The 115,343-nt window shown below is 42.8% G+C and carries 69 protein-coding genes (2 of these 69 running past the window's edge); 30 read left to right on the top strand and 39 right to left on the bottom strand.

What is annotated here, in order from left to right:
* The 3 genes in view from FHW88_RS27055 to FHW88_RS27045 are tightly spaced (at most 8 nt apart) and all read right to left on the bottom strand, a layout consistent with a single transcriptional unit that may run on beyond the window.
* Nucleotides 1-504, bottom strand: partial view of a hypothetical protein gene (locus FHW88_RS27055; RefSeq protein ID WP_176628679.1) — the start only. 675 nt of this gene lie to the left of the window's left edge; the window shows 504 of its 1,179 coding nt (coding positions 1-504); the start codon lies at nucleotides 502-504; the stop codon falls past the left edge of the window.
* 8 nt (nucleotides 505-512) lie between these two features.
* Nucleotides 513-872: a hypothetical protein gene (locus FHW88_RS27050; RefSeq protein WP_176628678.1), complete on the bottom strand. Its 360-nt coding sequence runs from the start codon at nucleotides 870-872 to the stop codon at nucleotides 513-515.
* Nucleotides 869-1,585 carry a hypothetical protein gene (locus FHW88_RS27045; protein WP_176628677.1) on the bottom strand — a complete coding sequence of 239 codons (717 nt, stop codon included), beginning with the start codon at nucleotides 1,583-1,585 and terminating at the stop codon, nucleotides 869-871. The genes FHW88_RS27050 and FHW88_RS27045 overlap by 4 nt, the downstream gene beginning before the upstream one ends.
* Before the next feature lie 277 nt (nucleotides 1,586-1,862).
* Here FHW88_RS27045 and FHW88_RS27040 point away from each other — a divergent pair, with 277 nt between their 5' ends.
* Together FHW88_RS27040 and FHW88_RS27035 are read left to right on the top strand one after the other, a co-directional pair.
* Nucleotides 1,863-2,504 carry a response regulator transcription factor gene (locus FHW88_RS27040; RefSeq protein ID WP_090533136.1) on the top strand — a complete coding sequence of 214 codons (642 nt, stop codon included), beginning with the start codon at nucleotides 1,863-1,865 and terminating at the stop codon, nucleotides 2,502-2,504.
* 42 nt (nucleotides 2,505-2,546) lie between these two features.
* Nucleotides 2,547-2,912 (top strand): hypothetical protein, encoded by a 366-nt coding sequence (locus tag FHW88_RS27035; RefSeq protein WP_090533138.1) that lies wholly within the window; start codon nucleotides 2,547-2,549, stop codon nucleotides 2,910-2,912.
* Nucleotides 2,913-2,926: 14 nt separating this feature from the next.
* On the opposite strand, the gene FHW88_RS27030 is transcribed toward FHW88_RS27035, so the two are convergent.
* On the bottom strand, nucleotides 2,927-4,483 hold the full coding sequence (locus FHW88_RS27030) for a clostripain-related cysteine peptidase (RefSeq protein WP_176628676.1): 1,557 nt from the start codon (nucleotides 4,481-4,483) through the stop codon (nucleotides 2,927-2,929).
* Between FHW88_RS27030 and FHW88_RS27025 the strand changes: the two genes are divergently transcribed.
* Nucleotides 4,472-7,477 carry a two-component regulator propeller domain-containing protein gene (locus FHW88_RS27025; protein WP_176628675.1) on the top strand — a complete coding sequence of 1,002 codons (3,006 nt, stop codon included), beginning with the start codon at nucleotides 4,472-4,474 and terminating at the stop codon, nucleotides 7,475-7,477. The two genes, FHW88_RS27030 and FHW88_RS27025, sit on opposite strands and share 12 nt — an antisense overlap.
* Before the next feature lie 392 nt (nucleotides 7,478-7,869).
* Here FHW88_RS27025 and FHW88_RS27020 read toward each other — a convergent pair whose 3' ends face one another.
* From FHW88_RS27020 to FHW88_RS27005, 4 genes are all read right to left on the bottom strand, one after another.
* Nucleotides 7,870-8,319 carry a GNAT family N-acetyltransferase gene (locus FHW88_RS27020; RefSeq protein ID WP_176628674.1) on the bottom strand — a complete coding sequence of 150 codons (450 nt, stop codon included), beginning with the start codon at nucleotides 8,317-8,319 and terminating at the stop codon, nucleotides 7,870-7,872.
* A gap of 420 nt (nucleotides 8,320-8,739) precedes the next feature.
* Nucleotides 8,740-9,240 carry a hypothetical protein gene (locus FHW88_RS27015; protein ID WP_176628673.1) on the bottom strand — a complete coding sequence of 167 codons (501 nt, stop codon included), beginning with the start codon at nucleotides 9,238-9,240 and terminating at the stop codon, nucleotides 8,740-8,742.
* A 281-nt stretch (nucleotides 9,241-9,521) separates the two neighbouring features.
* Nucleotides 9,522-10,427, bottom strand: a complete 906-nt coding sequence (locus FHW88_RS27010; RefSeq protein ID WP_176628672.1) for a DUF2268 domain-containing putative Zn-dependent protease — start codon at nucleotides 10,425-10,427, stop codon at nucleotides 9,522-9,524.
* 66 nt (nucleotides 10,428-10,493) lie between these two features.
* Nucleotides 10,494-13,895: an ABC transporter permease gene (locus FHW88_RS27005; RefSeq protein ID WP_176628671.1), complete on the bottom strand. Its 3,402-nt coding sequence runs from the start codon at nucleotides 13,893-13,895 to the stop codon at nucleotides 10,494-10,496.
* Between the two features lie 1,052 nt (nucleotides 13,896-14,947).
* On the opposite strand from FHW88_RS27005, the gene FHW88_RS27000 reads away from it, so the two are divergent.
* The 4 genes from FHW88_RS27000 (at nucleotide 14,948) to FHW88_RS26985 (ending at nucleotide 22,398) form a co-directional block, all read left to right on the top strand.
* Complete coding sequence (locus tag FHW88_RS27000) at nucleotides 14,948-15,526, top strand: RNA polymerase sigma-70 factor (RefSeq protein ID WP_090533154.1); 579 nt, start codon at nucleotides 14,948-14,950, stop codon at nucleotides 15,524-15,526.
* Nucleotides 15,527-15,586: 60 nt separating this feature from the next.
* On the top strand, nucleotides 15,587-16,732 hold the full coding sequence (locus tag FHW88_RS26995; protein ID WP_176628670.1) for a FecR family protein: 1,146 nt from the start codon (nucleotides 15,587-15,589) through the stop codon (nucleotides 16,730-16,732).
* Between the two features lie 291 nt (nucleotides 16,733-17,023).
* Nucleotides 17,024-20,479 carry a TonB-dependent receptor gene (locus tag FHW88_RS26990; protein WP_176628669.1) on the top strand — a complete coding sequence of 1,152 codons (3,456 nt, stop codon included), beginning with the start codon at nucleotides 17,024-17,026 and terminating at the stop codon, nucleotides 20,477-20,479.
* Nucleotides 20,480-20,514: 35 nt separating this feature from the next.
* Entirely contained in the window at nucleotides 20,515-22,398 is a 1,884-nt protein-coding gene (locus tag FHW88_RS26985; RefSeq protein WP_176628668.1) for a RagB/SusD family nutrient uptake outer membrane protein, read from the top strand.
* Between the two features lie 124 nt (nucleotides 22,399-22,522).
* Here FHW88_RS26985 and FHW88_RS26980 read toward each other — a convergent pair whose 3' ends face one another.
* The 3 genes from FHW88_RS26980 to FHW88_RS26970 form a co-directional block, all read right to left on the bottom strand.
* Nucleotides 22,523-24,031, bottom strand: a complete 1,509-nt coding sequence (locus FHW88_RS26980; RefSeq protein ID WP_176628667.1) for a RagB/SusD family nutrient uptake outer membrane protein — start codon at nucleotides 24,029-24,031, stop codon at nucleotides 22,523-22,525.
* 46 nt (nucleotides 24,032-24,077) lie between these two features.
* Nucleotides 24,078-27,152: a SusC/RagA family TonB-linked outer membrane protein gene (locus FHW88_RS26975; protein WP_176628666.1), complete on the bottom strand. Its 3,075-nt coding sequence runs from the start codon at nucleotides 27,150-27,152 to the stop codon at nucleotides 24,078-24,080.
* Nucleotides 27,153-27,357: 205 nt separating this feature from the next.
* Complete coding sequence (locus FHW88_RS26970; RefSeq protein WP_176628665.1) at nucleotides 27,358-28,656, bottom strand: hypothetical protein; 1,299 nt, start codon at nucleotides 28,654-28,656, stop codon at nucleotides 27,358-27,360.
* A 314-nt stretch (nucleotides 28,657-28,970) separates the two neighbouring features.
* On the opposite strand from FHW88_RS26970, the gene FHW88_RS26965 reads away from it, so the two are divergent.
* From FHW88_RS26965 to FHW88_RS26935, 7 genes are all read left to right on the top strand, one after another.
* Entirely contained in the window at nucleotides 28,971-29,705 is a 735-nt protein-coding gene (locus FHW88_RS26965) for a GntR family transcriptional regulator (protein ID WP_176628664.1), read from the top strand.
* Nucleotides 29,706-29,777: 72 nt separating this feature from the next.
* Nucleotides 29,778-31,580 (top strand): class I mannose-6-phosphate isomerase, encoded by a 1,803-nt coding sequence (locus FHW88_RS26960; RefSeq protein ID WP_255485458.1) that lies wholly within the window; start codon nucleotides 29,778-29,780, stop codon nucleotides 31,578-31,580.
* A gap of 52 nt (nucleotides 31,581-31,632) precedes the next feature.
* On the top strand, nucleotides 31,633-34,515 hold the full coding sequence (locus FHW88_RS26955) for a glycoside hydrolase family 38 C-terminal domain-containing protein (RefSeq protein ID WP_176628663.1): 2,883 nt from the start codon (nucleotides 31,633-31,635) through the stop codon (nucleotides 34,513-34,515).
* 7 nt (nucleotides 34,516-34,522) lie between these two features.
* On the top strand, nucleotides 34,523-35,929 hold the full coding sequence (locus FHW88_RS26950; protein WP_176628662.1) for a sugar porter family MFS transporter: 1,407 nt from the start codon (nucleotides 34,523-34,525) through the stop codon (nucleotides 35,927-35,929).
* 464 nt (nucleotides 35,930-36,393) lie between these two features.
* Nucleotides 36,394-36,540 (top strand): hypothetical protein, encoded by a 147-nt coding sequence (locus tag FHW88_RS26945; protein WP_176628661.1) that lies wholly within the window; start codon nucleotides 36,394-36,396, stop codon nucleotides 36,538-36,540.
* Between the two features lie 469 nt (nucleotides 36,541-37,009).
* A complete protein-coding gene (locus tag FHW88_RS26940; RefSeq protein WP_090533166.1) occupies nucleotides 37,010-40,150 on the top strand; it encodes a SusC/RagA family TonB-linked outer membrane protein in 3,141 nt (1,046 codons plus the stop codon).
* A gap of 11 nt (nucleotides 40,151-40,161) precedes the next feature.
* On the top strand, nucleotides 40,162-41,715 hold the full coding sequence (locus tag FHW88_RS26935) for a RagB/SusD family nutrient uptake outer membrane protein (RefSeq protein ID WP_176628660.1): 1,554 nt from the start codon (nucleotides 40,162-40,164) through the stop codon (nucleotides 41,713-41,715).
* A gap of 465 nt (nucleotides 41,716-42,180) precedes the next feature.
* On the opposite strand, the gene FHW88_RS26930 is transcribed toward FHW88_RS26935, so the two are convergent.
* Nucleotides 42,181-43,653, bottom strand: coding sequence for an RICIN domain-containing protein (locus FHW88_RS26930; protein WP_090533168.1), 1,473 nt, complete (start codon nucleotides 43,651-43,653; stop codon nucleotides 42,181-42,183).
* 843 nt (nucleotides 43,654-44,496) lie between these two features.
* Between FHW88_RS26930 and FHW88_RS26925 the strand changes: the two genes are divergently transcribed.
* Nucleotides 44,497-48,612, top strand: coding sequence for a two-component regulator propeller domain-containing protein (locus tag FHW88_RS26925; RefSeq protein WP_176628659.1), 4,116 nt, complete (start codon nucleotides 44,497-44,499; stop codon nucleotides 48,610-48,612).
* Between the two features lie 455 nt (nucleotides 48,613-49,067).
* Here the strand turns inward: FHW88_RS26925 and FHW88_RS26920 are convergent, their stop codons facing one another.
* The 5 genes from FHW88_RS26920 to FHW88_RS26900 form a co-directional block, all read right to left on the bottom strand.
* Nucleotides 49,068-50,666, bottom strand: a complete 1,599-nt coding sequence (locus FHW88_RS26920) for a RagB/SusD family nutrient uptake outer membrane protein (RefSeq protein WP_176628658.1) — start codon at nucleotides 50,664-50,666, stop codon at nucleotides 49,068-49,070.
* Nucleotides 50,667-50,690: 24 nt separating this feature from the next.
* Nucleotides 50,691-53,843 carry a SusC/RagA family TonB-linked outer membrane protein gene (locus tag FHW88_RS26915; RefSeq protein ID WP_176628657.1) on the bottom strand — a complete coding sequence of 1,051 codons (3,153 nt, stop codon included), beginning with the start codon at nucleotides 53,841-53,843 and terminating at the stop codon, nucleotides 50,691-50,693.
* Between the two features lie 795 nt (nucleotides 53,844-54,638).
* A complete protein-coding gene (locus FHW88_RS26910; RefSeq protein ID WP_255485457.1) occupies nucleotides 54,639-57,017 on the bottom strand; it encodes a glycoside hydrolase family 127 protein in 2,379 nt (792 codons plus the stop codon).
* A gap of 165 nt (nucleotides 57,018-57,182) precedes the next feature.
* A complete protein-coding gene (locus FHW88_RS26905) occupies nucleotides 57,183-58,877 on the bottom strand; it encodes a cellulase family glycosylhydrolase (RefSeq protein WP_176628656.1) in 1,695 nt (564 codons plus the stop codon).
* Nucleotides 58,878-59,655: 778 nt separating this feature from the next.
* Nucleotides 59,656-61,239 (bottom strand): GH39 family glycosyl hydrolase, encoded by a 1,584-nt coding sequence (locus FHW88_RS26900; protein WP_176628655.1) that lies wholly within the window; start codon nucleotides 61,237-61,239, stop codon nucleotides 59,656-59,658.
* 817 nt (nucleotides 61,240-62,056) lie between these two features.
* On the opposite strand from FHW88_RS26900, the gene FHW88_RS26895 reads away from it, so the two are divergent.
* The 4 genes from FHW88_RS26895 to FHW88_RS26880 all read left to right on the top strand — a co-directional run bounded on the left by FHW88_RS26895 (nucleotide 62,057) and on the right by FHW88_RS26880 (nucleotide 69,935).
* Nucleotides 62,057-65,218, top strand: coding sequence for a SusC/RagA family TonB-linked outer membrane protein (locus FHW88_RS26895; RefSeq protein ID WP_176628654.1), 3,162 nt, complete (start codon nucleotides 62,057-62,059; stop codon nucleotides 65,216-65,218).
* Between the two features lie 11 nt (nucleotides 65,219-65,229).
* Complete coding sequence (locus FHW88_RS26890; protein ID WP_176628653.1) at nucleotides 65,230-66,846, top strand: RagB/SusD family nutrient uptake outer membrane protein; 1,617 nt, start codon at nucleotides 65,230-65,232, stop codon at nucleotides 66,844-66,846.
* Between the two features lie 34 nt (nucleotides 66,847-66,880).
* Complete coding sequence (locus tag FHW88_RS26885; protein WP_090533186.1) at nucleotides 66,881-68,089, top strand: glycan-binding surface protein; 1,209 nt, start codon at nucleotides 66,881-66,883, stop codon at nucleotides 68,087-68,089.
* Nucleotides 68,090-68,468: 379 nt separating this feature from the next.
* On the top strand, nucleotides 68,469-69,935 hold the full coding sequence (locus FHW88_RS26880; RefSeq protein WP_176628652.1) for a cellulase family glycosylhydrolase: 1,467 nt from the start codon (nucleotides 68,469-68,471) through the stop codon (nucleotides 69,933-69,935).
* Nucleotides 69,936-70,023: 88 nt separating this feature from the next.
* Here FHW88_RS26880 and FHW88_RS26875 read toward each other — a convergent pair whose 3' ends face one another.
* The 10 genes from FHW88_RS26875 to FHW88_RS26830 form a co-directional block, all read right to left on the bottom strand.
* Nucleotides 70,024-70,413: a nuclear transport factor 2 family protein gene (locus FHW88_RS26875; RefSeq protein WP_090533189.1), complete on the bottom strand. Its 390-nt coding sequence runs from the start codon at nucleotides 70,411-70,413 to the stop codon at nucleotides 70,024-70,026.
* A 12-nt stretch (nucleotides 70,414-70,425) separates the two neighbouring features.
* Nucleotides 70,426-71,265: an MBL fold metallo-hydrolase gene (locus FHW88_RS26870; protein ID WP_176628651.1), complete on the bottom strand. Its 840-nt coding sequence runs from the start codon at nucleotides 71,263-71,265 to the stop codon at nucleotides 70,426-70,428.
* 104 nt (nucleotides 71,266-71,369) lie between these two features.
* Nucleotides 71,370-71,951, bottom strand: coding sequence for a Crp/Fnr family transcriptional regulator (locus tag FHW88_RS26865; RefSeq protein WP_090533193.1), 582 nt, complete (start codon nucleotides 71,949-71,951; stop codon nucleotides 71,370-71,372).
* Nucleotides 71,952-72,284: 333 nt separating this feature from the next.
* Nucleotides 72,285-73,796 carry an alpha-L-fucosidase gene (locus FHW88_RS26860; protein ID WP_218117309.1) on the bottom strand — a complete coding sequence of 504 codons (1,512 nt, stop codon included), beginning with the start codon at nucleotides 73,794-73,796 and terminating at the stop codon, nucleotides 72,285-72,287.
* Nucleotides 73,797-73,828: 32 nt separating this feature from the next.
* The gene (locus tag FHW88_RS26855; RefSeq protein WP_255485456.1) at nucleotides 73,829-75,865 is read right to left on the bottom strand and encodes a beta-galactosidase; all 2,037 of its coding nucleotides are present in this window, start codon (nucleotides 75,863-75,865) and stop codon (nucleotides 73,829-73,831) included.
* 85 nt (nucleotides 75,866-75,950) lie between these two features.
* A complete protein-coding gene (locus tag FHW88_RS26850) occupies nucleotides 75,951-78,359 on the bottom strand; it encodes a glycoside hydrolase family 2 TIM barrel-domain containing protein (RefSeq protein ID WP_176628650.1) in 2,409 nt (802 codons plus the stop codon).
* 22 nt (nucleotides 78,360-78,381) lie between these two features.
* Nucleotides 78,382-80,538, bottom strand: a complete 2,157-nt coding sequence (locus FHW88_RS26845; RefSeq protein WP_176628649.1) for a glycoside hydrolase family 3 C-terminal domain-containing protein — start codon at nucleotides 80,536-80,538, stop codon at nucleotides 78,382-78,384.
* Between the two features lie 32 nt (nucleotides 80,539-80,570).
* A complete protein-coding gene (gene galA, locus FHW88_RS26840) occupies nucleotides 80,571-83,441 on the bottom strand; it encodes a beta-galactosidase GalA (RefSeq protein ID WP_176628648.1) in 2,871 nt (956 codons plus the stop codon).
* A 70-nt stretch (nucleotides 83,442-83,511) separates the two neighbouring features.
* Nucleotides 83,512-84,717: a glycoside hydrolase family 5 protein gene (locus FHW88_RS26835; RefSeq protein ID WP_176628647.1), complete on the bottom strand. Its 1,206-nt coding sequence runs from the start codon at nucleotides 84,715-84,717 to the stop codon at nucleotides 83,512-83,514.
* Between the two features lie 427 nt (nucleotides 84,718-85,144).
* Nucleotides 85,145-89,299, bottom strand: coding sequence for a hybrid sensor histidine kinase/response regulator transcription factor (locus FHW88_RS26830; protein WP_176628646.1), 4,155 nt, complete (start codon nucleotides 89,297-89,299; stop codon nucleotides 85,145-85,147).
* Nucleotides 89,300-89,569: 270 nt separating this feature from the next.
* On the opposite strand from FHW88_RS26830, the gene FHW88_RS26825 reads away from it, so the two are divergent.
* The 6 genes from FHW88_RS26825 to FHW88_RS26795 all read left to right on the top strand — a co-directional run bounded on the left by FHW88_RS26825 (nucleotide 89,570) and on the right by FHW88_RS26795 (nucleotide 97,259).
* Nucleotides 89,570-90,457, top strand: coding sequence for a helix-turn-helix domain-containing protein (locus FHW88_RS26825; protein WP_090533203.1), 888 nt, complete (start codon nucleotides 89,570-89,572; stop codon nucleotides 90,455-90,457).
* A gap of 489 nt (nucleotides 90,458-90,946) precedes the next feature.
* A complete protein-coding gene (locus FHW88_RS26820) occupies nucleotides 90,947-92,593 on the top strand; it encodes an alpha-L-fucosidase (RefSeq protein WP_176628645.1) in 1,647 nt (548 codons plus the stop codon).
* A gap of 5 nt (nucleotides 92,594-92,598) precedes the next feature.
* Nucleotides 92,599-94,551, top strand: coding sequence for a glycoside hydrolase family 97 protein (locus FHW88_RS30065; RefSeq protein WP_218117308.1), 1,953 nt, complete (start codon nucleotides 92,599-92,601; stop codon nucleotides 94,549-94,551).
* A 53-nt stretch (nucleotides 94,552-94,604) separates the two neighbouring features.
* Nucleotides 94,605-95,873 carry an L-fucose:H+ symporter permease gene (gene fucP / locus FHW88_RS26805; protein ID WP_090533208.1) on the top strand — a complete coding sequence of 423 codons (1,269 nt, stop codon included), beginning with the start codon at nucleotides 94,605-94,607 and terminating at the stop codon, nucleotides 95,871-95,873.
* A gap of 18 nt (nucleotides 95,874-95,891) precedes the next feature.
* Nucleotides 95,892-96,908 carry an aldo/keto reductase gene (locus tag FHW88_RS26800; RefSeq protein WP_176628644.1) on the top strand — a complete coding sequence of 339 codons (1,017 nt, stop codon included), beginning with the start codon at nucleotides 95,892-95,894 and terminating at the stop codon, nucleotides 96,906-96,908.
* Nucleotides 96,909-96,923: 15 nt separating this feature from the next.
* A complete protein-coding gene (locus FHW88_RS26795; RefSeq protein ID WP_176628643.1) occupies nucleotides 96,924-97,259 on the top strand; it encodes an L-rhamnose mutarotase in 336 nt (111 codons plus the stop codon).
* 243 nt (nucleotides 97,260-97,502) lie between these two features.
* On the opposite strand, the gene FHW88_RS26790 is transcribed toward FHW88_RS26795, so the two are convergent.
* On the bottom strand, nucleotides 97,503-98,480 hold the full coding sequence (locus FHW88_RS26790) for a glycoside hydrolase family 43 protein (RefSeq protein WP_255485454.1): 978 nt from the start codon (nucleotides 98,478-98,480) through the stop codon (nucleotides 97,503-97,505).
* Between the two features lie 194 nt (nucleotides 98,481-98,674).
* Here FHW88_RS26790 and FHW88_RS26785 point away from each other — a divergent pair, with 194 nt between their 5' ends.
* The 4 genes from FHW88_RS26785 (at nucleotide 98,675) to hemN (ending at nucleotide 103,401) form a co-directional block, all read left to right on the top strand.
* Nucleotides 98,675-99,862 carry a PAS domain-containing sensor histidine kinase gene (locus FHW88_RS26785; RefSeq protein ID WP_176628754.1) on the top strand — a complete coding sequence of 396 codons (1,188 nt, stop codon included), beginning with the start codon at nucleotides 98,675-98,677 and terminating at the stop codon, nucleotides 99,860-99,862.
* On the top strand, nucleotides 99,859-100,911 hold the full coding sequence (locus FHW88_RS26780; protein ID WP_176628642.1) for a response regulator: 1,053 nt from the start codon (nucleotides 99,859-99,861) through the stop codon (nucleotides 100,909-100,911). Before FHW88_RS26785 ends, FHW88_RS26780 begins: the two co-directional genes overlap by 4 nt.
* Before the next feature lie 82 nt (nucleotides 100,912-100,993).
* A complete protein-coding gene (locus tag FHW88_RS26775) occupies nucleotides 100,994-102,031 on the top strand; it encodes a 2-hydroxyacid dehydrogenase (RefSeq protein WP_176628641.1) in 1,038 nt (345 codons plus the stop codon).
* A gap of 5 nt (nucleotides 102,032-102,036) precedes the next feature.
* Nucleotides 102,037-103,401 carry an oxygen-independent coproporphyrinogen III oxidase gene (gene hemN, locus FHW88_RS26770; protein WP_176628640.1) on the top strand — a complete coding sequence of 455 codons (1,365 nt, stop codon included), beginning with the start codon at nucleotides 102,037-102,039 and terminating at the stop codon, nucleotides 103,399-103,401.
* A gap of 64 nt (nucleotides 103,402-103,465) precedes the next feature.
* On the opposite strand, the gene FHW88_RS26765 is transcribed toward hemN, so the two are convergent.
* The 11 genes from FHW88_RS26765 to FHW88_RS26715 form a co-directional block, all read right to left on the bottom strand.
* A complete protein-coding gene (locus FHW88_RS26765) occupies nucleotides 103,466-105,241 on the bottom strand; it encodes a hypothetical protein (RefSeq protein WP_176628639.1) in 1,776 nt (591 codons plus the stop codon).
* Nucleotides 105,242-105,302: 61 nt separating this feature from the next.
* Entirely contained in the window at nucleotides 105,303-105,989 is a 687-nt protein-coding gene (locus tag FHW88_RS26760; protein WP_176628638.1) for a sulfite exporter TauE/SafE family protein, read from the bottom strand.
* A complete protein-coding gene (locus FHW88_RS26755; protein ID WP_176628637.1) occupies nucleotides 105,986-106,405 on the bottom strand; it encodes a FixH family protein in 420 nt (139 codons plus the stop codon). Before FHW88_RS26755 ends, FHW88_RS26760 begins: the two co-directional genes overlap by 4 nt.
* 4 nt (nucleotides 106,406-106,409) lie before the next feature.
* Nucleotides 106,410-107,783: a cytochrome c oxidase accessory protein CcoG gene (gene ccoG / locus FHW88_RS26750; RefSeq protein WP_090533228.1), complete on the bottom strand. Its 1,374-nt coding sequence runs from the start codon at nucleotides 107,781-107,783 to the stop codon at nucleotides 106,410-106,412.
* A gap of 5 nt (nucleotides 107,784-107,788) precedes the next feature.
* Nucleotides 107,789-108,697, bottom strand: a complete 909-nt coding sequence (locus FHW88_RS26745; RefSeq protein WP_176628636.1) for a cbb3-type cytochrome c oxidase N-terminal domain-containing protein — start codon at nucleotides 108,695-108,697, stop codon at nucleotides 107,789-107,791.
* The gene (locus FHW88_RS26740; RefSeq protein WP_091170095.1) at nucleotides 108,694-108,885 is read right to left on the bottom strand and encodes a hypothetical protein; all 192 of its coding nucleotides are present in this window, start codon (nucleotides 108,883-108,885) and stop codon (nucleotides 108,694-108,696) included. Before FHW88_RS26740 ends, FHW88_RS26745 begins: the two co-directional genes overlap by 4 nt.
* Before the next feature lie 8 nt (nucleotides 108,886-108,893).
* Nucleotides 108,894-111,020 carry a cytochrome-c oxidase, cbb3-type subunit I gene (gene ccoN / locus FHW88_RS26735; RefSeq protein WP_090533233.1) on the bottom strand — a complete coding sequence of 709 codons (2,127 nt, stop codon included), beginning with the start codon at nucleotides 111,018-111,020 and terminating at the stop codon, nucleotides 108,894-108,896.
* An 86-nt stretch (nucleotides 111,021-111,106) separates the two neighbouring features.
* Nucleotides 111,107-111,268, bottom strand: coding sequence for a cbb3-type cytochrome oxidase assembly protein CcoS (gene ccoS, locus FHW88_RS26730; protein ID WP_090533235.1), 162 nt, complete (start codon nucleotides 111,266-111,268; stop codon nucleotides 111,107-111,109).
* Nucleotides 111,265-113,649, bottom strand: a complete 2,385-nt coding sequence (locus FHW88_RS26725; protein WP_176628635.1) for a heavy metal translocating P-type ATPase — start codon at nucleotides 113,647-113,649, stop codon at nucleotides 111,265-111,267. The genes ccoS and FHW88_RS26725 overlap by 4 nt, the downstream gene beginning before the upstream one ends.
* A gap of 158 nt (nucleotides 113,650-113,807) precedes the next feature.
* On the bottom strand, nucleotides 113,808-114,686 hold the full coding sequence (locus FHW88_RS26720; RefSeq protein WP_176628634.1) for a universal stress protein: 879 nt from the start codon (nucleotides 114,684-114,686) through the stop codon (nucleotides 113,808-113,810).
* A gap of 15 nt (nucleotides 114,687-114,701) precedes the next feature.
* Nucleotides 114,702-114,956 carry a hypothetical protein gene (locus FHW88_RS26715; protein WP_176628633.1) on the bottom strand — a complete coding sequence of 85 codons (255 nt, stop codon included), beginning with the start codon at nucleotides 114,954-114,956 and terminating at the stop codon, nucleotides 114,702-114,704.
* Between the two features lie 282 nt (nucleotides 114,957-115,238).
* On the opposite strand from FHW88_RS26715, the gene queD reads away from it, so the two are divergent.
* A protein-coding gene (queD, locus tag FHW88_RS26710; RefSeq protein WP_090533243.1) for a 6-carboxytetrahydropterin synthase QueD crosses the window boundary here: on the top strand, nucleotides 115,239-115,343 show its 5' end (the start). Its footprint extends 252 nt past the window's final position; the window shows 105 of its 357 coding nt (coding positions 1-105); the start codon lies at nucleotides 115,239-115,241; its stop codon lies off the right edge, out of view.

Below are 115,343 nucleotides of genomic sequence, written 5' to 3'. Positions count from 1 at the left end.
CGTTATTTTGTCTTTATAGATCTTCAATGCCTTTTCCTGAAAATTCCCGATGGCTTTCAGGCCGGATACGAGGATATTAAAAAAGTTAAAATCACTGCTGTCCCGGCGGTTTACGATCGCATATTTGAATCCGCCATTAAATATATTGTAGCTTCGGGAGTTGCCCTTACTCACCCCCAGTTGATATTCAAAATTCCGTTGAAATTTCCCTAACTTACTGTTATAATAATCTGACAAGTCCAATTTCCCGTGTTTAAAAAAATTGGCTGTTCCGAATAACGTAGACTTAAACGTAAATCCGCCATTATTTTCAGTCGTCACACCGGCCTGTACGAACTTTGAAAGCGCTTCATAGCTTATACCCGCTTTAGATGGCCCTTTTTGAAAAAAACGCTCCACTTCAGGATTGAACTTATCAGTGTCAGCCATCAGACTATCTGCCCGACCAAAGGCTTTTCCTGTTAGAAACAGCACAAACAGCGCCATGAGAGAAAGTTTTTTCATGATCTATATCAGTTTAAAGTATATGGCTTAATAAAACTTTTGATGATATTGCCGGAAAAGGAATTATCATCGGCAGTTGTTAACACGTTCCCCCGTGCGTCTGTAACCTCCACTGTGATTTTTCCGCCGTTTGGCGCGCTTCCGGTTACCACAATTATCTGAATACCTGGCGCTTGGTTAACGGTAAATGACTGCGTGTCGCCATCATCAGAATTGATACATTTACCATCATTCCCCATGCTTACGTCAAAAAAGCATATACCGCCTTTCCCATCGTAAAACTTTACAGTGAAGGTGATAGGTCTCAGCCCTATTTCAGCTGTCAATTCCCGGGCAAATCTGTTTTTAGATGTTAAAACTTTATTCACATTGCTTTTAATCCACTGGACCTTTGGCGTTCTTCTCCTTTCCCGCCTGCTGCTATATACGCACGCATGCTGTACTTGAGCGACTGGCCAGTTGCGTATTTTTGCTGCCAGCCGCCGCCTGCGTTAACGTTATAGTATCCGATATACCCGCCGGGCAATAACTCAAAAGCTTGGGTGATATGGTTGCAATAATCATATTGCGTGTTAGGCAGGTTAAAGTTTTGAAACCAGGATGGGAAAACAAAATCGGATACCTGAACGCCGTTGATCGCGTAACTGTAGCGGTCGTCTTCACAGGCATCACAATTTTCGTAAGCGTAAAGGATCCCACCGTTGGCCGAGTTTTCGATAAAAACGGTCAGATTGATATCCGGGTCGCCAAGCATTTCCAGCAATTCATGACTGGCGGTAACGGTCCATGAGTTGCCGTATGCCAAATCCGTACCGGCAAAGACTTTGCCGAGCGGCAAACCTTCATTCGTTAAATCATGATAGCCCAAAGCGCCGGCCTGGTCCGAGTTGTTTAGAATAACCAATTGCCAGCATCCGGCGGGTGCCTGACCGTCAGGATAGAAAGTGACCTCAGCATCGATTCCCCATGCCGGTTCAAAGTGTTCATGTACTTGTATCTGTAAGGCTGTAACTGCTGCGGCAACCTCGTCGTCTGTTAAGCCTGCAAATTGATTCAGGACTGCTATTCTGATACCGTTCATTGTTTAAGTTTTTTAGCGTGAGCAATAAGTTTTGTACAGAACAAATTTAAATCGCTTATAAACAGATAATTAAGAGGAAAAACCCGGTATATAAAACCGGATTTTTCCGGTACAAAAATTTGACAGGAGGTTTTATAATTGTATTCGCTTCAGTAAGAAAAAGGCGGTTAAGCTCTTTGAGGTATAATTTTTTTTGTGCAAATTAGATCGGCTTATGCAGGTATGCAATATTAAGCACAATAACAACCTAACATCGATCTGAATCACAAATTTCCCCATGAAGATAACAGTAGGTATAGCCGATGACCAGCAATTATTTCTGCGGTCATTATCCGGTCTGATCAATTCATTCGATAATTTCGTAGTAGTAGTGGAAGCCTTAAATGGTGCGGAGCTGCTAAGACAGTTAACCACGCTGGATAAGCTGCCCGATATTGTTTTGATTGATGTACAGATGCCGGTAATGGATGGTCCTGCGACAGTCTCCCGGATCGCGGAACGCTTTCCCTTAATAAAAACGGCGGCGTTGTCAATGAAAGAGGATGACCATTCGATACTAAGCATGTTGCGGGCTGGTTGCTCCGCTTATTTGTTGAAAGATGTGCATCCCAAAGAACTGGAAACGGCGTTGCTTCAATTAAGTGAAACAGGTTTTTATAATGGCGACACATTTCGGCTGCATTACCGCCGGCTGTTAAGGAATCAGGAAGAAATGAAGTTTACTGACCGGGAAAAACAGTTTTTGACTTTGGCCTGCAGCGACTTTACCTACAAGGAAATTGCCTCGAAAATGTTTTTATCCGAGAAAACCATCGATGGTTACCGGGAATCGCTGTTCAGCAAATTAAACGTAAAGAGCCGGACCGGAATGGCATTAGAAGGCATAAAATTAGGTCTGGTTGAACTGAAAACTAAGTAATCTTAAAAGAATAAATTATTTTAACCTTTAAATTTTTACATTATGGCTGCTTCTCCCCTTCTGGTTTTCCCATTTGGTGAAACCTTATCCAATCCTGGCAATAATGATAGCGGTGTAAACGCTGAGATCAAAATAGGAAAGGACACTACCGGTACGATCAATTCGGCGGTTCTGACTGTTACAATTCCTATTGATCCCAGATTATTCAGAGTCGTCCCGCCGGACGGCCAGGGTGAGTATAAACTGGCTAAAAATGAAGTCGGTTTTGCCAGTACGGACAAAATGTATTTACCCGAAACGGCCCAGCCCAAAGGCGGGAACGCGCTGTCAGTAACTTTTACTGATCAGCAGGGCTTTTTGAATTTACAGCTTGCGCTTGCCGAACCCAAAAGGGATTATGGCAACTGATCATGTGTAATAGCTTAAGTGGAGGGGGGATAAACCACATCGATAAACTCCCTCCATTTTAAAACCTCAATTAAGCTCGTGACAAATGGTGCACCGGGAATTATAAACAACTGCTCGATTGCTCCGGGCGGCTGCTGCGCTTCCTGAGGGAAATAAATGGATATACCGGTCGGCCGTTGTTTGTCTATCGTTTGTGAGGTTCCCCGCCCATCTGCATAAAATCCCCTGCCAATGGTACTTGCTGTTCTTATTGCGGTACTCGCTACTTTTAATGATTTTTTCAAAGCTCTGATCCCCGCCGAATACGGCTTTTTCAGCGCCGGTTTATCAGATCGCTTTACGAGATCAAGCATATAATTGTTCAGATCTATAAATTGATAGTCCATGTCCTGAACGATCCCAAATTCGTAATCATGAGCCCTGGCGGCCCGCATCTCACCAGGCAGTTCCGTGAAAGTCCGGATCATTTCTTCCATCGACTGGATCCAATCTTTTAAAGCAGCAATCATTTGTTGTTCATAGTCTTGCAGCGAAAAAGCAAATACGCCAATAGCTTTTAGGGCCGCAGCGCGTTTCCAGAATATATAATTCTTTCGGAAGGTATTCACCGCCAACCTGGCAAGCTGTTTACCATCAATGTTTCCCTGACTCTCTTTGATTGACCTGGCAATAGCTTTGTAGTCATAACCGGGAGCGCAGATACTTCCTTCCGGAGCTACCAGGTGACTCACATTTTTACAAAGGGAAAAACAGGTATGCACATTTTGCATAAAACAGTTGAACATGAGCAATACATCGACCTGCTTTCCTTTAAAACCCATGCTGATCGCTTCTGCCAGCTTATCATTGGAAAGCAATGCAAAATCTATTGTTTGCGCTTCTTCAGAAGTGCCTGACCGCATTTTTTCAGTAAAAAAAGTATCCGGTCGTAAAAAGCGCCTATTTTTCACTACCAAGATTGTATTGTTCTCATCGAGCTTTTTTTGTGCCAGGACCTTATAACACGGAGATTCCGGTACCTTTGTGTTTACGGATAGAAGGTCCTCCTTCGCCTGGATCGGCAAATCATCGGCCATGCCTGCCCCCCCTCTGGCCGGGCTAACCTCTTCATCTTCAGGACGAGGCGGATCTTTCAGCTTTTTTTTAAAAATACCAAATGCCGATCCATGATCCCAGGTGATCAGCATGTTCTTTTCGGCCGGATAATACCGGTCTATATAACGAAATACCTTTTTTATGCTGTCGCTTTTCTGTGCAAAGTCACGGTCCTCCAATTGCTGCAGTTGCAACAAGGTGTTATTTCCTTTACAGGGATCGAAGATCAGTCGGCTAATGTAAGTCGCGTCGCTTTGAATAATTTCATCTTTTATCTGAACTTTATTTTCTATTGTGAGCAGGTTGAAACTGTCATGCGTATCAATTTCGAGTATTATTTTCAGAAGTTGATCAAGGTCTGCTTTCACATCCGCTTCATAGCCATCCTGGCCATTAAAATTAGTTGTAATATCCTCCAATTCTGCATATATTAGAAAAATAATATTCCATTTCCGGATAACAGCATGAGTTTCCATATTGCGTGTTTTTTACTCCTAATATATTCATTTAAAAGCGTTTCCCAACAGACGGAGACCCATTTATTATTAAAATATACCCAAAACGACGGCTTATCAAGTTATAATATTCACCATACCCTGCAGGACCCTAAAGGCTTTATGTGGATAGCGACCCAGGACGGGTTAAATCTGTTCGATGGCAAGGCCTTTTCCAGGTATACGGAGAACGCCGAAAAAACCCGAAAGCTTTACGGCACGGATATACGCTGGCTGATAACCGATACTTCTAGGCATTGGGTCTGGGTTTTAAATCCGGAGATCGTATTAAACGCGGTTGACTATGAAACCGGGAAAGTAGTTAAAACAATCAGGGGACTTCGCGCAGACAATGACGACTGGGCGGTGTCGATGACCCTTTATCGGGACCAGCTTTGGCTGGGTTGTACCAACGGTATCAAAATATATGATATCGTCAGACAAGCCCGGATCAACGGCCCTTCCTCCCCGTTTAAAAAAAACGGAGACGACGATCTGTACGCTGTCAGGACAATCTTCACTGACCGCTCAGGCCGTATCTGGGCTTTCTTTAACCACTACGGGATTGCCGTTATTGACGGAAAGACCAAAAACATCATTAAGGTCATCACCAATGCACAACTGACCGGAGAAACAGGCCCGCTGATCTTTAAGACCGTTATAGAACTTAAACCAGGAGAACTTCTGCTTGGCACATCATCCGGTTTGATCGCCCTAAGTTATAACAACAGTCTGAAACTTGTCATCCGCCGTCGGTTTGCCGGCCCCCTGATGACCCTGGCCCGCGAGCAGACCACAGCGATGACAAAGGCCGCCGGTCATATTTATCTCGCCGGAAACAGCGGCTTGTATAAGACCGACGAAGGACTGTCAACCTGCATCAAGATCAAGGAGTCCAACAGCAATGGCGAAGAATCCTGGTTAAACGAAATCAACCACCTGTGTACGGACAGTGATGGCAACCTGTGGATCGGTTGTAAACGGGGACTTGCCTATCTGTCCACTACCTCATCCGCGTTCCGGGGTTTTAATAATACAGGGTATGCACACGCCGGACTTACGCATACCTATAATCTGTATCCCTTACCTTTCGGTAAGATATTGGTTGGCCAGGAAAAAAGTCTTTTGCTGTATGATAGCACGACCGACAGATTCTCTAAGATCGACCAAAAAAGATCTTTCAATTTTGCCTTCACGGACTTCAACAAGCGCGTAATTGTTTCAGGTGACGACGGGCTATATGTGTTTACCGCGGGAAAATTAATCCCCGTTAACGCTTATTACCCGGAATTAAAACCGGTGTCAGGCAACTATATCAACAGCGCAATAAGGATAGGTGATTCTCTCGAGGTAATAGGTTCAGATAATGACAGAGGTTTTTTTTGCTGGAATTTCAAACGGCGGACACTCCGGATCGTCAATAATAACAGCTCACCTATAAGGTTGCGAAGCAATATCGTAAAAAAAATCTTTCAGGACAGTTCCGGTCGGTTATGGGTATTATCCGATTTCGGGATCGATGTCATCGAAAAAGATTTCTCAAAAGTGAGTTATCTGAATATAAAAAACCCGGTTTCCGGTAATCCATTAAGACTGTATTTTGATATATGTGAGGTCAATGGCCGGTTCTGGCTGGCCAATTACAGCCTCGGAATAGTGGAAATCGACGCCGCCGGCAAAGTATTTCAAGTACTCAACAGTGCTAACGGCTTATGCAATGACGGTGTTTATAAAATATTCCGCGTTGATCGCGATAACCTGATGGTAACATCAAACAATGGCTTATCGGTGTATAATCTATCTACCTCATCCTTTACCAATTACTACGAGGAGGATGGCCTGCATTCCAGCGCCTTTGATGAAAATTGTGGTATCGAATCTGGAGGGAAAATATATGCAGGCGGTTTGAACGGGTTCACGATTATTGACCCTAAAATGCTGATCATTGATCGCCATCCGCCAAAATTGTACTTCACCGATATCAGGATAGACTCCAAATTAGCCAGCACGGTATCGAGAAATTTAAACATTTCAGAATTATTGGTTCCCGATGACGCCTTACAAACCACGATCTCTTTTACCGGCTTACATTACAATAATTCCAAAAGAGTTCAGTACCGGTACAAAATTGAGGAACTTAACGATGACTGGATCGACTTAGGAACAAGAAATTTCATCAACATTATTGGTATCAATCCCGGTCGCTATCATTTATCAGTGGAATCTTCCAATGAAAATGGTATATGGACTACCGCGCCGATCAGGTTATCGATGATCTTTGTCCCCAAATGGTACCAAACCCTGTGGTTTGAAGTATTGATGATCCTTTTCCTATGCAGTGTTTTGTATAGTATTTACCGCTATCGTATTGAACAGGTTAAAATTCAGCACCGCATCAGGCGGGATATTGCCAATGACCTGCATGACGACCTGGGCAGCAGCCTCAACTCAATCAAGATTTTCACACACCTCGCGATCGAAAAAAAACAGAACCAATCCTACCTGAACGAAATTGAAACGCTTATAACCGGTATGACAGCGGGCCTCCGTGACATGCTATGGGTCCTCGAGGATTCACAGGACAATATCGACGTGCTGATGGAACGTATCAAAAACTTCGTGCTGCCCCCGGCTCATGCGAACGGGATTAAATTTGAAACATATGTTGATCCGGGAATAAAAAACCAGCATTTGTCCAAGATCGAAAAGAGAAACCTTTTATTGATTGCAAAAGAGGCGATCAACAACTGCTTTAAATATTCGAAATGCAGTAATATCAGCATCGTCATTAAACCAGACCATCATAACAGGCTATCATTTGCCATAACCGACGACGGTATAGGATTTCAGGTCAGCAGCAAACCTACCGGCTATGGATTGGGAAACATGCAGCACCGGGCAGAGCAAATCGGGTTTCAGTTTTTATTAGCTTCGGCACCGGGAAAAGGAACATGCATAACTATAGCAAGAGCGTAAGTTTCCGGCCGGCCGGGAAAAGCGATGATTTTTTGGCTAACAACGAAATGCACTTACTGTCCATTTCCGCTTTAATTATTTAATAGCATAAAAATGTTTAAATCTATAAAAACGTGGCCATATTTATTAAATAAAACTCGTATATGATCCACCTGTTTTCTAAAATACTTTATATGGACAACAGGGTTCTCCATACAAATAACCATTTGCTCCTTATGAAATACATTCTGAATAATAAGCCTGCCATAACAAGGTTAATCAAGCTAAATCAACATACAGTCCGAAAAGGCAAATGAAGCAGTCTATGCAGGCCTAAAAGATCTGCAATCTTCCAAAGATACTTTTCTGCGATAGACGGACGTTGTTGTTGCAAGTAAAATGAGTTGAATCATCTATAATCCCTGTCCAATATCTTCCCAGACGAGCCAGTATTCATTCAGTGGAACGGCACCATTTTTCTTATAAAAATTTAAAGCGACCAGGTTGTCAGAAGCGCAATTGACACAAATGCGTTTTGTACCCTGTTCTATAAACCAGTTTTTCAAAAGCTGAAATAAACTTGTGGCAATGCCCCTTCCCCGGTAGTCAGGTATAGTGTCAATCCATTGCAGTTCTCCATCGAAATCATAACGGCGGGTTAAATGTCCTGCTACAAATCCAATAACCCTGAAATCGTCAGTAGCGATGATAATAACACGCGGGGTTAACGCCAGTTGTGGGCTGTGTGTACCGTGATAATAACCGGAAATCCGGTTAAACCAATAGCTTTCAGAATTATCATCCGTCCCGCGAATAGCAGCCAGCGCCTTTAAGTCGTTTGGTTCAGCGAAACGAAATTCCATGCCCCAAGATACAGAATTACAGTAAAATGAGCGCATACAAGTACGTATTAGGCATTACAGTAAATTAATGGTTCGTTATTAATATTATGATCTCGATGCCGGCCTCGCGACATCATCTCCTAAGGGCGAACGGCGGCTTAAAGGCTGAATTCATCCGCTTTGATTACGATAACGAAAAAGCAGTCGAGACTATAGCACGAAGCGAACTGCCGGATGAACTGCCGCATCGATTACTTAAAGCCTGTTAATTCAAATCACATAGTTGCGTAAAAACATTCCGGATAAGGGACAAACTCATTAAATTAACAGATGACAGCGAGACGCTTACTAAGGTTTATCGCAAGGCTATGATTCCAAATAGATCGTCTTTTTTAAGGTCGTATTTTAAAGTTATCGGAAATGATAACGAAGATGCCAGTTCTATTGTATCAGATAAAAAACAGCAGCATACCTGGAGACGGTACCGGAATCCTTTACGGCTTCCTCTTTACCGATCATCACTTTTTCTACCTCATATTTCTCCTGATTGAGTTGTATACGTAACTCCCCGGCTTCCTTTTCTCCCAGCTTCAGATAGATAACATCGGCAGGTGATTTTTGCAGAAAAGTAAGATTACCAAGGAATAAGGTATTGAAATTGAACTTCTCATTACCATAAGAAAACCCTGGTCGTATCGCAAAGTCCATTGGGATGACATTACCATTTCCATCTTTCCTGTATACAGCGATCCTGTCTTTTGTATATGATCCTGTTGTATTATCATTTAAAAGATCGCCTCCGTTAGTGTTTTTTATAACTAAATTAACTTCGGGCCCACGTACCGGGGAGCATGCACAAAGTCCGCCGCCACCAACATTTTCTTTTTTACAGCCGACACTTACGATAAATAACAGGGTAGAGATGATCAGGAATTTTTTCATGGTAATTCAGGTTACGGGTATAATAGATATTACGCAGGAAAATCGTTGTACGATACAGTTTTATGAAGATTAATGACATAAAAACAGATAGCTATTCGGATTATTTCTTCTTTTCCCGGATTTCCCATGCGATCCTGAACAAATCTCCATCCGGAGAGGCCACTTTAAGCTCAGCGCTTAAAAAAACCGGGTTATAGTCAATCCTCGCTGAAATTAGCCAGTATGTGGGCAGCAAGCTACTTTGGTTATCACCGTTATTATGGCCTGGTTTAAATCGTGGTTCATTTACTTGACCGCCCGCCCTGGTAGCCCGAATGTTTGAAAAAATCGTCCACTGCTACCGGGTTTGCGTAATCTAATTCGATGATTTCCTTTAGCGCCGCTTTTTTATCTTTTGCCTGGTCATAATAGGCCTGGCATATCCGGTAACCGATAAAGTAGCCCAGGTCAGGCGCGGGCAACGCCGGGTTAAGGCCGGTACTCACCCAGTTATCATTATTTTGAGTATACATTTCCTGTCGGAAAGAGTGCCACACTTCCTTTTCGTGCAGGGGACCGTAGGCCATATAAGGTGTTTTCATTGGGATGCCGGTTACCCGTTTGGCCACAAAATCGCAGGCCCCCTCCCGGATAGCCGAAGTCAGTACATTGATATGCTGAAAATCCGGACGCTTTTGCTGCGTGTGGGTATACTCGTGAATCCCCATGCGTACCAACTGATCGCCTGTCATCTCAGGATCGTTCAACACGACTTCCACCCCGATGAGCGACAGACTGCCGCGGACCGTGCCGCCCTGCTGTCGTAAACCAACAATAAAATAGGACTGTGCGGGCTTCAGCCCGGGATATAGCTTTTGAAAGCGGGCGATCTGTCTTTCCAGTTTTCGTACGGTAGCATAGATCATGAATTGCTTTCTTTGCAGGGTATCCCAAAAGCCGGGATTGCTCTTAAGCAACGCCAGCCATTTACGGTCCAGGCCGTCTTTATTACGCATGAACGCTTTCAGACCTTCACTGGCGTTGCCGATATACAGACGGTTAACCGCGGCAAGTTGCCGGGCTGTATCAGGGCTGGCTGATACGCTATCGCGCATCGTCCAAAAATTCTTCCAGTCTGTTTGAGAAACATGCTGTGCCCGGCAAAGCACCGGGGCCAACAAAATCAGGAACATGATTTTCTTCATCATTAAGTTGCTTTAGTTCTATTCTTCGGGGTATTTAGCAGGCCAGTAAACTGAGAAATGGTAAATAACTTACTCCGTTCGTAGACTTTTGGCCGGGTTGGCAATCGCTGCCCTGACAGATTGAAAACTAATGGTGATCAGGGCGATCAGTATAACCAATACACTACCGGATACAAACAACCAGCAGTTGAGTATAATTCGGTAGGGGTAATGTTGCAGCCACTGGCTGGCCGCGATCCAGGCAAACGGAATAGATACGGCGAGCGCGATAACGACCAGCTTAAAAAAATCCGCTGAGAGGATTACCACTACGTTGCCTGCTGAAGCTCCAAGCACTTTGCGTATGCCGATCTCTTTGACCCGCTTCTCAACGGCCAATACAGATAAGCCGAACAAGCCGATACAGGATATAAAGATAGTAATTGCGGCACTGAATAAAATGATCGCTTTCCACCTGGCTTCGGCTGCATAACTTTGCTTATTCTGGTCTTGTTTAAAGTTGTAAACGAAAGGATTCAGCGGGAACAATTCTTTAAATACCCGGCCAATGAACCGGAGGCTCGCGGTCTCTGTGCCGGGCTTGATTTTAATGTACATCATACCGAAACTATTTGCCGGATTCATGGTGAAAAGCTGCGGGCCTGTTTTTTCAGTCAAAGGCTGATAATGGTAGTCCTTAACCACACCTATGACCGTGTAGGTCTCATTACCAAAGGTGTTGATTTGCTGCCCAACGGGTTGCTTCCAACCGGCTTCTTTGACAAACGCCTCATTGATCAAGGCTGATTTTAGCTGATCCGACGGATAGGCAACTGAAAAATTCCTGCCGGCAATAACGGGTACACGAAGGAGCGGTAAATAATCAGCATCTATCGCTTCAACAGCAATGTTAATCTGCTGATCACCATTTATTTTTACTGTATTGTTATTATAACCGCCATTTTTAGGAGCAGCTTCAACAATATTGGGATTCTCCATCAATTTCTTTTTTATCAAAGCCGCTTCACTTCGGGTCAAAGGGAATTGGTCAACCGTAATCAAATTACGATCATTATAACCCAGACTTTGCGTGGTCAGGTAATTGAACTGTAAAAAAATGGTGATCGCGCCTATGATTAAAAAAGAAGCCAGCGCGAACTGAAAGACGACCAAGGCCTTTTGTAAATAACTTTTCCCGGCCAGGTTAAAACGACTGTACAACGTTTTGACCGGGTGGTAACCGGACAAAATGCTAGCGGGATAAAACCCGGCCAGTAAACCGGTGAGCACAAAAAGCGCGATATAACAGCTCACCAGTTTTGCATTAAGCAAATAAGTAAGCGACAGCACTTTATTGGCTAACCCGCCAAATACAGGCAATAGCGTTATAACGATCCCTATCGCGACGGTGAAAGCGATCAGACAAAGCACAAAAGACTCACTTAGAAATTGCAGCCGTAATTGCTGTCTGGTGCCGCCGATCACTTTACGGATACCGATCTCTTTTGCCCGCTTTACCGAACGTGCTATGGTAAGGTTAACAAAATTGATACAGGCGATCAGCAGCACAAAAAGGGCAATAGCCGAAAGAATATACGCAAATTCGGGGTTACTTTTATCGCGGAGTATTTCGTTTTCACCCGGCACCATCTTACCCAGATGAATACTAGTAAGCGGCTCCAGCAAATAAGCTATACCGATATTTTTTACGTGATATTTATTTTTTATCTCCCCAATGGCTTTGCCGGCATCTGATACAAATACCTGGTTCATTTTTGCTTCAACAGCTTTAATATCCGCGCCGGGAGATAGCACGACAAAAGTGCTGAGAAATGAGTTAAACCAATTAGCATTATTATTTTCGGCTGCAGCAGAAACATGCAGCGGTCGCAGTACCTGGAATTTGAGGGATGAATTTTGCGGGCAATCCCTGGCAATCCCTGTGATCATGCAGGGTCTAAATACACTGTCGTCCTTGATGGAGATAATCTGGCCAACGGCGTTTGAACGCCCAAAATACTTTTTCGCCATTTCTTCGGTAATTACCGCGGAATTGGGCTGGGTTAATACGGAACGTGCATCACCACTAAGTAAAGGAAAACTAAATACCGAAAAAAAGTTAGCATCGACAAAACATACACCCTGCGAATTGACATCGGTGCCGATTTTAATATCTGCCTGCGCCGGTTGAAAGCGGACAAAGCTTTGTATCTCCGGGATCTTTGCAGCAAAACGCGGACCGGGGAAATAACCGGTATAACTGCCGTTGGAGACACTGTTATCATCTTTGGTCGTTTGCTTATCGATCCGGTAGATCTGGCTGGCGTTTTGATGAAAGCGGTCGTAGCTTACTTCATCCTGAACATATAGCATGATCAGCATGGCGCAGGCCAGCCCAATACTTAAACCGGCGATATTGATGATGGAGTACAACTTTTGCTGACGGAGGTTTCTGAATGCAGTTTTAAAATAATTGCGGAACATACGATTGCGTTTTAATTTTTCGGAGACCCGATTTGGCGGACTTTCCGAACGCAATATTACTGGCCGCTTATGCGGCAGAATGGCCAATTTATCAAATGGCCATTCTTTTTTCAGGTTGTTTTTGTATTCCACAGGGGTCTTTCCGGTCATTTCTTTAAAAACCCGGTTGAAGGTTCTTTGGGAATTGAACCCGGACCCGAAAGCGATGCCGAACAGGGTCAGGTGGTTATAGCTGCTATCCTGCATTTTCCGGACGACTTCCCGTACCCGGAACTCATTGATAAAATCATTAAAATTCTTTTTCATACCCAGGTTAATAATCCGGGACAAGTCATGCGGATGCATCGCCAGTTTCACCGCCAGAGTAGCCAGGGTCAGTTCGGCATCTTCATAAAGGCGGCCGGCGGCTACCGCTTCTTTAAGTTTCCGGCTTTTACTTCTGGCATCCGGTATGTCCGTCGTTACCGGTTGTGGTTGCACCGATCCAAGGGGTTTCAGTATTGCACCGGCCGTCATCCCGAACAATACCAAGGCTACGGCAAAACCGAAGATGGTGTAAAATGACCAGAGCAGGCAGAGCACAGCCAGCAAGAAAAGTCGCTGTTCCAGCCGCCGAAAAGCAAGCCGGGGCCGGTCCATCAACACCGGCTGTATCCGGTCATAGAAAATACTGATCAAACGATGTGACAAATACAAGTAGCCAATGGTCGAAATTAATACCAGCCATCCCGGCATCCAAAATCCAGGCAGCAAGAGGCAGAAATGCAGCAGCTCTATTAGTTTGAATCGTTGGCCGGGACAGGTTTGCTGCCGCACATAAAAATACAACAGCGGCCCCAGGGCCGGCAAAAGAACCGGTGTAAGTCCGCCGGTCTTCAATACGACTGTAACCAACGCAGAGCTTAAAAATAAGTTACTGCTACGGTCGGTGCTTTTGGCTGCCAACAGCAAAGCAAGCGTCAGCCCGGTAAACAAGCTTCCAAGGGATGCCAGATCGTAAAAGGTCATATAATAGGAATATGATTCACGTGCTCAATTAGCTCAATCGTCATTCCAAATCAATAACTAACTAACTAATAAATAGTTATAAAAACTTTCACATATTCATTTGTAATAAAACCGCACAGGCAGCGTACGTTTTTAATAAATAACATAGCCCTTCATAGCCTCAGATAACCGGGAAAACCTATTAAAGGGCTCAACATTTGCTATCCCATTGTTAAAACGAGGATGTTATGCAGTGACCTCACAGAATAAAAACATTTATAAAGAGCAGAAAAGGTTTCGGATACCTTCACTGCAACGGCGATATTACAATTGAAAGAGCAGGGCAAGTAGATAAGCCATTTTGATTGACCCCTCTTCGCCGATTTCGTTTACATTCAGAACCGCTTGATTATTATAAAAAAATTGGCCGACTTTCTCCTGAAGATCAACGCTCGCTTTTGATCTGTCAAATATCAAGTTATTCATCTTAGTGACCTTGTTTAGCAACGCTTTCATGACAATAGCTGAATGTGCTGATACCACGGGTCCGGATGAGGTAGTCAAAGTTTCGCGGGATGGTTGTTATCAAATATTCAAATGTAACACCATCATATAAATACCTGAATATTAACACACTATCAAAAATCAAGCTATCAGTAAGCCACGAAATCCCGTTAATGTGATTTTGAATTATTGATATATGAACAAAATTTATTCGGATTCACAGGTAATCCGTGACCGCGCATGTTTACCAGCCCCAAAACCGAGCGGATCAATCCGTCTGAATTGAAGCCGGCTATGTCCGCGTCCGGCATAATGAAATAAATTTCCTGCATAAAAATAAATTTGCTTTATTGTGCTTTATTTAAGTCGAAATTTAAGTTATAACGCCAGCCAATTCGTTTCAAGATTTTCAGTACATCTTCATAGGAGTTGATCGGCCATTTTACTCAAATTGCGTTTAATGTCAAAACCACATTTAATACATCTGCCAATTAATAACTTGATTATTTACACGCAATGGCTGCTTACGTCAGTCAGGTGTGCTTTTTTAGGTAACTTAAATAATCGCGATGGTCAATTATAACACATTAAGCGATTCCGAATTAACAGATCTTCTCAAGCTGGATGATCCGCTGGCCTTTGCAGAGATATACGACCGGTATTTCGGTTTGCTTTATATCCATGCGTTTAACCGCGTAAGGGATAAAGAAGAAGCAAGAGACGTAGTGCAGGAGTTATTCGCTTTTTTGTGGGCTAATCATGGTTCCATTGAATTTAAAACCAACCTGTCAAATTATTTGTATACTGCTACCCGAAACAGGATCCTGAACTTAATAGGGCGTAAACAGATCCATGAAAGATATAGATTGAAACTTCCTGACCAGCTTATCGCCCCTATCATGACCGATCACCTGGTGCGTGAACGGCAACTGACCGAGATCATTAACAAAGAAATTCAGGCCTTACCCCCAAAAATGCGCATCGTTTTTGAAATGAGCCGCAAGCATCATATGACCTATAAGGAGATTGCCGGTAAGCTGGATATTACCGAACAATCTGTAAGAAGCCATGTAAAAAATGCGCTTAAAGTATTGAGGGTTAAATTGGGCATCATAACATTTTTGATTTTTATTTTATTCGATAAATAATTTTTACCCCCCTGGCTACCGGGCTATTTGTCTATAATAAATAAGACAATACTTAGCCAGTTGAACCCAAAAATCAATCTTCAGGAGTTATTAAGTAAATATCACGCCGGCACGATAACCGACGAAGAGCGCATTTTATTGGAGGAGTGGTACGCCCAATGGACCCCCGAACAACAGGAGCTTTCATCCGAAGAAATTGACCAGATGAAAGCGGATGTTTGGCAATCATTAAATGTAACTGTACTGCCGGCCGCAACCAAACGGCTATGGCCACGAATAGCATTGGCAGCTTCTGTGATACTTTGTTTATCAGTAGGGGGCTACTATTATCTTTCAAATTCGAAAGCCAGTCAGCAACAAATGACGGCAAAGGTTGAAAGGGTAGACATTGCCCCTGGCGGTAATAAAGCGGTCCTGGTACTAAACAACGGCCTCAAGATTAATTTAAACAGCCAGATAAACGGGACAATAGCTAAACAAGGCAATATCAGAATCGTAAAAACGGCTAACGGTCAGTTGGCTTATGCACCTGACAATACCGATCCTTCAGTTGTAGTTTACAATACTTTGAGTACCCCCCGCGGGGGGAAATATGACCTGGTGTTAGCTGATGGTACCAAGGTGTGGTTAAACTCTGCCTCATCCATCACTTACCCCACGGCTTTTAAAGGAAATGATCGCACCGTAAATATTACCGGCGAAGTTTATTTTGAGATTGTACATAATGCGAAACAACCATTCAGGGTAAATTTCAAAGGGCATACTATTGAAGATATCGGTACTGAGTTTAATATAAATGCCTATGATGATGAACAGGTAATAAAAACTACCCTGGTGGCAGGCAGCATAAAATTATCAAGAGATTCAAGGAGTGTGCTCCTCCGCCCGGGACAGCAAAGTATAACGTCTTTATCAAATACAGCAATTGAAATTAAAGACGCAGATATTAACGAGGCAACCGCCTGGAAAAACGGGCTGTTCAAATTTAAAAAAGCAAAAATTGAGGATGTTATGCGGCAGTTATCGCGTTGGTACAACGTTGATGTTTCATACCCGTATGGTGTTCCGAAAACCGTTTTTTCTGGCGAAATGATCAAAGATGCGAACGCCACACAAATACTGGATATGCTGGCTTATTTTAAAGTAAACTATGAAATTGTACAGCAAACCAAAGGCTCAGAAAAGAAAATTATCATTAAACCTTAAACCTACACTAAATAAATAACCAATTATTTAACAGCTAACCTGAAAACGATGAAAAAAATATTACGTCAAATAACCTGATCAGAGAAAACAGGGTTCTTAAAAGAACGCAGAAGTGGTTCGAAGCACTTCTGCGATAAAGCTTGAGTCAACCCTTCCGAATAAATCGGTAAAACAAATGGAGTATTATCTTATGTGTTAACCTCAAACCTAACAAATGTAATGAATTTTACAGGTGTCCTGACAGTGATATGCCCTAAAAAAGGCTCACTGGTCCATAAACTTATTATGGTTATGAAACTAACCACCCTCCTACTAATAATTACGCTATTACATGCAAGCGCTAAAAGTTATAGTCAAAAGATCAGTCTAAACGAAAAAAATACCCCCCTGGAAAAAGTTTTATCCCAGATTAAAAACCAGTCAGGTTATGTTTTTCTGTATACCGATCAAAACCTGGTGAATACGTCCATCAGTGTTAATGTTAAAGACGCCTCGATCGAGGAAACATTGACCGCCTGTTTTAAAAACGCGCAGATCGGCTACAAGATCACCGGTAAAAATATTTTGCTGAGAGCAACTTATCCTCAAACAGCTGAGCAGGAAAACGCTCCTCCGCCGATCACCGTCAAGGGAAAGGTTGTTGATGAGACCGGAAAACCCCTTATGGGTGCATCGGTAAAATTAAAAGGCGGAAGTTTAGGTACACAAACCGATACCGAAGGGCGTTTTACGTTAAGCAATGTTCCGGATGATGGTATCCTGGTTATCTCTTTCGTGGGATTTACCACTTTGGAAGTACCGGCGAAAAAGAACCTCGATAATATCAAGCTTGTTCCTCTGGCTTCAGATCTGAGCCAGGTTGTTGTGGTTGGTTACGGCACGCAGAAAAAGGTCGTTGTGTCGGGCGCGGTATCAGATGTAAAGGGCTCGGAGCTGGCCAAATCAGCCTCTGTTAACCTCTCTAACTCTCTTGGTGGCCGCCTGTCGGGTGTAGTTGCTATCCAATCAAGCGGCGAACCTGGTGGTGATGGCTCTACTATTCGCATCCGCGGTATCAACTCCTTATCAGGCGGTAACACAGATCCGCTGATTGTAATTGACGGGGTACCGGGACGTGCAGGTGGTATTGACAGGATCAATCCTAACGACGTAGAAAGTATATCAATCCTGAAAGATGCATCAGCCGCAATATATGGATCAAGGGCCGGTAACGGTGTAATTTTGGTTACTACCAAGCAAGGTAAATCGGGTAAGCCACAATTCAGTTATGATTTTTATTATGGTTTGCAGCGTCCTACCCGTGTACCCAAAATGGCAAACGCACCGGAATATGCCGAGATCATGAACGAATTACAAATATTCAATTCGGGCTTAAATCAAAGCAACTGGAACGATGCCTGGCAAGCTTTAAAAAACACAGGCACGTACACCCGGCCTGATGGCAGCAGCATAAACGCTGCTTTTTCGCCGGAGGCTATGCAGAAATTCAGGGATGGATCTGACCCGCTCCGATATCCCAATACCGATTGGTTTGGCACCGTATTTCAAAAATGGTCGCCGCAACAAAGGCACAACCTGCAGGTTACGGGCGGTAACGACTATACCAAATACCTTGTTTCGCTGGGCTATTTAAACCAGGACGGTTTTTATAAGAACTCGGCCACCAGATACAAGCAGTACGATTTGCGAATCAATGTAGAATCTAAAGTTAGTAAATATATCACCACCAGTTTAAATGTTACCGGCAGGGAAGAAAACCCTAACTACCCAACAGTGAGTGCCGCCAACATTTTCAGGTTTATTATGCGTGGCAGGCCAACGGATGTAGCCATTTGGCCCAACGGTTCGGCCGGTCCGGATATTGAAAACGGTATTAACCCGGTTGTGGCTACAACTAACCAAACCGGATATGATAAAAACACTAAAGATTACCTGCAGACTACCGGTAAAATAGAAATTAAATTGCCGGGCGTAGAAGGCCTAAAATTAACCGGTACAGCGTCGCTGGATAAATACTGGGACAGGCAAAGTACCTGGAGAACACCATATGAATTGTATTCGTGGGATAAAACTACCTTAAATAATGATGGCAGCCCGCAATTGCAGGTTAAAAACTTCTATCCTGACCAGTTTCATACACCAAATCTTACAGAAAAAAACATTAATGAGCTGGATATAAACTTAACCGGCATCATCAATTATGACAGGAACTTTAATGGTCATGCGGTTTCATTAATGGCCGGTGTACAGCGCCAAACTGCTAATAGCAGCGGCTTTACAGCTTTTAAAACCAACTTTATATCCTCGCAAATCCCGCAGTTATCATTTGGCCAGGAATTGGGACAATCAAACGGGGCCAATGATGTATTTAAAAGTGCGCGCTTAAGCTATTTCGGTTCTGCCAATTATAACTATAAAGAAAAATATATCGCGCAATTTCTTTGGCGTGTAGATGGCTCCTATATCTTTCCGCCCAGCCACCGGTTTGGCTTTTTCCCGGGTGTTACGGCAGCATGGCGCATTTCGGAAGAGGGCTTCTTTAAAAACAACATTCACTTTGTCGATAATTTGAAGCTAAGGGGCTCATGGGGCCGGATGGGGGCCGAAGCATATTATGGCGGTGCGCTTAAAGAGTACCAATACCTAACTTTATTGGCAACCAGCAATAACATGTTTAACGGACAGCCCGTTGCGACGGTTTATGAAGGCACCGTACCTAATTATGATTTTACCTGGGAAGTTGCAAACAATACCGATGTTGGCCTTGAAGCAAGCTTTTTAAACAGCCGGTTATCAGTAACGTTCGATTATTTTTATAACCTCCGCTCAAATGTGCTGGCGCCTAAAACCGGATCGATACCGGGAAGCGCAGGTATCCCTGTATACAACTTCCCTCCTGTTAACCTCGGCAGGTTGAAAAACTCGGGGTATGATTTCAGCGTGAATTACAGTGACCGCGCCGGCGATTTTAATTACAGCGTTAGTGTAAACGCCGGATATGCTAAAAATAAAGTATTGTATTTTGACGAAACCCCGGGCGCGCCAGACTGGCAGCGAGCAACCGATCATCCAACAGATGCCTGGCTGTTATACCAATATGACGGCGTTTTTAAAGACCAGGGAGATATCGACGCCAATAAGCTTGACTACAGCGGATTAGGAATTTCAAACTCGAGCTTAAGGCCCGGAGATATGAAATTTAAAGATGTAAACCACGACGGTAAAATTAATGGTGATGACAAAATACGGATGGATAAAAACGGCACTCCTACCTTTACAGGTGGCGTGAACATCAACCTGGGTTACAAAGGATTTGACCTAAGCGTATTGGTTCAGGGAGCTACCGGCGGCTTACAAAAAATAGGGCTGACCGAATCAGGAAGTATCGGTAACTACCTGGAATGGTCATATCAAAAACGCTGGAGTATTGATCATCCTAACAACCTTTATCCGCGGTTATCTGACTCTAATAGCGGCGCTACCTACTTCACTTCCAGCGCGTCAGACAATAGCTATTATGTAATCAACAGCAATTACATCCGGATAAAGAATGTGGAGTTGGGTTATACGCTTCCGAAAGAATGGATCCAAAAGTTGGGGCTCAATTCATTGAGGATCTACGCTAATGGCATCAACCTGGCCACTTTTGATAAGATCAAAATTTGGGACCCCGAATCTACCAATACCAGCGGACAGTATTATCCGCAGGCTAAGGTAATTAACATGGGTGTTAAAGTTACTTTTTAAGGAGCGTAAGAAAACGCATTATGAAAGGAATTGATATGAAAACGACATTAAAAAATAAAAACCTGTATCTGCTGGTGTTCATTATGATAATGGGCGCGGCTTGTAAAAAGGATTTCCTGAATGTTGCTCCACCCAACCAACTATCTGCTGATGTGGTTTGGAGCGACCCGACTTTGGCCGAAGCCTATATGAACGATGCCTATAAAGGCCTGATAAACGGTGGATTATCTGAGCAAATGCTCGCCTCCGTATCCGACGAATCTCTGTTTAACCATACCGGACGAGGTATCGATATCGTCAATACGGGCAATGTTAGCCCCACTACTACCGGCTGGATCGACGATTCGTGGAACTGGGACAGGATGTACCTGTATATCAGGACCTGTAATACGGCCATCGACAGAATTGTAAGCGGCAAAAACAGCATTTCCGACCAGACCAAAAAAGACCAGTTTTTAGGTGAAGCCTATTTTTTGAGGGCCTATTACTACCAGCAATTATTACGCTTTTACGGCGGTGTCCCCCTCATCACCAAAGTATATAACATTACCGACGACCTTAAGGTAAAGCGTAATACCTACGAGGAGTGTGTAAACTTTATTGTAAAAGATTGCGATGAAGCGAACAAATTATTATCCGGTAAAACAATGGGGCAAGGTCGTGCTACGGCGCTTGCAGCCCTGGCCATTAAATCGAGGGTATTACTTTATGCAGCGAGTGACTTGCATGATAAAGCTAAACTAACGGCAAAAGTTAGTGGTATTCCGGATCAAACCCTTCCCCTGCTGTGTTACACAAGCGGCAACCAGGCCGATCGTTACCGCCTGGCACAAACCGCGGCAAAGGCGGTAATGGATGCTGATCCGCGCACCGGTTATAAACTAAATTTATCAGCTCCTGTTTCAGCCAGTCAGGGTGCTATTAACTATGCGAGTATCGCAATGGGCGGAGGTAGTAAAGCGCCCAATATTGACCCCGCCGGGGCTTCGGAAATCATCTTTGCAAAGTATTTCCTGCTGCCAAACTATGCCGTAACACCAAACCTTTACAACGGGCCTAACGGTTATCATAACTGGGGCGGAAACTCTCCGATTGGCTTACTTGTTGATGATTATGATATGCAGGACGGCACTCCATTCAGTTGGTCGAACCCATTAGAAAAAGCTGATCCCTATAAAAACCGCGACCCCCGATTTTATGCAACGGTGCTGTACGATGGCTCGGATTGGAAACCCCGCGATAAAGTATCCGGCAATGTTGACCCCGCCAATCAAATTCAAACCGGCACTTATGATTTGATGGTGAGCGGCAAACTAACATCTTTCAGCGGACTGGACACCCGCAACAGTTCGTTAGAAAACTGGAACGGTACCTACACCGGCTATTACTATCATAAATTTACCGATCCGGATCCTAATATCATTGATCAAAACATGCCGCAAACTATTCCCTGGCCTTTTTTCAGATATACAGAAGCGGTTTTGAATTATATTGAGGCGTCTATCGAACTCGGTGACACAGGCCCGGCGGTAGAATGGTTAAACAAGATCCGCTTCAGGGTTGGTATGCCCGCGGTTACCGCCACAGGTCAAACAAGCCTGAGAAACATATACCGTCATGAGCGCCGGATTGAGATGGCCTATGAAGAACAGCGATATCATGATGTACGAAGATGGCTGATAGCCAACGAAACCGTAGGCAGGAAGGTAACCATAGTAACTGTTACCGGAAAATTCAAATCGGGAAAAACGCAATCCTCTCCTTACCATTATGACCCATCGGTTTATGATTATAGCTACACACCGTCCGAATATAATGTATTGGAAAACAGGGCCTGGAACAACGCGCTTTACTTCAGGCCAATCACTCGCGATGAAGTAAACAAGAACAATTTACTAATACAAAATCCCGGATATTAAATATATCCGAAAGAAACCTCTAAGTTGGTTTAAACAGAGGTTGTTGGTTAACCCACAAACAGCAAAAGGCCGCTTGCCCGGCCTTTTGCTGTTTCTTATTAATAAATTTCAGATTACTTTCCCTTTAAAAACCCGGATTATTAGGTAACAACTTCGGATTGACATCTGTTTCCTGTTTAGGCAGCGGGAACAGCAGTTGTTTATCGGTAAACGTGGCGCCAAATACTGTTTTATGGCCTATAAAATTATCCCAGTTACCGGTAACATCGTTATGAACTTTGCGGGTTCGGAGCATATCAAACCACATTTTATTTTCAAAGCAGAGCTCAAAATACCGCTGTAACCACACCTCCTGCTCAAATGCAGATTGGGTCAATACCCCTATCGGGGCCAGCTTAGCCCTTGCACGGATATTATTAACCATCAAAATAGCCATGGCATTTGGTGCACCTTCGGCTTCGTTTGATGCTTCGGCGTACATCAACTCAACATCGGCCAAACGGTAAAGGGTGTAGTTAAGATCAGATTTTAACGTGGTATTAACTGCGGTAGAATCAAACCACTTGTAGATATAGGGGCTGCGGAAAGTAATTTTTTTGCCCGTTTTTGTATTAGTATAGCTGGAGTAAAAGAATTGCTTTTCTTGTACTCGTTTATCGCCGGCAGCAAATGATGCTAAAAACTGAGTTGTAGGATAAACCGAACCATACTCATCTGAGTATTGCGAAACACCCGAAAAATTCGGAATAGTAAGCGGTGTAAGCGGATTTGACGATGGTACCGACGCCGCATATTGCACCTGGAATATAAATTCGCCTGTATTTTTATTTGCAGGTTTGATCATATCGGTATATTCCGGAAACAGGGTATAACCACCATTCTGGATCACATTGAGCGAGCGCTTGGCCGATTCGGCGTAGAATGTTTTACCACCATTGATCGCGGCACCTGCATACGTTAAATACACATCGGCCAATAAGGCCTCAACAGCACCCATAGATACTTTACCCGTGTTGTCTTTCCATGGCAGCGTTGATTTTTCGGCAGCTAACAGATCGGGGATGATCACTTTATCATAGATATCTTTAGCCGCGGTGCGCGGGATATTCAGGTTAAGATCCTTAGGCGTTTCGGTAACCATTGGCACCGCGCCGTACATACGTACCAACTGAAAGTAATAAAGCGCCCGCAGGGTTTTTACTTCGGCAAGCATGTTATTTTTTACCTCATCGGTAAGGCCGGGGGCGCTGATAGCAGGTATTTTACCAATGGCCAGGTTACAGGCACCTATACCAAGGTACATTTGCTGCCACCAGGTATCAAAATAAAATGAGGTGGTGCTATAAGTTAGGTTCTGGTAATTTACGTAACCGGTTTGCCCAAGGTCGCTGCCCGATTTGCCGGTCATAAATTCCATCAAATTCCAGGTATTACCACCGTACGAGCCACTTTGGCCAGATAAAAAGCCCTGCAGGTTTTGGTAACCCGAATTGGCAAAAGCCCTGGCCACTTTAACACTCGATACATTCGACTCGGGCGTAAGGAAACTGGTAGGCTCCTCCTTCAAAAACTTTTTGCAGGAGCATGTAAACAACACCACCCCTACAAGCATTATATTTTTTATGGTTTTCATTTTTATATAATTTAAATTAAACTATCAATCGATCCTCTACCCCTGTTTAAAAAGTTACCTGTAAACCAAGGTTCCATACTCGGGGGCGAGGGTTTGAGAAGAAATCTAAATTCTGCGAGAACGAACCGTTCGACCCGTAGCTTGAATTGAAGGTATCCACCTCCGGGTCATAACCGGTATATTTGGTTATGATGAACGCGTTTTGAACACTTGCATATATCCTGAAACGATTGGCATGAAGCTTTTTAAGCACCAGCTGTGGCAAGGTATAGCCCAACGTAAAGTTTTGGCCGCGAATAAACGAGCCATCCTCAACCCACCAGGTATCGAAATGCGAATCCTGCGCGAATTTGTAGTTACGCACCTGCGAAATATAGGTGTTCTGGTTATTAGGTGTCCAGGCGTTAAGCACGGTGGCCAAACTGTTTGAAAGGGTTTGCCTGTCCTCAACCGAGTGTTTGAAGTTGGCGGCAGTATTTACTCCCTGAACAAATCGGATATCGAACGAAAAATCAAAAGCTTTGTATCTGAAGCTGCTGCTGAAGGTGCCAGTCCATTTAGGATAAGCGCGGCCGATGATACTATAATAATTACTGCCATCCGGATTGTAAATATATTTCCTGTCGCCGGGCTTTAAGCTGTGTTTAGCGGCCTCGGCTACATCCTCGGCCGAAGTGCTATAGGTACCAAGCCTTGTCATACCATAAAACGAACCGATAGGTTCGCCAACCCTGATCACAAAGTTTTGACCGAGGAAATTAGGGCCTGGGAAGATGTCCGCGCCGTTATCATTTAGTTTTAAAACTTTGTTTTTATTGGTAGTGAATATAAAATTGGTGCTCCATTCAAAATCGGGAGTTTTAACGTTTAGGGTGTTCAGACTAACCTCGACACCGGAGTTACGCACTGATCCTACGTTTTTATATACATTGGCATTGGTTTCACCGGCAGACCATGGTATAGGGGCCTGCAACAACAGATCTTTAGTGGTGCGGTTATAATAATCGAGGTTAAGGTTTACACGATCATGAAATAAACCTAACTCCAAACCGGCATCAAACTGAACAGAACGTTCCCATTTTAAGTTAGGGTTACCAATATAGCTTGGCAACAATGTTGACTGAGCAGCCCCACCCAAAACCGTGGTGCTCGGCTGGATCTGTGCCAGCGAACGATAGTTACCTATCTCCTGGTTACCCGAAGTACCGTAACTGGCCCGCAATTTCATGTTGGTGATGGTATGGTTATCCTTCAGGAAATTCTCCTGCGATACACGCCAGGCGGCACCCACCGAAGGGAAGAATGCGTACTTATTATTCACCCCAAACCGCGATGAGCCATCGTACCGGCCGGTTGCGGTAAACAGGTATTTTTCATCCAGATTGTAAGTTAAACGGGCGTAATATGAACTTAATGATGATTTTTCATCCTGCGTTTCATTGGCGCTCCTTACAGACCCTGCCTGCTCGTAGTGGTACTGAAAAATATCATCAATAAAATTCTGCGTTTCTGAGCGTACCCGGGCATACCCTTGTTGCTGGAACGAGATACCTAACAAAGCGGTAAAACGCTGCCTTTCGTTGATCTTTTTGTTCCAGGTAAGGTAATTTTCTGTTTGCCAGTAGTAATTATTATAAGCGTTTACATTAGCTACACCTCCCTGATCCTGCGATAAATGCGGCAGATCGCCTGCTGAATAGAAGTTATTTTTTTGAGCGCTTAAGTTATAGCCGAAATCTGTTTTAAAATCCAGCTCTTTTGTAATGTGGAACAAGGAATAGATGTTACCTAACATTTGCAGGTTATTGTTAAGCGTGTAACGCTCGTTGGCAACCTGCACCGGGTTTGGCGCGCCCTCAAGACCGGCAATGTCATAATTACCTGCCCATGTGCCATCAGGATATTTAACAGGTACTATTGGCACCTCTTCTGATACGTCCCTTGGCACGTTCAGGCCACCGTTGCCATCGGTAACTAAACGTTGCCTGCTGCTGATGAGGTTGATGCTGCCGCCCACTTTCAACCAGCTTTTCAGGTCGTTATCCATTGTCATTTTGATGGTATATCTTTTAAAGGCCGATGTTGGCGCAAGACCATTCTGGTTAAAATAGCCAAGCGATAAGCTGTAAAGCGATTTTTCGCTGCCACCCTGAATATTTAACTGGTGACTTTGAGAAAACGCCGGCTTGTAGGTTTCCTTTTCCCAATTGGTATCATAAATTGGGTTATTATTAGCGTCAAAAAGCTTAGGGAAATTGGTATGGTTTAATGCAACCGGTGGTGCCCATACCCCTCCGGCCGGGTCAAATTTTTGACCGTTGGCGAATGATTCATTGTAAACTTTAACAAACTCGGCCGAATTTAAAGTGCGTAAATGGCGATACAATTCGCTTACGTTAAAGTTATCATCATAAGTAATAGTTGCAGCACCAGTACGGCCACGTTTGGTAGTGATCATAATTACACCATTGGCACCACGCGAACCATAAATAGCTGTGGACGAAGCATCTTTTAACACCTCGGCCGAGGCTATATCCAGCGGGTTGATAGAGTTTGGATCAACTCCAACCACACCATCCACCACATATAATGGATCAACATTGGAGTTGATGGATCCGATACCCCTAATTCGTACTTTAGCGCCCGCGCCGGGGGCCGTGCTGTTAACACTAACTTCCACACCGGCTATTTTGCCTTGCAGGGCCTGGGTTACGTTAGCCACGGGTTTATCATTTAACTGATCGCCTTTGATGCCGGTAACAGCGCCGGTAAGATCCGATTTTTTAACAGTTCCGTAGCCGATCACCACAACTTCGTTAAGGGCGCTGGACGTGCCAGCTAACTGCACGTTAACGACAGTTTTGCCAACGGTTGATATTTCCTGGCTGGCATAACCTGTATATGAAAATATCAATACAGGTTTGGCACTGGTTACCTGTATCGAGTAATTTCCGTTAAGATCCGTCTGGGTACCACCCTGGGTGCCCTTTATTTTGATACTTACACCAGGTAAAGCTGAATTATCCTTAGCATCGGTTACCTTGCCGCTGATCTTAACCTGCGCCATCGTATGCAGCGACAGCAAGGTGAGCAGAATTGAGTAGATAAGATTTTTCTTCATAACATTGTTTAGTAGGTTGTTTTTAAACTGGTAATTATAGGAACACTTCTCTGCGAAGCATTCATGGCGGTTTATAACCGCCGCAAGGCCGGAAGTTGCCCTTCAGAAAGGGCAAAGAAGTCCGGATTGCCTTTATGGCATCATTTTTTTTCATGAATTTGGATTATAGTTTACTTTAGTTTATGTCAGCTTATTGGCTGGCAGGCTACCGGTTTTTAGCGGCCCATTGCCTTAGTGCCGTAATGGCATCATATAAAACACCTGCTTCACCCCTGAAATCGCCCGAACCTTTTGGTGCGCCGGATTGTACATCATACCATTCAAAAAAGCCCTTGTTGGCAAGCATCCTGTCGAGCATCGGTGACAACTCCGCGTAAGCTTCCTGCGGGCGACCATAGATAATGAGCGGTGCTATCATTCGTCCGCCAAACCATGTCCAGTCGCCGCCGTTTTGATAATTATAAGGCTTCATGTTTGGATACTGCTTTTCAGGATAAGGAGGATACACTGTAATGCCGATAGTGGCATGCTTTTCTTTAGTCGCGGCTGCAAGCATTTGTTTGTTTATTTCCAAAACTTCGGCCGGAGTGTTAAACCCTGCTATGATAGCACATATGGATCCACCGGTGTATAAGATCTCTTTTTCATTAAAATCCGAAGAGAAAGGGCTGCCGTTAAGGTAGATATGCGGGATATATTTTTGAGCGGCAGCATCCCAAAGGTATTTACGAACATTGGCAGTGACCTTTGCGGCAATGATCTTCCAATCAGTTTGGGCTTTATAGCCTCGGGGTGCCATCGCAAGGAAATCTTGAACTGCCTTCACAAACATGGCGTTATCATAAATATCCAAAGCCCATTTGGTTTTATCATTAATGGCCACGCCCCAGCCGTTTTCGGATTGCACATCGCCCCAGTCAATAGTGGTGGCCCCGGTTATCAAACCATATTTTTCCGACCAGCGATCTTTATGCAGATAGGCCAGCGCCTCCTCCATTCGTTGCAAAATCGTTTTACCACCAATACACTCGTTTAAAATAGATTGGTCACCGGTAAAATCAATGTATTTTTTCACAGCCTGGATCAATGACGATTCCTGGTCGGTCTCTACCGTGTTTTTATGCGCTGCCCAACCCGGTAATAAGGATGAGTAGCGATATTTATAACCTACACTGGCTTTAGCGCTGTCAACCACACCATCCACAATATCCCCGCCCTGGCCCTGGATGCGGAAAAACATCAATAGTTTGGTTTTTACTTCTTCTTTGGGATGTACTTTTAATGAGCCATTGATGAAAGTGTTGAAGTCGCGGATCCACACCTCACTGTAGGATGTACCTGCAGAAAAACCGGATAACAGTTGTAAAGCTTTCGCCTGGACTGTATCAAGCCGGATATCGGCAAGAATTTTCTCTGCCAAAGCTTTGTTGGAGGACTGTTGTGCTCCGGCAATGGAAAAAATAAAGCAAGACAATGCCGTAGAAATGAGTAAACGTTTTTTCATGCAGGTAAATATGTAATTAGGTTACTGCCTTACCAGATAGAAATGGAGACAGATTGTTATAGTATGTACAAACATAGTGTCATAATATTATATTCCAAAGTTTTTCCAAAGTTTTTTTATTAACTATGATAAAAAATGAACAGAGGTCAGAAAATTACCTTAGTAAAGGAAGCTGCTACTGAACCCCAAAACCGTATTATAAAAAAATTCAACCTTTTTCTGCTCCGTAGATGTTCCTCCTCCAAAGGTGATACCACTACATGCCGCCCCCTGCCGTTTTCCTGATAAATTATTACCTTGCCACTTAATTCATTATGAAAATTTCCATCGATCATAAAAGCGCCATACCCTTACATATCCAGGCAGAGAACCTGCTAAGAGAGCTCATCCGCGAGCCTGAATATCAGGCCGGTAAATTATTGCCTAACGAGGTTGATCTTGCTAAAAAGTTAGCTATATCGCGCACCACTTTACGCCAGGCTATTAACAAATTGGTTTATGAAGAGCTGCTGGTGAGAAAAAAACGGCTCGGAACCAAAGTGGCCCATACCAAAATGAGCTCCAAATCAATGAATTGGTTGAGCTTTACACAGGAGATGGAAGCCCGCAGCATCCCTATAAAAAATTACGAGCTTCATATTAGCTGGGTCTTTCCGGAAGATCATATAGCCAATTTTTTCGATATCAAAACAGATAAGAAAATTTTGAAAATGGAAAGGTTAAGGGGAAACTCCGAAGAAGCTTTTGTGTATTTTATTTCGTATTTTCATCCACGGATCGGGCTTACGGGCGAAGAAGATTTCAAGAAACCACTTTACGAAATGCTTGAGAGTGAGCATTCTGTAGTTGCAGACCTATCAAAGGAAGAAATAAGCGCCAAGGCGGCCGATAAATTCGTAGCAGGTAAACTGGAAATAGATCCGGGCAGTCCTGTTTTGATCAGGAAACGGTTTGTTTACGATCAGGGCGAACGGCCGATGGAGTATAACCTGGGCTATTATAAAGCCGAAAGCTTTGTTTATACGGTAGAAAGCAGGCGCAGTTCCTAAATTTATTTTTTTTTGACTTATTTGAAATATAAATGAAATAAAATATGTTTGCACATTACAACATATTAGTGCATGAATAAATCTATTTTATCGAACGCGGTTAATATCGAAACGATGAGGAACACCAAACAGTTTCTGCTTCCGGATCTGAAGAAAGCCGCGAAAAGGCAGGAGTATGACATTTACCCCACTTTCGACATTGCCGGGCCAATATATACCGGCTATAAAGCCTTAGCCAATTGGATCATTGCATGCAACCATGATATTGTTATAGATGGCTATTCGGGCGTATATTGGGATGTACTTATCTGCAACCTGAACGATGAATTTGCCGCTTCAAACATCCAGGCTAATTGGATTAATGTAAATAAAGCATTAAAACCGGAAAGCATTATTCATGAAATAACCGCTAATTACGATGGTGGCGATGACCCGTTATTTGGTAAGCTATACGATGGGGAGCTGAGCGATTTTTTTGATGTCGAAAAGCTCAAAAGTCTTAAACCCGAACCAAACAAATTAAACATATTGTATGGTGCGGGTGCCGCTCTTGCCGGATGGAAATGTACATTGCTATATATCGATGTTCCTAAAAATGAGATCCAGTTCCGGTCAAGGGCCAACACAATCTGCAACCTTGGCGAAAAGCTGCCTTCCGATCCCAAAAATCAATACAAACGTTTTTATTTTATAGATTGGCCGGTACTCAATAAACATAAAAAACAGCTTTTGCCTGCCATAGATGTAATCATCGATGAGCAAAGGATCAATGAAATATCGTGGGCAACTGGCGATACATTAAGAAACGGACTTAAAACCATGTCCAGCCACATGTTTAGGGCCAGACCTTGGTTTGAGCCCGGGGTTTGGGGAGGCCAGTGGATTAAAAACAACATCAATGGCCTGAACAAAGATGTTGTAAACTATGCCTGGTCATTTGAACTTATCGCCCCGGAGAACGGCATCCTGCTGCAAAGCGGCAACAATATATTAGAGGTATCGTTGGATACCTTGCTGTTACTGGATAACGAAGCCATTTTAGGCAAAGCGGCAGCCAGGTTTGGCGATGCCTTTCCTATCCGGTTTGATTTTTTGGATACTTTTGACGGTGGCAACCTTTCATTGCAATGCCACCCTTCTGTTGAATACATTAAAAATAACTTCGGCGAAGATTTTACACAGGATGAAACTTATTATATCCTCGATGCAGAACCAGGCGCCGAAGTTTACCTTGGTTTCCAGGAAAATATCAATAAACAACAATTCAGGAGCGTTTTAGAGAACAGCTTTGAGCAAAACGAACCGGTAGAGATCAAAGACTACGTACAAACCTTCCCGGCAACCAGGCACGACTTGTTCCTGATCCCGAATGGTACGGTACATTGCTCGGGCAAAAATAATATGGTACTGGAGATCAGCGCCACGCCGTACATCTTTACCTTTAAAATGTACGACTGGCTCCGTCCCGATTTAAGCGGAAATCCACGAACGCTGAATATCGACCGGGCCTTTGAAAACCTCAATTTCGAAAGGAAAGGTGATGTAGTGACGGAAACCCTCATCTCCAAACAAACCACCTTAAAAAAAGGCCATGACTGGGAGATCATTAACCTATCAACTCATCCTGAGCACTTTTACGCTATTGAGCGCTTTGAGTTTGATACCGAGATAACTGAAGATACCAATAACCAATGCCATGTATTGAGCCTGGTTGAGGGCGAAAGTATTGCAGTGATCACTAACGATCGTGAACAGGTTATTCATTATGCCGAAACCTTTATTATTCCGGCCGCGGTTAAAAGCTATACACTTAAAAATACAGGCAAAACAAGGGTTAAGGTTGTCAAAGCTTTTGTTAAAGACGAATGTTGTTAATATCTCTGCTTAAATCAAACTCAAAACGCATCCTCTTAAAACCTTCTAAGTTATGAATAAGATTTTTTCCATCCTGTCGGCATTCATTTCCATATGCACATCAGCAATGGCGCAAACAGGTGGTAAGCATTTTAATGGAATCACCCTGCAACCAACAATAGCCTATATCAATTACCAGGGCGAGCCCCGCAGAATGGTCCGGCTGTTATTTCATGAGGGTAAAAACTGCGCAGCCACAGAGGCCACCGTTTCCTTCAATGGCATAACCGATCATGTTATAATACCGGCCAGTAAAGAGGGCACTGATGTATTTGAGCTTCCGCTTCCCGGCTCGCCAATAACTTCGGCAGCACAGGTTACGGTTATCTTAAATTCCGGCGGGCAAACCTATATGGCCCGCTGCATTGTTGAACCGGCCCGTAACAACTGGACCATGTATATCCTCCCTCACTCGCATGTAGATATCGGTTACACCAACACACAGGCAAAGGTTTTGAAGCTGCACATGGATAATATTGATGAGGCTATTGATCTGGCTAAAAAAACAGCCAATTACCCAGTGGAAGCCCGCTATAAATGGACAACAGAAGCCATTTGGGTAGTTGATAATTACCTGAAAGCGGCAGATGAAGCTAAAAAAGAACGCTTTTGGGACGCGGTGAAAAAAGGATGGATTAATTTGGATGGTGCTTACGGTAATATCAACACCAGCATGACAGACTCCTACCAGTTGATGCAAATGTTCGCCAAATCGCAAAAACTGGCTAAGGCGAATGGGGTTGAGATCCATACCATGTTCCAGGGCGATGTGCCGGGCGCCAGTTGGGGCCTTGCTGCGCAAAGCGAACAAACCGGGATCAAATACTTTTTATCAGGCCCAAACGCATCCGACAGGATAGGCAACCTTGCCAAATGGCAGGATAAACCATTTTATTGGATTTCGCCATCGGGTAAACAAAAACTACTGTTCTGGCAATGCCAGCCTTACTCGATAGGCTATGCGCTAAAAGGAACCAGGATCCCTAATTTTTTTACTATAGACGATCCTAAACCTTTTTATACTGGTCACCCATCGGATAATTTTCTAAACCCGCACCTTTTCCAATATCTCGGCGGCCTTGAACAAAATAACTTTCCGTATAACATGTCGTTGTTAACCTGGGCTATGAGCGATAATGCTCCTATCGATCCTGAACTTCCCGATGCTGTTAAAAGCTGGAACGAGCATTTTGCCTCGCCAAAACTGGTGATCACCTCGGTAAAACAATTTTTCCAGGATTTTGAGAAACAATATCAAGACAAAATCCCGTCGTTCACCGGCGATTATACTGAGTACTGGACGGACGGCGTGTCGTCAGCAGCGAAAGAAACAGCCATCAGCCGCCAAACATCTGACAAGCTAAAACAGGCATCGGCCCTTTGGGCCATCCGTAATAAACCAGGCTACCCTGTTGATGATTTTGACGACACCTGGAAAAACCTGCTGCTTTACAATGAACACACCTGGGGCGCATATAATAGTGTTAGCGACCCCGAAGATGCAAAAGTTAAAAGCGAGTGGACTGTTAAAAAAGGCTATGCACTAAGCGCCCAAAAACAAACCGATTCGCTCAGCAATTTGATATTGGCTGTAAAAACCGCAGCAGCAAATAAGGTAGACGTTTACAACACCCTGTCGTGGCTGCGCACCGATGTTGTTTATGTACCGGCCGGTTTAAGCAAAGCAGGCGACCTGGTTAAGGATGCAACAGGCAATGCAATCCCATCGCAACGCTTAAGCTCGGGCGAGCTGGCTTTTGTTGCCACAGGGGTACCGGCGTTTGGTAAAAAAACGTACACTATTAACCGTGGTAAAGCTTTTGCAAAGGGCAAAGCTGTCATTTCGTTAAACGGATTGGCTAACGGCATCTACACTGTCACAATTGACAGTAAAACCGGCGATATAAGCAAACTGGTAAAGACCGAGAGTGGCAAAAAACAGGTATTGGTGGATAGCACCGGTTTTAACAAATACATTTACATGCCCGGCGATTCGCTGCAGCGCCAGCAAACAAGTACCGACGCCATCATTAGTATTAAAGAAGATGGGCCATTGGTGGTGAGCCTTTTGGTTACCTCAAAAGCGCCTGGAGCCTATGGCTTAACCCGCGAAATCAGGCTGGTTAACGGGCTTGATAAAATTGAGCTGATCAATACCATTGATAAGAAAAGTATTCGCTCTAAAGAGAGCGTTCACTTCGCGTTTCCGTTTAGTGTTCCAGGTGCGCAGGTACGTTATAGTATTCCGTGGGGAAGTGCTGCTGCCGAAGCCGACCAACTCCCTAACGCCAATAAAAATTGGTTTACCATGCAGCACTGGGTTGATGTTTCAAACTCGACGTTCGGTATTACCTGGTCAAGTCCGGATGCGCCTTTGTTTGAGATAGGCAAGATCACAACTGCCGATTTGCTTGGTGGTTTGCATCACGCGCCGCAGTGGCTAACATTCACGGCGCAGTCGCCAAAGATTTATTCGTGGGTAATGAACAACTTATGGCATACCAATTTCCGCGCCGAGCAGGAAAAAGGGCCGGCCACCTTCCGTTATATCTTCCGTTCACACGCCTTAGGATACGATAGTTTTGATGCCAACCGGTTTGGCCTTAATAATCATCAGCCATTAGTAGTTTCCGCTTCGGATAATCAGGATGACGAACTGTTTTTTAATATCGGTGGTAAGCAGATCTATGTAGAATCCATAAAACCTGCCGATGATGGCAATGGCGTTATTGCGCAGATAGTGAGCACCGGCGATAGCGAAGTGAACATCACTCCAAAAGCAAAAGCGACGATAAAGATCTGGAAAAGCAATCTGACCGAAGAAAAGGTGGCCGCGCTTGATAACAATTTTAAGATTTCGGCAAAAGGAATAATCACTGTACGCATCGAAAAATAAAATCGCTATGAAACAAAAACTATCGCCGGAAACCAAAACCTCCGCCCTGTTTTTAACCGCTGTAACCCTTATAGCCACATTAGGCGGCCTGCTTTTTGGTTTTGATATGGCCGTTATTTCGGGTGTGCTCCCGTTTGTGAAAAGCCAGTTCGCGCTATCGGCTGCTACCGAAGGCTGGTTCGTATCATCGGCACTCATCGGGTGTATTATCGGTGTAGCTTTTTCGGGGGACTTAAGCGACCGGGTAGGCCGTAAAAAAATGCTGATGTTATCGGCGGTGCTTTTCTTGCTTTCTGCCCTGGGTTCGGCCTTGTCATCGGGCTTTACCTTGCTTATCTTAGCCCGGATGCTGGGCGGTATGGGTGTTGGCGTAGCATCAATTGTGGCACCGCTATACATATCAGAAATTGCCCCGGCACGGATACGCGGCCGCCTGGTAACTTTTTATCAACTGGCTATCACCGCGGGCATTCTTGTAGCCTACCTTACCAATGCCGGCTTACTTAATTTTTCATTACACCATAAGAGCAGTTACTTAGGTACAATTATCGATCTGGTGATGGTTAAAGAAGTTTGGCGCAGCATGCTTCGCCTGGGCGCCATCCCTGCCCTGCTGTTTTTTGTTGGTCTGTGCTTTGTACCAGAAAGCCCACGCTGGCTTATTCAAAACGGAAAAACCGACGATGGCATTGCCGTCCTCTCAAAAGTAACCGACTATGCAACGGCTCTAAAAGACGTAACATTGATAAAGAACACCCAAAGCCGTGACATAGGCACCTACCGCGAGATATTTGCACCAGCTATGCGTAAACCATTGCTAATTGGCTTGCTGCTTCCGCTGTTCTCTCAGTTCAGTGGTATTAACGCCGTTATTTATTATGGCCCCAGAATATTGAGCGATGCAGGCATCAATATCAGCAACGCCCTGCTTAGCCAGATCATATTTGGCATTGCTAACTTCGCTTTTACGCTAATAGCCATTTGGAAAGTTGATAAAATGGGGCGCAGACCGCTATATATAGCCGGCGCTTTAGGCGCCACGATTTGCCTTCTTTTTACCGGGGCTTGCTTTTATACAGGTGCTACAACCGGCCTTGCATTAGTTGTTAGCATCATCCTATTTTTAGCTTGTTTCGCGTTCTCGATAGGCCCGTTGAAATTCGTTATCGCATCCGAAATTTATCCAACAAGAATCCGAGGCCGGGCTTTAGGCTTAAGCATCATGACCATGTGGGTGGCGGATACAATTGTAGGGCAGCTAACCCCTATGTTTTTAAATTCAATCGGGCCGGCGGTCACCTTCTGGTTCTTTGCGGCGTGTTGTTTTTTTTCTTTAGTGATTGTGTATAAAATGGTTCCCGAAACCAAAGGAAAATCGTTGGAAGAGGTTCAGGAAATCTGGGCTGGGCACTAACCTGAATTTGCATTCAGAAAGGTCACTTCAGAGTGCTGCTTAACCTTCCGCCTGAGGTTCACTCCCGGCAACAGGTTGGCAATTTTCTGAGTATCGCGGGCCGCCCCAATCGTATTATTTAGGGCATTAACGTTCTTTATAACGTAAAAGGTATATTTTTAATCACTTAGTTTTTAGCTGAAGCAAATGCACCGCCTGTATGCCCGCCGCAGGACTTCCGGTCGGATAAATCGAGCTTTGTGAGGCCCCGGTAATAGCAGTACTTATCACCCAAAGCCTGATGGCATTAGCAGCGGTATTTACCGAATAACTTTGTGTAATAGTATGTCCTCCACCGATCTTCCAAGACGGGATACGATGCCGTCTTCCACTGGCAACGCTTCCATTGTACCCTTTGGAGCGATCTTCCGCCCGTCCGCATAGTTGATGCTGACCTGGCTTTATCTGTACTGGCTATTTTCAGCTTGGCATCATCAATCAACGCCTTTAATCCCTGGTACAGTGTAACTCAACGCGATCATTACTACAAGAAGTGCAGTTCATTTAACCGCTGGCCTTACATTGCCCAGTTGCCCGGTATGCGAATTGAATGGGAAACCGGTGGCAATTGAAGACTATAAGTGCTACAAAACGCTTTCTCATTAGATGATTGCCTCCCTGGAGCAATATGCTGTGGTTTATCCACTAAGTGCTTTTTTCAACTAAAAATTTCCCTTTTGTCCCCTCTTTTTTGCTGGTTAGCCCCTTTTGTTTTCTGTGTTTTTCAAAGACTTTGCATCTCTCGAATGGTCATTAAGAGATGACTATTCGTGCAACCAATTATACTGTTAATTAAACCCATGATGAAAAAAAACCGAACGCAGCGCATGCTCCCAGGAAAAGGAAGCAGCATGCATCTTAATTGAAAACGATCTCGAGAAATGTCGGTATAAATACTGCCCGGGCAATTGTCCTTTATTGTTAACCCTGAAAGCTTCATTTAAATTATGCTTTTCGGTTGTTGGTGCCTTACATACCAACAGCGTTTACATAACTGTCTTTTGCCAATACCCAAAAATCTAAATTATTAATAACCCAATTATGAAACGAAAATTACTTATTTCAAATTATTTGTATTCCAGGGGTTTTCGCACCACACTTAAAACTTTGGCATTATTTATATTGCCAATCGGTGCTAACGCGTCAATTCCAAATTTAATTCACAAAAGCAGCCTGATAATCGCTCAAATAGTTCCTGATAAAGCTGCGATTACTGTAAAAGGATCCGTCATAGACGCCTCCAACGGCCAGCCCCTGGTAGGTGTTTCTATCAGTGTCAAGGGAACTAACAAAGGTACGCTAAGTGATATAAAGGGAAACTTTCAACTTAACAATGTGCCGGAAAATGCCGTGCTCGTTGTAACCTACATCTCTTACGAAAAAGTTGAAATAGCCGTAGGCGGAAAGACTGATATCGCCATAAAGCTTCAGCCATCGATGAAAACGCTCAACGATGTTGTAGTAGTAGGTTACGGAACGCAGAAGAAAGAAAACCTTACTGGCTCTGTAGGTATTGTAAATACGCAGGATCTGGAAAGCAGGCCTTTGACAAATACAGGCCAGGCACTACAAGGTACAGTTTCAGGTGTTTATGCGCTGCAAAGTTCAGGTAAACCCGGAGATGACAATACTGTCATCGACATCCGCGGCGTCGGAACTTTTGGAGATAATTCTCCTTTAGTGTTAGTTGACGGCTTTCCCGGGGCTATAGGCGACGTGAACCCTAATGATGTTCAATCAATTTCGGTGCTTAAAGACGCGGCATCATCGGCTATTTACGGTAACCGGGCTGCAAACGGCGTTGTTTTAATTACTACTAAACGAGGATCTGCAGGCAAAGTCCGTGTTAATTACAGCGGATATGCAGGTATTCAGAGCCCGACAAGGCTACCTAAAGTACTAAACTCGGTTCAATATACTACACTGCATAATGAGGCGGATATAAATAGTGGAGCGCCTCCTACATATCCCGACTCGATAATCCAAAAGTACGCGGCTCACAATAACCCCATGTATCCGGATATCAATTATTTTGATGTATACTATGGTAATGCTTACATGCAAAACCACCGGGTAAGTGCAACAGGAGGAAGTGATAACGTTAATTATTCTTTTATGCTTGGCCATTTGGATCAGGATGGGATTCTGGTTGCTACCAATTACAAGAAAACGGACTTCCGTCTTAACCTTGACAGCTATCATTTAAAAGATAAAAAGCTCCGTGTTTCGGGCAACATATCCGGCAACGTAGGGATAAAAAATGAACCAACCGATCTTTGGAACGCTGAATGGTACGCAACCTTAGCGCCAATACATCCGCTTAAAGATGCCAACGGCAACTGGGTTTCTGTTAATGGCGAACGCAACTATTACGGTGAAATTAAAGAGGGCAGTACAAACCTTACAAAACGCTATAATTTCAGCGGTCAGGCCGAAGCGGAGTATAAAATTCTGCCCGGTTTAAGTGCGCAGCTTACCTACGGTTATAACGTTATCTCTACTAACGGCAATGCCTTTCATGCCAATGTAACCTTACAAAACCAAAACGGAACAGTTACGCAGTTACCTTCTGATTTGACTACATCAAGCGAGATTGATGGCCACTCATTACTTACCGGTTTACTAAAATACAACAAGACCATTAACCGTCATTCATTCAATTTATTAGGTGGCTATAGCGAAGAGGAGTTTACTTACGATTGGCAAAGCGGCTATCGTGCACATTTTGTAAATAATTCTCAGCGGATATTGAATCTTGGCGATGCAGCTACGCAAACAAATAATGCCGGCAGCTATGCTCTTGGCCTTCGCTCATACTTTGGCCGTTTCAATTATGCTTTTGATGAAAAATATTTATTTGAAGCCAATATCAGGAGGGACGGCTCTTCCAGATTTGCACAAGGAAAACAGTGGGGTACATTTCCTTCATTCTCAGCTGGATGGGTGATATCTAAGGAAAGTTTTATGAAAAACCTGAGCTGGCTTGATTTTGCGAAAGTTCGTGCTTCCTGGGGCCGTTTAGGCAATCAAAATATCAGCAATTATTATAATGGCAGCGATATTCTGAATTCGGGCCAGAACTATTCGTTTGGCGGAACCCTTTACTCGGGTGTTGCCATTACCGCAATGACTAACAAAGATTTGACATGGGAAACAGCTCAGCAGCTTGATTTCGGCCTCGACATCTCTTTGCACAATAATATTGAAATTACAGCGGATTATTTTGACAAAAGGACTAAAAACCTGCTGTTGACCCAACCGATTCCACTAACAATTGCTCAATCGGCTCCAACGGCCAATGCAGGTGAAGTGCAAAACAAGGGCTTCGAACTCGGGATTTCGTATAAAAAGGCATTTGATAATGGTATTAAATTAAGGACTTCTTTAAATGTGTCGCACATTGTCAACAAGATCCTCGCTATGAATGTACCTCAGCAGTTTACATCACCAAAAGCTATTGTTGTTGGCTCTGCTATCAATTCATTCTACGGCTATCAGATGACGGGTATTTACCAGATCGCCGACTTTACATGGCAAAACAATAGTGATGCGTCTATACCTTATGCAAGCCGTACTTATACGCTTAAGCCAGGTGTTGTTAAAGTAAGTGATTATAACGCACAACCTGGCGATATTAAATATGCCGATCTTAATGGAGATGGTATAGTTGATCAAAATCATGACCGTAAAGTTATCGGGAAGCAGTTTCCAGGTGTAACGTATGCATTCAATTTCAATGTGGCCTGGAAAGGCTTTGACCTTGGCGCGTTTTTACAAGGCGTACAAGGTATGCAAGGTTATACCTACTATGAAATTGCTTCGCCTTTCAGCGGCTTTGCCAACCTTGGTACCTGGTGGTTAAACAGGTGGACACCGCAAAATCCTTCTAATACTTATCCGCGCATCACGTTAGATGGCGTAAAAAATAATATCCACTCCTCTTTTTATGTTGAGAATGCATCTTATCTGAGGATCAAAAATATTGAATTAGGGTACACCTTAAGTCCGGCTGCCATTAAGAAGATCGGTTTAAGCTCATTGAGGATCTATGCGAACGTGCAAAACGCCTTCACATTCACCAAATTCAAAGGCTTTGATCCCGAACAAACTACAGATCAAACAAGGGCCGAAGCGTATCCGCAGGTCCGTGTGATGACCGCGGGTGTAAATGTTAATTTCTAAATGATAAAATCATGAAAAATATATATAAAGTCTTAACTGTATTAGCTGTTATTAATCTTGCAAGCTGCAAGAAAGGTCTGTTGGACAAGACTCCAAATGACCGCTTATCACCATCAACATTCTACCAAAATGAAACCCAGGTAAAAATGGCCTTGGTGGGTATTTACAATGCGTTACAGCCCAATGCCACGCCGGCACAATTTTTCCAGTTTGATTTTGAATCGGATAACGCCTATTGCCAGGACGCGTGGCAGGGCTCGAAGGAAGTGGGGGAATGGCAAACAACATCCAACAGTTGGGCCCCATACGCTAAGTGGACGCAGGACTATACTATTATCTCCAGAGCCAATGAGTTCCTAAAGGATGTTGCCGCTGCAAGCATTGATGCTACAGTAAAAAGCCAAATGACAGGAGAGGCTAAGTTTTTACGTGGTTACGCCTATGCTGATTTGATTGCTTATTTCGGCGATGTACCTTTAATTACCCAAGTTCAGTCACTTTCGGACGCATATGTTTCAAGAACGGCCAAAGCCACTGTGCTTACCCAGGTTGTAACTGACCTTACAGATGCCGCAGCAGCATTGCCAGCCTCTTACTCAGGTACCGACGTGGGCCGTGCAACAAAGGGTGCCGCCCTGGCCTACAAAGCAAAAGTGCTTTTGTATAATGGAAAATGGGCCGATGCCGCGCAGGCAGCGCAGGATGTGATTGATCTTAAAGCCTATAGTTTATATCCAAATTATGGTTTATTATTTGATGAAGCGCATGAAAACAACAGCGAGGTAATTTTTGATATCCAATATATTCCAACCACCCAACCACAACCATGGCCGTCATCTGCCCTATCTTTGAGCGTTTGGCCAACACCAAATGTTACCACCGATTTGATCGATTCATATTACATGACCAATGGATTGCCAATTACCAATTCGGCTTCTGGGTACAATTCGCAAAACCCTTATGTTAATCGCGACCCAAGACTGGCCGCTTCAGTGGTGCTGCCCGGCTCTCAGTGGGGTTCAACTACTTACATCCCCGCCACTGATGTAGTGCCGTCAGGGGCCCGTCCGCGTAAATACGCAGCAATTGGTATTGCCGACCCTAATAATTGCTCTTTAAATACTATCCTGATGCGTTATGCAGATGTATTACTGATTCGTGCAGAAGCCTTGATTGAATCCGGAAGTACTGCACCCGAAATTTATACACTCATTGACCAGATACGGGCAAGGGTAAATATGCCAACGGTAGAAAGTGTGGAGGGAGCCGGTTTAAGCCAGGCACAATTACGTGCCGTTTTGCGCCACGAGCGTAGGGTAGAGTTCTTTATGGAAGGCACCCGGTATGCAGATATGTTACGATGGAAAGATCAATCCCTTGTTCATGACGTGTATGGTTACGACAAATCGTTGCTAAAAAACCCGGCAAGCCCATCTACCTGGAAATTTAGCCAGGTTAAGTTAGAGACCAGGACATTTGACGCTGGCAAAGGGTGGCTTTGGCCGATTCCTCAGGCTGATATTGATATTAATAAAAAATTGTTGCCTAACAATCCGGGATATTAGGGCTCCCGGACATTACATCATTAAATGATGTGATTGCCCCCCCTCTTTAACTATACAACCCTCGATAGGACTGCCGATTGCGGCGACCTATCGAGGGTTTGGTTTTATAAGTGCCTTTGTAATGTATCTGATTGAAATTTTGTTACTTGTTATAGTGTTGTTTAAAAACGATAGTTTTGATTGTAAAGACGCATAATGCGTCTCTCGCTTGCTATTTACGACAACTGAGAAGCTTTTGAAATCGGCTTGTCCTGTGGAAGACGCAATTATGCTCTACATAAAATGCATTAAACCAGATTTTTTTTTGCGAAACATTATGGGACTAAAGCAAATCAATCTGATTGCAACATGAATAATTATTCGCGCAGCAAATTATCAATTCAAAAGGCCGTCCTTTTTGAGACAGCCTTTTGAATTTTGTTTTTAAACTAAAGCCGGGTGCTTACCCTGGCAATTAAATATGTTCTATTGAGCAATAAGTTTCCATTGCTGGTTATAACTTGAACCCTGTGGCCACTGCTGTACAGCTGATCCATTGGCAGTTAAACCTCCGGTATCAAGGCATTTGCCTGTGGTTAGATTAATTACCCTATAATAGCCATCTCCGGTTGAAACAAGCGACCAACGTTGGTTTGTACTCGTGCCTACTACATACTGTAAAACATTTGACCCATCTGCGGTATTTGTACCCACATCAAGACATTCTTTTCCGGTAACACAACTTAAAGTATAATAACCGGCAGTGTAGCTTATATTCCATTTCTGGTTATTGCTTGTTCCTGATGCCCATTGAGCCACAGCTGCGCCATCGGTTGTACTGCCCAGGTTATCAAGCATAAGGCCCGATGCCCGGTTTTGAAGTTGATATCGCCCGTCAGCAACCGGCCCTATCCATACGGGTGCAGCGGTAAGCTTCCATGACCACCTGAACATATTTGCGGTACCCGGGCTAACCTCGGTAAGGTTATTGTTTGCAGTATACCACCGATAAGTATCAATATCATTAACGCCCGACCATGCTATTGTCCCCATTGAATTATCCTTGGCGTAGGCAAGCGATCCGGTGAGGAAGGCCTGGTCAACATATACGCCGGTATCCCATTGCCACCAAAAGCTCATGTTCCTGAAAGTTTCGATACCAACCTCGGTAACTATGGTACGTGACGCGTATGAACCTGTACGGGCCGACATGATATTATAGTAGCTTGACCAAACATTGTACGAGCCCCAGAACCACCAGTAGCAATGCAGTCCAAGATACTGGTTGGCTAACCTTGAATCGGCACCAACCGCAGTTACGTCGGCGGCATACCCTGTACCATCAAGGATACATTTTCCATCGGCCGGGCTATAAGTGGTTAAGAAACCAGCATATAAGTTGTTCAGGTCGGTACTTGAATAATCAACCGGCTCGTTGATAGGTTCATATAATACCGATGTATTGTTTTTATATACATTATTTACTGTTGTCCACATGGTATGCCATTGTGCAGTATCAGGTACATGATGTACCCCAACCGGCCAGTAACAAAGTATTACTTTACAGCCGTTTGCCACAACCGCGTTAATTGCAGCCTGGTAAACCGGCCAATAAGTTGAGCTTGAGGCAGTCCAGGGGTTTATCGGCATCCTGATGGTGGTGCCGCCGCTTGTTTTAACGGCACTGGATATATTAGTGGCCAAAGTAGCAGCCTGCGTAGCGGTAAGCGATGTAGTCATACCACTGGGCAATACAACCCTCCCATCTCCCTCGTTTCCGTTAGGGTCGGCCCAGTTTATACCCCTGAAACCGTTTGTATTGGTGGTTGAAAGGGCAAATGATTGTTTTCCAAATTTTTGGCCTGATAGGTCAGCGCCTTTTTGAATAGGGTTTTTAGAACAGCCCATGGCCAGGGCTAACAGGCAGTATAGTGCCCCGGTAGTTAAGTTTTTTCTCATAATTTTATATCAGGTGTTAAATAAGTAGCTCTTTTGATCAATCGGTTTTAATTTTTAATTATGGCGGGGCCCTTCCCAGCGTTAATATGAAGTGAATTATATCGGTTACCAGTAACCTGACCGAATGCATGTTCGGGCACAAATCAAATATTATCATGGCAGATGTTTTGAACAATAGATTTTCTGCCGATAATTAACTGTCAATCACTGCGGCATGTAACCGTCAGTAATTTAATTAGCCATTAAAAATGGCTATACGTAATATCGGAGGATGAAAATCCGTGTTTATATGGTTGTCCTAAATTTCTTTTAAAAAGTAGGAATTGAAAAGGGGCAAAGCCTCAATATTGAGGGGATAAAGTGGCATTTTATCCGGGTTTATTACAATAGCACAGCTTTTAATTTGCTTTTTCGTCGATTCAACGAATGCCTTTTGTTCGTAATTATTGTTATAAATACAATTAATAATTATTTACATTTGAATGCCTTATAAACTTAGTATTCCAGCATTATATGACAGGCTCTGCCAAAAGTTAAGCGAACTGATGAATCATTTTAATGAGCATTAAATGAGTTTTTGATGCCTATTGGTCCTTACAGGAAAATTCATCAAATGAACATCTAATACCTGGATATTAGAAAATTATTTGCAGGCACTTCTGGCACAGCCAACAAACTCTGTTTTTATATTGCTAAATTGTTGAAGGTTACAAGTGTATCAAGTACAATATTAAACGCATTAGCCTGCCTAAGCCAAGGCGGCGATAACTGGTTTATAGTGTAAAAAATGTTAGCGATGATACGGAGTGTTGTATTTGCCTAATTAAAAGTGATAACGGATCTATGCATAAAGTTGTCTTGTTTTTTCTGATTAATCTTCTGTTTGTCAGTGTTGTGAACGCGCAGGCTCCGGTAACTTTTCCAACTAACGATGCAAGGAATTTTGCATTAAAATCATATACCACTCATGATGGCCTGCCTTCTGAAAATGTAACAGTGGCACTTAAAGACAGCCGGGGGTATATGTGGATAGGGACGGATAACGGGCTTTGTAAGTTTGACGGCTACACTTTTGAAAGTTTAGTGAATATTCCCGGAAATACCGCGAGTATAAGTTCAAATTTTATCAGTGCGCTGGCCGAAGACAAGAACGGAAAGATATGGGTTGGCACCATGGACGGCTTAAACATTTTAGATCCCAATACCGAGAAGTTTGAACGATTTTATCATAGCGATAAGATCAAAGAGTCGGTAAGTAATAATAAGATTTTTTCGATCTGCTGCGACAAAGAAGGAACAATATGGATAGGTACGGATGATGGTTTTAATCAATACGTGTCAAATAAGCGATCTTTTGTTAGTTATAAACCCAATCAGAATGATCGATTTTCAATAAAAGGCAAGTCGGTAAATGCAATTGTTGAGGATGATAAAAAAAACTTGTGGCTGGGAAACTGGAATGGTGGATTAAATAAATTCGATAAGGTAAGTAAACATTTCAGCAATTATCCGCAGACTGAATCTCAGCTTAAAAAAAGCCCCAATGATATTTGGAGCCTTTTTTACGATCAAAAAAACGGTTGCATTTGGGTAGGTACCTATTGGAGCGGCCTTTTTTGTTTTAACCCTAAAAACCAGCAATATACCCGGTTTTCGAGTCACGATAATATCAACGTAGGAGCTTTTAGCATTGATAAGGCTAATGACTCCACTTTAGTTGTTGGAAGTAACGGCGGGTTCTATTTTATAAATAAGGGTAATGGTCAATGGCGAAAGATTGGCGATATTAATAGTACTGCGGATGGATATGTTTATAATGATGGGGCCGGTATTATGTGGCTTTGTGGCAAAGACGCCTTAACAAAAGTTGATTTTACACAATATAAATTCCGTTTCATCCCCTTATCAATCGCGCCCCGCGAAGCAAAAAGTATGTTATTGCAAGGCAATATGTTGTGGCTGGCTACCAACGAAGGGCTATATAAGTTTGATTTACCGAAAAAGACAACAAAGTTATTTCAACATACCAATGATCCCTCAAGTATCAGCAGTAACCAGGTTGGTAAAATATATTTGGATAATGAGGGGGTGCTATGGGCAGCAACCGAAAATGGGTTTGATAAATTTGACAGCAGCAATAATAGGTTTATCCATCATTTTCACCATTCGGCCCTGAGTAATTTTTTTAATGAAGATGTTTTCAGGGATATTCTTGAAGTAAGGCCTCTCGAATATTGGCTCGCCACAGATGCCGGTTTAAAGATTTACCATGAAGAAACACAGCAATTTAAACATTATTATAATGACGACAGGAACCCCAATTCAATTGCCAGTAACCATATTTATAATCTTTTAAAAGATAGCAAAGGCAATGTATGGATCGGAACAAGCGGAAACGGTGTTGATCGTTTTGATCCTAAAACCGGGATTTTTCACCACTATACTTATAATGATAAAATTGCAGGCAGCCTCAGTAATAATATTGTGCATTGCATATTTGAGGATAGCAAAAAGAACATCTGGATCTGCACAGCCGACGGATTAAACAAATATGCTCCGGAAACCGATTCTTTTATTGTTTATTCACGTAAAAACGGATTTGCAAGCAACGTTTTCAACAGTGTAGTTGAAGATGAGGTGGGAAATCTTTGGATCAATTCTGCCACGGGGGTATCAAAGTTTACACCCCAAACATTAGCCATAACTAACTTTGATGAGGGCGACGGCGTATTTTCGCATTCGCTTATTTACAAATCTGCAGATGGGCAAATTTATTTAGCGGGAAATTCAGGTGTCGTGGTATTCGATCCGTCAAAAATTAAATTGAACGATAAAATCCCACCGGTTTACTTTACCGATTTTCAGGTGTTTAATAAATCTGTAAAACCGGGTGCTGATTCACCGTTGAAAAGACCTGTTGGTACAGCAGATACTGCCTTTCTTAATTATGATCAAAATGTATTTTCAATTGAATTTGTTTCGCTGAATTATACTCATCCGGAAAAAAATATTTATCGGTATAAACTGGAAGGCTTTGACGAAAAATGGAATTTTAACGGTAACCAGCGAAGGGCTACTTACACCAATCTTAATCCCGGAACTTATAAATTTAAAGTTATAGCAAGTAATAATGATGGTATCTGGAACAAGACACCCAAATCCCTAATCATCATTATTTCACCGCCATGGTACCGTACCTGGTGGGCATACACAATTTATGCCATATTTATTGGCGGGATAGTTTATCTGTATCTTTTATACCGGGACCGTCAGGCTAAATTAAAATATGAAATACAAATAGCACATTATGAAAGCGAAAAGGAAAAGGAGCTCAGCGAGCGAAAGCTCGCCTTCTTTACCAATATTTCGCATGAGTTCAGAACACCATTAACATTGATCATTAATCCTATTAAGGAACTTTTATATAATGAAAAGAAGACGGTAGATACCTCCAATTTAACCATCGTTTACAGGAACGCGCGCCGGTTATTAGGTTTAGTAGATCAGTTGCTGCTTTTCAAAAAGGCCGAATCGGAATCTGATCAATTGAGGATAAGTAATGTTAATATAATCGATTTATGCAGGGAGGTTTATTTATGCTTTGTACATGAAGCAAAAAGAAAACACATTCAACTTGAATTCATATCACCAACCGATTGTTTGAATGTTTATATCGACCGGGAAAAAACAGAGATCGTGCTGTTTAATTTGCTCTCAAACGCAATGAAGTTCACTCCAAAACTCGGTAGAATTCGGGTTTGTGCAGAGGAATTTGAACAGACAGTTTCAATAATCGTTGAGGATACCGGCTGCGGAATCCCACCTGAAGTTGGCGAAAGACTTTTTAGCCGGTTTTACCAGGTGTCTGATTTGGCCAGTACGTCAAACGGAGGGTTTGGCCTTGGGCTTTATCTTGTTAAAAATTTTGTAGAGCGCCAGGCCGGAACTGTTGAATATCACAGCGAAGCAGGAAAAGGGACAGCTTTTACAATCACTTTAAAAAAAGGGAAAGCGCATTTAAAAGATCAGATCATCTCAGAACAGCCAACAGCTACTTCTGAGTTTTTAAAAGAGTTGATAGATTCTGAAACTACAGCCAATGATATAGTGCCCGCAGCAGAGCCGGGAGAGGAAGTAACAGCGTCTGACCTCAAAACACTGTTAATCATCGATGACCACGAGGATATGAGAGAGTATCTCCGTCAGATATTTAAAATTGAATATAATGTTCTTGTAGCGCCAAATGGTGAGGATGGAATCAAGATTATTAATGAGCAGTGGCCGGATATAGTCATATGCGATGTGATGATGCAGGGCATGACCGGGATAGAAGTTTGCGCCGCTATTAAAGAGAATATAACAACATCTCATGTTCCCGTGATCTTATTAACCGCCAGTGCATCAAATGAAATTAAATTAAAAGGTATTGAAGGGGGGGCCGACGATTATATTGGAAAACCTTTTGATAAAGATATCCTGAAAGCACGGGTTAGCGGGCTGCTTAAAACCCGAAATACACTTCAGCAATACTTTTATAATGAAATTACGCTGAACAATAACCCGCACACTATCTCTATCGAGTACAAAAGATTCCTGGATTCATGTATCCGAATTGTGGAAGATCATATAACTGATCCCGATTTTAATCTGCAATCCTTAGCCTCCGAATTAAATATGTCTTATTCGGGGATCTACAAAAAAATCAAAATGATTTCAGGCCAGCCAGCTAATAGCTTCATAAGAGCTATCAGGTTAAGAAAAGCCGCGCAGCTATTTGTTCACAGCGATTTAAATATATTGGAAACCGCTTATGCTGTTGGAATAAAAGATATAAAATATTTTCGTGAGCAGTTTAAAAAGGTGTTTGATTTAAAACCATCTGAATACATCAAAAAATTCAGGAAGAATTTTAAAAACGCCATGGTTAATCAGGGGGCCGAAAGAAAAATAAACCTGTAATACCTGCCTTGTTTACCCTTTTTTAAAAAGTTAAACTTAATCTTAGCCAGTAGTTTATTGGCTATTTTAAACCTATCCCGGCTCATATGCGTTTGATTATACTTTACTTTTTTTGAAGAAGTATCGCGATAAAAACCGCCCCGGTAAACCGTTTCCCGACGGAAAAGCAAAACAATACTGCTTGCTTAGTCCTATACGCTTTACAAGAAACGTGATGAATATTATGTGGTAAGGTTAGTGACAGGATTAGTGATGTTTTTGGCCTGTATCATGGTATTTATAAAAAGAGAAAGAAAAATTAAAGAAATCTTTCGCCGGGATTATGAAATAAGAGCAAGCTACAAAGCCTGCTCTTATTGGAATTTATGTTACTTAAAAGCTAAACCTATGGAAACGCCACCTATTAGTTCACGATCTGTATAGTTTAGTTGCAAACCAACTCCTTAATAGGCTTCTTAATTCCAGTCGCCTGAAATATCTTTTGCTATTGCAGAGTTGGCATTCTTTTCTGCCAACGGTATCGGGAACAACACATTTTTATCCTGGAAAGGTTGTGTGCCATCTTCAATTTGCCTTTCGGCGTTGATAGTTTGCTTGGCAATACCCCAGCGAATCAGGTCGAAATAACGAACTTGTTCTCCCGTTAGTTCCAATTGTCGTTCACGCATTAATATCCGCATTGCATCGGTTTGGCTGCCTAATGATGTATAAAGCGGCGCATTAACACTTGGCCTGCTGCGTACCTGGTTAATTAAGGCCAAAGGTTTATCACCCGTATTGCCCTGCTGAATATAACTTTCGGCCAACATAAGCAATACATCAGCATAGCGGATCACCTGGCCGTTGATACCGCTTTGCGGGCCACCAAAGGTAGCTACCTTGTTATAATATTCGTACTTAAGCCATTCGTAACCTTTTGTAGCGAAAGGATAAGCTATCGGACCGGTTGCACATTGTTGGCAATACTGTGTCTGTCCGCCGCTTGCGGCATCGCCGTAAAAAGTAAAAGCAGCACGTGGGTCAACGTAATTAACCGATGGATTTTGCGGGTTAGGGTAAGTGAACGCTTTAACAGCTGTTGTAGTTACATAAACGTTATTCCAATCATTAAAGCCATATGATTGAGCGCGAACGGTATGTGTTGCCTTACCGCCCCAGGTTTCCTGGCCCCCAAACATATAATACTGGTTACCAATCCCCCAATCTGTCCACTGCTGGTTCATCACCTGGAAAATAGTTTCAGGGTTCAAGGCAGGATTATCCTGGTTAGGATCGTCAAACAGGTTATTATAAACTGGCGCCAGTGCATAGGTGTAAGGTTGCTGCGTTAGCTTGGTAAGCTCAGTCTGGGCCTGGGTCCATTTTTTTTCATAAAGGTATGATTTACCCAGCAACGCCACTGCAGCGCCCTGCGTAGCACGCCCATAGCTGGTTGCAGGGTAAGACATTGGTAAACCGGCTTCGGCATCTTTCAGATCCTGTTCAATAAAGGCCCATACATCTGCAACGGATGATCTCGGCATATTGATATCGGCAGGTGTTGGCAAGGGTAAATATTTGGTACGTAAAGGTACCCGTCCAAAACAATTAACCAGGTTAAAATAAGCATAAGCACGCAAAAATTTGGCTTCGGCAACATATTGCGCCTGGTCGGTCGTTTCTGCAGCATTAGCTGGCTTCCACACCTGTGCCCTGTCAATAACAACATTGGCCCGTGCAATTAACTGGTAAAATACTGACCATGTGTTGTTCATTACGTCAAGGTCGGGGCCAAAATTATACTGGGCCACTTGCAAATAATCACCTAAAAGGGGTTGGTTGTTTTTAGCGTCATATCCAAGCAGGTCAAAAGTAGTATAATAATCACCAGACCAAAAACCTGTATGCAGCAAAGCGGCGTAAGTGGCTACAACAGCCTGGTTTATAGCAACATCGCTATTAAAATAAGTATCATAAGTGTATGCACTTTTGTTTGTCAGATTCAGATCTTTTTTGCAACCTATTGAGAACGCAAGAAGTGCTGTCATCAAAAGGAATTTTATATATTTTTTCATGTTTTTATTTTTAAAGAATGCCTTTTAAAATGCTGCTTGTATCCCGAATAAAAATGTGCGCGGTTGCGGTACCTGGCCGTTATCAATATTGCGGTTAAAAATAGTATCGTTTGAATTGTTATCGCCATAAACTGTACTTAACTCAGGATCATATCCTTTATAACCGGTGATAGTAAAAAGATTTTCGGCGGCCACATATATACGCAGTTTGCTTAAAACAGAACCTGAAAACGATTGCAGTGTGGCTTTACTAAAGGAATAGCCAAGGGTTATGTTACGCGCACGCAAATAGGAGCCGTTATCGATAAAAAAGTCTGATGGCCTTAAATTTCCGGATCCGGTTGCATTTTGCCCGGCTCTTGGCAGGAGAGCGTTATCGCCAGGTTTCTCCCATCTGTTTAATATAGCTGTTGAGGCATTATGTCCTGTTCCGGCAAACTCCAAACTTGATCTTAAATTGTTTCCAATCTGAACTCCCTGTACGCCTGATAATACCACATTAAGATCAAAATTACGATAAGTGGCCCCAAGGTTAATACCGTATATGAACTTTGGAATAGCACTTCCCAAAACTTGCTGGTCTTTGCTGTCAACAACTCCATCCCCATTCAAATCCTTGAATATAAAATCGCCCGGAAGCAACCCTGTTTGATAAACCGCGTTGGCATCGCCGTTTTTTTGCTGTGCCGTTTTATTCAGGGCGTCAATTTCGGCCTGGTTTTTAGCTACATGGCCAACCCTGTAACCATAAAATGAGCCGATAGGATAACCTGCCTGGGTTAGTGTGTAAATTGCTCCTGTTCCACCAACAATCGGTGTTGGCGATTGTGTACCTAATGATATTGTTTTGTTATTATTGTAAGCACCGTTTACACTTACATTATAACTAAAACCGTTTTGGGGCTTTGAACGGTAACCTAACTGAAATTCGAAACCTTTATTTTGGGCATCCGCCGCATTAACAATCTCGTTACTGTTTGATGTGTTTATACCCACACCCAAACTTGGCGGCAAAGGTATCGCTACTATAAGGCCGCTGCTTTTACGATTATAGTAATCGGCCGAGAAAGTTAACTGGTTATTTAGGAACGTAAGGTCGATACCCGCGTCGGTTTGGTCGGTTGTTTCCCAATGTAATAAAGGGTTGGCGATAGTTATTACAGTTGTACCGTTAACAAACTGTTCGGTCTGGCCAAACGAATAAACGAGGTTTCCCGGCGGCCCGTTAAAGGTAAATACGCTGGTATTTGTAAGGCCAAATCTGTTATTACCTGTGCGGCCCCATCCTACGCGCAGTTTACCATCATTGATAAATGGCAACGCCGACTTAACAAAATCCTCCTGGGCAAAACGCCACGCAAAACCGCCACCCGGAAAGTTACCATAACGGCTTAACGGGCCAAAGTTTGACGAACCATCGCGCCTGATACTACCCGAAAGAATGTACTTATCGTTAAACGAATAGATTAAACGGGCATAATAGGAAATAACGTTGCCAAATTGAGTGTAATAGCCCGATGAATTACCCTGCACGGTAAGCGTAGGCGCTACACCAATATCCCTTACAGCATCCGATAACATACCTGTGCCCAGCACGCTAAGGTATTTGGTACTCCCTGCATCAATATAACTGGTACCTGCAGTTAATGAAATATTATGTTTTCCGAAGCTGTGATTATATGACAAGTAATTTTCGATGGTATAATTAGAATAGTTATTTGACGCGCGACCTGCCTGCCTGGTGTATCCCAGGTTGTTGGAGGTAACATATGGTATCTGGTACGAATCGTTCACGCTGTTGCCATATACACCTGATACCTGCGAACGAAGAGTTAACCCGTTGATAATTTTCACCTCGCCAAATACCTGCGGAAATAAAACGAGGTCGTGGCTGCTTAAGGTTTGTACACCTAAAATCTGCAATGGGTTTACAGCATTGCTGTTATCATCAACGTTGGTAAGGATAGAGTAACCACCGGGGATAGACGCATCATAAACGGGCTGATACGGTGCATAACCAAGCGCGTTACCAATACTTGTTACCTGGCCTGCAGTTTTAGTATACCGTAAGTTCAAGGTTTGTCCAAAATGGAAACGACCCAGTTTTTCATCTAATACAAACCGGTTATTAAACCTTCTAAAATTATAATCTTTAACTACGGCTTGCTGCGTAACGTATCCTGCCGACATGTTATAAGTAACCTTGTCGCTCCCTCCGCTTACGCTCAGGTCGTTTTGAGTTGAAACGGATGTTTTAAAAATCTCTTTCTGCCAATTGGTCCTGTCAACTAATACATATGGCGTGTTAAGTTTTGCCGGCACCGGGTTGTTATTGGTCGCGTCTATATCTTTAAGGAGCTTCACATAGTCGGCGGCACCCAGCAGATCAAGGTTTTTAGTGACGTTTGAAACACCCACCTGCGAATTAAATGTAATTTGAGTTGAACCCGCCTTACCTTTTTTGGTGGTGATGATCACAACGCCGTTTGCTGCAGCAACACCATATATTGCTGTGGAGGCAGCGTCTTTTAGTATGGTTATATTTTCAATATCCTGGGGGCTGATGGCGTTGAACAAATTGGCATCGCCCTGGATACCATCAATTACGTAAAGCGGACTAACATCGGTAAACGAGCCTGTACCGCGTACGATAATTTGAGCGCCCGAACCAGGCACACCGTTAGCCTGCATTACCTGAACCCCAGGTGCCTTGCCTATTAATAATTGAGCCGGACTTGTAGATGTGTTAGCCCCTGCGTCTTTAGCAGCTACCACATTTACCGAGCCTATCAGATCCTTTTTACGGGCGGTACCATAGCCAATTACTACTACTTCATTAAGGGCTTTACTATCACTTTGTAAATTTACATTCAGTACGATTTTTCCATTTACTTTAATCTCTTGTTTTGTGTAACCAACAAAAGAAAATACAAGGGTAGCATCCCCTGTAACATTAAGCGAATAAGAGCCATCCGTCCGGGTAATAACTCCGTTTTCCTTTCCTTTCTCTGCAACTGTAACCCCGGGTAGCGGACTGTTATCATCGGCCGATTTTACGACGCCTTTAATGGTGACTGTTTGTGCCATTACGGGCAATGTGCTCATAAACACCAGCAGTAGCAGCAAGTGCCGTAATTTAGCTGCGCTTAGCAGCCTCGTAAAATTTGTAATTTTCATTTTCATAATTGGTTTTTGTTGTTAAGTAAAACTTTTATTTAACCACAATTAATTGTTAAATAAACACCAATATTAAAATACAATCGATTGCGAAAATATAGCAAGCATCTCCATCCTGATTGTAAGAAAATATTAAATGAGCTTTATGGTTTATATAATAAGTAATTCTGGCGTTCAAAAATACTTTGCGGAGTAGCGCCATTTGTTAAAAAATAGGTGTACAAATGTTTCAATTTGTATATTTTCATGTTCTTACCATGCATCGATAAGCGCATACCAATATTTGGCTGTTACCGGCATTTTGAATTATTGGTGTTCAAAAAACAATTGTTTGTATTAAGCGCTACTGGTTCCTAAGCCTATGACGTTCGCATTGGAATAGTTTTGTTATTCAAGTTGTCATCGCCGAGTATTCCTATACGATAGAAAGGCAGCGTTCTAAGAATCGACAACGTTGTTAAGGATTTGCTTAATGATACCTTATATGGTTGATTTGAGGTTCAACATTAATGACTATCATTTATCATTCATTAAAAATGAAGCGCGGTATTTGTTATCCCAAACCGATTCCACGGTTGCCCGGTAAAAGATTAAAAATTTTCTAAAAGTTTTACCAGACAGCCTGGTTTTAGAGGCAGGAATAATTTTGCGGTTAAACAGCGGTTTATTTCTGGAAAGGGCACAAAAAAGGGTCTTTTTGAGGCCCTGGGTAGTATTTATATGTATCGAATAACATTTTACCAGACAATAATGACCGATCCTGTAATTGCAACGGCCTGCAACGGATTTAAGCCCTCAATTATTCAAAAGTCTTATTTCATAAACAGGCCCGGCCATTGCACCCTTATCTGCCTGGAATTTTATCCGGAGACTTTGGTCTGCGTTGTATTTCAAATCGGCTGGCAAATCATATTCTACGGTATAGAAAGCGTCACGTTTACCATCCTTCAAGTCAACTCTGACCAATTCCTGTTCATTGATAAGGACGGAGAACTTATGGTTCCTTTCAATTCCAAAATACGTGATACTAATTTTCTTTGCAGCTTTATTTTTATCGGTGAGCTTATAGCCGAACGCCCCCGTTGCAGCCCTGAAGTGCCTATTGAAATTAACGCCGGCAAAAGAATTCTCTTTTTCCATGAAATGATCTGATTCGGGTTGTTGTTCGCCCGGAGTTACCACATCGATAGTATTAGCAGCCAGTTTTGCTTCCTTCGCGTCCTCCTCCGCTAACTTAGCCTGCAATTCGTCAAAGCCCCTGGCCGATTCTTTTCGCCAGTACACTACATAACGGGCATCCTGTATCTTATAAAACGGCACCAGCTTCAGGTTTCGGTATTTAACCGGGTATATTAATCGCCCGGCATTAAAGGACATCGGTTTATTTTTATCCTGAACTATTAGCGGGGCATCATTTGTAGAATCGCTTACAAAAACCGGCATATCTGTAAGCTTATACAGGTTGCCCCCAGCAACGTGGCCCATCCTGCTATCATCGGCCTCGCGGCCTTTTTGGGCAATTGTATCAATCACTGAAGCAAGCACGATCGGGCCATGCAATACGGCTTCATAATTGGAGCCGTCGGGAAGTTTCTCCGTCGTCGTCTGCATCGGTAATTGGACGGTGATGATATCCCCTTTCCGCCATTTTCTTTTTAGCTGCACATATGATGACGGCTGCGCTTTAACTTGAACGGACCGGCCATTGATGTTAATTGAAAGTGCACCGGTTTTTACCCATGATGGATACCTGATGTTTATCCCGTATGCACTATTGCCAGTTTTCAAAATCTTCAGCGTAGTTGTTTCCTTGTCAGGGAACACGGTTTCCTGCTTAAATTGCAAGCCCTTTTGCTTCCATATAAGCTGAGACGGAATAAACAGATTAACATATAGCTCGTTATCTGAGTGGCTGTAGATCATTTCACCATACTTTGAATGATTTTCCATACCGGAGCCAACGCAACACCACATGCTTGTTTGTGGCTGGGAGTACACCCTGTAATGCCCGGGGCGCATCGGTGTAAAGTAAACAAAACCGCCCTTCCCCGGCCGCTGGGTTGTAAGGATATGATTATACAACGCCCGTTCGTAATAATCGATATAGGCAATATCCGGATCTGACCTGTACAGATCTTCGGTAAGCTTAAGCATGTTATAGGTATTGCATGTTTCGGGTCCTTCTACACTGGAGATCATGGTTGAGAAATCTGTAGCGGGGTTAAAATGTTCCCTTACGCTGTTACCACCTGTTGCTACCGACCGATGATGTACCACGGTTTGCCAAAAGAATACCGCAGCACGATTGTAGGCGGTATCACCGTTGTAATCAGCAATCCGCTTAAAACCTATCACTTTGGGGATCTGCGTATTTGCATGTAAATTATCCAGTTTATCCTGACCTTTTTCAAGCGGCTGAAGGAGAGCCTGGTGAGAGAAACTGTAGGCCGCGTCAAGGTATTTCTTTTCGCCGGTGATCCCGTATACATCTGCCAGTACCTCATTGACACCTCCGTGCTCATTCCCAAGCAGCTGCTGCATTTGTGACTGGCTAAGTGCAGTACTGATATTGTAAAACCAGTCTGCCAGTTTAATCAGCATGACTTTTGCTGTTTGATTATTTTCATACAGCCATGCATCGCGCAGCCCGGCAAATACTTTATGAATATTATAAAAAGGCACCCATTTCTTATTGAAATCTGTAAAATCACCCTTCATTACCTGGGGCCAAAGTTCGCGGCTTCCAGGCACGCCACCCAAATATCCGTCACCGTTTTTGTCCTGGCACAATTTAAGCTCATTGATCATGTAATCAAGGCGCTGGCGCATACGGTTATCACCAGTAGAAGCATACATCATAGCCAGGGCAGAAAGATAGTGGCCACCGATATGTCCATCCAGGCCCGAATTTTCCCAATTTGTATAACTTTTAGCTTTTTGTGGCAGCCCCGCCTCCCTCCTAAAAGGTGCAAGCAGGCGGTCGGGCTGCAGGGCAAGCATATAGTTGAGGTCTGTCTGCTCCTGTTCTTTAAAAATCCCCGGTAATAGCCTAACATCCTGTAGAGGAAAGCTTTTGACAACCTGCTTTTGTTGCGCCCACAGCAAAAACGGACTAAAAATCAATAAAAAAGCGATGCGTTTCATAATTGGGTTTTCATCGGCAAGATACATCATTAAGTGTTAAAACAACAATAAAAAGATAAAAGGCCTTCAAATCGCTAATTTGAAGGCCTTTACATTATTGTTCATTTTTAAATATCAACTACCGCTTATATCGCGGCGCATCTTTCATGCTTTTTGTGAAGAAAGAAAAAGATATAAGTGTTCTTAAGGGTTACATTATATTTTCACAAAGCCCCATTGCTGGTTACGCCCGCCAGAATAGGTCCATTGAACAGCAGCTACACCGTTATTAAGCGAAGCCCCGTTAACATCCAAAGCTTTCCCACTATTGGCATTGATGATTTTATAATATCCATTGTCTGTTAGCTGAATTGACCATTTTTGATTTGCGCCGCCATAGTAATCCCACAGGTCTACCTGTCCTCCGTCAGCTGTGTTCAAACCATAAACTTCGAGGCATTTTCCGGTTGCATGCATTGGAGTAAGCCTGTAATAACCGCCTCCCGCGTCTTCTACTTTAAATTGCTGGTTTGCCCCTGCTAAATAGTCCCACTGATCGGCCTGTGTTTGATTGGCAGTTCCCCAGCCCGCAAATTCCAGGGCTTTAAAACTGTTTCTGCTGTAAATCTGGTAAACCTGGCCAACCTGAATTATTGAAGAGGTATTATTTTGCGCTCCCTGCAAAATGGCGGCTAAACCTTGCTGATCGTAAACGCTGTTGTTCTGCCTGTTAAAAATCCGACCCGGATTGGTTGAGTCCGTACCACCTGAATCAAAATAAAATGGTTTTAATCCATATTGTAATGCCTGGTGGACAAAATAATTGAGGTAATAACCTCTGCTTGCAAGTTGCAGGTTTAACGCATCGCCGGTAAGACCTAATCTGCGGTTTACTGCATATTCTCCCAACATAACAGGAATGCCCTTATCAACAAACTTTGTTTTCATCAACGAAAGTTCTGAAGTCATATACGACTCTTCACCCCAGGTAGCATTTCGTGAAGCATCGGTTGTAGAATGATACCCGCTGCCCCAATAATAGAACATATTACCCCAGCTTGCATCCGATGTCAAAAAACAAAACTGAGCCGGATCATAATAATGTACTTCAACCATTAAACGGTTGCTTGCCGGATCAGTTGGAAGCGTATTCATCAAAGTGTTGGTGCCATCAATATTAGTACTTGGCCCTTGCACAAGCAGCACCCTGTAACTGTTATGCCCCCCGGTTGATCTGACCGCGTTAACAAATGTTTGATGATATGAAAGCAGCACACTCATCCCGGTAGCATCTGATACATTGGGTTCATTGGCGCTGGCAAAAATCACATGCTCGTCAAAACCACGCATTTGCGTGGCTATTTGCTCCCAAAAAGCTTTTTGTTTGGCGTTAACAGCGGCCTGTGCGGCGGTGGTACAATTGTTCTCCAGCCACCCGCCGTCCCAATGTATATTTAGTATCACATACAAACCGTCATTAACGCAATATTGAACAACCTGTTGCACCCTGTTGAGCCATGATTGCTGAATTTGCCCCGTGGTTTGGTTAGAATACTGATCCCAATCGCAGGGGATACGAACTGCGGTAAAACCAGCTTGCTTAACTTTATCAATAAGTGCCTGGGTTACCAAAGGGTTACCCCAGGCTGTTTCGCTGCCTGATGCTTCGAGTGTATTACCAATATTCCACCCCAATTGGAACTTTGCTGCAAGCTGGGCGGCAGTACTGCTTACCCCTGTTTGATCAGGCGCAAGAGGCGACGTATTGTAATTTGGATAACTGGTTATAGCCAATGTTTTAACTGCTTTGGAAACAGGCGGCTTAACAACCGGACTGGCAATTTGTTGCTTTTGGCAACGGGTAAGCAATAAAATCGCGGCTACCCCAAATAAATAGTTTAGTGTTCTCATATTTAAATATTAATTGATTCATAGCAAAAAAGAACAATTAAACAGTGCGCATAAACAAACGCTCTTTTAGCGATTGCGCTTCTGTTTTAAATCAGTTGCAGGTTATTTTTTGGTTAAAGCCACTCTTGGGCTATTGGTTTGGGAGCCAAATATATAGGCCGAAAAGGCCACAAAAGTGAATAAATAGGGTGCTAAATGTTTAATTTAAAAGAAAATACAGTGCTGGTGACTATAATCTTGAATACTATAGGTATAATCCAAGATAAAATGTAACGAAAATTATTATCAACTAAGATTAATGCCTTACTGAAGTAATTTAAACAAAACCAATTCGTTTTACTCCTTTAAGTTGTAAATAATATTAATTTAGTAATATCATTAATACCTCAACCTTCTTTAAATGATTAGCAAGATAGAAAGGACAGCCGCGACCATGTCTGTAGGCTCGCCGCTACAAAATTTCGAGTTTTATACTTCCATTACTTTATTAACGGCAGTGGTAATTTTTCAAATCAGGTCGTCAACGAAAAAAAAGAAGCCCTGAATATTATTTGAAGTACTCGTAAGATATTTATAACATATAGAGTAATAAATGTTGCTCACCAGCAGGCAAATAAATATGCGTGCAGCTTAATTGAACTGCCGAAAATGAAAAGAAGACTGTAAGAGGCTTAGCTTTGCAAATTAAATAACAACCCATACCAGGAATACATCAGCAGGTATACTCATTTAAAAGTATCACCTGCTGATGTATTAAAATGAGCTAACTGAAGGCTTACTAAAGTTTAACGATATTGATGAAAGCAACATCGTTTTCCCTGACAGGAAGATGCTTTAACACCTTACCTGATGCATTTACTGTAATATCCTCATGCCAGATGGCTGCACCACTATTTTCCTTTTTTAGCTTGTCAACCTGTGCTTTTGTCAGTTGATCAGGTTTATTGAAAGACAGGTACGTGGTGTATGGATCATTTACCTTATATCCCGTTTTATAGATTTCCATCCGATATTTGCCGCTGGGCATACCGGATATTACCAACTCAACCTCTCCTTTTGATTTAGCAGGTAGGTCGCGGACATAGTAAGCCTGGTTATTGACAGAATCAGGCAAAGTATAAGTGTAATCCCAAAGCAACACCTGAACATCCCCTTTTTTATTTTTACAAGCCCAGGAGGAGCTATCCTGATCTGTTATTTCCGTTTCACCCAATTTGTTTAAAAAAGAATAGGCAAAAAAAGCCGGCTTCTTTATCCCCTGAGTATTGAGTAAACCGAAACCTCCGTGGAATGGCGTAAACCGTGGTCCGGCTTCTTCAAAGATGTCAGTGAACGTCCAGTAAGACATGGAATTGGCTGCAGATCCGGTTTGCTTCAATTTTTCAAGTATATATGCAGCTTCGTGATAGCTATCGTGTATGGGATCTGACGGAGTATAAGATGAGCTCCATTCAGTATAATGTAACTCGAGGCCCGGAATTGTGGAGTTTTCTATTTGCTTGCGTGAATTCCGAACATCACCGCTAACGCTTCCTTTGTTTTTGTCAAGTACGGTACCGGTTGAACCGTACTCGTCCAAAAAGCCTTGTTTTACACCATAAGCATGGGTACTTATAAAATCAATAGGAACTGAATTTTTGCTGCAAAAATCTATCATGTCAGGTACCCATGCCGCACCGGCAGTAGCCGGCCCTCCTACTTTATAGGCTGGGTTTACACTTTTTATCGCTTTCGCACTGTATTGATACAATTTAAAATAGTCATCTTGCGAACCGGTCCAAAAACCATCTTTGAGGTTCGGCTCATTCCAAACTTCAAAATACCATTTTTTTACTTCGTCAATTCCATACCGCTCGGTAAAATGCCGGGTAAGGTTACGGATCAAACCTTCCCATTTACTATAGTCTTTCGGGGGTGTTACATTTCCTCTCCACCAAAAAATTGTTTTATTACCACTTGCCAGCGCTCCCGGCATAAACCCCAGTTCAACAAACGGTTTCATGCCTATACTTAAAATATAATCATATAAAGCGTCAACGTATTGGTAATTATATTCCGGCTTACCATTCCTGTCTTCCCGGTAAACAGCCATATCGTCTGTAAGCAGGCCATGCATCCTGATATATTTAAAACCACATTCCTTTTGTACAGTGGCCAATTGTTGCTGCCAGTCGGCCCGCAAGCCTTCATTTGCACGCCCTGCTCCTACACATAAATTAAATGACGTATTAAAACGTCCTTTTTCTTTTTTAAAATCGATGTTAATAACCCTTTTAGCTTGATTTGCTTTTTCCGGGCTGTTACCCTGAGCAAAAACGTTACTAAAAAACAGGCTTCCTAAAATAATGGGTAAGATTTTCATATTGATTTTTATATCTCTGTTTACAAGACTTGTCTGATAATTATTACGTGGGATACAATATTAGTACGCAGCGATAAACGAAGCCAAACAATATTATATCAGAGGCGGCAAATTTATGTTGCACCACGCTCCTTATTGTTGGTAAATAGGGATACAAATGTTAATTTTCAAATGATGGAGTCTGCAATAACCCGCGCCGGTCTCTCCAACAAGTTTTAAAGTTGGTATTATTTTCGCATTTATTAGCACTTTTCGGCGATTTCACCTTCAAATTTCAATGTCAATAGCTGTTCTTAAACGCCTCTCTTTTACTTTTTTTGAGAATATTGTCGGCTCTGCAATGGCATTTCGCCTTCTATCATTGACGAAAATAAGTTTAATCAACTCATAATCAATTAGTTAATTTCAATTAACATTTGTACCCCCATTTGTAAACAATCGATTGCGATTTGTCATCTAATTTCATCCTCCATAAAGCGGCATATCTTCTATACCGATGCCGTAGTCTGATGCCTGAACAAAGGGACAGATGAGATAACCAATTTTATAATAACCTAATTTAAACTAAGCATTATGCCAAAACGCGTACTTATTAATGCCTGTGCCATTCACGAGGCAGCCCATTAAAAAAATCAATTCAGGATTTATTGTAAATATCCCGTCCGCATTACATCGGTATACTTCTGTGTAAACATACCGATGCTGTCCCCGACTCCAGTTCCACAGCGTCAAATGTGAATATGACAGGATAAATCAATGTCCGAAACCAATCAAATAAACAAACCAAATAACCAAACAATTATGAACCCCAATTAACATGGAAAAAGATTTACGAAAAAGATTAAGACATGTAGTACTGCTGTTTACAACTTTGTTGTTGTTAAACCTTACAGGTTACGCACAAAGTGTTAAAATTACAGGTAAAATTACCAGTGCAGACAATAATCAGCCGCTGCCCGGTGTAACCATTAAAGTAAAGGATTCGCCAACAGGCACATTATCTGGTGCGGATGGCAGCTACAGTATCAATGCAAAAAATGGGGATGTGCTGATTTTTAGCTTTATAAGCTACAATTCCCAGCAAATATACGTAAGCTCATCTACAGTTATAAACGTAGCTCTCAAACCAGCAACCAGCGACTTGAACGAAGTTGTTGTAATTGGTTATGGTACCAGGAAAAGACATGACCTTACCGGTGCTATATCATCAGTAACAGCGGCAGACCTATTAAAAGCACAACCTACCACATTTGACCAGGCCTTACAGGGAAGGGTAGCGGGTGTAGTTGTACAACAGGTATCAGGCCAGCCCGGTGGTGATGTTAACGTGCAGATCCGCGGTTTGGGTGGTTTTACAGGTGCTCCTCCGCTATATGTAATTGACGGCGTACAGATCCCGCCGAATGGGCAATCGGCCATTCCCGGTAATGGCACCAACCCCTTATCCAGCATCAACCCTTCAGATATAGCTTCGATAGATGTGTTAAAAGACGCTTCAGCTACCGCTATTTATGGTTCGCAGGCATCTAACGGTGTGATAATTATCACCACTAAAAGAGGTACCGCGGGCCCGCCGCTTATTAGTTATGATGGCTACCAGGGCTGGCAGAAATTGCCGAAATATTATGATGTAATGGATTTAAGGCAGTATGCTACTTTCATGAACGAAAAATCGGCAATTATCGGTTATGACATGCGGCCGCAATTTGCAAATCCGCAATACCTGGGTGCTGGTACTAACTGGCAAAAAGCGCTGTTCCGTACAGCACCTATGCAAAACCATAATTTAGCCATCAGCGGTGGTGATAACAGGACAAAATATTATATATCAGGCACCTATTTTTCACAAACAGGGATAGCGTTAGGCTCAGATTTTAAAAGGACTTCGGTAAAAGCAAATATCGATAATAAAACCACCGATTGGTTAAAGGTCGGTATCAACTTGAATATGGCGCATGTGGCCGAAAATGTTACCACTTCCAATACAGGTGTGATCTTACAGGCGCTTAATCAAACGCCCGACGTAGCTGTAAAAAATCCTGATGGCACATGGGGTGGTAATGATCCCAATATTTATGGTGCGGTGGGCACTAACCCGTTTGCGATAGCAACTATTGTAAAAGATTTTAAAAGCCGCTACCAGTTGTTTAGCAATGCCTATGCAGAAATCCAATTCACCAGGGATTTAACCTTGCGCAATGAAGTTGCCGGAAATTTTGACTTTGCAACTGAAGATTATTTTAACCCAAGCTATGTTATGGGCGCTTACACCAAGAGCAATAACAGTGGTACAGCTTCAAGCGCGCAAAATTTCTATAACTCAATCTCGAATTATTTAACTTACCAGCACACATTTGCAAAAAAATATTGGGTAAACGTAGTGGCCGGCCATGAAGCCCAGTTGCTTAAAAATAGCGGCATATCGGCTACCCGAACCAATTTTGCAAGTAATAACGTACAAACAATCAGCAGCGGCGACGCCACAACTGCAACCAATACCGGTGTTAAAGGACAAGGCGCTTTAGAGGCCTATTTTGGCCGGGCTAACTTTACTTATGACGACCGCTATTTGCTAACCGCAACCGTACGTCATGACGGTTCGTCGAAATTTGCTGAAGCCAACCGGTGGAATACCACATACTCAGGTGCCCTTGCCTGGAAGATTAACCACGAAAGCTTTCTTAAAAGTGTAAAAGCGATTAATGATCTTAAGCTTAGGCTCGGTTACGGATTGGTAAACAATCAAAATATTGCTGAATATGCTTATGGTTCAACTCTAAGTACAATATCCACAGGTTTATCGGGTAATTCGCAAATAACTACTACAACTGGTAATCCGAACATCAAGTGGGAAACTACAAAATCATATAACCTTGGTTTGGATGCAACAGTGTTAAACGGCAGGATCAGTTTAACGGGCGATGTTTATTACCGCAAAACCAACAACCTTTTGCTTAGCCTTACCTTACCGTATTATTCAGGCACATTTGCCGCCGGCGGATATTCACCCGGCGCAGTGCAGGCGCCATATGTAAACGTTGGCGCGGTGAGCAATAAGGGCTTCGAATTTTCACTTAATACACAAAATATCCGGTCAAAATATTTTAACTGGAGCACCAACATCAACTTTACCCGAAATATTAACAAAGTACTTGCATTGGTTGACGGCACCCCGGCAATCTACGGATCTGTTTCCAAAACTGTTGTTGGCCGTTCAATCGGCGAATTTTACGGATACCAGGTGCTGGGTATTTACAAAAACGCCGCCGACTTTGCAAAATACACCGCCTTGCCCCAAAATGGCAGCGGTCCTATACCTATAACGCCAGGCTCAGGTGGTGTTTGGGTAGGTGATGTTATTTTTAAAGACATTAACGGAGATGGTAAAATTGATGCAAACGATCAAACCTTTCTGGGCTCGCCCATGCCTAAATTTCAATTTGGCATCAATAACAGCTTTAGCTATAAAAATTTCGACCTGAATATTTTTATGGCCGGCAATTATGGCAATAAAGTTTATAACCAGTTAAAAGTTAACGGCGATAATCCAAATCAAAACTTTGGTTATTTCCCATCTGTGTTTAACTATGCAAAAATCGGGTTGATTAAATCAACCGGTTCAAGTTCGGATATTAATAACGTATACATTACAAACCCATCTACAAACATTACCCGTATTAGCCAGGCAAGCGGTAATGATAACCAGCGTTTCTCTGACAAATACATAGAAAACGGGTCGTTTTTAAAGTGCAAAAGCATCGCTTTAGGATATAGTTTTTCAAATAACCTTTTAAATAAGATTAAATTAAAATCATTGAGGGTATATGTCAACGTAACCAATGTGTTCACCATTACCAAATATACCGGCTACGATCCTGAGATTGGCTCATGGAACCCATTAGCAGCCGGTATCGATAATGGATATTACGCTCAGCCGCGTGTTTACACATTTGGCCTCAATTTATCCCTAAACAATTAAAATCAAGATTTATGAAACGTATTAAAACAAATATAGTCTTGCTGGTTATCGGTATCATTATGATAAGCAGCTGCAAAAAAGATTACCTTACCCGTCCCCCTCTAACCGGTATCACTACTGATAATTTTTATAAAAGCGGTTCGGATTTAAGATTGGCTACAGCTACACTTTACGCGCAGCCCTGGGCTACCTGGAATAACTTTCCATTGCTTGGTATGGGAGATATCATGAGTGGCAACATGTTACAGCCGTATAATGGCGATCTTGTTCAGCTTACTACCTTTTCCATCACGCCGCAAAACGGAACGCTAACATCGGCATGGCAAAGCTTTTTTAACGTTATAGCGCATTGCAATATCAATATTAAAGCCATTAATACCAAAATGCCCGATAGCGTAGCCGTAAAAAGTAAAACAGGCGCTCTTGGTGAAATCAGGTTTATACGTGCTACTTCTTATCTTTATCTTGCCCAGCTATGGGGCGCTGTGCCAATTATAGAAGATAACGACAAGTTGATAGCTAACCCATTGGTACCTCGCCATAAGCTTGAGGATGTATATAAGTTTATTATCAATGATTTAAGATATGCCGTTGCCAATTTACCGCGAACTGACCAGCCTGGCCGTGTTACTACGTGGTCGGCCCAGGGTATGCTGGCAAAAGTTTATTTAAGCAGAGCCGGTTTAAATCAAAAAGGCTCACGTAATCAGTCTGATCTGGACAGTGCTGCGTACTACGCCGGGAATGTTTGCAAAAGCAGCGGTTTAAGCCTTTTACCAAGCTACTACAATCTTTTCAGGACCCAGTATAATGACAATTCTGAATCACTATTTGCCTATCAGTGGGCGCCTGGCGTACCTTACGGGCAAGGTAATTCCATACAAGCCCAATTTGCACCAAGCGGCAGCATCGTTACAGGCGGGGGCGGCTGGGGCGGGGCGATTGGCCCAACAATAGATCTTGCAAACCAATATACTACTCAGGACTCGGTACGCCGTAAAGCCACATTTATGCTTACCGGCGACAAATACCGGGAGCTTAACGCGGCAGGCGGAGGTTACACGGCAACCGGCGTAAACGTCAAAAAACACATTGTTGGTACCGCCGCTGATAATAACTCACCAACTATGGACCTTTGGTCATCTATCGAGCATAATGCGGTATTACGCCTTGCCGATGTGTACTTAATTTATGCCGAAGCCCTATTAGGCAACAACGCATCTACAACAAACGCCGATGCATTACTTTACTTTAACCAGGTACGCAGCAGGGCCGGTGTTGATATTGTCACCGTCCTAACTCCTGATATTATCAGGAAAGAAAGACGGATTGAACTTGCATTCGAAGGCCAGTACTGGTTTGATCTTGTTCGTCTTTCTTATTACGATCCACAGGAAGCGATTAAGATACTTCATTTGCAAACTACCCCTACTGATAATCCGGATCCTAACAAGAGATATATACCCCGGTCACAATTTAGCTATGATCCGGCCACCGGAATTAAAACAGCTTCAAATAACAGCCTGATCATAACCCCGCCAAGCGCAAATACATTTACACTGCCTATACCGGCAAATGAGCAAACAGCAGATCCTAAGTTATTGGAGGCGCCTGTACCTTATTATTAGTAGTATTCTGAATCATTTGATAATTCTTAAAATCATGAAAAAATTAAATTATTATATCAAAAGCTGCCTGCTGGTTGCCCTGCTTGCTGCAGTGGTTTGTATGCAGTCTGGCTGCAAAAAGGATAATTCGTCATCATCAAAAGGGACCCCGGTAATTACCTCTATCCGTAATTATGTGGCCCATCCGGGCGATTCGCTTTTAAGCAGCGTGGGTACAGGCCAATGGATAGTTATTTCAGGTAAAAATTTAAAAGGTGCACTTGCTATCAATTTCGATGGCGTAAAAGGCTCGTTCAATGATGCCTGGTTTTCTGATACCAGCGCTATTGCCCTGATCCCGGCAGTTATCGCGTTCCCAACAATACCTTCAGATAAACTGAATACCATACAATACATAACCAATCACGGTCAAACCACGTTTTCGTTCCCTATTGTTCCCCCCGCCCCTACCATCTCGGGAATTTCTAATGAAGACGCTAATCCTGGTGATTCGGTTAAAATAAACGGCCTTAGCTTTTTCTTTGTTAAAAGTGTTAATTATGGCGGCATTGACATAACCAGCTATAAAGCATCAAATGACGGTACGTTCATCAGCCTGGCAGTACCTGCCGGCTTAACCAAAGGGCCGGTAACAGTATCCACCAAATCGGGGAAAGTTACGACTACTTACAATGTGCACGATTTTGTAACCGGTGTATTAAACAATTATGATAATATAAATAATTTTTCGTGGGGATCTGGTACATCCGATAATTCTGCCGGCTACCCTGGCAACACTGGCTATTATGGGATAATGAAAGCATCTAATGTTTCTGCGGGCGACGGAGCCTGGTGGACTGACGGTCATTCAATTAATATAAACCCGGCACAATGGGTGCCTAAAGCTAACTTAACAGATACCTTAAGCCATTATGCCGTAAAGTTTGAAATATCGGTGACTAAGCCATGGACAGACGGTTCAATCAAAATTCTAAAAGATTATGGAAGTTACACAGCGCTTTATCGCCCGTGGAATACAGCTTCCGGTTCAAAAGTCGCGTTTACTACAAAAGGCTGGCAAACAGTTACTATTCCGTTTTCAAGTTTTATAAACGACAAAGGTTTCCCTGCCGCAACACTTACAGATTTTCTTGGTTCAACCGGTGCTGGCGGCATCGAATTCCAATTTATCAATGACAGTTCAAACACAATCCAAACTTTTGAGGTGGCTATTGATAATATCAGGGTAGCAAGAATTAAATAAACGAGAGAGTTAGTTGATTATAAATGAATGCGCGGGGCCTAAACAGGTCCCGGCATTTTTTAGCTGATGCCTGGATATTAAAACTCTGAAAACTGAGATAGGGAGAAAATTCCGGTAAAGAATTTAATATAACTGTTCATAACCTCACAACAGTTTAAATTAAAAAGTAAAAGTTAGTTGAATAAGTGAATGCCTGGGGTTGTAGCAGGGCCCCGGCATTTTTTAATAACATAAGCTAACAATGCCATGTGTAACATGAATTTTTAAAAATGGTTCTGTGTACATCAAATGACAGGACCAATTGTTCCAATACTTACCTAACCCAAACCAATAATCGCATGCAAAAACAAACAAAGAATTTATTACCAATCATTTAAAAATGAAAAAAACATTTTCCTTAAAATCGGTATTTTTAATAACAGTTGTATTGATATCGTTTTTTTCGTGTAAAAAAACGAATAGTGCACCGCCGGAACTTACCGTAAACCAAACAGCAATAACTTTTACGCCCGAAGGCGGTACGCAGGATTTTTCTATTTCGTGTAATGCAACATGGAATATCGTTAATTCAGGCTCTACCTGGCTGCAGTTAAGCACCACCTCGGGCAACAGCGGCAGTATCGTCATTCATATCAAAACGTTATCAGAAAACGGTACAGGATCAACACGTTCCAGTACCTTGACCATAAACTCCTCAAACGGACAGGCACGAACCTTAAAAGTATCTCAAACATCTAACCTTTTTCCTAACTACAATACATCGCCAATAGCTCCTGATGCAACCGGGATGAGCAGTAACGCTGTTCAGCTTGCCGCGAAAATAAAATTGGGTTGGAATATCGGCAATACACTGGAAGCTTCTGGCGGCGAAACAGGCTGGGGCAATCCGCTAATCACTGAAGATTATGTAAAATTTGTAAAACAGCAAGGCTTTAATGCTATACGCCTTCCCTGCGCCTGGAACATGGGCCATTTAAGTAACCCGGCAACTGCGCAAATAGATCCAAACTGGATAAAAAGGGTTAAAGAAGTTGTAGGGTATTGCGTAAACAATGACATGTATGTGTTGCTTAACATCCATTGGGATGGTGGCTGGCTTGAAAATAACATTACCCAAGCCAAACAAGATTCAGTTAATGCTAAACAAAAGGCATTATGGGAACAAATTGCAACGGCCATGCGCGATTTTGACGAACATTTGATGTTTGCCAGCGCCAATGAGCCGGCAGCAGATGATGCCGCAGCAACAGCAATACTTTCTACCTATCATCAAACCTTTATTAATGCGGTTAGATCAACCGGTGGTAAAAACGCCTATCGTGTACTGGTGCTTCAGGGCCCTTCTACTAATATGGAGAAAACAAGTGCTTTTATGACCAATCTCCCGCAAGATCAGGTGACAAACAAGCTGATGGTAGAGGTACATTACTACTCTCCATTTCAGTTCTGCTGCCTGTTGGACAATGATGCAAGCTGGGGTAAAATGTTTTATTATTGGGGCACAGGGCACCACTCGGCTATTGAACCTGAACGAAATGCCACCTGGGGCGAAGAAAGTGATGTCGATGCCTCATTCAACCTAATGAAAACAAACTTCGTTGATAAAGGGATTCCTGTTCTTTTAGGCGAATATGGTGCCTACAGGCGTGACAATACTGCGCATGTCCCTTTAGATTTACCGACACACGAGGATGCGGTAGACTATTGGAATTTTTATGTTACAAAACAAGCGAAAACACGTGGCATGCTGCCATTTTACTGGGATACAGGCGGTGCCCTGGATAGAAGAAATTATACCGTAAAAGATCAGCGGACGATAACCGCTATTAAGCAAGGCGCAAATTAAAAAAACGCCCGGGGCTTCCACTGACCCCGGGTATTTTTTTGTCGCCATCTAATCAATAATGAACTCAACTGAGCTCATTATTGATTATTCATTTTGTTGCGTCATTAACCGTTTTACTATCTACAAATTGTTCAAAAGATATTATGCTGTCGTTTTCCAATTGCCATAGATGCGCCACGCGCGCTTTAAAAAATTTGTTTGTTTCTTTATAGGTGCCGCTATAGGTACCAAAGGCAACTACTTTATCGCCGTCAGCAACATAATCCTCCGGCGTAAACTTATAATCGATCCACTCGGTAGCCAGGCGGTAAAATACATTTTGGGCAATCGCTTCAAAACCTATATAAGTGCCGGCGAGAGGAAATCCCTCGGCCTCTGTCCAAACAGCATCAGGTGCGAGAAATTTTTGAAGGTTTTTACCATTCTCTTCCGAAGATTTGCCTTCGTAAGTGCTCTTTACAATTTCAAGATTTGTCATTGCTTTTAATGTTTACCATTTCATTTCGCCTGTATTTACTTTAGCTCCAATCTGAAGTGCTATATCAAACTTAAGATCGGGATAATGGCTCTTTACAGCATCAACCAACTCCCCTGATGTTTTATTTGCTTTCAGGGCTTCTTCGTAAAATAAAAGGTAGTTTTTAGTGTGGGACACTGACGTAGTATCGAAAGCGGAATACTGATCAGTATGGGCAGGAATTACAATAGATGGTGCCAGAGCAGTAATCTTATCCAGGATAGCAATCCATTTACCTCGGGCATCGGGCGTTTGTGCGTCGGCTGTCCATAGGTTGAAATTGCTGCCAAAAATATTAATGCCCCCTATTACAGCTTTTATAGAAGGGATCCATACAAAAGATCTTGAAGAGAATTCCTCAAGTCCGTATATTTCAATTTTTTCGTCCTCCAGTTCAAATGAACTGTCCTTTAGCAATTGCGGCAATACCACATTTTTGGTAAGGGCATTGCCAAGGCGGCCTCCCCAAACGTCAAGCTTTTTTTGCGAGGTTGCTTTAATATGTTCAATAGTTGTATCATTTGCATAAACTGTGACTTCAGGAAAGTACCGTTTGAAGACCTCTAATCCAAAATAAAAGTCGGGATCGGCATAACTGATATAAATTAAAGATAATTTCTTACCCGAGTTTTTGATATGCTCCGCAACAACTTCCGCCTCGGCCAGGGTAAACTGGGCATCGATGAGTATTGCTTCCGTCTTCCCCGAAATAATTGTTGATGTTACGCCAAAACTGGTTTCTGCTGCAATAAATACATCAAGTGTAAGATTGCCTGATTGAAATTGTTTAAATTGCTGTGCCTGCGTTTCCATAGTTAAAAACCTTTTGTTAAACCTTATTGATTAATAGATTAAACAAAGGTACCCATGGTCAAAACGAAAAACATTGAACAAGTTCAACAAACGCAAAAAGATAGCTACTTCTCCTTTGCCAGTTTATTACGGATTTTGCTCAAAAACTCATGACTAATCCCCAGGTAGGCTGCTATTTGCCTGTTGGATAACCTGTTGTATAAATCCGGATACTTTGCTAAAAAGTCCTGGTATCGTTTATCGGCCGTTTTACTCAAATTATCGATCATCCTGCGCTGCAAGGCTACATGCGTTTTCTGCGTCATGATACGGAACAGCTTCTCAATGGCAGGGAAATGCTCATAAGCGAGGTCCTTGTTTTTCCGGGAAATGACCAGGACTTCACTATCTTCCAAAGCTTCAATAAATAAATTTGACGGTTTTTGGTTAGAAAAACTGTCTATATCGGCAATCCACCAATCTTCGGGCGCAAAATAAAGAACTTGCTCAACACCTTTTGCGTCCACATGGTAAACACGAAAAAGTCCTTTCAGCACAAAACCTTCATGAGCACAAATTTGTCCTTCTGATAGAAAATAGCTTTTTTTCTTAAACAACCGGGGTTCAAAAAGATCATGAAACTGTTGCAGTTGATCTTCGCTGAGCGAAACGTGCCTGGCGATGTTATTACGCAGTAGTTGATTCATAGAATATAATTAATAACACAACACAGGAGAAAGCCAAGTCAAGCATATCATATAACAACCTTTATACACCTGATATTCACTTTTCTATCTTCAAATACGTTTCTTAAATTAACAAATCTTCTATTAATTTACAGATAACGCGGTTTGATTTTTATAAAATAAATATGGTAAAGAGCTGCTTATCGACTGCTTTAATGTAGCGAAAATAGTAGATCGAAGTTTATCATTGCAGGAATTGCACGCAGCTTCCTTTTAGTCTCCAGAAAAAGACAGGCCCTTCTGTTGAAGCAGAAGGGCCTGTCTTTTAATTTATTTATCTTAAGCCGATTTCCCTTAATCAGCAAGCTCAATCCTAAAACCTGATACCTTCCAGGCGGGCAAGTTTACGGGCTTTTTGATAACAAGTGCATCCGCTACCTGCTGCCATTGTATTTTTTCTTTGCTGCCCAAAAGTTTCACGGAGCGTATTTTTTTGATGTTTATTACCGACGATTTACCAAGCGATTTGATTCGAATATCCGCGGTGGGGGTGTCAAGCAGAAATGCATATAACTTATTGCCATTGCTGGTGAAACGGATATCTTCGGCCGTGTATTTCATCCGGTCTTCATTAAAGTTATCGGATTTAACTTTCACTGCGTTTTCCGGGCGTTCTCCAAATTTTTTCCATGGTCGTGATCCGTAGATCCCTTCGCCATTAGCAGCCGTCCATTTGCCTATCTCATCAAGTGTATTCAACATATCGGGCTCTAAATCCCCCTCGGGTGTTTGCACAATGTTTATCAGCAGGTTACCATTTTTACTTACTATGTCTACCAGCATTCTTATAATATCAGTTCCGCTTTTGTAGGTTTGGCCGGTACGATAAAACCAATCACCTATAGAAGTATCCGTTTGCCATGGATACGGGCTGATTGAATCCTGAACGCCCCGTTCAAGATCCTGTACCCACATACCCTGCGAAGGTTGCTTGCAATTATACACAGCGGTGAGCTGCCCATTGTTGTAGGCGACATTTCCGTTGTAAAAATTAGCTAGCATGTCACGGCCAATATCCCCAAACGGGAAGCCGCCATCTGAATAAAGCAGGTCGGGGTGATAAGTATCTACCAGTTCTTTAATAGATTTATACCAGGTACGCTGCCATTCAGGATCTGTAGTATACCAGCCGCGATCATCGGCTTTCGCTTTCGGGTGATATAAGTCAGCATAAGCTGGATCATTCGCATCGTATGGAACACCCTTGTAAGCGCCGGAGGTATCGGCATTATGTGAAGGCTGGTACCAGGTATAGCTTGCGCCCAAATGCTCCGACACGCCAAATTTAAGACCGTTCTTCTTAGCCTCCTTCTGCCAAATGCCAACCACATCTTTATGAGGGCCCATTTGTACGGCATTCCACCGGTGCAGTGAAGAGTTCCATAAAAAGAAATTATCATGATGAGTCCCCATGCTAACAAAGTATTTTGCCCCGGCCTTTTTATATAACGCCATCAGTTTCACCGGGTCCCATTTTTCAGCCTTCCATAATGGTATGATGTCTTTATAACCAAACTTTGACGGATGCCCGTAATGCGCAACGTGATATTTATTTTGTTCGCTGCCCTGAATATACATGTTACGGGCATACCAATCACCCTGGCGGGGCACGGCTTGCGGCCCCCAATGCGCCCAGATACCAAACTTGGCATCTCTGAACCACGCAGGATACTGGTATTGTTTAAAAGAAGTATCCGAAGGCTTGAACGGGCCATTGTTAACGGACAGCTCTTGTCCGCGCAGCATCAACGACATCCCGGACAGGACGAAGCTAAGCGCGAAAATCTTTTTAAGGTTAGTTATCATTTTTTCAGGTATTTATATGTAAACAGAAAAATCTATCGCAGTTCGATAAATTCGGGCTCATAGGGCGCAAGCGAAAAACTTCCGGCATAGTCTTTATCAAACAATATACTTTTAGATGCGTGTTTGGGGTCGATAGTCTGCGGCTTACCGGTTAAATTTAAATAAAGTATATGCTTACTGTCAATAAATCTCGCCATAACTCCTTCCGGTACTTCAGGGCCTTGCTTCAATGAAAGCGAATCAGTAAGGCTATCAATTAAAGGATCTATTAATGCGGATTTAGCCGGGAGCCCAAGGTATATAGCAGTGCCCTTGCCATATTTGTTTGTAGTTATAACCGGGTAGTTTTTATCTAAACTGGTTATGCTGCCAAGCACTTTTGCACCCTGCGGATGAATGACATCAAAACGGGCTGATTCAGTTTTAATGTTCTTAGAACCGAAACCAACCTCTATATCCTTGTTTTTAAAGTTTTTTGGCGAGATCTCGTTAAAATTTTCGGTTTCTTCATACCCGGAAACACGGATACCGAAAACATCGCTTAACAAACCCGGATGAGTTGCAGAAAAAACCTGCCCTGTTTCATTTGTAACCGCGGAGTTGGCCGTCATGATGACAGTACCACCGTTATAAATAAACTCCCTGATCTTTCTTGCGGTTACTGTGTCCATAACCGTAACACCCGGGATTACCAATAATTTATAGTTTAGCGGGCTTTTGGTAATTTCAACCACCCGTGTATCTATGTTCTTTCTAAAAAAAACATTAAAGCATTCGGCTAACTGTGCATCGTGCCTCTCGGGAAAGGCGCTGCTTGCTATTTGACTTGGGAAAGAAAATGCCAAACCCACATCTGCCTTAACTTTATAAGGAAAAAACCTTTCAATTTTCTTAAACTCGGAAGCTATCTGTTTGTATTCGTCATATTTCCGGTTTACTCCGCCGTCCCAGTCCATCATGCCTTCCAGGTATTGCTCTTCACCGCCATGCATACTTTGCCAGGTCCAGCCGCAAACCATCTGGTTGCCGTACATCAAAGTGGCATAAGCTGATTTTCTGATGGAATTTGGAACCGCGGTCATTGTTGTAAATTCCGTACACCAAAATGGATTTGTACTCTCAAACTGAATCCTGGCGATTCCAAATGAGGCATCCATCAATCCGTAATTATTCACCAATGAGTTTCCAGGGTAAAAGCCGCAGCCTTCTCGGGTCATTTTTCCCGAATAAGCAATTTTTGAATAATCAAAATAACGTTTGTCGCTGTAATACCACGCGTTAGTATTCACAAATGCTTTGGGCGCATTTGCATTTACTTTATCAATCACCTTCAGCAAAAACTTATTGATCTCGTCCGATTCAAACCGGCGAAAATCCAACACCCTTTCCGGCGGCCCGCTGATATTGCCCGACGCTGGCAGACCAACCTCATCAAACTCATTAATTTTTCGCGACCAACGCTGACCTGCCCATGCAATATTCAATTGCGCTATGGTTTTATATTTCTGTTTCAACCATTCAATAAACCGTAACCGGGCCTGTTCCGAATAAGATATCGGCCCGTCTCCCGACTCGTTATCAATGCCAAAAGCAAGCAAAGCCGGATGATGACCATATCTCTTTGAAAGCACATCGGTATATCTTACAGCATACTTTTGATATTCAGGGTCGCCAATATCCTCCATATACCGGTGGTTAGGATATAACCTGTTGCCCGAGGCATCGGTGACATTTATGGAAGGAATTTTATGCTGCAACCAGATGGGGGCCGGACGTATGGCGATATCCAAAATTACCTTGATACCGGCTTTATCCATCAAATCCATTACGGTATCGAACCATTTGAAATCAAAGTTCCCTTCAGAAGGTTCGTAGCTATCCCAAGCCAAATGCCCCATTCTTACAACCCTGAAACCGGCGTTCTTCATCAGTTGAATATCACTTTTCCATTTTTCTATATTCTTATCATCATGCGGGTGATAGTTGGTTCCAACAAACAGTTGCTGAGCGTTTAACCGTAAGGTAAATAGCAGCAAAAGCAGAATTGGAATGTATTTCATTCTTCTCATATTATATTAATTTTAGCCACAATATAGCCGGGCATTCATGTTAACTCTTTTTATAACCTCCTATTTGTTGCACATTTCCACCGGGTCAATGTGTGAGTGCTTTAACAGTTATGGTTGCTTCGGATAAACTTGCCGAACTAACGGTAAGCTTAATATCGCCGGCATTATGAGTGCTCCTGATTACCACCATGGCCCGGCCATGCCAGGCTTTGCGCGAATTGCCTATATATGGGTCGGTGTCCTTGACATTCGCATTATCCACTCCGGCTATTACACCAGGCCCTTCAATTTTAAATTGAAGTCGATCTGATGCGTTTGGTTGTAGTACGCCATCCTTATCAGTGATTTCAATTGAAACATAGGATAGGTCCTGCCCATTCGGCAATAGCTGCTTACGGTCGGCAATGAGCCTGACCTTAGCAGCGGAGCCTGAAGTTTGCAGCGTAGTTGATTCAATTTCTTTATCATTTTCAACGCCCACTGCTTTGAGGGTCCCTGGCGTATAGGGTACTGAGAAAGTAGCTTTAAATTCCTGATTTACTGTTGTAGGCTTCTCCTCAAGAAGTTTGTCATTGAAGTAAAGCCTTACTTTGGGATATTTTGAATATACGTCTACGTCTAATTTTCTGCCCTCAAAGCCTGGCCATGTCCAGCTTTCCCAGGTAGGCCATACAGACCACCAGGTTTCTTTGATTTCCAGCGGTTCGGGCTTTGGCTCGCGGACAGCCATGTACAGCTTTTCCTTATCGTTGTACAACATGCTGCGGTAGTGCGAAATCGGTTTTCTCCATCCGGTTAAATCTATATCTCCGCAATACGCACCATGCCATGGAAAAAAATCATTTTCCCAATGTTCTCCTGGCACATCGCCCGAATAATACCATCGGCCAATTCCCGATTCGCCTAAATAATCTATCGCTGTCCATACAAAATCGCCAATAATATAATTGTTGTTTTGTACCAGCTTCCAATTGGCAAAAGCATCTCGCGGGTATGATTCGGTCTGAAAAATAACACGGGAGGGCACCCTTTTATGATCTGCGGGAGCACCTTGAAGTTGGTAATTATAGCCGCAAACATCATGAGCTGCCATAAGCGGATCTAAAGATTCCCAGTCATTGCCCCACTTTACAATTGCCGATGTTACCGGTCGTGTGCTATCTATACCTTTAACAATACCTGCAAGCATTTTAGCGGTCACAACAGCCTCTGGCTTGTTTCTCTCAACCACTTCATTACCTATACTCCACATAAAAATTGAAGGATGGTTCCTATCGCGCAGCACCATTGTTTCCAGGTCGCGTTTCGACCATTTATCAAAATATACAGAATAGTCGTGTTTGTTTTTACCAACTCTCCAGCAATCGAAAGCCTCATCAATAACTAATAAACCTAACCTGTCGCAAGCTTCTAAAAAAGCTTCGGACGGTGGATTATGAGATGTACGCACAGCGTTGAAACCGGCAGCTTTCATTAACTCAACTTTACGTTCCTCGGCCCGGTCAAAAGCAGCGGCACCAAGGCACCCGTTGTCATGATGGACACATCCGCCGCTAATCTTCACAATTTTACCATTAAGCTGGAAACCATTTTCCGACGTAAACTTTATTGAGCGGATGCCCAAAGTGGTCTTTGTCTCATCTATTTTTTTATCACCTTTTAATACCTGGATTTGAGCCTGATATAAATATGGAGTTTCTGGTGTCCATAATAATGGCTTCGATACTTTTATAATTTGAGTAATCTCTTTTTCGCTGTGTGCCGGTAACTCTACCTTTGTTGTATTATTTCCCACATCTTTTAAGCTTACGGATAGCAGCCGGGTGTTAACAGCGATGCGATGCGGAAAGCTGGTTTCGTTTTTTATCGTAGCCTTAACCTGTACCGAAGCCTGCTTTGAAGAGACTTCGGGTGTTGTAATGGCTACTCCCCAATCGGCTAAGTGTAAGGGATTGGTAACGTCAAGCCACACATGGCGGTAGATTCCTGAACCACTATACCATCTGCTGTTTACTTGCTGTGAATTATCCACACGTACGGCTATCACATTCTCTTTGTTAAAATCCAGGTAAGGCGAAAGATCATACCTAAATGACGAATAACCATAAGGCCGGATACCAAGGGATTTACCATTGATAAACACCTCCGAATTCATGTAAACGCCCTCAAAATAAACGAAAATGCTTTTTCCTTTCCATTCAGGAGCTACCTTGAACGTTTTTCTGTACCAGCCAATGCCCGTCGGGAAATAACCGCCCGCACCTCCCGTAGGATTTTTGGGGCTTACGCTCCCTTCAATGCTCCAATCATGCGGCAAGTCAAGGTTACGCCAGGCATTATCGTTAAAATCCCGTAACCGTGCCAATGAATCGTCACCCAGGTTAAATTTCCAATTGTAATCAAACAATTGTTTTCGCCCGGAGCCAACCGAAGATTGGGCAAAACTTAGAACACTATAAGCCAAAAGCAAGGTGGCTATTGTTATTCTTTTCATAAAAGTGGTATGCTTAACACAGCTATTTAACTGCAATTTTTGTTTTAAGAATGATATTACGGGATGAATTACCTAACTCAAGAACGTATTCGCCGGCTTCTGTGTTCCAGCCTTTTTTTGCTTCATCATAAAATGCCAGATCTGCAGCTTTCACCTGCATTTCTATCGTCTTTGTTTCGCCGGTCTTTAAAAATATCTTCTTAAAAGCTTTAAGCTCTTTTTCGGGGCGTTTTACAGAACAAACCGGATCGTTTACATACAGCTGCACAACTTCGGCACCATTTCTTCCTCCTGTATTTTTGATCGTAAACTTCGCATGGATCGTTTCGTCTTTTTTATAAATTGATTTATCTGTGGAAAGTTTGCTGACAGAAAAATCGGTATAAGAAAGGCCATAACCAAATGGGAACAGCGGCACTATATTTTTTGTATCATACCAGCGATAGCCAACCAATATTCCCTCCTTATATTCGGCTGTGAGATTATTGCCCGGATAGGTATTTAAATTAAACGCCGGCGAATCATTTAACGAAGCCGGGAAGGTAAATGGAAGCTTACCCGATGGGTTTATAGTCCCTTTTAACACATCGGCGAGCGCATTGCCGGCTTCTGAGCCGTTAAACCATGACCAAACAATAGTGTGATTTGATTTTTTGATTTCGTTCAGGTCAAATGGCGCACCAGCCATTACGACAATAACGGTATTTGGATTAACGGCACTTACGGCGTTAACCAAAGCCTGCTCGCCAAAAGGCAGTTCCAGGCTTTTGCGATCATGGGCTTCACTTTCGTATTCACGGTTTGAACCAATACACAAAATGACAACATCACTGCTTTTAGCAAGTGCTATGGCTTCATTAATCAGGTCCTGATCGGGTTTATTATAGTCGCCATTTTGCTCAGCAGTTTTACTCGCCTGGTACTTTGCCCTGTAACCCTGTGCAAACCTGATATCGACGGTTTTACCGAACCTTGACTTTATCCCTTCTAATGCGGTAATCTCATATTTAGCCTTTACACCCGCGCCATATCCTCCTAAGGCGAAAGTACGTACGGCATTATCTCCTATAACTGCTATGCGTTTAATCCCATTTGTCTTTAATGGCAATAATCGTTTATCGTTTTTCAACAGAACTATGGATTCTGAGGCGATATCATATGCGGCTTTAGTGTGCTCCGGTGTTGCGATAGCCCCTTTTGGATGGTTGGCACTCATGGATGTATGGTACACGAGCCATAAAATCCTGCCCACTTTATCGTCAATAGTTTTTACTGAAACCTGCCCGGCTTTAACAGCGGCAAGCAATGGTTTAGCCAGATACCATTGATCATAAGGTCCGCTCGAACCCATTTCAATATCAAGGCCATTGTTTGCTGCCGCCACAGTATGATGCGTGCCGGCCCAATCAGACATAACCACGCCTTTAAAGCCCCAGTCTCCTTTTAAAACTTTGTTTAATAAATACCCATTTTCAGAACACCAATAACCATTTAACTTATTATAAGCCGACATAACGGTATAAGCATTGCCCTGTTGAATGGCGGCTTTAAAAGCAGGGAAATAGATTTCCTGTAAGGTCCTTTCATCAACTATCGTATTTACACTATCGCGGTTAAGTTCCTGGTTATTGGCTGCAAAATGTTTAATACAGGCGGCCACATGCTGACTTTGAATCCCCTTTACAGACTCGATAGCCAGTTGACCGTTTAGATAGGGGTCTTCGGAATAATATTCATAAGTACGGCCGCAAAGGGGCATCCTGCAGATATTAAATGCCGGTGCAAGCATTACATTCTTTTTACGGGCATTCGCTTCCTCTCCTATCACCACACCGTATTTATTGGCCATTATGGGGTTCCAGGTCGCAGCTATTGCCGAACCATTGGGTAAAAACGTAGCAGAATCGGTTGTCCAGTTAGCCGAAGCCCAGTCAAAGCGTTTTATTTCTTCACGCACACCTAATGGCCCGTCGTCACAGGTCAATTCGAGGATACCTAAACGCGGCACACCTGCCGAAGAAAATAAAGCGTTGCCGTGCAACATTTCTATTTTCTCTTCAAGTGTCATCTTTTTGATGATACTATTGATCTTTAATTTCAGGGCTGCCTCATTTTTGTTTTGTGCGGATACGCCACTAAACAAAAAAAGCGCTATAATACAGGTAATTATATATTTCATAAACATTATTTCTTCAAATTCTTTGTTTAACATTATTTATCAGCAGCTGTAATTTCAATAGCCGACTGCTTTAACCCCGGCGAGATTGCCTTTAAAACTATAGTGCCCGGCTGCCCGGTTGACTGGACAATAACCTGGGCGTAACCACTAAAAAGTTTTCGTTTATATTGAGCTGCAGGGTAAGCCAACTGGATCAGGCCGGGATCAGTATTAACGCTGGCCCAAATATTGGCTTTAAGCAAGGGGGTAGCTACAATAGCGACAGTATTGTTACCGGGGTGCAGTAATGAAGCATCCAGTTTAAATTCGGTGTTCCCATCGCCTGCTTTGATTTCGTGCCCTATTTCCTTACCATTGATGTAGATGTTTTGAACTTTGCCGATATTTTTACTAAATAAGGTAGCGGTAGCGGTTGCCGCATCAGCAGGCATGGTAAAACCAGCCCGGTAAACTATGGCTTTCACTCTTCGGCCAAATTCATCGTCCCGGGTATCTTTAAAAGCATTTTGCCAGCTGCTATCGTTATAATCCGCTGCAACCTCGGCCTTCGCGTTTAAATCGTCGACAAATTTCTCTTTGAAAGCGCCTATATTAATAAGGTCTATCCGTTCTAAATATTGATCCGCCTCCAGCGATGTTGGATCGCCGTTGCCCACCCCTATGATTTTGCCGGGGCCTGTAATTGAAAAGCTCAGCTCATTTTGGGCGGTTGGCACCCGCAGGGCGTTTTTGTCATCGGCCTGCACTGTAATTATGGCAATATCTTTTTTATCGGCCTTAATCGCTTTGCGGTCCACTGTTAACTTAACCTGATTTGGCATAAGGGTAGTTTTAACAATATCGTTACCGGCTTTAATGCCTTTTTTGTACCCTATAGCTTCCAGCGTTCCGGGCTCATATTTTACCTGCCATTCCAGGTGCCCGTTTAGTTCCATAGTTTTTTTACCGAGACTTTTTCTGTTTAAGAAAAGCTCAACCTCATCACAATTGCTATATGCACACACCCTTATTTCCTGGCCTTCTTTACCTTGCCAGTTCCAGTGCGGCAACAGGTGCACCACTGTCTGGTTAGTCCACCATGATTTTAAATAATAGTAATCGTCCTTTGGAAAACCACAGGCATCAATCATTCCAAAATATGATCCTACTGAGGGCCATCCAAACGGCGTTGGTTCTCCCCGGTAATCAAAACCGGTCCAGATGAACATGCCGGCCAGGTATGGGCGCGAGGCATAATGTTTCCAGCCTTGTTCCAGGCTATAAAAAAAGTCGTTTTGTTTTCTGTCATATGCCACAAGCTGGTGCTTGTCCATATCATCCTCGTAAATCCCCCTCGAGGCAACTGTCGAGCCCTCTTCGGTACCCCAGCTAAATTGATTCGGATATTTTTTATGTTGCTCATCGGTATTTTTGGTAGCAACGTAGTTATAGCCGAGCACATCTATTACCGTTGATATCCCGGAGCCGATGCCGCCGCTTATAGCCGCGGTGATGTAACGTGTTGAATCAACCGATTTGGCAAAAGCCTGCATAGTGGCTGCTATCCGCGCCCCGGTAATGTTACCTTCAATGCCCCATTCTTCATTCCCTATCGACCAACTGATGATGCTGGGATGGTTACGGTCGCGTAGGATCATCCTTTTCAGGTCATTTAGTTGGGTGGATGTCACACCCATTAAGCGGTTTTCATCGATAACCAGCATACCTAACCTATCGCAGGCGTCAAGCAATTCGGGCGTTGGCGGGTTATGCGAACAACGATAGGCATTACAGCCCATGCCTTTTAAAGTCCTGATTCTGAAATCCTGTAAAGCATCGGGCATTGCTGCACCAACGCCGGCATGGTCCTGATGATTGTTTGTTCCCTGTATTTTTACGTGTTTGCCATTTAGAAAAAAGCCCTCGTTAGCGTCAAACCTTATGGTTCGGATCCCGAAAGTTGTTACGTAACTGTCTATGATACTTCCATTCTCTTCAACTGTAGTAATCAGCTTATGCAAATAGGGTGTTTCTAATGACCAGAGTTTTGGATTGCTAACCGTCAAAATATTTTTAATATCCTGCGATGCGAAAGGCTTCAACGTAAGCCCGGTAGTCGTTTTCGTCGCAAGGGCTTTGCCACTATCATCAATAATTGTTTGAGTTATATTAAAACTTCTTGTTTTTTTGTCGTCATTGTTGATGGTAGCCGTTGCCGTAACATCGGCCACATTGCTTTTTACCGCTGTAGTAACGAACGTTCCATCGGGCACGATGTGAACCTGGTTTGTTTTGTTAAGCCACACATGGCGATAGATGCCCGCGCCTTCATAAAACCAACCTTCTTCCATAGTTACATCCGCACGTACGGCTATAACGTTGTTGCCGCCATAGTTTAAATATTCTGAAATATTATATTCAAAGCGATTATAGCCGCTGGGTTCGGTGCCTAAGTAATGTCCGTTTACCCAAACTATACTATTTCGGAAAACGCCATCAAACGCTATGGATATACGCTTACCAAGGTCGGAAGCCGGTATAGCAAAGGTTTTGCGGTACCAGCCCACGCTTGCCTCGGGGAAGTTACGGCCAATAGCTTTCGATCCGTGACTGAAACTGCCTTTCGGGCTAAATGGCTGTTCAACTGCCCAATCATGCGGAAGGTCGATCTTACGCCAGCCCCTGTCGTCAAATTCTGCCGATGCGGCGCCATCGCCATAACCAGTTTTGGCCAAATAGGAGAACCCGCCGGTCCCGTTATAGAAATCTTTAGAAACATCGTATGCATGGCCCAAAGCAAAGCGCCAGTCATTATCAATAGATAAATGTTCGCGTTTTGAAGCTATTTCAGGGGATTGGGCTATAGTTTTCCCTGTAGTAGCGAATATTAAAATCAAAAAATACAAAAAGTAGCTTGGTTTCATTTTTTTAAACAAGGTTTGGTATGAGCGTCTTATATGACAATCAGCGGATTTATTATCATTGCAAAAATTTTTAATTTGCACCCGCTACAAGGGCATTAATTGTGCGTTGATCAAGTATTTTATTATTTCGTCTATCCAGGGCAATACCTGTATCCCAAAAAAATGGTTTAAGGCCGTTGGCTATAGCTTGTTGGGTTGTAAACTTTATCCAATAATCTACAGCATCATTGTGTACCGCCAAATCTTTAGGGGCAGTTCGTCTGTAAGCGCCATATTCTCCCATCACAACAGGGATTCCTTTATCAACGAATTTTGTTTTCATGAGTTGGAATGTGCTCTTAACCTCAGCCTCTTCTCCATAAGTTGGGTTTCTCGCAGAATCCGATAATGAGTGGTGCCCGTTCCCCCAATAATAAAACATGCGGCCCCATGGTTCATCTTTTTCCATAAGGCAAAAATTAAAGGGAGAATAATAATGTACCTCAACCATTAACCGGCCTTTTACCTGATCGGTTGGCAGAGATGTCATAAAATGACTTGTTTTTTCCATGTTAGTAGATGGGCCCTGCAGTATCAATACACGGTAGGCGTTTTTACCACCGGTTGACCTAACCGCGTTAATAAAAGTTTGATGATAGGTAGCAAGTATTGCTGTTGCCGCGGCATCATCTGCAGCCGGCTCATTAGCGCTGGCAAACATCAAATGTTCGTCAAAATCGCGCATTGCTGTTGCAATTTGTTCCCAAAACGCTTTTTGTTTAGCGTTAACAGAATCCTGTTTTGCCGGGGTAATATTATTTTCAAGCCAACCGCCATCCCAGTGAATATTGAGCAACACATACATATCGTTTTTTACACAATATTGTACTACCTGTTTTACGCGGTTTAACCAGGCGTCCTGTATTTTGGCAGTTTTTTTATCTGAATATTGATCCCAGGCGCAAGGGATACGAATAGCATTAAACCCGCTCCGCTTAACCAGTTTGATATAATCTTCTGTAATTAAAGGATTGCCCCAGCCGGTTTCGCCGCCGGGCGCTTCCATTGTGTTGCCGATGTTCCAGCCTAATTTGATGTTTGCTGCCTGTTGCACGGCAGTGTTATCCATTCCCGTTTTATCGGGAGCCTTGGGCGAAATATTGTATGAGGGATAAATTGTTTTGACAACGGCTGTGTCATTTATTATTTTTTTAGGAACATAACAAAAAGCGGCCTTGAGCGGCGAAGCAATCGAAAAAATAGCAGCAGTACACCAAAGTATACGTTTTAACATCATAGTAAATTAAGCAGGTTTGAAAATTGGCTTAAGCAATGCCAAACTTTAATTGCGTTTTACAATAAAGAAACATTGAATTACGCTGCTAATCTAAATGCCGGGGTGCAATCGATTGTTCACAAATGGGGACACAAATGTTAAAACCACATACTGTGCTTATTTACAGCATGTTAAAGTAGATTCACACCCAATAATCGGTCATAACTGAAACAGATGTTGTACTAAATTTAACAAAAAGACCCCAAAAGCATCAAGTTAAACCAATAGCAAAATCAGGTAAATCGTTTTAAAAAATAATAAATGCGATTTCGCACACAACTAAAGCTAAACCAGCCCTCTTCTTTGGAAAGGGTTTAGGTGAGGCCATAAGCGGCAAATTTTAAAAGCGATTTCCTTACGGTAAAACCGGCTGAAGGCTTATAAAACGCTATTTGTTCTTGTTGCTGACATACGCAGATGGAAGGCAATTAAATTCGGCCTTAAAGCATCGTACGAAGTACTTTTGGCTTTTAAAGCCTACTTTGTAAGAGATCTGTGATATAGTTAATTGTGAATTCTCAAGCAACTGTGCGGCACGTTTGAGGCGGATGGTACGGATCAGATCTACGGGAGATTTTCCTGTTAAAGCCAACGCTCTTTTGTACAGGGTTACGCGGCTCACAAATAATTCGCTGCTCAATTCCTCTACCGAGAATTCGGCATTGTCAATGTTTTTTTCGATTATTTGTACCGCTTTTTTTATAAACGCTTCATCAAGTGATTCGGTTTCTACTTCAGTTGGGGTAACGTCAAGCTGCTTTTGATAAGTTTTACGCATATCTTGCTGCATGGCCAATATGTTCTTTAATTTAGAAGTCAGAATCTCGAAATTAAAAGGCTTGGTCAGGTAATCATTGGCGCCGGTTTCAAGCCCTTCCAATTGCTGTTCTTCATCTGTAACAGCCGTAAGCAACACAACCGGTATATGTGATGTACGTTTATCGTTTCGTATTTTCCGGCATAAATCAATGCCATTCATTTCCGGCATGCTGATATCGCTGACTACCAGGTTAGGGTGAAGGGCCAGGGTTTTTTGCCATCCTTCCTTTCCATTGGCAGCCTCGATAATGTTGAAAGTATCATTTAAATTGTCTTTCAAATAAAAACGGAAATCCTCATTATCTTCAACCAGTAAAACAGAAAGCTTCTTAATTGAATTGCTGCCTCCCGCCTGCACCCAATCGGGGTTTTCGGATACTGCTGTCCGGGGGAAATCAGGTTCATTTATCGATACTTCTTCCTCTGTCACTAAATCAACAGGTAAAAGTATAGTAAAATAACTGCCCTGGCCGGGTTCACTTTGCACTGATATTTCACCGTTGTGCAGCTTTACAAATTCTTTGGTTATTGACAGCCCTATACCACTACCCTGGTTAACCATAGAGCCCGGCACCTCGTTTTGAAAAAAGCGCTCAAAAATTCTGTCCTGCTTATCTAACGGAATTCCAATACCCGTATCAATAACCTTTATCTCAAGCTGTCGCTCTTCAGGCGCTTTTTCAACCATCGCCAGTAAAACACTTATATGCCCGCCATCAGGTGTAAACTTAAAAGCATTGGAAAGCAGGTTGAAAATGATGCGTTCGATTTTATCGTGGTCAAAGTTGATAATCAGGTTTTGAATTTCCGAATCGAATACCAGCCTGATATGTTTTTTCTCAGCAACATCCGAGAACGAATAAACCATTTCCTTAATAAAATTGATAATATCACCACTCCGTGCATGCAGCCTAAGTTCCTGCACCTCCATTTTCCTGAAATCAAGCAACTGATTTACCATATTTAGTAACCGTTTGGCATTGCGGTTAATTAATTGCAACTGATTTCTCTGCTCTTCGGCCTCGGTTTGCTTTAAAATCTTATCAACAGGCGCCATTATCAATGATAAAGGGGTCCGGAATTCATGGCTTACATTGGTGAAGAACTTAATTTTCATCATATCAAGTTCATGCATACGCCTGGCCTCCTGCCGCTCATTTTCAATTAACAATTTAGCCTCGCGTTTCTCCTTTTCGATTTCAAACTGCCTTCTTATTTTTTGAATTCCGCGCCGGCGCATAAAAAATAGGATCCCAAATAAAAGTAATATATAAATAAAATAAGCTATTGTCGATTTCCAGAACGGGGGCAATACCTTAATTTTTAATGTGATATAATCAGGGTCCCACCGCCCTTCCTGGCTAATCGCCCTTACTTTAAAAGTATAATCGCCCCCATCAAGGTTGGTGTAGGTGGCTTTTCTCGTAGCATTATCGGCATCAATCCAATCCTTATCAAAGCCTTCCAACATATACTGATGTTTTACTTTGTTGGGATTAAAGAAATTAAGTGCGGCAAACTCAATGGTAAACACATTTTCATTGTGTGTCAGCGTCAGCTCGCGGGTAGCCGAAATAGCTTTTGACAATACCACATGTCCGTTAACTTCTTCATTAGCCTTGATACTTTTATTATAGAGCAAGAAATCAGTAAAAGTTAGTTTAGGTTTATTGATATTGGCATGTATAGCTATGGGGTCGAAAATATTGAAACCATGCCCGCCGCCAAATATGAGTTCGCCCTTGCGGGTTTTGAGCCCTGCCTGATCATTAAATTCCCGGCCTTGCAAACCATCCGTTTCATCAAAATTCTCAAACCTGAAAGCGTAAGGAGCCTTTTGGGCAATAAGCGTTACCCTGCTTAAACCATTAGCAGTACTCAACCACATTCTTCCTTTGCTATCTTCCAGTATTTGCAATATGGCATTATCTGGTAACCCGTTTCGCTTGGTTAACGATGTGAACTTGTTGGTTTCGGGATTAAGAATGCTTAACCCGTAGCGTGTAGCTATCCAGATCAAGCCGCGCCCGTCCTGGTTAATGCAGTTAATAGTATTACTAATCAAACTATTTGCATCATCTTTATTTATGCTGTAATGGATAAACCTGCCTGTATTTTTTAAAATCACATCGATACCAAAGTATCCTCCAACCCAAATATTGCCTTTGCGGTCTTCAAACAGAGCAGAAACGTAAAGGCACCTGATATCTGTTTGTTTAAAGGGACGGGAAAATTTCTTTTTTTCTCTGTCAAATATCTGGAGCCCGGCTGCAAATGTCCCTATCCATAACGTATGTGATGAATCTTCGAAAATACTCATCACCCGGTTATCGGCAAGGCTCCCGGCTATCTTATCGTCATGTTTATAGTGGGTAAACGTTTGTCCGTCAAAGCAATCCAGGCCGCCAAAATATGTCCCTATCCACAATTTTTGATCATGGTCGACACATAAACTGACAATAATATCATTGCTGAGACTGTTTGCATTTCCTGGTTCGTACTTATATTGTTTAAAGCTGCCGGTTTCACGGTTAAAATAAATCAATCCTCCTCCATTTGTACCAATCCAAATGTTCCCATTTTTATCTTCAACAAACTTGTTAGCATCTTCGAAACCCAAACTTTTAGGGTCTGAGGCGAAGTGCCTGTACAATGGGAACCGGATAATATTTTTGTGATAATAACTTACTCCTTCTTTAAAGGTGCCTGCCCACATAATACCCGAATCGTCCTTATAAAGGTTGATAACGCTGTTTTGACTTAATGATTTGGCATCATCTTCCCTGTTCAATAAATAGGTAAATGTGAAAGTTTTTTTATCTAACAAATTTATACCGCCGTGGTCGGTCGCTATCCATATTAACCCGTCATCAGCCTGGATAATGTTGCTGATGATATAAGATTTTAATTTGAGCCCCGAAGGTTCGTTAGCGATAGGCCTGAACGCCCTGCTTGAGGGACTGTAATAATACGCGTTGGCGTAAAAACCAGGTGTGTAAAACCATAAATCGTTATCCTTATCAACAGTAATGGCGTAATATGCATCTTTACTATTAACAGCTTTATTAAAAATATCTGTGCGGTAGGAAATTTTATTTTGACTGATATCAAACTTTTCAACCATTCCGTTACGGTATACCAACCAAAGGTTGCCGGCAGCATCCTGAGTTATGTCTGAAATGAGATTTGAATATAATGATACGCTTGAACGGTCGTGATAATACCGACGGGTTGTTTTGTTGACTCCATTATACCTGTAAAGACCGGAATCCGGGCACAAAAGCCAAAACTCGCCCTTACCACCGTGAATTATTTTAGATACGTTAGGATATCCAGGAACCTTTAACGAGCTCGTCATTACCGACATATCACTGTCAAACTGCTCCGTTTCCGGATTATAAAAACAATATCCTCCGCGGGTTGACACCCATAATTTTTTGCCGGGTCCTTCAAAAATACCGCTTACAAAATCATCGTTAAGTGACTTTTTATTATTAGCGTCGTGCTTGAATATTTTAAAACTATAGCCGTCATAACGGTTAAGGCCTGACGCGGTCCCAAACCACATAAAACCTTCAGAATCTTTAAAAATGCAGTTAACCTGGTTGTGAGACAAGCCATTGCTTCTGTTGAGCTGCGAAAACTGGTATTTGCCATTTTGCGCAAAAGCAACACGAAACGTCAACAACAATATAAGCACGCTTAGTGATAATTTATATCTCATAGCTTAGGAGTATTCATAAAAATAATCAATAAAAGACAGTGTTTGGTAAATATCGAATTTTAATATGCAAAGCAAGCCTGTTAATGCCTGGTATTAATGCAAAGTTTTGAGATATTCCTTCTTTATATTGGTTGATTCAAACCTACAGTAAGCCGCCATCTAAAAACTTAATTAAAATGGACTTTTTGTTGTAAAAATCCGACTTTACTATATTTGAGATATTCATATGCATTTAGGGATATCAATGCAATTTGCATATTTGTGATTCAGATGATCAAAAGAAATTTAAAACATACTTTCTCGCTCCTCAACGTTGACTATGTGAAGCTCAACTCCAAATGGAATTACAGGAATGTGATCAGTCCTTACTACCGTATTTATTATATAGATGATGGAGAAGGTGAAGTATCAGATGCCGCCAGTTCGTTAAAGCTTGAACCAGGCTATCTATACATTATTCCAAGTTTCACGCTATGTAACTTAGGGTGCAGTGATTATCTGGGCCAGTATTTTGTTCAGTTTTTTGAGGATTCGATAGATGGAAGTTCGCTTTTCGCTAACCACAGGGTTATATTGAGAACAAGGGCCACCGAAATGGATATCAACCTTTTTAACAGACTGCTTGAAATTAACCCGGGTAGAGGAATTAACCGGTCAGACAATCCCAAGGTATATGAAAAAGATATCTACTATAAGGAATATCAGGAACTTAATAATCAACAAAACACTTCCGTGTACCTGGAAACCCAAGGTATCCTGATGATGTTAACCGCAAAATTCCTTAACCCACAATTATTTAAGCATCCAGAACATAAATCTATACCCGTTAAAATTGCAGAAACCTTAAATTATATCCTTGTTAATTTACACATGGATCTAACTGTGAACCTGCTGGCTTCCCGGGCAAATCAAAATGTCGATTATTTTTCAAGGCAGTTTAAGCAGCACACAGGAACCAGGCCGTTGAATTATATAAATGAAAAACGAATTGAACGTGCACAATATTTGATGGCAACAAGCAGAATGGCTTACTCAGAGATCTGCACACAAACCGGGTTTGATAACCTTTCTTATTTTTCCAAAACTTTCAAAAAGCTAACCGGTATGTCGCCCAGCGAATATAAAAAACAGATGTACCAGGTTGGCTTCAATCATTAGTATCCTTATGCTTATCATTGTCGCTTTTTTCACCAATAATGCTGCAAATTGAGGATAGCATGGTCTGAAACAGCCAATGCTTCCATTTTTACAATCCTGTTCCCAAGCTTTCTTTCACTACGCATCCTGACATGGCGTAAACAAACGCTTAATTTCCATTATTTGATAATCCTCAATAAATAAGCTATTTATAGTCAAACCTGAAAGATAATTTGATTTAAGTAGCATCCGATCCTTTTATCAATCTTAACTTCAATAGTAATATTAACCGCTCAAAAGTCGGTTTTGTATAAAAAAAAGTCCCATTAGGTCAACTATTTAAATATTATTTCAAAGAAATTTGATTGATGATCAATTACTGACCGGCGTAAACTGAATTGCTCATCAACCAATTATAAATAACGATATATAGAAATTTACTTAAAGGCCTGGCTACTCGTTGCACAGCTGATCCAGACAGGTACTTTTTCAAAACTTCCAAACTCAATTATGAAAAGAAGAACATTAATAAAAGGCATGGCCACGGGGCTCTCGTCTTTGTATTTGTCAAAGGCTTTTGGCAGCAGTTTGCTGCAAACTAATTCAAACGCCGCAATTGCTTCGGGGCCTTTTAAACCCAGTTGGGATTCATTGACTCAGTACCAGGTGCCGGACTGGTTTCGCGATGCCAAGTTCGGGATGTGGGCGCATTGGGGCCCGCAGTGCCAGCCGGAACGCGGTGACTGGTATGCACGCGGTATGTACCAGGAAGGCAGCGACCAGTATAAATATCATGTTCAAAAATATGGGCATCCTTCCAAATTTGGTTTTAAAGACGTTATTAACGAATGGAAAGCCGAAAATTGGTACCCAGATGAATTGGTTGGCCTATATAAAAAAGCCGGCGCCAAATATTTTATGGCACTGGCCAATCACCATGATAATTTTGACCTTTATGACAGCAAATACCAGAGCTGGAACTCTACTAAACTTGGCCCCAAAAAAGACCTGATAGGCGGCTGGGCCAAAGCAGCTAAAGAGCATGGTTTGCCTTTTGGCGTAACCGTACACGCTTCCCACCCCTGGACCTGGTACGAGGTTGCCCAACGTGCAGATAAAACCGGTCCGTTGGCAGGTGTACCTTATGACGGCAAGCTTACCAAAGCTGATGGTGCAGGTAAATGGTGGAGTGGCTATGACCCACAGGAACTATATGCACAAAACCATCCTTTAAGTAAGGACAGCCTTGATAACAACAGTATGGGCAGCCATTGGGACTGGGGCAACGGCGCAAGCGTGCCCAGTAAGGCTTATTGTGATAAGTTTCTGAACCGCACCATTGAACTGATAGACAAATACGGCCCAGAACTGATTTATTTTGATGACACAGCCCTGCCCCTTTGGCCGGTAAGCGACGCCGGTTTAAAAATAGCGGCGCATATGTACAATACCAGCATTAAAAAGCATGGAAAACTGCAGGCCGCACTATTTGCTAAAGTATTGAATGAGCAGCAGCGTAAATGCATGATATGGGATATAGAACGTGGCCAAAGTAACCAGATAGAACCTTTACCATGGCAAACCGATACCTGTATTGGCGGCTGGCATTATGACCGGCGGATATTTGATAATAAGGGCTACAAAAGTGCCAAAACAGTGGTACATACCCTGGTTGATATTGTAAGTAAAAACGGTAACCTACTTTTAAACGTTCCATTACGGGGAGACGGAAGTATCGATAGTGAAGAACGTGCAGTTGTTGAGGGCATAGGTGCCTGGATGCAGGTTAACAGCGAGGCTATTTATGGTACCCGCCCCTGGACTGTATTTGGAGAAGGCCCGGCGACAGATTCGGCTGCCCCCATCAACGCGCAGGGCTTTAATGAAGGCAAAGGCAAACCATTCGGAGCCGAAGATATCCGGTTTACTGTAAAAGGCAAAACCCTTTATGCTACCATGCTGGGTTGGCCAACCGGGAATGAAGCCATTGTTAAAAAGTTAGCAAAAGGCAATGAAGCAGGCAATGTAAGCAGTGTAAGCTTGCTCGGAAACGGCAAGTTGAGTTTTGAGCAGACTGAGGCAGGTCTTAAAGTAAAATTACCTGAGCAGGCGCCCGGTAAAGATGCGTTTGTTTTAAAAATAGAAGGAGCTGTTTAATTTATATGATGAACCTGAAAACTTGTTACGCCCTGATCACTGCCGTTTCACTGGCAGTTCCCTCTTTGGCGCAAACTTTTAAGCTGGTATCGCCGGATAAAAAAACCGTTGTGGAAATAAACAACACCAGCAACCTGCAATATGCTGTTTCCAGCAATGGTTTAACAATCGTCCACCCGTCATCACTCGGTTTCGAGTTTAAAGATGAACCGGCTCTCGGAACCGGCATGGCCGTAACCAGCCATGTGGAGCATTCTGTTAATCAAACGTGGGCGCCAATAGTAAAAGCTAAACACAGCATTGTAACCGACCATTACAATGAATTGGAATTATCACTGGTAGAAAAATCGGCACCAATGCGCCGCATGAACATATGGTTCAGGGCTTATAACGATGGTGTTGCATTTCGCTACCAGTTGTTCGGGGCTGATAAAATCGGCGACCGGCAAATAGTAAAGGAGCTAACCACTTTTAACTTACCGGCAAAAGCAAAAACCTGGGTTGCAGACTATGGCAGTTATACATCTTCACAGGAAACTGAATTTCAACCGAAAAACCTAAACCATATCACAGAAAAAACAATTGCGGGCTTACCTTTGCTGGTAGAATTAGATCAGCATCATTATGCGGCTTTTACTGAAGCCAATATTGATAACTATCCGGGATTTTATATAGGATCCTCAAAAACTGACACTGGTGCTACCGACAAAATCAGCCTGATCACCAAGCTATCGCCCTTGCCCGGTGAAAATGAGAATGGTGTTAAAGTACGCTTCACTAATAATTTGTTTACACCCTGGCGTGTAGTGATGCTGGCAGGTTCGCCTGGTAAATTAATTGAATCGGAACTGATACAAAACCTGAACCCGCCTAACGTATTAAAAGATCCCAGCTGGATCAAACCAGGCATGAGCGCCTGGGATAACTGGTGGAGCGGAGACGTAAAAGTAGACATGCTGACCATTAAAAAGTATATAGACCTGGCCTCGAAAGAGCGTTGGCCTTACATGCTTATTGACTGGCAATGGTATGGGCCATTTAACAAGCCGGAAGCAGATATTACCAAAGTGGCCCCGCAATTAAATATGCCCGAGATTTTAGCCTATGCTAAAGCCAAAAAGGTTAAATGCTGGCTTTGGTTATATAGCTCGGATGTTAACCGGAATGACAATTTTGAAAAAGCGTTTCCGATTTACGAAAAATGGGGCATTGCAGGTATAAAAATTGACTTCATGGACCGCGATGACCAGCAAATGGTGAACTGGTACCGTCGTATCATCCAAACGGCTGCAAAATATCATTTGATGGTTGATTTTCATGGTGCATTTAAACCCGACGGCATCGAGCGGACCTATCCCAACATGGTAACCAGGGAAGGAGTTTTGGGAGAAGAATATTCAAAATTTTCGACCAGGATAACAGCCGGGCATAATACCACACTCCCATTCACACGTATGCTGGCCGGGCCAATGGATTATACTCCCGGCGGATTCCTGAATGTAAAGAAAAGCGATTTCAGAAAGGGAAGCCCTACCCAGGTAATGAACAGCCGATGTGCCGAGCTGGCAAAATTCGTGATCTACGAAAGTCCGTTTATGGTTTATTGCGATGCGCCTGAAAACATTTTGGGCAAGCCCGGAGCCGATTTTTTAAACGATATACCAACCGTTTGGGATGATACAAAGGTACTCGGCGGTTACCCGGGCCAATATGTCATTATTGCCAAAAGAAGCGGGAAAGACTGGTATATCGGCGCGATGACAAACGATTCTGAAAGAACTGTACAATTGAAAATGGATTTTTTACCGGCGGGTAACTACACGTTATCATCATGGAGCGATGTGTTATCATCTCCTCAAGACCTAACCCGGTCTGAAAAAAAGATATCGGCTAACTCGGTGATCAACGTCCATATGGATACAGCAGGCGGATGGGCAGCTAAAATAACTGCCCAGTAATTAATTGAGAACCTTTAATCCGGCATACAAAAGTTTAATACAATGATCAGATCATGACAAAGAATAAAACTCTTTTTCCATTTATATTAATAACCAGCCTATTCTTTCTGTGGGGGTTTGCACATAACCTCGACCCGATATTGATACCTCACTTAAAGAAGTCGTTTACGCTTACCACAGTGCAGGCTACGCTGGTGGATTCCGCGGTATTTATTGCCTATTTTTTGATGGCTTTACCGGCAGGTTTCATCATGAAAAAATACGGCTACAAAACAGGCATCATCACCGGCTTGCTTGTTTTCGCGGTTGGCTCCTACCTGTTTATACCGGCCGCCAATACGCAACAGTACACGTTTTTCCTGGTAGCTTTGTTTATCATTGCCTGCGGATTAACCATTTTAGAAACCGCAGCCAATCCTTATGCCTCCTCATTGGGTGATCCGTCAACTTCGATACAGAGGCTTAACTTTGCACAATCATTTAACGGGCTTGCTGCCACGCTGGCTCCGATAATTGGCGCACGTATTATATTAACCAAAGGTTATACAGCAGCACAATTAAGTGCCATGACAGAGGAAGGCCGAAAACTTGCACTGGCCGCCGAGGCTTCTTCTGTGAAAACACCTTATTTTATATTAGGTAGTGTATTGGTGTTCATAGCGATACTTTTTGCATTTACGCGGCTGCCCCGGATCCAGCAACACGAGGGACATGCTGCCAGCAAAAATATTTTCCACGCCTTGAAGCATCGTCATTTGGCTTGGGGTGTGGCCGCTCAGTTTTTCTATGTGGGTGCCCAGGTTTGTGTGTTCAGCCTGTTTATTCTTTACGCCACAAAATCTGCCGGCATCACAGAAGTAAAAGCGGCAGATTATTTGGGGTTATGTGGTTTTGCATTCCTGATAGGCAGGTTTATTGGTACTTTCCTGATGAGGTATTACAGCTCGGCTGTTTTACTTGCAGTTTATGCGGGTATCAATATTTTGCTATCCGCAATCGCCATTTTTGGTCACGGCATGATCACGGTTTACACAGTAATTGGGATCTGTTTCTTCATGTCAATCATGTTTCCAACCATTTTTGCCCTGGGTATAAAAGATTTAAAAGCTGATACAGAATTTGGCAGCAGCCTGATCATTATGTCTATTGTCGGTGGTGCTGTTTTACCAAGGATATTCGGTTATATCAGCGATGTAACTGGCAATATTCAAAATGGTTATGTGGTACCGTTGGTATGCTTTGCGGTGGTGGCCCTTTTTGGATTAAAAGGACATCGTGTAAAAGTGGGGCCGGAAAATGTACCGGCTTCAACTATCCTTTAACAATTCTCCATTTTCAATATGCAGAAAATTAATTTACCTAAAGTAATTTTTGGAACCAGCGGATTAGGAAATTTATATGTAGCACTTCCGGACGATGTTAAATGTGCTATTGTTGCCGAAAGTATCAGGCATTCTCCTAAACCGGCTGTATTTGACTCAGCAGGGAAATACGGCGCGGGGCTCGCGCTTGAATCATTGGGAAAGGCTTTGGCAATACTAAATGTCTCCCCATCGGAGGTACTGATCAGTAATAAATTGGGCTGGCTGCGTACGGAGTTAAAAAACCCCGAACCTTCTTTTGAACCGGGTGTTTGGCGCGACCTGAAATATGACGCCGTTCAGCGAATAAGTTATGAAGGCATCCTGGAATGTTATGAACAGGGAAATGAGTTGCTGGGCAATTATCGTGCACAACTGGTATCTGTACATGATCCTGATGAATACCTTAATGCAGCAAAAGATAAACAGGAACAAGCACAACGCTATCGGGACATATTGGAAGCCTACCGTGCGCTGAATGAATTGAAACGGAATGGCAAAGTAAAAGGTATTGGTGTAGGTTCGAAAGACTGGCGGATCATCAAAAAGATAACGCAGGATGTAAAATTGGATTGGGTAATGATCGCCAATAGCATGACAATTCATAGCCATCCGCCAGAATTAATTGAATTTATGCAGGAGCTTGAAAAGCAAGGAACTTTGATCATTAATTCCGCCGTTTTTAACGGCGGCTTTTTAACCGGGTCTGATTATTATAACTATCGGTTAACGGATCCGGTAAAAGACAAACATTTACATCGTTGGCGAGAGTTGTTTTATGGCTTATGTTCAGATTATAAAATAAAACCGGCGGATGCCTGCGTGGCTTTTGGGTTAAATGCTCCAGGCGTTAAAAGTATCGCCCTGAATACCACAAATCCCGACAGGGTTTCACAAAATGTTTCGCTGGCTTCATTAAAGATCCCAACACAATTTTGGAAAGAAATGAAAGAATATGGCTTAGTTGACGAATCATACGCTTCCGCTTATCTGTAAAAATTAAATATCACTATGAAAAGATACTGTTTGGCCCTCGATTTAAAGGATGATCCGCAATTGATAGCGGAATATGAACATTGGCATAAGGCTGAAAATAGCTGGCCGGAAATACGCAAAAGCATACTGGACGCGGAAATTCTTGATATGCAGATCTATCGCACGGGAAACCGGTTGTTTATGATCATGGAAACGAGCGACCATTTTGAGTCGAAGAAAAAAGAAGAAATGGACGCGCTAAATCCTAAAGTACAGGAATGGGAGCAACTCATGTGGCTATTTCAACAACCACTACCCTGGGCAAAAGAAGGAGAAAAATGGGTGATCATGAAACAGATTTTTCAACTTTAAGAACGGATGATATACGGATAATATTGCGAAGAAACAGGGCTGAACGATTCATTGCGCAACGCTCAACCGTCAACATAAGATACTGATTTTAAATAAATTAAAAAAATAACACAACTTCAAATTTCGGGCATACAACGGGAAAGACACAAATCATAGCGGTCTTTCCCGTTTTCAGCTATCGGGTTACTTAGTATTTATGATTTTCGGCTAAGGACTAAACACCAATTTATCGTCAGCACCACATCAGTTAATTATTTTCACTTCGCCGTTAATTACCTCGAATGGTATCCACAAATAACCGGATTTCTCCAGGTCAAGTTTGTTCCACAGATCTCCCATGAAGATAAAACTTGAAGGTTTTCCGTTTACCGGCAAAACATAATTTCCCTGGGCAAAGAATGTTTGTTCTGCATTAGCACCGCTGCAGGGGTTACCTACCTCCTTCCATGGCCCCATGATGCTATCGGCAGTTGCGTAAGATGCCGCATTGGGGCTCCAACCAGAGCACCCCGAAGTGATCAGGAAATATTTGCCGTTTTTTTTGAAAAGTGCCGGGCTTTCGCGGTTTCTGTCGATCAGAATCCGGGTGTAATGTTCCGTTGGCTTCAAATAATCATCTGTCAGCTGGCAAACATGCATAGTGTTGTTACCTTCGGACGAATAAACAACGTAGGCTTTCCCATCGGTATCCTTAAAAAGTGTCATATCACGCAGCATTTGGTTGTTTGGTTTGATACTGCCCAGGTATGTGTATGGCCCCCCGGGCGAATCGCTTATGGCAATACCGGCCTTTGAATCCTGGTAATCATTTCTGTCATTATGGAACCACATCACAAATTTTTTGGTTTTCTCATTGTAAAGCACCTTGGGCCGTTCAATTACCCTGCCAGTATCCAGATCATTTGACGGGTCACCTGTCACAGATCTTAATGCAGTTCCCAGATTTTTCCAATGTTTCAGATCCGTCGACGAATAACATGACACCCCGCCTGCAGGAACCCGGTAATCTTCCCAGCTTTGTCCGGGGACCAGCCAGGTTTTGCCTTTTTTAATTTCGCCAAACAGGTAATATACCTCATTATAATAAAGTACCCCTGCCCCATGAGCATTAATCTGATTTCCATCAGTGTCCTTAAAGTCTCCGCCCGAAATCATGTTTTGCGATCGTGCCTCGTTATTGAAAAACATGGATAAGATCAGGATCAGTACCGTATACTTCATATATTTTGTTTTCTATTTAACATATCGAATAGCGTTTAAAAATAGGTAAAAAAAGGATGGTTGCTCTACACTCAACCATCCTTTTACTTTGTGCCTCACCATAAAAAGTGATTGTGATCACTTTTTATGGTGAGGCACATCATATTGAAGACTAAATCCATTCGTGATCTTTGTCATTAAACAAGGAAACGCTGATGGAGAATGCCGCGCTGCTAAAAGCAATTATTGAAAATGCCATAGACGGCATTATTACCATAAACAGCCACGGAATTATCGAATCTATCAATCCGGCAGCATGTAATCTGTTTCAATACAGCCCCGGCGAAGTAATTGGTAAAAATGTATCTGTTTTAATGCCGCTGCCCGATAAGGAGCTGCACGATGGTTATATAAACCGTTATCAAAACACAGGCAAGGCGCACATTATAGGTTTTGGCCGCGAAGTTAAGGGTTTAAAAAAAGATGGCTCGGTATTCCCTTTCCGCCTGGGGGTAAGTGAAGTACAGTTTTCAGGCCGAAAAATCTATACCGGTTTTATCCATGACCTAACACGCGAAAAGGAGGCAGAGGAAAGATTAAAGGAGTACGCCGTCCATTTAGAAGAGCTGGTGGAAGAGCGTACAATTTCTTTAAAGCATTCGGTAAGCGAATTGCTGCAGGCTAAAGAAGAAGTTAGCCTGTCATTAGAGAAAGAAAAAGAACTTGGCCAGATGAAAAGCCGTTTTGTATCAATGGCCTCGCACGAGTTCAGGACCCCGCTGAGCAGTATCCAATTGTCGGCCATCCTTGTTGAAAAATATGCGCAGGAGTTTAGCAATCCTAACATCAGCAAACACATCGCCAAAATAAAAACGTCGGTAGGTAACCTTACGGGTATCCTGAATGATTTTCTGTCGCTCGAAAAACTCGAAGCCGGCAAGGTCGAGCCCGTATTTACCGAATTTAACCTGGTAAAATTTGGCGAGGAAATAACAGAAGAAATGCAACTGGTAGCCAAACAAAACCAAAATATCATTTATCAGCATACCGGTACTACCAGTGTTTTTAAATTGGATCCCGCACTGTTAAAAAACTGCATCATTAACCTGATCAGCAACGCCATCAAATACTCGGGCGAAAATACCTTTATTGAATTTAACACGGAGGTAGCCAGCAATCAGTTGGTTGTTGTGGTTAAGGATAATGGTATAGGCATCCCTGAAAGTGACCAGAAGCACTTGTTTGAAGCGTTTTTCAGGGCACACAATACCGGCAATATATCAGGTACTGGTCTCGGCCTTAATATAGTGGCGCGCTACGTTGGCCTGATCAACGGCACGGTGCAATTTGAAAGCAAAGTTAATTACGGAACATCATTCACGCTCACATTTTCGCAATCATGAAAAAAAGTATCCTCATTATTGAAGACAATACCGATATAAGAGAAAGCACCGCCGAAATACTGGAGCTTTCCGGCTACCTGGTATTACAGGCCGGTAACGGCAAAATTGGTGTGGACTTAGCTATAAAGCATAAACCCGACCTTATTTTGTGCGATATCATGATGCCCGAGCTTGACGGGTATGGCGTGTTATTCATGCTCAGCAAATCGCCCGAAACGGATAATATACCCTTTATATTTTTAACCGCGAAAGCCGAACGGGTAGACTTTAGAAAAGGCATGGAAATGGGTGCCGATGATTATCTTACCAAACCTTTTGACGACATAGAATTGCTTAATGCCATTGATAGCAGGTTGAGCAAAAAAGAAAAACAACAGGCATTTTTTAGCAGGTCGCTGCAAAAAATAGAGCACCTGGCCATCAATTCGCGCAACGGCGCTGCCGAGTTAAACGCACTGATAGCCAGTCGAAAAATAAGGCAGATAAGAAAAAAACAAGTATTATTTTACGACGGCGATAGCCCGCAGGGAATTTACCTGGTAATGGAAGGCAGCATAAAAACATTTAAACTGGCCGAAGACGGCAGGGAACTGATGACCGGCTTATACAAAGCCGACGACTACCTTGGCGTACATGCCCTGCTGCTTGATGATGCTTATGGCGAAACTGCCGAAGCAACCGAAGACGCGGCCATATGCCTGCTGCCGAAAGATATCGTTTTAACCATGCTTGACCGGTATCCCGACGTTGGACGGCAATTTTTGAAAATACTGTCAAACAATATCAAAGAAAAGGAAGAACAGCTAATCGAGCTGGCCTACCATTCTGTAAGGAAACGGCTGGCACAGGTATTAGTAAGGCTGAACAAGCAAAACGGCGAAAAACAGGAATTTAAAATATCAAGGGAAGAAATGGCATCAATGGCCGGTATGGCTACCGAAACGGTAAGCCGTACGCTTTCTGATTTTAAAGAGGAAGGCCTGATAGAAAAGAAAGGTGCAACCATCAATATAACAGACCTTAACAAGCTGGTAAAAATGAGAAACTGACAAAGGTCATTTTTTTCACTGACCGCACTCATGGTTTTGCCGGTGCCATCCGGGTAGTTTTGTTTAATATAAATGTGCACAGATGAAAGTTGTAGCTTACAGTATCAAGGCGTTCGAAAAGGAATTTTTGGCCAGAGCGAACCAAAAAAAACATGATATTACCCTTATCTCTAACCCATTAAATTCTGAAACCGCGGTTTATGCCGAGGGTAAGGAAGCGGTGGTTGTTTTTACCAATGACGATGTATCTGCCTATGTTATCAACCAACTGGCCGATCTTGGCGTTAAATATATTGCTACCCGGTCGGTTGGTACAGATCATATAGATAAGGAAACAGCAGCTTTGCGCAACATAAAACTGGCCAATGTACCTGAATACTCGCCGCAGGCTATTGCCGAACATACCGTTGCCATGGCACTTGCCCTGAACAGGCATTTAACCGAATCAAATGCCCATAGCCATCTGTTCGATTTCAGGCTGAATGGCCTCATGGGGTTTAATTTATCTGGCAAAACAGTTGGCATTATTGGCCTGGGACATACCGGGCAGGCGGTTACTGCTATCTTTAATGGCTTTGGCTGTCGTGTTATTGGCTATGATCCGATCGTCAAATCAAACTTGCCAGGGGTTGAACAAGTGTCTATGAATGACCTGCTTGCTACCGCCGATATCATTTCATTACATGCCCCCCTCAGCCCTGAAAACTACCATATGATCAATAATGACACCCTTGCTTTGATGAAAGATGGAGTCATGCTCCTGAATACTTCGCGGGGAGGGTTAATTGATACTGAAGCTGCATTACAAGCCCTTGAGGCCGGTAAAATAGGTTATTTAGGACTGGACGTTTATGAAAAAGAAAAGGGTCTGTTTTTTGAGCAGCATCAACATGATACCGATAAGGACCCTTTGCTGGAAAAACTGATGACGTTTAAAAATGTCCTCATCACCCCCCATCAGGCTTTTTTAACCAGTGAGGCATTACAGCAAATTGCTAATCAAACCATAAAAAATCTTGATCAGTGGCAGGCTAAAAAGTGCGTTGGAAATGCGTGTGTGTGTGCAAAAAACTGCAAAGCGACCGGTGAGCTATCAACGGTTGATACTACCAAAGCTTAATATTTATGAAAATCCCTCAGCACCTTATTGATAAATACAACGTTGCTGCTCCCCGTTATACCAGTTACCCTACGGTACCTTATTGGAACACTGAAAACTTCGACGAAGAGGAATGGCGAAAGTCAGTATCGCTTTCTTTTAAGGAGAGTAACGATCGTGACGGGATCAGCCTGTATATTCACCTTCCATTTTGCGAAAGCCTGTGTACCTATTGCGGTTGTAACACCCGCATCACCAAAAACCACCGGGTAGAAGAGCCATACATTAAAGCTGTTTTGATGGAATGGGCCATGTACCTCAATACCTTTGAAAGCAAACCCGTTATCAGGGAAATACACCTCGGCGGCGGCACACCTACATTTTTTAAACCCGAACACCTGGCCATACTGATCAATGGTATATTAAATTCATCAACTATCCATCCCCGGGCCGAGTTTAGCTTTGAGGCGCACCCCGCCAATACAACTGTTGATCATTTACAGGTTTTATACAATCTTGGTTTCAGGAGGATAAGCCTCGGCATTCAGGATTTTGATCCCAGGGTTCAGTTTATCATTAACCGGATCCAGAGTTTTGAACTGGTAAAACTGGTTACCCAGCAGGCACGACGGATCGGGTACACATCCGTTAACTTCGATCTGATATATGGCCTCCCGCTTCAAACCATCAACGGGCTAAAGGATACCATTGCCCAGGTGGCGAAATTAATGCCCGATAGGATCGCTTTTTACAGTTATGCCCATGTACCGTGGATAAAACCCGGTCAGCGCCGTTTTACCGAAAACGACCTGCCAGATGCTAATGATAAAAGAGCTTTGTATGAATGCGGACGCGAATTATTTACAGCGTTGGGCTATCATGAAATTGGTATGGACCATTTCGCCTTGCCCACGGATAGTCTTTACTTAGCCGAACAAAATGGTACGCTGCACCGTAATTTCATGGGTTACACCCATCAATATACCCAATTAATGATTGGTTTGGGCGTATCCTCCATAAGCGATAGCTGGTATGCCTTTGCCCAAAATGTAAAAAAAGTAGAGGAATACCTGCAATTAGTTAATGCCGGCCAGCTGCCGGTATTTAAAGGACATATGCTTACAACCGATGATCTGAGCATTCGCAAGCATATTTTAAATATCATGTGTAACGGCAAAACTTGTTGGAACCATAATGAAACAAGTGAAGCTTTTTTAAAGGGGCTGGAACGTATGCGCCAATTTGAGCAGGACGGGCTCGTTGAGCTAAATTCATGGTGCATTACAGTTACCCCCATGGGTAAACGCTTTTTACGCAATATATGTATGGCGCTTGATGCCCGCCTATGGGCCGATAAGCCTACTACGCAGTTATTCAGTATGACTGGATAAGGCTTTGACAACACCAACTATCAGTTAAACAAAGAAACCGGGATCGATTCCCGGTTTCTTTGTTTTAGATATTTAGTAATTGCAGTTTCTCTTCTGATAAGAGCAGGTCTTTCAGCATCCGCTCCAGGTAATCCTGGGTTTGGTTGCTTATTTGCGGTATTAATTCTTTATAGTATGTGATACCCTGCTGTAATTGGTCTTTAAATTTGAGCAGGTATTTTCCTTTCTTTTCGTTGAGGTTTGCTACATAGCCCGAAATGTCCTTTTTAAGGTAATCGATATAAAGGTTTAACTCATTGATAAACATATTAGGGCGGGTTGTTGCCTCAAGCAAGTTGATATGCCCATAGATATGGCCAACCATATCATCAAGCGTATAAACCCCTGAAAAGAAGGCGATATTTGGTCCGGGACAAATGGTTACTGCCTTGTTTTCCCGGGCTTTCAGGATATCGTTTTTGATATAAGCAGATGCACAGAGCCCTTCGCATAAGCAAACCTTTTCGGTAACAGCATCTATTTGCTTTTTAATTTCAGCTGCCGGAAGCTCACTGTGTTTTAGCTGCTTTATTTTCAAATGCTGGTACTCACGTGATGCTGTGCAAATGGGATGTTCGGTAAACTCGGTATTTGATACCAAATATTTTTTATTGCAGGGACTGCCCGGCCTGCCATTTGCTATTCTGCTAAGTCTTTGCTCTTCGCCCGAGCTTTTGCTGAAGTTATTGAACAGGATACCCAGCGGCGACGACGAGCTTACATAAAAATCATCATGGCCGGCGCCTGCCAATTGTTGTAGCGTATGTTCATCAACATTGGTGGCTTCGGGTACCAGCAGGAACGGGCTGCCCCAACCGGTAGCATCCATTTGATAATGCTCCCGCAAAAAAATATCTTCCTGCATAGTGCCTATCCCACCTTGTACGCTGATCTTTTGCGCCGGGCTGGTCTCTGTAAACCCCCTTTCGGCAAGTGCAGGTTGATAGAGGTCAAGCAGTTCGTGCATCATATTTTCCCTTTTCAGTTTAAACTCTTCCAGGATGGGCCCGAGCAGCAGGCCATCAGTAGCAAAAGCATGCCCGCCGCAATTCAGACCCGATTCAATTCTGAATTCTGATACCCACAGCCCCTTCTTTGCTAAAAACTTTGCCTGGATCAGCGCCGAACGAAAATCGCTCACCTTTAAAACGATCCGTTTACGGAGCTCGTTATTGCCATCAGGATAAAAACACTTAAAAGTTTCCAGGTAACTGTACAGCCTCGGGTTCATGCCCGCCGAAAGTACCACTGATGAACCTAAATCGCTTTCAGCGAAACCTTTTAAAGCGGCAAGCGCGTCGGTATGGGTATCGCCGGTATAATTGCCGTCTGCGTCAAAGTTCATTTTATCAACTTTGGCCATGATATTTACATCAATTGCCCCTTTGTTCATTTTAACACGCAAAAGATCTTGAAAGATCTGTTTACGTTCCCCCTCGGGATACTCGTTCATCAGTTCGTAACCCTGCTTTAAAGGCGAAGCCTCCGGTAGCAAGTTAAAGTAACGGTCGATGTCCATTCCCTGGTTAAATGGCATTTGTTTAAGTTCTTCAAACTGCCTATTTACCAATTCGTTTAATAAATTAAGATAGGCTGTAATCCGTTTTGAACGGCTGTCGGGCCCACTTTTTAAAATAGGCGTAAATGGCAAACCATTTTGAGTTGAATGATACTGCCGCATACGCTCAACGAGTTCATCATCAACAATTGAAACAACGGACGAGATACCGTACCGGGCCACTTTTAGCGGTGTATCAACAGAGTATCCCAAACCTAAAACAGGTATATGAAAGCTGTGCATATAATTAATTTAATATTATGTATTTAGAATAAACATGAGGCTCATCAATGTACCTATGGTGTTACTTACAAATAACGGTTCCGCTGGCCGATGGCGGACTCAGATAAGGAATATCAAGCGCGAGCCCACGCAGTAAAAACCAGACGCCAAGGCATAGCATAAAATAGGGAACCACCCTGTTCATCTTTCTTCGGACGCCCTGGTTAACAAATCCACTGCCAACAGTGACCGCCAGCATTAAAGGCAGGGTACCTAAACCAAACCAAACCATATATTGCACGGAAGCACCCACTGATGAAGTGTTTACCGCACCGATGAGCGCCAGGTAAACAAAACCGCAGGGTAAAAAGCCATTCAGCAAGCCTATGGCTAAATGGCCGGCCCGGTGCTGTAACGCATAAGTAAGCAACGCATTAAAAGGCTTCAGCAGCCAGTTGCTACTGCTTTTGTTACGAATTTTCACCTTCCACAATCTTGAACCGGCCGCCAGCAGGATCAGTATCCCGCTAATGATGCTTACCCCCTGCTGCAAACCTGAAAGCCATAATTGCTTACCGATGAGCCCGGTTATTAAGCCGAGGGTTGCGTAACTTATAGTACGCCCAAGGTTATATACCAACTTATCCCACAACAGCAGCCAAAAGCTACTGTGGTTAACTGGGATAGCGAAGGCGAGCGGGCCGCACATTCCTATACAGTGAACACTGCCAAACAAGCCTATAAAAAAAGCGATTTGACTGGTGCTCATGGTATAAATATTTCTTTGGTGTACAGGTATTTTTTGCCATTGTTTTCCCAATTAAAAACAAGCTGCCACCTACCTGGCTTTACATCAGTCAGAGGGATATTCACATTCCCTGCCAGGTTGCTCTGCAGATTGATATGTTTGTCCATTTTGCCGTCGTCCGGGCGCTTTAAATCTACTGCTCCCTTTACCGGGCCTGCAAACTTTACTAAAAGGATATTGTTGTTAACGCTGATCGATGGCTGTGCTTTATCGCTAAGTACTTGCTTCTCTTTATCATAATCGGCATTAAACGCAAGCCCTTTTTCGTAATAATGCGGATCGACATCGTCGGGCTGCCTGAACATGGCAACGCCCATGGCTACAATGTAACTCATAAAAGCCAGCATGCTTATTACTATTCCTTTTCCCCAGTTCATATGCTTAATCATTTGTGGGTGCTATAAAATTGGTTTTAACAGATTGAACCACCTTGCCGCCAAGCAACAGGTTCAGTTTAATGGTAGTTTTGGCGGCATATATTTTTGATGCAGGGAGCATGACAAAAAACACCGTTTTAGCCGATCCGCCCTTTGCAACCGGTCCGGGCGCCTGGATATAACTGATCTTAACAGCCGGATCATCCGCCCCTATCCTGATCACTCTATCCTGATTGGTTTTATTAATGATTTCGGCATTATAAATATTACTGATGTAGCCGCCCGGCTGTTGCTGATAAAGCATTCCCGCACTGCGCATAACGGTGATATCCATATCGCTCCGACTGAAAATAAAATAACCAAGTACAGCTACCAGCACGGTTATTACCGCGGTATATCCCATCATGCGCCCGGTAAACGAGGGCTTTTCTTTCAGCCTGATCATATTTTCGGAGAAGTAGCCAATCAGGTTGCGGGGCTTTCCTATCTTGTCCATTACCTGGTCGCAGGCATCTATGCAGGCGGTACAGTTGATACATTCAATTTGAGTTCCTTTACGAATATCAATACCTGTAGGACAAACAGCAACGCATAGGCTGCAATCAACGCAATCGCCTTTCAGGTTAAAGGGGTCCGCGTTACGGCTTAACTTGCCGCGTGGTTCGCCGCGCACATCGTCATAAGCTACTACTAAAGTATGCTCATCAATCAATACACTTTGTAAACGCCCGTAAGGGCATATCAATGTGCAAACCAGCTCACGTACCTGGCTGTAAATCAAATAAAATACAATCGTGAATACCCATATACTGATAAAACCGACCCAGTGGGCTGTAACAGGTTCAACAATAATTTTAACAAGGCTTTCGCTGCCGATGATATAAGCAAGGAAAGTGTTGGCTATCAGAAAGGAGACCAATACAAACAAAGCATGTTTGGCTGTTTTTTTGATGATTTTTTCCCGTGTCCAGGCACCAGCGTCAAGCTTTTTACGCTTATTGGCATCCCCTTCTATCCAAATCTCTATCTTTCTGAAAACCATTTCCATAAATATGGTTTGCGGGCAGATCCAACCGCAGAAAATACGGCCGAAAGCAATAGTAAATATTACCACGCAAACCAAAAAAACAAGCGAAGCCAGCATGAACAGAAAAATATCCTGCGGCCAAAACACCTGCCCCAGCAGTACAAATTGCCGGTCTATCACATTGAGCAGCAACAACGGCTGGCCATTGATTCGTAAAAACGGCCCGGCAAAAAAGAAAATGAGATAAAAATAGCTTAACCAGCTTCTCCATTTATAAAACCTGCCTTTACGTACCAGCGGATACATCCACTGCCTTTTCCCGTTTTCTTTTGCCGCCAGTAAACCGTCCATAATCGTTATATTTTTGCTATCGTTTTGCCTTTTGCCGCAACGTCATCTGCATCTTTTTCGCCCTGCGGTTCTTTAGGATTAGCCGGATTGCTGCCATGCAATGATTTTATATAGTTTGCCACATCCGAGATTTGCTTGGGCGATAACTGTTTCTCCCAATTGGGCATCCCTTTGGCCTGTACGCCGTATTTTATGGTTTTAAATACATCATTGATCTTACCGCCGTGCAGCCAGTAATCATCGGTAAGGTTGGGGCCAACTACCCCTTGCGCGTGATCGCCATGACAAGGAACGCAGCTTTGTTTAAAAACCGCCTGCCCTGAAGCCAGTACAGCCTGATCGGTAACGAGTTTAACTGTGGTTTCGTCAACCCGGTTAGCGGCCTTGCTCAGGTATTCTTTTTTGGCAATGTCTGCCTGGGCCATCTCCGTTTTATATTCATCATATTGCAACTGCCCAACACCAAATACATGATAAATGAGTATGTAACCAATTGCAAAAATAATGGTGATATAAAACAGGTAGCTGAACCAGCCTGGAATAGGATTATTAAGCTCCTGAATACCGTCATAATCATGTGCTATGATCAGCTCCTTTTCTTCAGACATCGGTCTTAGCGACAGTAATTTGTTCCAAACCTCCGTTTTAGGCTTTTTAACTTTTTTGGCGGGTTTCATCTCCGCTATGATCTGCTCTTCTGTATACCCCTGCGCCCGGAGCGTTATTTTTGTCAATACCCTAAGCGCCCTGAGCAACACCAGCATTGCTACAATAAACAATGCCAGCATGGCTATAATTGCTCCATACCCTATCTCGTTCATCAAATCGCCCGGTATCAGGCTGTCATCGGCGGCCATTGCCGGATGTAACGGTATCATCAATACAAGTAAAATTAACAGGCGGCGGTATTTCATAAGTTGTAAGAATTAAGGGATTCACCATGACTATCCTTCAAAGGCAGATTACGCATATGATCTACATGCTGTTTCCTGAGCCTGAAAAGCAGGATAGCTACTACAATAAAAAATACGAGGAAGATCCCCAGAGAAAATAACAGGTAACCCTGGGCACCCGAAATGTGTTCTGTAAATTGCTTAAACATTGCTTTTGTTATTTAGCGGCGGTTTTGCTTGCTTTGATATCGGTACCCAAACGTTGCAGGTAAGCTATCAAGGCTACTATTTCTTTATTGTTTTTAACCTTTATATGATCGTTATACAGGTTATCGGCAATTTCTTTTTCCTGTTTACTAAGATCGTTGTTGGCTATTTTTTCATATCCTTCGGGATATGGGACGCCCAGTGTGCGCATGGCCTTTATTTTGGCGGCTGTGGTAGCCGTATCAAGATTTTGGGTTAACAGCCAATCATAATTTGGCATAATACTCCCCGGCGACATGAGGCGCGGGTCCATCAGGTGGTTATAGTGCCAGGCATTACCATATTTGCCGCCCTCGCGTGCCAGGTCGGGCCCGGTACGTTTTGATCCCCATAAAAACGGGTGATCATAAACAAATTCACCAGCCTTGCTGTATTCGCCATAGCGCTCGGTTTCTGAGCGGAAAGGTCTTACCGTTTGTGAGTGGCAGTTTGAGCAGCCCTCTCTGATATAAAGGTCACGTCCCTGCAACTCAAGTGGAGTATAAGGTTTTACCGCTGCTATAGTTGGGATATTTGATGATATAGTTAGCGTTGGCATCAACTCAATAAAAGTACCTACCAGTATAACCAGCAATGCGGCTATCATCATTTGTATTGGGCGGCGTTCCAATACCCGGTGCCATGTTTCTTCATGCCCGGTTTTGCTTAAAGTCGGCAGCGGCATAGCCTGGGCAGGCTCATTTGCAACGAGTTTGCCCTGCAGCGCGGTGCGGCAAAGGTTATAAGCCATTACAATAACACCCAGCAGGTATAATCCACCGCCTACAGAACGCATAACGTGCATAGGCAATATGCGCATGGTGGTTTCCAAAAATGCCGGATATTTCAGAATTCCTTCGGGTGTAAACTCTTTAAGCATTAAACCCTGGGTAAAACCGGCCCAATACATTGGCACGGCGTAAAACAGGATCCCGAGCGTGCCTATCCAAAAATGGAACGAGGCCATCTTCTTTGAATATAACTGCGTTTTATAAATACGCGGAATAAGCCAGTAAAGGATGGCAAAGGTTAAAAAGCCGTTCCAGCCCAAAGCGCCAACGTGTACGTGAGCAATTATCCAATCGGTAAAGTGGCCTATGGCGTTCACCTGTTTCAATGAAAGCATAGGGCCTTCAAAAGTGGCCATACCATAAGCAGTTAAGCCAACTACCATAAACTTCAGGATCACATCATCGCGAACTTTATCCCAGGCCCCTCGCAAGGTGAGCAAACCATTGATCATACCGCCCCAGCTTGGTGCTAACAGCATGATAGAAAAGGCCACACCTAATGACTGCGCCCAACCGGGAAGCGTGGTGTACAGTAAATGGTGCGGGCCGGCCCAGATATATATAAAAATGAGAGCCCAAAAGTGCAGAATACTTAACTTATAGGAATAGATAGGCCTGTTGGCCATTTTGGGCAAAAAGTAATACATCATGCCCAGGTATGGGGTGGTCAGGAAAAATGCCACCGCATTGTGGCCATACCACCATTGTACCAGTGCATCCTGCACGCCGGCATATACCATGTAACTTTTAAAGGCTGATACCGGCAGTTCAAATGAATTTACAATATGCAATACGGCAATGGTGACAAACGTGGCTATGTAAAACCATATGGCAACATATAAATGCCGTTCGCGGCGTTTAAATATGGTTCCAAACATATTAATGCCAAACACAACCCAGATAAGGGTAATGGCAATATCTATTGGCCATTCAAGTTCGGCATATTCATGCGAGGTGGTTAAACCTAAGGGCAACGTAATAACAGCCGAAACAATGATGAGCTGCCAGCCCCAAAAATGAATTTGACTAAGAGCATCGCTAAACATCCGCGCTTTTAACAGCCGCTGTAATGAATAGTAAACACCCATAAAAATAGCGTTACCCACAAAAGCGAAGATCACCGCATTGGTGTGTAAGGGCCTGATGCGGCCAAATGTAGTGTATTGGTTGCCCATGTTCATCCCCGGGCTATACAATTGTATGGCTACGATGAGGCCTACGGTCATCCCAATTATACCCCAGATCACCGTGGCGATACCAAAATTCCGGACGATCTTGTTGTCATAGTAAAAATTTTCGGGCTGCATATGATATTAAATAATTTGATGGTGTAAAAGTATTGAGGGGCTGCCGCCGACAGAATGATGACGGTTTGCCCGAATAATGACATTGGTCATTTTTTATCTTTATCATTTGGTTCATCATCCAGCAGGATCCTTACCGATGGGGTATACAGATCATCATGCTGGCCGTTACGCTGCGCCCAAAAAAAAGCGCCTAAAAACACGAGTGCAAGCAGCACGCTGCACCCGATCAGGAAATAAATAATGTTCATGATAATTTTCTTTTTTTAGCGGCGAGGTGTGTTGCTATGCTTGTGAACGAAATGATGGTTGCAGTACTTAAAGGCATCAATATGGCCGCTATAAGCGGTGAAAGCCTGCCGCTTACAGCATAGCTTAATCCTAATAGGTTATAGCAAAGCGATATAAAAAACGAGATGTGGATAATGGTGATACTATCCTTTGATAATTTAAGAAATGCGGGCAGCAACCTGAGCGAACGCCCATCTAAAATAGCATCGCTGCCGGGCGAAAAATTGTTAACGTTATCCGTAATAGCTATCCCCAAATCACTTTGTTTTAAAGCACCCGAATCATTCAAGCCATCACCTATCATCATTACCTTTTTACCGGCCAGCTGTAAAGCCTTTATAAAATCAAGCTTTTGCTGCGGGGATTGGTTAAACAGCATATATCCCTCCCCCTTAAAATAAGGCAGTAAATTTTTCCGCTCCCGGTCCTGGTCGCCTGATAACAGGTAAATTTTATAATCTGCGGCCAGCCGCGCAATATCTTCAAGCCCTTCACGATACTTGTTAACAAAGCTGAAATAACCGGCGTATCGCCCGTTAATCATCAGGTGTACTTCGGTTGATTTTGCGATGTCTACTCCTCCTGTTAAAAACGATTGGCTGCCCACTTGAACATTATGCCCATCAACCCAGGCAGTGATACCTTTTCCGGCTATTTCCCGGTAATTACTTACCCGAAGTTTTTCTGCGCCCTTGAGGTAATCGCAAATCTGAACGCTTAAGGGATGCGCCGAATTACTGCAAATGCTGTATATGAGTTGTTGCTCGTAACTGCTTAGCTGCGCATTGTTGCTTACACCGTTTTCGCCGCCAATAGTAATGGTACCGGTTTTATCTAAAACGATGGTATTGATACGGGCCAGCTGTTCAACAACGGCGGTGTTTTTGAGGTAGAAAAAATTACGATCAAAAACGCTGAGCGCCGCCGACATAGTGAACGGAGTACTTAAGGCCAGTGCACAGGGGCAGGCAACAATCAACACGGCTGTAAATGCCGAAAAGGCACGGTAAACGTCGACCGGCAGCCAAAAAACTAATGAACCCAATGCAATCACCAGTAAAACAATGCTGAAATACTTACTTACCTTTTGGTTAAAGGTTTGCATCCGGTTGTCCTGGCTACGGCTAAAAGCTTCATTGTTCCACAATTGGGTAAGGTAGCTTTGTGATACTGGTTTAATTACCTCCAATTCAATAGCTTCGCCCATTTGCCGGCCACCGGCATAAACCACTTCGCCCCAAACCTTTGTCACGGGAGCTGATTCGCCGGTAACAAAACTAAAATCAATCCGCGCATCGCCATTCAGCAATATGGCATCGGCGGGTATGATCTCATTACTGCGAATGCGGATCCGCTGACCTACTTTCAAAGCAGATAAGGGCAGCGGCTTTTCAATACCGTTATCAACAGCCTGTACGGCAACAGGGAAAAACGAGCGGTAGTCACGCTCAAAAGAGATATGGTAATAGGTTTTTCGCTGAACAAATTTACCTACCAGTAAAAAAAATACCAGCCCACAAAGCGTATCGGCAAACCCAGCCCCCGTATGAGTTAGTACCTCAATCAGCGTGCGCAGAAAAAGCACGGCTATGCCCAACGCCAGCGGAAAATCGATATTCAATATTTTATTACGGAGGTTTGTATAGGCCGATTGGAAATATTCCCTACCGCTGTAAAAAACAACCGGCAGCGAAAACAGCACGTTCAACCAGCCAAAAAAGTGCCTGAAAGTTTGTTCATATTCCGACAATCCCAAATACTCGGGAAAACTAAGCAGCATCACATTTCCAAAACAAAAACCAGCTACTGCTATCTTTTTTACAAGATTATCGTCAGTGCCGGTTTGTTGTTTTTTAATAACGTCCTGGAGGTTAATAAGTGGCTCATAGCCGATATCAACCAATAGCTCCACAACCTGCCTTAAACTTATCTCCCTGTTATTAAAGCGCAGACTTACCTGTTTCTTCAAAAAATCAATCCGGCTGTAATAAATGGCAGGGTTAAACCTATTCAACTGCTCAAGCAGCCAAATACAGGAGCTGCAATGGATGTAAGGAATATAAAGCGTTAATATTGTAATATTTTCGTCTGTAAAATCAACCAGGTCGGCAATGATCGAAGGATCATCAAGGTATTCAAATCGCTTTTCCACAAGGGTGCGGGTTGCGCCGGGGTGTTCATTATAACTGTAGTAGTTACATAACCCACTATTGGATAGCACTTTATAAACACCTTTACAGCCAGCACAACAAAAATCTTTGCCATCTAATACATAATGATCTTTATCACAATCATTACCACAGTGGTAACAGGTAGTTTGGGTAAGTATATTTACAGCCATTGATGATCTATTTATAAGATCAAAAATGGCTGTAATCCGGCACCTGAAAAATGATGGCTGTTGGATGGAAAAGTGATGAGTATCATTTTTCACAACTAAAAAACAAAGAGTAACACGCGTTACTATGTGATCTTATACGCTCCCTCCCATCTCCTGTTTTAGAAATGCAACGGCGGAAGCCCTTCAGGCAACACCAGCAGAGGTATTTCAATATGATGCGAAAGTTTTTTAGTATAACTGATACCAAACAAACGCTCAAGGGGATTAACTTTACGGTGTACCATCACCAGCATATCGATCACTCCGTGTTCGCTGAGCCAATCGAGCCCGCGCATTATACCCGTACCTTTAATGTGCCTGTAATAAATTTTAGGATAGTTGGCTTTACAGGTAACTTCATTTAAAAAAGCTTCTACCTCCTTTTTTTCATCACCTGTTTCATATTTCTCGTCGGTTACATGGGCTATCAATAGCTCTGCATTAAAATAACGTGCCAGGCTTGCCACCGAATGGATCATTTCTATATCGCTGTTGTTCAAATCGGTAGCGAAAGCTATTTTGGTTACAGGGTGATATTTTGCTTGCGATGGGATGAGTAAAACCGGAAAGGCGGCATCGCTGATCATATCCTGCGTGTTGCTGCCTAAAAAAAATCTGCTCATAGCCCCCGCTCCCGACATGCCCATAACAACCATTACGCTCTTTTCTTCATCTATTTTGCCTGTTACTACATCAATTACCTCGCCTACGTCACAACAGGTATTAATAACACTATGGCCCGCACCCGCTTTGGCGTAAGGAGTTTCCTGTTGTAAGGTTACAGAAAGTTGTTCCAATTCCTTATCTGCATCTGCTTTGAGCGATGTATAATCCTCTAAAGGCCAGGCTACCTGCGCTGCCATGGGCGTTTCTGAAGGTATTTTAATGGCATGACATAATATCAAGCCCGCTTTTATATTTTGCGCAAGGTTTATAGCATAGCTCGCGGCGTTTTTTGCAGGTTCCGAAAAATCGGTGGGTACTAAAATAGTTTTCATGGCTTAAAGGATTGATTAATGGATATGATTAATGTTTTCTATGATTCGTTCGATATTGTATAGCTGGCTCTCAACTCGGTTATCAAGGTTATATATGCCGTAATATTTAACCGGCTGCCCGTCAATAATAACCGCTGTATAACTATCATTTTTTTGCAGGTGTATTCTAAAAACAACAGGTATTTTATCGCTTTCAAGTGTTTTCATAACATCGTTCCTGACGATGTAAAGTTGCAGCGCAGCGGGTGTTAAAATAGTGACGATTGTCATTTATCAACCTGATTGTAAACATCTATAAAACAACATCTAACCCCAAAAACCAATAATAAAAAACTATTTGCCGCGTAAAAAACTTATACCGCATTGTGAACTTGAGGATACGGGTAAGTACTTCTAAAATCATTGCTGCCGGTATCGTAAATATAACCCGGAGATATTTTAACCAATGCGCGAGTGATTTCAATCAACGAATAAAGAAATACAGATCATTTTATCAGAGTACTTTTCGCGCTTCTTTTGCCCGCAAACTAAAAACTGCAAAAAGCGTATTATATGATCATTTACAAAAGCTTCACTTTCGATTCTGCACATTTTTTACCCAACGTTCCGCCGCACCACAAATGCAGGAACATACATGGTCATACCTACCATTTAACA

It is taken from the genome of Mucilaginibacter sp. SG538B, from assembly GCF_013376065.1.
GTDB lineage: Bacteria > Bacteroidota > Bacteroidia > Sphingobacteriales > Sphingobacteriaceae > Mucilaginibacter > Mucilaginibacter rubeus.
Note: the sequence above shows the minus strand (reverse complement) of the source record. Positions and strands in the feature narration are given on the sequence as shown.

What these genes read in the sequence shown, in the direction of transcription:
- FHW88_RS26745 (WP_176628636.1), bottom strand. Translation starts at nt 108,697, where the DNA reads ATGAAATACCGCCGCCTGTTAATTTTACTTGTATTGATGATACCGTTA.
- FHW88_RS26915 (WP_176628657.1), bottom strand. Translation starts at nt 53,843, where the DNA reads ATGAAAATTACAAATTTTACGAGGCTGCTAAGCGCAGCTAAATTACGG.
- FHW88_RS26860 (WP_218117309.1), bottom strand. Translation starts at nt 73,796, where the DNA reads ATGATAACTAACCTTAAAAAGATTTTCGCGCTTAGCTTCGTCCTGTCC.
- FHW88_RS26990 (WP_176628669.1), top strand. Translation starts at nt 17,024, where the DNA reads ATGAAACTAACCACCCTCCTACTAATAATTACGCTATTACATGCAAGC.
- FHW88_RS26830 (WP_176628646.1), bottom strand. Translation starts at nt 89,299, where the DNA reads ATGAGATATAAATTATCACTAAGCGTGCTTATATTGTTGTTGACGTTT.
- FHW88_RS26820 (WP_176628645.1), top strand. Translation starts at nt 90,947, where the DNA reads ATGAAAAGAAGAACATTAATAAAAGGCATGGCCACGGGGCTCTCGTCT.
- FHW88_RS26715 (WP_176628633.1), bottom strand. Translation starts at nt 114,956, where the DNA reads ATGACAATCGTCACTATTTTAACACCCGCTGCGCTGCAACTTTACATC.
- FHW88_RS27000 (WP_090533154.1), top strand. Translation starts at nt 14,948, where the DNA reads ATGGTCAATTATAACACATTAAGCGATTCCGAATTAACAGATCTTCTC.
- ccoN (WP_090533233.1), bottom strand. Translation starts at nt 111,020, where the DNA reads ATGCAGCCCGAAAATTTTTACTATGACAACAAGATCGTCCGGAATTTT.
- FHW88_RS26975 (WP_176628666.1), bottom strand. Translation starts at nt 27,152, where the DNA reads ATGAAGAAAAATCTTATCTACTCAATTCTGCTCACCTTGCTGTCGCTG.
- FHW88_RS27005 (WP_176628671.1), bottom strand. Translation starts at nt 13,895, where the DNA reads ATGACCTTTTACGATCTGGCATCCCTTGGAAGCTTGTTTACCGGGCTG.
- FHW88_RS26980 (WP_176628667.1), bottom strand. Translation starts at nt 24,031, where the DNA reads ATGAAAACCATAAAAAATATAATGCTTGTAGGGGTGGTGTTGTTTACA.
- FHW88_RS26965 (WP_176628664.1), top strand. Translation starts at nt 28,971, where the DNA reads ATGAAAATTTCCATCGATCATAAAAGCGCCATACCCTTACATATCCAG.
- FHW88_RS26725 (WP_176628635.1), bottom strand. Translation starts at nt 113,649, where the DNA reads ATGGCTGTAAATATACTTACCCAAACTACCTGTTACCACTGTGGTAAT.
- FHW88_RS26930 (WP_090533168.1), bottom strand. Translation starts at nt 43,653, where the DNA reads ATGAGAAAAAACTTAACTACCGGGGCACTATACTGCCTGTTAGCCCTG.
- ccoS (WP_090533235.1), bottom strand. Translation starts at nt 111,268, where the DNA reads ATGAACATTATTTATTTCCTGATCGGGTGCAGCGTGCTGCTTGCACTC.
- FHW88_RS26905 (WP_176628656.1), bottom strand. Translation starts at nt 58,877, where the DNA reads ATGAGAACACTAAACTATTTATTTGGGGTAGCCGCGATTTTATTGCTT.
- fucP (WP_090533208.1), top strand. Translation starts at nt 94,605, where the DNA reads ATGACAAAGAATAAAACTCTTTTTCCATTTATATTAATAACCAGCCTA.
- FHW88_RS26775 (WP_176628641.1), top strand. Translation starts at nt 100,994, where the DNA reads ATGAAAGTTGTAGCTTACAGTATCAAGGCGTTCGAAAAGGAATTTTTG.
- FHW88_RS26855 (WP_255485456.1), bottom strand. Translation starts at nt 75,865, where the DNA reads ATGAGAAGAATGAAATACATTCCAATTCTGCTTTTGCTGCTATTTACC.
- FHW88_RS27020 (WP_176628674.1), bottom strand. Translation starts at nt 8,319, where the DNA reads ATGGAATTTCGTTTCGCTGAACCAAACGACTTAAAGGCGCTGGCTGCT.
- FHW88_RS26755 (WP_176628637.1), bottom strand. Translation starts at nt 106,405, where the DNA reads ATGAACTGGGGAAAAGGAATAGTAATAAGCATGCTGGCTTTTATGAGT.
- FHW88_RS26795 (WP_176628643.1), top strand. Translation starts at nt 96,924, where the DNA reads ATGAAAAGATACTGTTTGGCCCTCGATTTAAAGGATGATCCGCAATTG.
- FHW88_RS26910 (WP_255485457.1), bottom strand. Translation starts at nt 57,017, where the DNA reads ATGATGTATCTTGCCGATGAAAACCCAATTATGAAACGCATCGCTTTT.
- galA (WP_176628648.1), bottom strand. Translation starts at nt 83,441, where the DNA reads ATGAAACCAAGCTACTTTTTGTATTTTTTGATTTTAATATTCGCTACT.
- FHW88_RS26850 (WP_176628650.1), bottom strand. Translation starts at nt 78,359, where the DNA reads ATGAAAAGAATAACAATAGCCACCTTGCTTTTGGCTTATAGTGTTCTA.
- FHW88_RS27025 (WP_176628675.1), top strand. Translation starts at nt 4,472, where the DNA reads ATGAGTTTCCATATTGCGTGTTTTTTACTCCTAATATATTCATTTAAA.
- FHW88_RS26955 (WP_176628663.1), top strand. Translation starts at nt 31,633, where the DNA reads ATGAATAAGATTTTTTCCATCCTGTCGGCATTCATTTCCATATGCACA.
- FHW88_RS26895 (WP_176628654.1), top strand. Translation starts at nt 62,057, where the DNA reads ATGGAAAAAGATTTACGAAAAAGATTAAGACATGTAGTACTGCTGTTT.
- ccoG (WP_090533228.1), bottom strand. Translation starts at nt 107,783, where the DNA reads ATGGACGGTTTACTGGCGGCAAAAGAAAACGGGAAAAGGCAGTGGATG.
- FHW88_RS26875 (WP_090533189.1), bottom strand. Translation starts at nt 70,413, where the DNA reads ATGACAAATCTTGAAATTGTAAAGAGCACTTACGAAGGCAAATCTTCG.
- FHW88_RS26920 (WP_176628658.1), bottom strand. Translation starts at nt 50,666, where the DNA reads ATGAAAAAATATATAAAATTCCTTTTGATGACAGCACTTCTTGCGTTC.
- FHW88_RS26970 (WP_176628665.1), bottom strand. Translation starts at nt 28,656, where the DNA reads ATGAAAAAACGTTTACTCATTTCTACGGCATTGTCTTGCTTTATTTTT.
- FHW88_RS26865 (WP_090533193.1), bottom strand. Translation starts at nt 71,951, where the DNA reads ATGAATCAACTACTGCGTAATAACATCGCCAGGCACGTTTCGCTCAGC.
- FHW88_RS26825 (WP_090533203.1), top strand. Translation starts at nt 89,570, where the DNA reads ATGATCAAAAGAAATTTAAAACATACTTTCTCGCTCCTCAACGTTGAC.
- FHW88_RS27030 (WP_176628676.1), bottom strand. Translation starts at nt 4,483, where the DNA reads ATGGAAACTCATGCTGTTATCCGGAAATGGAATATTATTTTTCTAATA.
- FHW88_RS27040 (WP_090533136.1), top strand. Translation starts at nt 1,863, where the DNA reads ATGAAGATAACAGTAGGTATAGCCGATGACCAGCAATTATTTCTGCGG.
- FHW88_RS27015 (WP_176628673.1), bottom strand. Translation starts at nt 9,240, where the DNA reads ATGAAAAAATTCCTGATCATCTCTACCCTGTTATTTATCGTAAGTGTC.
- FHW88_RS26985 (WP_176628668.1), top strand. Translation starts at nt 20,515, where the DNA reads ATGAAAACGACATTAAAAAATAAAAACCTGTATCTGCTGGTGTTCATT.
- FHW88_RS26835 (WP_176628647.1), bottom strand. Translation starts at nt 84,717, where the DNA reads ATGATGTTAAAACGTATACTTTGGTGTACTGCTGCTATTTTTTCGATT.
- FHW88_RS26950 (WP_176628662.1), top strand. Translation starts at nt 34,523, where the DNA reads ATGAAACAAAAACTATCGCCGGAAACCAAAACCTCCGCCCTGTTTTTA.
- FHW88_RS26765 (WP_176628639.1), bottom strand. Translation starts at nt 105,241, where the DNA reads ATGCACAGCTTTCATATACCTGTTTTAGGTTTGGGATACTCTGTTGAT.
- FHW88_RS26720 (WP_176628634.1), bottom strand. Translation starts at nt 114,686, where the DNA reads ATGAAAACTATTTTAGTACCCACCGATTTTTCGGAACCTGCAAAAAAC.
- FHW88_RS26790 (WP_255485454.1), bottom strand. Translation starts at nt 98,480, where the DNA reads ATGAAGTATACGGTACTGATCCTGATCTTATCCATGTTTTTCAATAAC.
- FHW88_RS26900 (WP_176628655.1), bottom strand. Translation starts at nt 61,239, where the DNA reads ATGAAAATCTTACCCATTATTTTAGGAAGCCTGTTTTTTAGTAACGTT.
- FHW88_RS27035 (WP_090533138.1), top strand. Translation starts at nt 2,547, where the DNA reads ATGGCTGCTTCTCCCCTTCTGGTTTTCCCATTTGGTGAAACCTTATCC.
- FHW88_RS27010 (WP_176628672.1), bottom strand. Translation starts at nt 10,427, where the DNA reads ATGATGAAGAAAATCATGTTCCTGATTTTGTTGGCCCCGGTGCTTTGC.
- FHW88_RS26885 (WP_090533186.1), top strand. Translation starts at nt 66,881, where the DNA reads ATGAAAAAATTAAATTATTATATCAAAAGCTGCCTGCTGGTTGCCCTG.
- FHW88_RS26925 (WP_176628659.1), top strand. Translation starts at nt 44,497, where the DNA reads ATGCATAAAGTTGTCTTGTTTTTTCTGATTAATCTTCTGTTTGTCAGT.
- FHW88_RS30065 (WP_218117308.1), top strand. Translation starts at nt 92,599, where the DNA reads ATGATGAACCTGAAAACTTGTTACGCCCTGATCACTGCCGTTTCACTG.
- FHW88_RS26935 (WP_176628660.1), top strand. Translation starts at nt 40,162, where the DNA reads ATGAAAAATATATATAAAGTCTTAACTGTATTAGCTGTTATTAATCTT.
- FHW88_RS26845 (WP_176628649.1), bottom strand. Translation starts at nt 80,538, where the DNA reads ATGAAATATATAATTACCTGTATTATAGCGCTTTTTTTGTTTAGTGGC.
- FHW88_RS26800 (WP_176628644.1), top strand. Translation starts at nt 95,892, where the DNA reads ATGCAGAAAATTAATTTACCTAAAGTAATTTTTGGAACCAGCGGATTA.
- FHW88_RS26785 (WP_176628754.1), top strand. Translation starts at nt 98,675, where the DNA reads ATGGAGAATGCCGCGCTGCTAAAAGCAATTATTGAAAATGCCATAGAC.
- FHW88_RS27045 (WP_176628677.1), bottom strand. Translation starts at nt 1,585, where the DNA reads ATGAACGGTATCAGAATAGCAGTCCTGAATCAATTTGCAGGCTTAACA.
- FHW88_RS26890 (WP_176628653.1), top strand. Translation starts at nt 65,230, where the DNA reads ATGAAACGTATTAAAACAAATATAGTCTTGCTGGTTATCGGTATCATT.
- FHW88_RS26960 (WP_255485458.1), top strand. Translation starts at nt 29,778, where the DNA reads ATGAATAAATCTATTTTATCGAACGCGGTTAATATCGAAACGATGAGG.
- FHW88_RS26740 (WP_091170095.1), bottom strand. Translation starts at nt 108,885, where the DNA reads ATGTTTAAGCAATTTACAGAACACATTTCGGGTGCCCAGGGTTACCTG.
- FHW88_RS26760 (WP_176628638.1), bottom strand. Translation starts at nt 105,989, where the DNA reads ATGAGCACCAGTCAAATCGCTTTTTTTATAGGCTTGTTTGGCAGTGTT.
- hemN (WP_176628640.1), top strand. Translation starts at nt 102,037, where the DNA reads ATGAAAATCCCTCAGCACCTTATTGATAAATACAACGTTGCTGCTCCC.
- FHW88_RS26940 (WP_090533166.1), top strand. Translation starts at nt 37,010, where the DNA reads ATGAAACGAAAATTACTTATTTCAAATTATTTGTATTCCAGGGGTTTT.
- FHW88_RS26880 (WP_176628652.1), top strand. Translation starts at nt 68,469, where the DNA reads ATGAAAAAAACATTTTCCTTAAAATCGGTATTTTTAATAACAGTTGTA.
- FHW88_RS26780 (WP_176628642.1), top strand. Translation starts at nt 99,859, where the DNA reads ATGAAAAAAAGTATCCTCATTATTGAAGACAATACCGATATAAGAGAA.
- FHW88_RS26870 (WP_176628651.1), bottom strand. Translation starts at nt 71,265, where the DNA reads ATGGAAACGCAGGCACAGCAATTTAAACAATTTCAATCAGGCAATCTT.